The sequence below is a fragment of the Sphingomonas arvum genome (genome assembly GCF_026013565.1).
GTDB classification, from domain to species: domain Bacteria; phylum Pseudomonadota; class Alphaproteobacteria; order Sphingomonadales; family Sphingomonadaceae; genus Sphingomicrobium; species Sphingomicrobium arvum.
On record NZ_JAPDOB010000002.1, the window covers coordinates 1 to 108,990 of the forward strand.

Annotated in this window: 119 protein-coding genes and 1 tRNA gene (1 of these 120 only partly in view); 55 read left to right on the top strand and 65 right to left on the bottom strand. The window is 67.6% G+C overall.

Features of this window, described 5'->3' with window-relative positions; translation table 11 throughout:
- Positions 1–573: 573 nt before the first annotated feature.
- Positions 574–1,005: a CBS domain-containing protein gene (locus tag OMW55_RS07415; protein ID WP_264882062.1), complete on the bottom strand. Its 432-nt coding sequence runs from the start codon at positions 1,003–1,005 to the stop codon at positions 574–576.
- A 65-nt stretch (positions 1,006–1,070) separates the two neighbouring features.
- Here OMW55_RS07415 and OMW55_RS07420 point away from each other — a divergent pair, with 65 nt between their 5' ends.
- Positions 1,071–1,367 carry a hypothetical protein gene (locus OMW55_RS07420; RefSeq protein WP_264882064.1) on the top strand — a complete coding sequence of 99 codons (297 nt, stop codon included), beginning with the start codon at positions 1,071–1,073 and terminating at the stop codon, positions 1,365–1,367.
- Positions 1,364–1,735 (top strand): acyl-CoA thioesterase, encoded by a 372-nt coding sequence (locus OMW55_RS07425; protein WP_264882065.1) that lies wholly within the window; start codon positions 1,364–1,366, stop codon positions 1,733–1,735. Before OMW55_RS07420 ends, OMW55_RS07425 begins: the two co-directional genes overlap by 4 nt.
- Here OMW55_RS07425 and OMW55_RS07430 read toward each other — a convergent pair.
- The 6 genes from OMW55_RS07430 to hisS all read right to left on the bottom strand — a co-directional run bounded on the left by OMW55_RS07430 (position 1,732) and on the right by hisS (position 8,955).
- Complete coding sequence (locus OMW55_RS07430; protein ID WP_264882066.1) at positions 1,732–3,243, bottom strand: DUF4139 domain-containing protein; 1,512 nt, start codon at positions 3,241–3,243, stop codon at positions 1,732–1,734. The genes OMW55_RS07425 and OMW55_RS07430 overlap by 4 nt on opposite strands.
- A gap of 11 nt (positions 3,244–3,254) precedes the next feature.
- Positions 3,255–4,655: a DUF4139 domain-containing protein gene (locus tag OMW55_RS07435; protein WP_264882067.1), complete on the bottom strand. Its 1,401-nt coding sequence runs from the start codon at positions 4,653–4,655 to the stop codon at positions 3,255–3,257.
- Positions 4,656–4,830: 175 nt separating this feature from the next.
- Positions 4,831–5,547 carry a DUF4167 domain-containing protein gene (locus OMW55_RS07440; protein WP_319950662.1) on the bottom strand — a complete coding sequence of 239 codons (717 nt, stop codon included), beginning with the start codon at positions 5,545–5,547 and terminating at the stop codon, positions 4,831–4,833.
- Positions 5,548–5,801: 254 nt separating this feature from the next.
- Positions 5,802–6,635 carry a peptide chain release factor N(5)-glutamine methyltransferase gene (gene prmC, locus OMW55_RS07445; RefSeq protein ID WP_264882070.1) on the bottom strand — a complete coding sequence of 278 codons (834 nt, stop codon included), beginning with the start codon at positions 6,633–6,635 and terminating at the stop codon, positions 5,802–5,804.
- Positions 6,632–7,708 carry a peptide chain release factor 1 gene (gene prfA, locus OMW55_RS07450; RefSeq protein ID WP_407822126.1) on the bottom strand — a complete coding sequence of 359 codons (1,077 nt, stop codon included), beginning with the start codon at positions 7,706–7,708 and terminating at the stop codon, positions 6,632–6,634. The genes prmC and prfA overlap by 4 nt, the downstream gene beginning before the upstream one ends.
- Positions 7,708–8,955, bottom strand: a complete 1,248-nt coding sequence (gene hisS / locus OMW55_RS07455; protein WP_264882071.1) for a histidine--tRNA ligase — start codon at positions 8,953–8,955, stop codon at positions 7,708–7,710. The genes prfA and hisS overlap by 1 nt, the downstream gene beginning before the upstream one ends.
- Before the next feature lie 56 nt (positions 8,956–9,011).
- Between hisS and OMW55_RS07460 the strand changes: the two genes are divergently transcribed.
- The 3 genes from OMW55_RS07460 (at position 9,012) to OMW55_RS07470 (ending at position 13,302) form a co-directional block, all read left to right on the top strand.
- A complete protein-coding gene (locus OMW55_RS07460) occupies positions 9,012–10,940 on the top strand; it encodes a M61 family metallopeptidase (RefSeq protein WP_264882073.1) in 1,929 nt (642 codons plus the stop codon).
- Entirely contained in the window at positions 10,937–11,473 is a 537-nt protein-coding gene (gene ppa / locus OMW55_RS07465; protein ID WP_264882075.1) for an inorganic diphosphatase, read from the top strand. Before OMW55_RS07460 ends, ppa begins: the two co-directional genes overlap by 4 nt.
- A 254-nt stretch (positions 11,474–11,727) precedes the next feature.
- The gene (locus tag OMW55_RS07470; protein WP_264882077.1) at positions 11,728–13,302 is read left to right on the top strand and encodes an amidase; all 1,575 of its coding nucleotides are present in this window, start codon (positions 11,728–11,730) and stop codon (positions 13,300–13,302) included.
- Here OMW55_RS07470 and OMW55_RS07475 read toward each other — a convergent pair.
- Genes OMW55_RS07475 through ispG form a run of 4 tightly spaced genes read right to left on the bottom strand, consistent with a single transcriptional unit; the run spans position 13,292 to position 16,238 of the window.
- Positions 13,292–13,606: a DMT family transporter gene (locus tag OMW55_RS07475; protein ID WP_264882079.1), complete on the bottom strand. Its 315-nt coding sequence runs from the start codon at positions 13,604–13,606 to the stop codon at positions 13,292–13,294. The two genes, OMW55_RS07470 and OMW55_RS07475, sit on opposite strands and share 11 nt — an antisense overlap.
- Entirely contained in the window at positions 13,606–14,520 is a 915-nt protein-coding gene (locus OMW55_RS07480; protein WP_264882081.1) for a DMT family transporter, read from the bottom strand. Before OMW55_RS07480 ends, OMW55_RS07475 begins: the two co-directional genes overlap by 1 nt.
- Positions 14,521–14,546: 26 nt before the next feature.
- On the bottom strand, positions 14,547–15,065 hold the full coding sequence (locus tag OMW55_RS07485) for a retropepsin-like aspartic protease family protein (protein ID WP_264882083.1): 519 nt from the start codon (positions 15,063–15,065) through the stop codon (positions 14,547–14,549).
- Positions 15,066–15,110: 45 nt separating this feature from the next.
- On the bottom strand, positions 15,111–16,238 hold the full coding sequence (gene ispG, locus OMW55_RS07490) for a flavodoxin-dependent (E)-4-hydroxy-3-methylbut-2-enyl-diphosphate synthase (protein WP_264883960.1): 1,128 nt from the start codon (positions 16,236–16,238) through the stop codon (positions 15,111–15,113).
- Positions 16,239–16,436: 198 nt separating this feature from the next.
- On the opposite strand from ispG, the gene OMW55_RS07495 reads away from it, so the two are divergent.
- From OMW55_RS07495 to OMW55_RS07515, 5 genes are read left to right on the top strand one after another with little or no spacing between them, the layout of a single operon-like run.
- Complete coding sequence (locus OMW55_RS07495) at positions 16,437–18,485, top strand: TIR domain-containing protein (protein WP_264882085.1); 2,049 nt, start codon at positions 16,437–16,439, stop codon at positions 18,483–18,485.
- Between the two features lie 32 nt (positions 18,486–18,517).
- Positions 18,518–19,006 carry a hypothetical protein gene (locus tag OMW55_RS07500; protein ID WP_264882087.1) on the top strand — a complete coding sequence of 163 codons (489 nt, stop codon included), beginning with the start codon at positions 18,518–18,520 and terminating at the stop codon, positions 19,004–19,006.
- A 26-nt stretch (positions 19,007–19,032) separates the two neighbouring features.
- Positions 19,033–19,644: a hypothetical protein gene (locus tag OMW55_RS07505; RefSeq protein ID WP_264882089.1), complete on the top strand. Its 612-nt coding sequence runs from the start codon at positions 19,033–19,035 to the stop codon at positions 19,642–19,644.
- A 4-nt stretch (positions 19,645–19,648) separates the two neighbouring features.
- Positions 19,649–21,433, top strand: coding sequence for a DUF4231 domain-containing protein (locus OMW55_RS07510; RefSeq protein WP_264882091.1), 1,785 nt, complete (start codon positions 19,649–19,651; stop codon positions 21,431–21,433).
- 20 nt (positions 21,434–21,453) lie between these two features.
- Positions 21,454–22,383, top strand: coding sequence for a S1/P1 nuclease (locus OMW55_RS07515; RefSeq protein WP_264882094.1), 930 nt, complete (start codon positions 21,454–21,456; stop codon positions 22,381–22,383).
- Here OMW55_RS07515 and OMW55_RS07520 read toward each other — a convergent pair.
- The 4 genes from OMW55_RS07520 to OMW55_RS07535 are packed head-to-tail and all read right to left on the bottom strand — an operon-like array spanning position 22,380 to position 24,663.
- Positions 22,380–22,625 (bottom strand): hypothetical protein, encoded by a 246-nt coding sequence (locus tag OMW55_RS07520; RefSeq protein ID WP_264882096.1) that lies wholly within the window; start codon positions 22,623–22,625, stop codon positions 22,380–22,382. The genes OMW55_RS07515 and OMW55_RS07520 overlap by 4 nt on opposite strands.
- Positions 22,622–23,557 (bottom strand): alpha/beta fold hydrolase, encoded by a 936-nt coding sequence (locus tag OMW55_RS07525; protein ID WP_264882098.1) that lies wholly within the window; start codon positions 23,555–23,557, stop codon positions 22,622–22,624. Before OMW55_RS07525 ends, OMW55_RS07520 begins: the two co-directional genes overlap by 4 nt.
- Positions 23,554–23,754, bottom strand: coding sequence for a toxin-antitoxin system HicB family antitoxin (locus OMW55_RS07530; RefSeq protein WP_264882100.1), 201 nt, complete (start codon positions 23,752–23,754; stop codon positions 23,554–23,556). The genes OMW55_RS07525 and OMW55_RS07530 overlap by 4 nt, the downstream gene beginning before the upstream one ends.
- 6 nt (positions 23,755–23,760) lie before the next feature.
- On the bottom strand, positions 23,761–24,663 hold the full coding sequence (locus OMW55_RS07535) for an SPFH domain-containing protein (protein ID WP_264882101.1): 903 nt from the start codon (positions 24,661–24,663) through the stop codon (positions 23,761–23,763).
- 80 nt (positions 24,664–24,743) lie between these two features.
- On the opposite strand from OMW55_RS07535, the gene OMW55_RS07540 reads away from it, so the two are divergent.
- Positions 24,744–25,643, top strand: coding sequence for an isoaspartyl peptidase/L-asparaginase family protein (locus tag OMW55_RS07540; protein WP_264882103.1), 900 nt, complete (start codon positions 24,744–24,746; stop codon positions 25,641–25,643).
- Positions 25,633–26,151, top strand: coding sequence for a GNAT family N-acetyltransferase (locus OMW55_RS07545; RefSeq protein WP_264882105.1), 519 nt, complete (start codon positions 25,633–25,635; stop codon positions 26,149–26,151). The genes OMW55_RS07540 and OMW55_RS07545 overlap by 11 nt, the downstream gene beginning before the upstream one ends.
- Here OMW55_RS07545 and OMW55_RS07550 read toward each other — a convergent pair.
- The gene (locus tag OMW55_RS07550; protein WP_264882107.1) at positions 26,148–27,746 is read right to left on the bottom strand and encodes a cisplatin damage response ATP-dependent DNA ligase; all 1,599 of its coding nucleotides are present in this window, start codon (positions 27,744–27,746) and stop codon (positions 26,148–26,150) included. The two genes, OMW55_RS07545 and OMW55_RS07550, sit on opposite strands and share 4 nt — an antisense overlap.
- A 36-nt stretch (positions 27,747–27,782) precedes the next feature.
- Positions 27,783–28,085: a hypothetical protein gene (locus tag OMW55_RS07555; protein WP_264882108.1), complete on the bottom strand. Its 303-nt coding sequence runs from the start codon at positions 28,083–28,085 to the stop codon at positions 27,783–27,785.
- Positions 28,086–28,276: 191 nt separating this feature from the next.
- Here OMW55_RS07555 and rpmG point away from each other — a divergent pair, with 191 nt between their 5' ends.
- Complete coding sequence (rpmG, locus tag OMW55_RS07560; protein WP_037498456.1) at positions 28,277–28,444, top strand: 50S ribosomal protein L33; 168 nt, start codon at positions 28,277–28,279, stop codon at positions 28,442–28,444.
- 249 nt (positions 28,445–28,693) lie between these two features.
- Here rpmG and OMW55_RS07565 read toward each other — a convergent pair whose 3' ends face one another.
- Positions 28,694–29,080 carry a response regulator gene (locus OMW55_RS07565; RefSeq protein WP_264882114.1) on the bottom strand — a complete coding sequence of 129 codons (387 nt, stop codon included), beginning with the start codon at positions 29,078–29,080 and terminating at the stop codon, positions 28,694–28,696.
- A gap of 36 nt (positions 29,081–29,116) precedes the next feature.
- On the opposite strand from OMW55_RS07565, the gene OMW55_RS07570 reads away from it, so the two are divergent.
- From OMW55_RS07570 to OMW55_RS07595, 6 genes are read left to right on the top strand one after another with little or no spacing between them, the layout of a single operon-like run.
- Entirely contained in the window at positions 29,117–29,392 is a 276-nt protein-coding gene (locus OMW55_RS07570; RefSeq protein WP_319950663.1) for a DUF3572 family protein, read from the top strand.
- On the top strand, positions 29,389–30,006 hold the full coding sequence (locus OMW55_RS07575) for an HAD family hydrolase (RefSeq protein WP_264882116.1): 618 nt from the start codon (positions 29,389–29,391) through the stop codon (positions 30,004–30,006). The genes OMW55_RS07570 and OMW55_RS07575 overlap by 4 nt, the downstream gene beginning before the upstream one ends.
- Positions 30,003–30,749, top strand: coding sequence for an SDR family NAD(P)-dependent oxidoreductase (locus OMW55_RS07580; protein WP_264882118.1), 747 nt, complete (start codon positions 30,003–30,005; stop codon positions 30,747–30,749). Before OMW55_RS07575 ends, OMW55_RS07580 begins: the two co-directional genes overlap by 4 nt.
- Positions 30,750–30,780: 31 nt before the next feature.
- Positions 30,781–31,242 (top strand): RidA family protein, encoded by a 462-nt coding sequence (locus tag OMW55_RS07585; RefSeq protein ID WP_264882120.1) that lies wholly within the window; start codon positions 30,781–30,783, stop codon positions 31,240–31,242.
- Positions 31,217–31,936 carry a glycerophosphodiester phosphodiesterase family protein gene (locus OMW55_RS07590; RefSeq protein WP_264882121.1) on the top strand — a complete coding sequence of 240 codons (720 nt, stop codon included), beginning with the start codon at positions 31,217–31,219 and terminating at the stop codon, positions 31,934–31,936. Before OMW55_RS07585 ends, OMW55_RS07590 begins: the two co-directional genes overlap by 26 nt.
- Positions 31,923–33,047, top strand: a complete 1,125-nt coding sequence (locus OMW55_RS07595; RefSeq protein ID WP_264882122.1) for a GNAT family N-acetyltransferase — start codon at positions 31,923–31,925, stop codon at positions 33,045–33,047. The genes OMW55_RS07590 and OMW55_RS07595 overlap by 14 nt, the downstream gene beginning before the upstream one ends.
- Positions 33,048–33,110: 63 nt before the next feature.
- Here the strand turns inward: OMW55_RS07595 and OMW55_RS13850 are convergent, their stop codons facing one another.
- Entirely contained in the window at positions 33,111–33,932 is an 822-nt protein-coding gene (locus OMW55_RS13850; protein WP_319950664.1) for a cold-shock protein, read from the bottom strand.
- Positions 33,933–34,141: 209 nt separating this feature from the next.
- Here OMW55_RS13850 and OMW55_RS07610 point away from each other — a divergent pair, with 209 nt between their 5' ends.
- Genes OMW55_RS07610 through rpoN form a run of 5 tightly spaced genes read left to right on the top strand, consistent with a single transcriptional unit; the run spans position 34,142 to position 38,263 of the window.
- Positions 34,142–34,762 carry a ribonuclease D gene (locus tag OMW55_RS07610; protein ID WP_264882123.1) on the top strand — a complete coding sequence of 207 codons (621 nt, stop codon included), beginning with the start codon at positions 34,142–34,144 and terminating at the stop codon, positions 34,760–34,762.
- Positions 34,755–35,477 carry an LPS export ABC transporter periplasmic protein LptC gene (gene lptC, locus OMW55_RS07615; protein WP_264882124.1) on the top strand — a complete coding sequence of 241 codons (723 nt, stop codon included), beginning with the start codon at positions 34,755–34,757 and terminating at the stop codon, positions 35,475–35,477. The genes OMW55_RS07610 and lptC overlap by 8 nt, the downstream gene beginning before the upstream one ends.
- Positions 35,478–35,482: 5 nt before the next feature.
- Positions 35,483–36,025: an LptA/OstA family protein gene (locus OMW55_RS07620; RefSeq protein WP_264882125.1), complete on the top strand. Its 543-nt coding sequence runs from the start codon at positions 35,483–35,485 to the stop codon at positions 36,023–36,025.
- 3 nt (positions 36,026–36,028) lie between these two features.
- Complete coding sequence (gene lptB / locus OMW55_RS07625; protein ID WP_264882127.1) at positions 36,029–36,802, top strand: LPS export ABC transporter ATP-binding protein; 774 nt, start codon at positions 36,029–36,031, stop codon at positions 36,800–36,802.
- An 18-nt stretch (positions 36,803–36,820) separates the two neighbouring features.
- Entirely contained in the window at positions 36,821–38,263 is a 1,443-nt protein-coding gene (gene rpoN / locus OMW55_RS07630) for an RNA polymerase factor sigma-54 (RefSeq protein WP_264882128.1), read from the top strand.
- Here rpoN and OMW55_RS07635 read toward each other — a convergent pair.
- From OMW55_RS07635 to OMW55_RS07680, 10 genes are all read right to left on the bottom strand, one after another.
- The gene (locus tag OMW55_RS07635) at positions 38,260–39,030 is read right to left on the bottom strand and encodes an endonuclease/exonuclease/phosphatase family protein (RefSeq protein WP_264882130.1); all 771 of its coding nucleotides are present in this window, start codon (positions 39,028–39,030) and stop codon (positions 38,260–38,262) included. The two genes, rpoN and OMW55_RS07635, sit on opposite strands and share 4 nt — an antisense overlap.
- Before the next feature lie 19 nt (positions 39,031–39,049).
- Entirely contained in the window at positions 39,050–41,557 is a 2,508-nt protein-coding gene (gene gyrB, locus OMW55_RS07640; RefSeq protein WP_264882131.1) for a DNA topoisomerase (ATP-hydrolyzing) subunit B, read from the bottom strand.
- 204 nt (positions 41,558–41,761) lie between these two features.
- A complete protein-coding gene (locus OMW55_RS07645; RefSeq protein WP_264882132.1) occupies positions 41,762–43,300 on the bottom strand; it encodes a DEAD/DEAH box helicase in 1,539 nt (512 codons plus the stop codon).
- 189 nt (positions 43,301–43,489) lie between these two features.
- Positions 43,490–44,542 carry a DNA replication/repair protein RecF gene (gene recF, locus OMW55_RS07650; protein WP_264882134.1) on the bottom strand — a complete coding sequence of 351 codons (1,053 nt, stop codon included), beginning with the start codon at positions 44,540–44,542 and terminating at the stop codon, positions 43,490–43,492.
- Between the two features lie 137 nt (positions 44,543–44,679).
- The gene (dnaN, locus tag OMW55_RS07655) at positions 44,680–45,783 is read right to left on the bottom strand and encodes a DNA polymerase III subunit beta (RefSeq protein WP_264882135.1); all 1,104 of its coding nucleotides are present in this window, start codon (positions 45,781–45,783) and stop codon (positions 44,680–44,682) included.
- Positions 45,784–45,896: 113 nt separating this feature from the next.
- Entirely contained in the window at positions 45,897–46,271 is a 375-nt protein-coding gene (locus tag OMW55_RS07660) for an Hpt domain-containing protein (protein ID WP_264882137.1), read from the bottom strand.
- A 125-nt stretch (positions 46,272–46,396) separates the two neighbouring features.
- The gene (locus tag OMW55_RS07665) at positions 46,397–46,945 is read right to left on the bottom strand and encodes a fasciclin domain-containing protein (protein WP_264882139.1); all 549 of its coding nucleotides are present in this window, start codon (positions 46,943–46,945) and stop codon (positions 46,397–46,399) included.
- A 59-nt stretch (positions 46,946–47,004) separates the two neighbouring features.
- Positions 47,005–48,147, bottom strand: a complete 1,143-nt coding sequence (locus OMW55_RS07670) for a hypothetical protein (RefSeq protein WP_264882141.1) — start codon at positions 48,145–48,147, stop codon at positions 47,005–47,007.
- A 123-nt stretch (positions 48,148–48,270) separates the two neighbouring features.
- Positions 48,271–49,548 (bottom strand): spinster family MFS transporter, encoded by a 1,278-nt coding sequence (locus OMW55_RS07675; RefSeq protein WP_264882142.1) that lies wholly within the window; start codon positions 49,546–49,548, stop codon positions 48,271–48,273.
- Positions 49,549–49,603: 55 nt separating this feature from the next.
- On the bottom strand, positions 49,604–52,213 hold the full coding sequence (locus OMW55_RS07680) for a TonB-dependent receptor (protein ID WP_264882143.1): 2,610 nt from the start codon (positions 52,211–52,213) through the stop codon (positions 49,604–49,606).
- A 135-nt stretch (positions 52,214–52,348) separates the two neighbouring features.
- Between OMW55_RS07680 and OMW55_RS07685 the strand changes: the two genes are divergently transcribed.
- Positions 52,349–53,023 carry a TetR/AcrR family transcriptional regulator gene (locus tag OMW55_RS07685; protein ID WP_264882144.1) on the top strand — a complete coding sequence of 225 codons (675 nt, stop codon included), beginning with the start codon at positions 52,349–52,351 and terminating at the stop codon, positions 53,021–53,023.
- 1 nt (position 53,024) lies between these two features.
- Here OMW55_RS07685 and OMW55_RS07690 read toward each other — a convergent pair whose 3' ends face one another.
- Genes OMW55_RS07690 through OMW55_RS07700 form a run of 3 tightly spaced genes read right to left on the bottom strand, consistent with a single transcriptional unit; the run spans position 53,025 to position 55,422 of the window.
- On the bottom strand, positions 53,025–54,185 hold the full coding sequence (locus tag OMW55_RS07690) for an aminotransferase class V-fold PLP-dependent enzyme (RefSeq protein WP_264882145.1): 1,161 nt from the start codon (positions 54,183–54,185) through the stop codon (positions 53,025–53,027).
- Entirely contained in the window at positions 54,182–54,916 is a 735-nt protein-coding gene (locus OMW55_RS07695; RefSeq protein WP_264882146.1) for a tryptophan 2,3-dioxygenase, read from the bottom strand. The genes OMW55_RS07690 and OMW55_RS07695 overlap by 4 nt, the downstream gene beginning before the upstream one ends.
- Positions 54,917–54,963: 47 nt before the next feature.
- On the bottom strand, positions 54,964–55,422 hold the full coding sequence (locus OMW55_RS07700; protein ID WP_264882148.1) for an outer membrane protein assembly factor BamE: 459 nt from the start codon (positions 55,420–55,422) through the stop codon (positions 54,964–54,966).
- 143 nt (positions 55,423–55,565) lie between these two features.
- On the opposite strand from OMW55_RS07700, the gene OMW55_RS07705 reads away from it, so the two are divergent.
- Entirely contained in the window at positions 55,566–56,078 is a 513-nt protein-coding gene (locus tag OMW55_RS07705) for a ubiquinol-cytochrome C chaperone family protein (RefSeq protein WP_264882150.1), read from the top strand.
- A complete protein-coding gene (locus OMW55_RS07710) occupies positions 56,075–56,581 on the top strand; it encodes a YceD family protein (protein ID WP_264882151.1) in 507 nt (168 codons plus the stop codon). Before OMW55_RS07705 ends, OMW55_RS07710 begins: the two co-directional genes overlap by 4 nt.
- Before the next feature lie 13 nt (positions 56,582–56,594).
- Here the strand turns inward: OMW55_RS07710 and ssb are convergent, their stop codons facing one another.
- From ssb to OMW55_RS07735, 5 genes are all read right to left on the bottom strand, one after another.
- A complete protein-coding gene (ssb, locus tag OMW55_RS07715; protein WP_264882152.1) occupies positions 56,595–57,131 on the bottom strand; it encodes a single-stranded DNA-binding protein in 537 nt (178 codons plus the stop codon).
- Positions 57,132–57,159: 28 nt separating this feature from the next.
- Complete coding sequence (gene feoB, locus OMW55_RS07720) at positions 57,160–58,995, bottom strand: ferrous iron transporter B (RefSeq protein ID WP_264882153.1); 1,836 nt, start codon at positions 58,993–58,995, stop codon at positions 57,160–57,162.
- Between the two features lie 15 nt (positions 58,996–59,010).
- Positions 59,011–59,283, bottom strand: a complete 273-nt coding sequence (locus OMW55_RS07725; protein ID WP_264882155.1) for a FeoA family protein — start codon at positions 59,281–59,283, stop codon at positions 59,011–59,013.
- Between the two features lie 80 nt (positions 59,284–59,363).
- Complete coding sequence (locus tag OMW55_RS07730; protein ID WP_264882156.1) at positions 59,364–60,017, bottom strand: COQ9 family protein; 654 nt, start codon at positions 60,015–60,017, stop codon at positions 59,364–59,366.
- Between the two features lie 5 nt (positions 60,018–60,022).
- Entirely contained in the window at positions 60,023–60,901 is an 879-nt protein-coding gene (locus tag OMW55_RS07735) for a DMT family transporter (RefSeq protein ID WP_264882157.1), read from the bottom strand.
- A 92-nt stretch (positions 60,902–60,993) separates the two neighbouring features.
- Between OMW55_RS07735 and OMW55_RS07740 the strand changes: the two genes are divergently transcribed.
- Together OMW55_RS07740 and OMW55_RS07745 are read left to right on the top strand one after the other, a co-directional pair.
- The gene (locus OMW55_RS07740; protein WP_264882159.1) at positions 60,994–62,085 is read left to right on the top strand and encodes an alkene reductase; all 1,092 of its coding nucleotides are present in this window, start codon (positions 60,994–60,996) and stop codon (positions 62,083–62,085) included.
- 16 nt (positions 62,086–62,101) lie between these two features.
- Positions 62,102–62,743 (top strand): SOUL family heme-binding protein, encoded by a 642-nt coding sequence (locus OMW55_RS07745; RefSeq protein WP_264882161.1) that lies wholly within the window; start codon positions 62,102–62,104, stop codon positions 62,741–62,743.
- On the opposite strand, the gene ribH is transcribed toward OMW55_RS07745, so the two are convergent.
- The 8 genes from ribH to OMW55_RS07785 all read right to left on the bottom strand — a co-directional run bounded on the left by ribH (position 62,740) and on the right by OMW55_RS07785 (position 70,198).
- Positions 62,740–63,153, bottom strand: a complete 414-nt coding sequence (gene ribH / locus OMW55_RS07750) for a 6,7-dimethyl-8-ribityllumazine synthase (protein ID WP_264882163.1) — start codon at positions 63,151–63,153, stop codon at positions 62,740–62,742. The two genes, OMW55_RS07745 and ribH, sit on opposite strands and share 4 nt — an antisense overlap.
- A complete protein-coding gene (gene ribB, locus OMW55_RS07755) occupies positions 63,153–64,439 on the bottom strand; it encodes a 3,4-dihydroxy-2-butanone-4-phosphate synthase (RefSeq protein ID WP_264882165.1) in 1,287 nt (428 codons plus the stop codon). Before ribB ends, ribH begins: the two co-directional genes overlap by 1 nt.
- A 43-nt stretch (positions 64,440–64,482) precedes the next feature.
- Positions 64,483–65,097 (bottom strand): riboflavin synthase, encoded by a 615-nt coding sequence (locus OMW55_RS07760; RefSeq protein WP_264882167.1) that lies wholly within the window; start codon positions 65,095–65,097, stop codon positions 64,483–64,485.
- A 9-nt stretch (positions 65,098–65,106) separates the two neighbouring features.
- A complete protein-coding gene (ribD, locus tag OMW55_RS07765) occupies positions 65,107–66,060 on the bottom strand; it encodes a bifunctional diaminohydroxyphosphoribosylaminopyrimidine deaminase/5-amino-6-(5-phosphoribosylamino)uracil reductase RibD (RefSeq protein ID WP_264882169.1) in 954 nt (317 codons plus the stop codon).
- A 10-nt stretch (positions 66,061–66,070) separates the two neighbouring features.
- A complete protein-coding gene (locus OMW55_RS07770; RefSeq protein WP_264882170.1) occupies positions 66,071–66,394 on the bottom strand; it encodes a hypothetical protein in 324 nt (107 codons plus the stop codon).
- Positions 66,395–66,451: 57 nt separating this feature from the next.
- Entirely contained in the window at positions 66,452–67,138 is a 687-nt protein-coding gene (locus tag OMW55_RS07775) for a TonB family protein (RefSeq protein ID WP_264882172.1), read from the bottom strand.
- Between the two features lie 82 nt (positions 67,139–67,220).
- Positions 67,221–68,537: a glutamate--tRNA ligase gene (locus OMW55_RS07780; RefSeq protein ID WP_264882173.1), complete on the bottom strand. Its 1,317-nt coding sequence runs from the start codon at positions 68,535–68,537 to the stop codon at positions 67,221–67,223.
- Complete coding sequence (locus OMW55_RS07785) at positions 68,534–70,198, bottom strand: NAD+ synthase (protein ID WP_264882175.1); 1,665 nt, start codon at positions 70,196–70,198, stop codon at positions 68,534–68,536. The genes OMW55_RS07780 and OMW55_RS07785 overlap by 4 nt, the downstream gene beginning before the upstream one ends.
- 85 nt (positions 70,199–70,283) lie before the next feature.
- On the opposite strand from OMW55_RS07785, the gene OMW55_RS07790 reads away from it, so the two are divergent.
- Together OMW55_RS07790 and OMW55_RS07795 are read left to right on the top strand one after the other, a co-directional pair.
- Positions 70,284–71,216, top strand: coding sequence for a ribose-phosphate pyrophosphokinase (locus tag OMW55_RS07790; RefSeq protein ID WP_264882177.1), 933 nt, complete (start codon positions 70,284–70,286; stop codon positions 71,214–71,216).
- Between the two features lie 11 nt (positions 71,217–71,227).
- Positions 71,228–71,878 (top strand): SDR family oxidoreductase, encoded by a 651-nt coding sequence (locus OMW55_RS07795; protein WP_264882179.1) that lies wholly within the window; start codon positions 71,228–71,230, stop codon positions 71,876–71,878.
- 1 nt (position 71,879) lies between these two features.
- Here OMW55_RS07795 and OMW55_RS07800 read toward each other — a convergent pair whose 3' ends face one another.
- Complete coding sequence (locus tag OMW55_RS07800) at positions 71,880–72,305, bottom strand: VOC family protein (protein WP_264882180.1); 426 nt, start codon at positions 72,303–72,305, stop codon at positions 71,880–71,882.
- A 142-nt stretch (positions 72,306–72,447) separates the two neighbouring features.
- Between OMW55_RS07800 and rpmI the strand changes: the two genes are divergently transcribed.
- Together rpmI and rplT are read left to right on the top strand one after the other, a co-directional pair.
- A complete protein-coding gene (gene rpmI / locus OMW55_RS07805; protein ID WP_029941637.1) occupies positions 72,448–72,651 on the top strand; it encodes a 50S ribosomal protein L35 in 204 nt (67 codons plus the stop codon).
- Between the two features lie 14 nt (positions 72,652–72,665).
- The gene (gene rplT, locus OMW55_RS07810) at positions 72,666–73,037 is read left to right on the top strand and encodes a 50S ribosomal protein L20 (protein WP_264882183.1); all 372 of its coding nucleotides are present in this window, start codon (positions 72,666–72,668) and stop codon (positions 73,035–73,037) included.
- Positions 73,038–73,108: 71 nt separating this feature from the next.
- Here rplT and OMW55_RS07815 read toward each other — a convergent pair whose 3' ends face one another.
- From OMW55_RS07815 to OMW55_RS07830, 4 genes are read right to left on the bottom strand one after another with little or no spacing between them, the layout of a single operon-like run.
- A complete protein-coding gene (locus OMW55_RS07815) occupies positions 73,109–73,783 on the bottom strand; it encodes a fimbrial biogenesis chaperone (protein ID WP_264882184.1) in 675 nt (224 codons plus the stop codon).
- Positions 73,784–73,791: 8 nt separating this feature from the next.
- Positions 73,792–76,281 carry a TcfC E-set like domain-containing protein gene (locus OMW55_RS07820; protein WP_264882185.1) on the bottom strand — a complete coding sequence of 830 codons (2,490 nt, stop codon included), beginning with the start codon at positions 76,279–76,281 and terminating at the stop codon, positions 73,792–73,794.
- A complete protein-coding gene (locus OMW55_RS07825) occupies positions 76,278–76,808 on the bottom strand; it encodes a hypothetical protein (RefSeq protein WP_264882187.1) in 531 nt (176 codons plus the stop codon). The genes OMW55_RS07820 and OMW55_RS07825 overlap by 4 nt, the downstream gene beginning before the upstream one ends.
- Positions 76,809–76,825: 17 nt before the next feature.
- Positions 76,826–77,380, bottom strand: coding sequence for a hypothetical protein (locus tag OMW55_RS07830; protein ID WP_264882189.1), 555 nt, complete (start codon positions 77,378–77,380; stop codon positions 76,826–76,828).
- A gap of 263 nt (positions 77,381–77,643) precedes the next feature.
- Between OMW55_RS07830 and OMW55_RS07835 the strand changes: the two genes are divergently transcribed.
- Positions 77,644–77,973, top strand: coding sequence for a hypothetical protein (locus OMW55_RS07835; protein WP_264882190.1), 330 nt, complete (start codon positions 77,644–77,646; stop codon positions 77,971–77,973).
- Between the two features lie 7 nt (positions 77,974–77,980).
- Here OMW55_RS07835 and OMW55_RS07840 read toward each other — a convergent pair.
- A tRNA-Gly gene (locus tag OMW55_RS07840) sits at positions 77,981–78,055 on the bottom strand.
- A gap of 151 nt (positions 78,056–78,206) precedes the next feature.
- Here OMW55_RS07840 and OMW55_RS07845 point away from each other — a divergent pair.
- Positions 78,207–79,115, top strand: coding sequence for a tetratricopeptide repeat protein (locus OMW55_RS07845; protein ID WP_264882192.1), 909 nt, complete (start codon positions 78,207–78,209; stop codon positions 79,113–79,115).
- On the top strand, positions 79,112–79,750 hold the full coding sequence (locus OMW55_RS07850) for an LON peptidase substrate-binding domain-containing protein (RefSeq protein ID WP_264882193.1): 639 nt from the start codon (positions 79,112–79,114) through the stop codon (positions 79,748–79,750). The genes OMW55_RS07845 and OMW55_RS07850 overlap by 4 nt, the downstream gene beginning before the upstream one ends.
- A 3-nt stretch (positions 79,751–79,753) precedes the next feature.
- Here OMW55_RS07850 and OMW55_RS07855 read toward each other — a convergent pair whose 3' ends face one another.
- Positions 79,754–80,971 carry an FAD-dependent monooxygenase gene (locus tag OMW55_RS07855; RefSeq protein WP_264882195.1) on the bottom strand — a complete coding sequence of 406 codons (1,218 nt, stop codon included), beginning with the start codon at positions 80,969–80,971 and terminating at the stop codon, positions 79,754–79,756.
- A gap of 117 nt (positions 80,972–81,088) precedes the next feature.
- On the opposite strand from OMW55_RS07855, the gene OMW55_RS07860 reads away from it, so the two are divergent.
- The 4 genes from OMW55_RS07860 to ribA all read left to right on the top strand — a co-directional run bounded on the left by OMW55_RS07860 (position 81,089) and on the right by ribA (position 86,173).
- Positions 81,089–83,428, top strand: a complete 2,340-nt coding sequence (locus OMW55_RS07860) for an FtsK/SpoIIIE family DNA translocase (RefSeq protein WP_264882197.1) — start codon at positions 81,089–81,091, stop codon at positions 83,426–83,428.
- Positions 83,429–83,526: 98 nt separating this feature from the next.
- Positions 83,527–84,153 carry a LolA family protein gene (locus OMW55_RS07865; protein WP_264882199.1) on the top strand — a complete coding sequence of 209 codons (627 nt, stop codon included), beginning with the start codon at positions 83,527–83,529 and terminating at the stop codon, positions 84,151–84,153.
- A gap of 215 nt (positions 84,154–84,368) precedes the next feature.
- Positions 84,369–85,160: an exodeoxyribonuclease III gene (locus OMW55_RS07870; protein ID WP_264882201.1), complete on the top strand. Its 792-nt coding sequence runs from the start codon at positions 84,369–84,371 to the stop codon at positions 85,158–85,160.
- Positions 85,157–86,173: a GTP cyclohydrolase II gene (gene ribA / locus OMW55_RS07875; RefSeq protein ID WP_264882202.1), complete on the top strand. Its 1,017-nt coding sequence runs from the start codon at positions 85,157–85,159 to the stop codon at positions 86,171–86,173. Before OMW55_RS07870 ends, ribA begins: the two co-directional genes overlap by 4 nt.
- 4 nt (positions 86,174–86,177) lie before the next feature.
- On the opposite strand, the gene OMW55_RS07880 is transcribed toward ribA, so the two are convergent.
- Positions 86,178–86,834 (bottom strand): YggS family pyridoxal phosphate-dependent enzyme, encoded by a 657-nt coding sequence (locus OMW55_RS07880; RefSeq protein WP_264882205.1) that lies wholly within the window; start codon positions 86,832–86,834, stop codon positions 86,178–86,180.
- 23 nt (positions 86,835–86,857) lie between these two features.
- Between OMW55_RS07880 and OMW55_RS07885 the strand changes: the two genes are divergently transcribed.
- The gene (locus OMW55_RS07885) at positions 86,858–87,394 is read left to right on the top strand and encodes a thiamine phosphate synthase (protein ID WP_264882207.1); all 537 of its coding nucleotides are present in this window, start codon (positions 86,858–86,860) and stop codon (positions 87,392–87,394) included.
- Positions 87,395–87,501: 107 nt separating this feature from the next.
- On the opposite strand, the gene OMW55_RS07890 is transcribed toward OMW55_RS07885, so the two are convergent.
- The gene (locus OMW55_RS07890; RefSeq protein ID WP_264882208.1) at positions 87,502–88,227 is read right to left on the bottom strand and encodes a porin; all 726 of its coding nucleotides are present in this window, start codon (positions 88,225–88,227) and stop codon (positions 87,502–87,504) included.
- Between the two features lie 186 nt (positions 88,228–88,413).
- Here OMW55_RS07890 and OMW55_RS07895 point away from each other — a divergent pair, with 186 nt between their 5' ends.
- The 4 genes from OMW55_RS07895 to holA are packed head-to-tail and all read left to right on the top strand — an operon-like array spanning position 88,414 to position 92,869.
- Positions 88,414–88,845, top strand: coding sequence for a DUF3576 domain-containing protein (locus OMW55_RS07895; protein WP_264882211.1), 432 nt, complete (start codon positions 88,414–88,416; stop codon positions 88,843–88,845).
- Between the two features lie 15 nt (positions 88,846–88,860).
- A complete protein-coding gene (gene leuS / locus OMW55_RS07900; RefSeq protein WP_264882214.1) occupies positions 88,861–91,368 on the top strand; it encodes a leucine--tRNA ligase in 2,508 nt (835 codons plus the stop codon).
- On the top strand, positions 91,365–91,865 hold the full coding sequence (lptE, locus tag OMW55_RS07905) for an LPS assembly lipoprotein LptE (RefSeq protein ID WP_264882216.1): 501 nt from the start codon (positions 91,365–91,367) through the stop codon (positions 91,863–91,865). Before leuS ends, lptE begins: the two co-directional genes overlap by 4 nt.
- Positions 91,862–92,869: a DNA polymerase III subunit delta gene (holA, locus tag OMW55_RS07910; RefSeq protein ID WP_264882218.1), complete on the top strand. Its 1,008-nt coding sequence runs from the start codon at positions 91,862–91,864 to the stop codon at positions 92,867–92,869. The genes lptE and holA overlap by 4 nt, the downstream gene beginning before the upstream one ends.
- 9 nt (positions 92,870–92,878) lie before the next feature.
- On the opposite strand, the gene OMW55_RS07915 is transcribed toward holA, so the two are convergent.
- The 10 genes from OMW55_RS07915 to hemE form a co-directional block, all read right to left on the bottom strand.
- Positions 92,879–93,760: a ParB/RepB/Spo0J family partition protein gene (locus OMW55_RS07915; protein WP_264882220.1), complete on the bottom strand. Its 882-nt coding sequence runs from the start codon at positions 93,758–93,760 to the stop codon at positions 92,879–92,881.
- Complete coding sequence (locus OMW55_RS07920) at positions 93,757–94,545, bottom strand: ParA family protein (RefSeq protein WP_264882222.1); 789 nt, start codon at positions 94,543–94,545, stop codon at positions 93,757–93,759. Before OMW55_RS07920 ends, OMW55_RS07915 begins: the two co-directional genes overlap by 4 nt.
- Entirely contained in the window at positions 94,542–95,153 is a 612-nt protein-coding gene (gene rsmG / locus OMW55_RS07925; RefSeq protein ID WP_264882224.1) for a 16S rRNA (guanine(527)-N(7))-methyltransferase RsmG, read from the bottom strand. The genes OMW55_RS07920 and rsmG overlap by 4 nt, the downstream gene beginning before the upstream one ends.
- Positions 95,150–96,865 (bottom strand): tRNA uridine-5-carboxymethylaminomethyl(34) synthesis enzyme MnmG, encoded by a 1,716-nt coding sequence (mnmG, locus tag OMW55_RS07930; protein ID WP_407822127.1) that lies wholly within the window; start codon positions 96,863–96,865, stop codon positions 95,150–95,152. The genes rsmG and mnmG overlap by 4 nt, the downstream gene beginning before the upstream one ends.
- The gene (gene mnmE / locus OMW55_RS07935) at positions 96,865–98,142 is read right to left on the bottom strand and encodes a tRNA uridine-5-carboxymethylaminomethyl(34) synthesis GTPase MnmE (protein ID WP_264882227.1); all 1,278 of its coding nucleotides are present in this window, start codon (positions 98,140–98,142) and stop codon (positions 96,865–96,867) included. Before mnmE ends, mnmG begins: the two co-directional genes overlap by 1 nt.
- Entirely contained in the window at positions 98,135–98,857 is a 723-nt protein-coding gene (locus OMW55_RS07940; protein WP_264882229.1) for a YjbE family putative metal transport protein, read from the bottom strand. The genes mnmE and OMW55_RS07940 overlap by 8 nt, the downstream gene beginning before the upstream one ends.
- 105 nt (positions 98,858–98,962) lie before the next feature.
- Positions 98,963–99,601, bottom strand: coding sequence for a YjbE family putative metal transport protein (locus OMW55_RS07945; RefSeq protein WP_264882231.1), 639 nt, complete (start codon positions 99,599–99,601; stop codon positions 98,963–98,965).
- 39 nt (positions 99,602–99,640) lie between these two features.
- Entirely contained in the window at positions 99,641–100,897 is a 1,257-nt protein-coding gene (rho, locus tag OMW55_RS07950) for a transcription termination factor Rho (RefSeq protein ID WP_264882232.1), read from the bottom strand.
- Between the two features lie 174 nt (positions 100,898–101,071).
- Positions 101,072–101,533 (bottom strand): CopD family protein, encoded by a 462-nt coding sequence (locus tag OMW55_RS07955; RefSeq protein WP_264882233.1) that lies wholly within the window; start codon positions 101,531–101,533, stop codon positions 101,072–101,074.
- Complete coding sequence (gene hemE, locus OMW55_RS07960) at positions 101,534–102,592, bottom strand: uroporphyrinogen decarboxylase (RefSeq protein WP_264882234.1); 1,059 nt, start codon at positions 102,590–102,592, stop codon at positions 101,534–101,536. It abuts the gene before it with no gap.
- A gap of 289 nt (positions 102,593–102,881) precedes the next feature.
- Between hemE and OMW55_RS07965 the strand changes: the two genes are divergently transcribed.
- The 10 genes from OMW55_RS07965 (at position 102,882) to OMW55_RS08010 (ending at position 108,958) form a co-directional block, all read left to right on the top strand.
- Positions 102,882–103,466, top strand: a complete 585-nt coding sequence (locus OMW55_RS07965; RefSeq protein WP_264882235.1) for a Maf family protein — start codon at positions 102,882–102,884, stop codon at positions 103,464–103,466.
- Entirely contained in the window at positions 103,463–104,326 is an 864-nt protein-coding gene (locus OMW55_RS07970; protein ID WP_264882236.1) for a shikimate dehydrogenase family protein, read from the top strand. The genes OMW55_RS07965 and OMW55_RS07970 overlap by 4 nt, the downstream gene beginning before the upstream one ends.
- A complete protein-coding gene (gene coaE / locus OMW55_RS07975; RefSeq protein ID WP_264882238.1) occupies positions 104,323–104,916 on the top strand; it encodes a dephospho-CoA kinase in 594 nt (197 codons plus the stop codon). The genes OMW55_RS07970 and coaE overlap by 4 nt, the downstream gene beginning before the upstream one ends.
- 8 nt (positions 104,917–104,924) lie before the next feature.
- Positions 104,925–105,641 carry a DNA polymerase III subunit epsilon gene (gene dnaQ, locus OMW55_RS07980; RefSeq protein WP_264882240.1) on the top strand — a complete coding sequence of 239 codons (717 nt, stop codon included), beginning with the start codon at positions 104,925–104,927 and terminating at the stop codon, positions 105,639–105,641.
- Between the two features lie 61 nt (positions 105,642–105,702).
- A complete protein-coding gene (gene hpf, locus OMW55_RS07985) occupies positions 105,703–106,275 on the top strand; it encodes a ribosome hibernation-promoting factor, HPF/YfiA family (RefSeq protein ID WP_264882241.1) in 573 nt (190 codons plus the stop codon).
- Positions 106,276–106,337: 62 nt separating this feature from the next.
- Positions 106,338–106,802, top strand: a complete 465-nt coding sequence (locus OMW55_RS07990) for a PTS sugar transporter subunit IIA (RefSeq protein WP_264882243.1) — start codon at positions 106,338–106,340, stop codon at positions 106,800–106,802.
- Positions 106,783–107,244, top strand: a complete 462-nt coding sequence (locus OMW55_RS07995; RefSeq protein WP_264882245.1) for a PaaI family thioesterase — start codon at positions 106,783–106,785, stop codon at positions 107,242–107,244. Before OMW55_RS07990 ends, OMW55_RS07995 begins: the two co-directional genes overlap by 20 nt.
- Before the next feature lie 14 nt (positions 107,245–107,258).
- Entirely contained in the window at positions 107,259–107,582 is a 324-nt protein-coding gene (locus OMW55_RS08000; RefSeq protein ID WP_264882248.1) for a DUF1491 family protein, read from the top strand.
- A 178-nt stretch (positions 107,583–107,760) separates the two neighbouring features.
- Positions 107,761–108,399 carry a cell wall hydrolase gene (locus OMW55_RS08005; protein WP_264882250.1) on the top strand — a complete coding sequence of 213 codons (639 nt, stop codon included), beginning with the start codon at positions 107,761–107,763 and terminating at the stop codon, positions 108,397–108,399.
- A 61-nt stretch (positions 108,400–108,460) separates the two neighbouring features.
- Entirely contained in the window at positions 108,461–108,958 is a 498-nt protein-coding gene (locus OMW55_RS08010) for an MmcB family DNA repair protein (RefSeq protein ID WP_407822128.1), read from the top strand.
- On the opposite strand, the gene OMW55_RS08015 is transcribed toward OMW55_RS08010, so the two are convergent.
- A protein-coding gene (locus OMW55_RS08015; RefSeq protein ID WP_264882252.1) for an ankyrin repeat domain-containing protein crosses the window boundary here: on the bottom strand, positions 108,955–108,990 show its 3' end. Its footprint extends 570 nt past the window's final position; only the last 36 of its 606 coding nucleotides appear in the window; the start codon falls outside the window, past its right edge; the stop codon is at positions 108,955–108,957. The two genes, OMW55_RS08010 and OMW55_RS08015, sit on opposite strands and share 4 nt — an antisense overlap.

A 108,990-nucleotide genomic window follows, 5' to 3' on the forward strand; every position in this document is an offset into this window, starting at 1 on the left:
AATTTGACCGATCACCCGAAGCCCAGAGGCCCTCGGAAACCGGGCCGCCGCCCACATGTCCCTTCATCTCAACCGACAATGTCAAAGAGCCAACGCGTTCCTCATCCCGGTCCTTGTGGTTCCGGGCGCCGGTAAATCCGACTGAGAGAGACGCGAAGCGAAGACCGACCCCGGTGAGGCCGTCCCCGCTGCTGTGATTGGGCATATATGGTGGGCCGTTCCGCCCGTCAACGCCTTTTTTCAGATTTGTTTCTGAAGGTCGGCGTTGGTTCCAAATGCCCGCTTGGACAACCTCAAGGAGGCGGTCCTCACAGCAGCCCGTACAACCTGCCCTGACCTCCTCTCGGAGACTGCAAGCCGTTGCCGCGAAACTGCGTTTCGTGGCCCGACTTACCAGCTGGCTGTTCGGAGCTTCCGGATGCTTTGCGCTAGGCCGCTGCGTCCGTCGCTGAGGGCCATTTAGTCGGGCTGGAGATTCCCGCAAGCCCCCAAATGCATGTTTTTGCTTGGGTCCTCGCGTACGCGCGTGGATCCTTATTAGGGCTGGTCTTGTGCTAATCTGCGGCTGAACCTTCAGGCGCCCTGAATGTACGCGCGCATCGCCTCGGCCTCGGCCTCGATCCGCTCCACCCGGTACTTCACCAGATCGCCGATCGACACGATGCCGAGCAGCGAATCGTCCCTGGTGATCGGAAGGTGCCGGATGCGCCGGTTGGTCATCAGCGCCAGGGCGCCCAGCACGGGCGTGTCTGCTGCTGCCGTCACCACCTCGCTGGTCATTGCCGTTTCAACGCTGCGGTCAACGGTCTCGCCGCCATGCTCCGCGAGGCACTGTACGAGGTCGCGTTCCGACACGATCCCGACGACCGAGCCACCATCCACCACCACCAAGGCACCGATTCGCAACCGGGTGAGCTCGGCGGCGGCCTGCCGGAGGCTGGCATCACGCCCGATTGTCGCGACCTCGCTGCCCTTGCTCTTCAGCACCGCGGCGATGTCGTTCATGGCGACCTCCTGAAGCTCGAATGACTTGAACGTCTCACTTCCCCGGCACAAAGGGAAGCCTCGCGATGCCCCGACCAGACCCCTTGCCCAGCCCCCGCGCATCGGCGTGGATGCGCTTCCGCCGGATCATGCGCTGGATGAGCCTGGTTGCGATCCTCGCGGCGGCGGCGGCGGTCTACTTCGTCATGCGGGGTGAGCCGGACATCAAGATCCACATGCTGATCGCCACCGCGCTTGGCGCCGGCCTCAGCGTGCTGCTCGGCACTGCGCTCATGACCCTGGCCTTCGTCAGCTCGGGCAGCGGCCACGACGAGCAGGCCCATCGCAGCGGCGACCAACTCCAGCCACGAGAGCCCGAATGACCAATCGTATCCCCATTCTCCGGGTGACCCCCGGTCCCAGCGACATCAACGCCAACGGTCACATCTTCGGTGGCTGGGTGCTGGCGCAGATGGACATCGCCGCCGGCATCGTCGCTGGTCGCCGCGCCGACGGCTCGGTCGCGACCGTTGCCATCGAGCGGATGGAGTTCATCGCCCCGATCGAGCTTCGGGACCTGATCAGCGTTTACGCCGACGTCGAGCGGGTCGGTCGCACGAGCCTTGGCATCCGCATCGAGGTGGTAGCCGAGCGCGACCGCGGTCAGACGATGGTCAAGGTGACGGAAGGGCTATTCACCTTTGTCGCGCTGGACGACCAGCACCGCCCGCGCCTGGTCGACCGGACCTAGTCGCGATCCGTGTAGCGGTAAGGCAGCGTGGCGTGACCATTGGCGGGAACGGTGACCAGCCATAATGGTGCGCCGTTGCGCCGGCCAAGGTTGGTGGCACCAGTGATGCGGCCATCGCCGCTCAGCTCGACTTCCAGCCGAACCGGCACCGTGCGGTCGTTGGTGACGGTCAGCACGCGCCCGTGCTTGACGCCATCGGACGGTTCGAGCCGCCACCGCACGCCCGGTGCCTGCGCCAACCGGATTTCCACGTCCTCGCCGACAGCCAGGTCGTCGATCTGTCCTTCGCCGATCAGGAGCGGGCGTTCCCGACCTTCCCGGAAGATCAGCACGCCGCCGGCCGGCAGCGGTAGTCCCAATCCTTCGCGCTCCCGGTTGCGGGAAGTCAGCACGAGCTGCGCCGCGCCTTGCTCGTTGTCGTTGCCGGCGTAGAGGCGCACGCGATAGATTGGTGCGACCTGAACGCTTGGTCGCTCGAGCAGCGCCACCTGCTTTTGGCTGCGGGCGGCCACCGTCACCGGAATCGGAATACGATAGAGCTGGAGATCGCCCAACCGCTCGCGCTCCGCCATTACCTTGGCGCCCGTGACCACGATGTCCTCGCCCCCGCGCTCGGCCATCGGTGCTGGCGGCGGAGGAGGCGGCGGCGGCGGCGCCAAGGGTGACGGCGGCTCCTCTTGCGGGATGTCACTCGTGGTTCCGCTTGGCCAGCAGCGCAGGCTTAGCGGCCGCGCCTCCTGCCGGATCGGCTGTGCATCGCCGCGGTTGAGCTTGCCGGCCACCGCCTGGGTGTCGGCGTTGGCGAATCCGGTCTCGTCCCCATTGGCGAGCGTCAACCAAGCCGCCAGCCTGAGCCTGCGCTCATCGGCCGAGAGGGTGGCGACGTAATCGGCCTGCCAGTCGAAGCCGGTCGCCAGGTAGGACAGGGTCACCGTGGCGCTGAGCGGCTGCGCGCTGCGGACGCGGACGGACAGGGTCGGCTTGGCCGACAGCCCGGCGGGCACGCGATTGTAGACTGGCGTTTCGGCCAGCCCCGTGCAGCGCAGCGCCTCGACCCCGGCCGCGGTCTGCAGCACGGCCGCCCCGTCGCTGCCGGAACGGATCACCGCCTGCTCCTCGCGCACCTGGCCGGACGCCCGGCTGGTCCGCCGGATCGACACACGCTGGCCAAGGCTGCGGTCGAGCAAGGTCCCGGGTGAGAGCAGAAGTGCGTCCTGGTTGCGCTCCACGACGCCATTGGGAAAGCCGGTGACGATCGTGCTCTGCGGCAGGATGCCGCCGGCTACGCCTTCGAAGCGCAGCTCCGACTCGCCAGCCGGCAGCGCCACCCGACGGGTTTCGCTGATCAGCGCGTAGCCGTTCAGCCATCGGAGGTTTGGCCGGTCGGTGCCGCGGTTCAGGTCGCGATAGACAGTCACCGCCACCCGCTCCGGCGCGGGCGAGGTCACCGCCGGCTGGGCGACGGCTGGCGCGGCGGTGACCAGCAGCAGGAAAAAGAGAGCGCGCACCGCGCGGCTCGTCAGAAGCGGGTGTCGAAGGTGGCGGTGACCGTCGCCTCGCCGTTAGCCGGCACCGCGACCCGCCAGACCGCCTCGTCGGCCGAGCGTCGCTCGCTCTTCTGGCTCTCGGCGGTGATCCGGGTATCGCCCCACAGGCCGCTCTGGAGCAGGTCCACCGTAACTGGCTGTGGCGACGCGTTGGTAAGCCGATAACGCATCGCTGTGCGCCAGCGGGTGCCGCCTGAATCGACTCGCGTGCGCTGCTCTACCGTCGGCTGGACCTTGACGTCGAACGCCTGGCCGATAGTCAGGCCGACGTCGGAGCCCATCGGCGTGTGACCGATCTCCGACTCGCCGACGAATTGCGGATTGCCGCGGCTGTCACGCTGATAGACCCGCACCGTACCTGCGGGCAGCGCATCGCCCAAACCTTGTTGCCGCCCGGTCGAGAAGCGCAGGACGCTGTTGACGCTCTGCGGCTGTTCGGCCGTCGCAAGCCAGCCGTTGCGATACTCGTACGCGCGTGCGGCGGGCGCGCCGCTGACGTCCAGGAAGCTGACCTGTTTCTGCTGCTTCTGCGCGATGGTGGTGCGTTCAGGCAGCGGGTAGAGGTAGAAGTCGCCTAGCCGTTCCCGGCCGGCCGTCTCCGTCCCGGCGCGGCGCATGGGTGGCGGCGGTGGCGGCGGGTAGTAGCCGCCTCGGTCGCTCGTGGTCCGGGCCGCACCGGCAACCAGCACCGTGTTGGCGCTTCGATAGGTGGTGCCGCTCTCGTTCGCCAGCGTTATCCAGCCCTGCACGTCCATCCGCCCGGCGCGCTCATCGAACAACGCGACATAGTCGGCCGACCAGCTGAGGCCAGGCGTGAGATAAGTCAGCGTGACAGGCTGGCGACCTCCGCGCGGCGCCTCCAGGGTCACGGAGAGGGTCGGTCGCGGCCGCAGCCCTTCCGGCACCTTGTCGAAGATCACCCGCACCGGCAGCCCGTCGTCGCGCAGCACCTCGATCCGGTCGCCGATCTGCAACACCACGCCGCCGTTCGCCGCCAGCACCCGCGCCCGCTCACGGGTCTCGGCACCGTTGGCGGGGTTGATGCGGACCAGCGTGATCGTCTCCCCAACAGCCTTTTGCATCAGCGCCGAGGGCGACAACAGGTCATAATCGAAGTTCTGCTCGACGATGCCCAGGCCGTTGCCGGTCAGCGTGACGGTCTCTGGCCGGATCCGCGCCGATACATCCGGGAACTCCTGCCGGGAGCGGCCGCCCGGCAGGCTAAGCTCGCGCCGATCCTGCACCAGCGCTTGGTCGTTGTTGTAGATGGTGACTGCCACGTCACCCTGCGCGCTGGCATCCGGCGGCGGCACGGTCTGCGCCGGAAGAGATGCGGCGGAGACCGCCAAAGCGATACCGAGAGAAAGGCGCATGCAAGCTCCCCAGGAGGTAATCGTGGGCAAGCTGTTACAATGTTACATGGCTGTCAACGGTTCGTTGCCGCGATGCCGCGTTCGCTGTTGCACGCCCGCATCAGTGCCGCCCTAGGCAACGAAAACGGGCCGGACTGTCTGGTCCGACCCGTTGTTCTGGTCGCCGAAGCGCCGCTCAGGCGGCCGGAGCGATCTCGCCTTCGCCTTCGACGGCGCGGGGCCGACGGGTGCGGCGGCGCGGGCGGGGCGCCTCCTCGTCGCCGTTGTCGCTCAGTTCCGGCTCGCTGCTCACGCCAATGGCCGGCGGCAGGATGTCCTGCGCAATGCGCGGTGCCTCGGCGGCATTGTCCTGCTCGGCGGCACTGTCCCGGCCATCGCCATTGAAGCGCTCGCGCCGGGGCCGACGTTCGTCGCGCGCAAAGCGCTCGCGCCGCTCGCCGCCTTCACCCTCGCCACGCTCCTGCCGCTCAGCGCGCTCCGGGCGCTCCGGGCGTTCGGAACGTTCCGGACGCTCGACGCGCTCCGGCCGATCGCGACGACGGTCCTGACGCTGCGGGCGGGCCTCGGCCTGCTCCTCGTCGCCCTCCTGGCCCTCGCCGTCATAATCCAGCTCGTCGCCGTCCTCGTCCTCGTCGCGCCCCTGCCGCTGCTCCTCGAAGCGGGGCCGGGTCTCGGCCAGCACGCGGAAATAATGGTCGGCGAACTGCAGGTAATATTCCGTCTGCACCCGGTCGCCGGCGAGCTGCGCATCCCGCGCCAGGCTCTTGTACTTCTCCAGCAGCTGGGCCGCATTGCCGCGCTGGCGATTATCGCGCGCGTTGCCACCGCCGCCCATACCTTGCGGGCGTGGGCCACCACGGCCGCGACGGCGGCCGTTCTGACGATTGTTCATCAAATCCTTGTTCCTTGTCGCACTGGCGCCTGTTCTCCACAGCGCGTGACAACCGACCCTTCCGATCACGCGGCAGCCACACGACGCCGGATTAAAGCGCCGTGGTGCCCCTAGTCGTCATGCTTGGCGTCCGTGGAGGCACCGTCACGACCGATGTCATCGGGGGGTAGCAAAGGGAGCGTCGGGCTCTCACAAGCGCGGTGCGCGGCCCCCTGCTGATCCTTGATGTAAGGCCTCGGCCGCGCTTTTCCAAGCTAATTGTGATTCACCTGGATCAGTAGGGCTCGCGGCCGGTCGTTGAGATCGTGCGCCAAAGCCGGTTCCAACCCTTCCGCGCGGAAGATGGCGGCGGCGCTACCCCCCTGGTCCGCGCCAATCTCGATCGCGGCGAGCCCCCCGGGACACAATAGTCGCCCGATCTGCGGCGCGATCCGGCGATAGTCGTCCAGTCCCTGCGGCCCGGCGAACAGCGCCTCGGCCGGCTCATGCTCCGCGACCCCTGGGCCCAACGCGGCTTCGGTCGCGACATAGGGCGGATTGCACAAGATCAGGTCGAAGCACTCCTGGATACCGACGGCCCAGTCGCCCAGCCGCCACTCGGTACGCTCGTCCAGCCTCAGCCGTCTGGCATTGGCGGCGGCATAGGACAGGGCCCGGCGGCTCGCGTCTACTCCCAGTCCTGTCGCCTCGGGCCACAGGTCCAGTGCCGCCAGCAGCAGCGTTCCCGGCCCAGTGCCCAGGTCCAGGATCCGGCGCGGCGGTGCCCGCCCTTCGAAGTGTTCCAGCGCCGCGGCGATCAGCGTTTCGCTGTCCGGGCGGGGGATCAGCACGCCGGGGCCGACGTGCAGCTCCACGTTCCAGAAGGCTCGTCGGCCGGTGATGTAAGCGACCGGCTCCCCGCCCCGGCGACGCTCCACCATGCTCCAGAAGCGCTCGGGTACCGGCCGGTCGGGCGGGTCGAGCAGCAGCCGGTCGCGTTCGATGCCGAGCGCTTCGGCCATCAGCAGCTCGGCATCCAAGCGAGCCGTATCGCTGCCTGGTGCCAGCGTCCGGGCAGCGTCGGCGAGCGCCCGGTGCAGTGCCTTCACGCCTCCTCCAGCCCCGCCAGCCGCTGCGCCTCGTCCTCGGCGATCAGTGCGTCGGTCAGGTCTCTCAGGCCCGGCCCTTCCAGGATTTCGGGCAGCTTGTGCAAGGTCAGGTTGATGCGGTGATCCGTCACCCGCCCCTGCGGAAAGTTGTAGGTGCGGATACGCTCGGAGCGGTCGCCGGAGCCGACCATGCTGCGGCGCGCGCCGGCCCGTTCATTCGCCAGCCGCTCGCGCTCCAACTCGAACAAGCGGGTGCGGAGCACCTTGAGCGCCTTGGCCTTGTTCTTGTGCTGGCTCTTCTCGTCCTGCTGGATGACCACCAGCCCGGTGGGCAGGTGGGTGATCCGAACTGCGCTGTCCGTGGTGTTGACCGACTGGCCGCCGGGCCCCGACGAGCGATAGACGTCGATCCTGAGGTCCTTGTCGTCAATCTGCACATCGACCTCTTCCGCTTCGGGCAGCACCGCCACCGTCGCCGCAGAGGTATGGATCCGCCCGCCGCTCTCGGTCGCCGGCACCCGTTGCACCCGGTGGACGCCGCTTTCGAACTTCAGCCGGGCGAACACGCCCGCGCCGTTGATCGAAGCGACCGCTTCCTTGTAGCCGCCGACCTCGCTGGCCGAACCGCTGATCAGCTCGAACTTCCAGCCCTGTTCGTCGGCGAAGCGCTGGTACATGCGCAGGAGGTCGCCGGCGAACAGCGCCGCCTCGTCCCCACCAGTGCCGGCGCGCACTTCCAGCATCGCCGCCCGCTCGTCGGCGGAATCCTTAGGCAGCAGCTGCACGGCCAGCGCCCGCTCCGCCTCGGGCAGCCGATCCTCGATCAGCTGCAGCTCCTCTGCCGCCATGGCGCGCAGCTCCTCGTCGCCGTCGCGAGTCATCGCGGCCAGGCTCTCACGCTCAGCCCGTAGGCGGCGGACCTCGCGCGCCGCCGCGGCGACGGGCTCGACCTGCGCGTATTCCTTGCTCAGGCGCACGAACTCGTCCGGCGGCAGGGTGCCGGCCGCCATCGCCTCCGACAGTTCCTGCTTCTTCGCCTCGATCTGCGCAATGCGCTCCGAACTGATCTGCATCAGGCGGTCACCGCGGTGTCGATCAGGTCCAAAGCCACCGCGCGCTGCTCGCCCGTCGCCAGGTCCTTCACCTGCGCCGTGCCGCTCTCCACCTCCGCGTCGCCCAAGATCACCGCGTAAGCGGCACCCGCCGCAGCCGCCCGGGCCATCCGCTTCTTCATGTTGCCGCGGAACGCCATGTCGGCAGCGATGCCTGCACGGCGCAGGTCGGCGAGCAGCCTCACCGCCGCCGCTTCGCCGGCCGCACCCATCGGCACCAGCACCGCGGCCGGCTTCTCAGGCGCCGGCGCGTCGATCATCATCGACAGGCGCTCGATTCCAGCCGCCCAGCCGATCGCCGGCGTGTGCGGTCCGCCCAATGCCTCGATCAGCCCATCGTAGCGGCCGCCGGCCAGCACGGTGCCCTGTGCACCCAGCCGATCGGTCATGAACTCGAACGCCGTGTGGCGGTAGTAATCGAGCCCGCGTACCAGCCGCGGCGCTCGTTCCCAGGTCACGCCGGCGGCATCGAGCCCCGCAGTAACGGCGGCGAAGAAGTCCGCGGCCTCCGGCGTCAGAAAGTCGTCGATCGGCGGCGCAGCGTCGACCACTGGCCAATCCACGTGCGCCTTGGAATCGAGGATGCGCAGCGGATTGCGCTCCAGCCGGTCGCGGCTCTCCTCGCTGAGGTCCGCGGCAGCCGCACGGAAGTGCTCATACAAAGCGTCCCGCCAGCGGCCCCGCGTCTCCGGATCCCCCAACGTGTTCAGCTTCAGCACCGCGCCGTCGCCGATCCCCAGCTCCTTCAGCAGCTGGTCGGCAAACAACAGCACTTCGACGTCCGCCTGCGGCTCGGCCGCGCCGAGAATCTCGGCATCAAGCTGGTGAAACTGCCGGAAGCGGCCCTTCTGCGGGCGCTCGTAACGGAAGGCGGGGCCATGCGTCGCGACCTTGAGCGGCGCATACTGCTGCCACCCCTCGCTCAGGAAGGCCCGCGCGATCCCGGCCGTGAACTCGGGCCGCAGCGTGATGCTGTCCCCGCCCCGGTCCTCGAAGCTGTACATCTCCTTGGAGACCACGTCCGTGGTCTCGCCCAGCGAGCGGGCGAACACCGCCGTGGGCTCCAGCACCGGCACTTCGACCCGCCTGAATCCGAACAGCCGGCGCACCCGCTCGAAGGCGGACACGACCGCATGGAAGCGCTCGGCCTCGTCGCCAAGCAGCGATTGGGTGCCGCGAACGGGCTGGGGAATGTTGATCTGGGCCATTGGAAAGTCGTCGGTGCCACTAGCGGCCCTCATCCGGATTGGCTAGGCGCGCCCTTATGCGCAAACTCCCGCTCGCCGCGCTCTGCTTCGCGGCTCCCCTGGCCCTCGCCGCTGCGTCGCCAGTTCCGCCCCAGAACAGCCGTCCGCAGCCGGTTCCGATCGTGGACATGATCCCCGCCGCGCGCGACGTGCCCTATCCGGGCACGCTGCAGCTGACCGTCGACGCCACCGACACGGCGCGCGGCATCTTCCGCGTCCGCGAGCGGGTGCCCGTGACACAGGCCGGCGACCTCGTCCTGCTCTATCCCGAGTGGCTGCCCGGCAACCATTCCGACAGCGGTCAGATCAACAAGGTTGCCGGCTTCCGCCCGACCGCCAATGGTCAGCTGCTCAAGTGGCGCCGGGATCCGGTCGACGTCTATGCCTTCCACATTGACGTGCCGCAGGGCGTGCAGGCCGTCGACGTAGAATTCCAGTACGTCTCGCCGACCGACGGCAGCCAGGGCCGGATCGTCATGACCCCGGACATGGCGAGCATCCAGTGGATCGCCAATTCGCTCTACCCCGCCGGCTACTTCGTCCGCCAGATCCCGATCCAGGCTTCGGTCATCGTTCCGGCAGGCTGGCAGGTCGGCACCGCACTACGGCCGCAGGCGCAGACCGGAAACCGGATCGACTATCCGGTCACGAGCTACGAGATCCTGATGGACTCGCCGCTGATCGCCGGGCGCAACTACCGCAACATTCCGCTGACCCCGCGGGTCAGCATCGACGTGATCGGTGACACGCCGGCCGACCTCGCCGCCACGCCGGAGCAGGTCGCCGCGCACAAGCGGCTGGTCGATCAGGCGGTGAAGCTGTTCGGCGCCCAGCATTACGATCACTACAACTTCCTGCTGACGATCTCAGACAATCTCGGTGGATCGGGGCTCGAGCATCATCGCAGCTCGGAGGATGGCGTTCGGCGCGGCTATTTTACCGAATGGGACAGCGTGCTGCGCGAGCGCAACTTGCTGCCGCACGAATATGCGCACAGCTGGGACGGCAAGTACCGTCGCGGCGCGGACCTGTGGACGCCCGACTACAAGACTCCCATGCGCGGCTCGCTGCTGTGGGTCTATGAGGGCATGACCCAGTTCTGGGGCTATGTGCTCGGCGCCCGCTCCGGCATGCTGTCCAAGCAGGACACGCTGGACGCGCTCGCCGCCACGGCCGCGGCTTATTCCGAAGGCACGCCGGGGCGCAGCTGGCGGCCGCTGGTCGACACCACTAACGATCCCGCCATCGCCAAGCGTGCGCCGCAGCCGTGGCGCAGCTGGCAGCGGAGCGAGGACTATTACTCCGAAGGCCAGCTGATCTGGACCGATGTGGACCGGATCATCCGCACCCGCTCGGGCGGTCGGCGCTCGATCGACGATTTTGCCCGCGCTTTCTTCGGCGGGCGCGATGGCGACTATGGCGAGGTGACCTACGACCTCGATGAAGTCGTCGCGACGCTGAACCGCGTACAGCCTTATGACTGGCGCACCTACCTGACCACCAAGGTCTACGAGGTCGCCGCCACCCCGCCGCTCGAGGGCCTGACCCAGGGCGGCTACAACCTCGTCTACACCGACCAGCCGACCAAGTGGATCAAGTCGGGCGAGGCGCGCAGCAAAACGACCGATCTCAGCTACTCGGGCGGCCTGTCGCTCAGCGGCGACGGCCGGATCTCCGGGGTGATCTGGAACAGCCCGGCGTTCAACGCCGGCCTCGCGGTCGGCGACACGATCCAGGCGGTCAACGGGCGTAGCTATAGTGGCGATGCCCTGAAGACGGCCATCACCACCGCTAAGGGCACCTCCGTGCCGATCGAACTGGCGGTTAAGAGCGGCGATGAACTGCGCACCGTCCGGCTGGATTGGCACGGCGGCCTCCGCTACCCGCGCCTGGTCAAGGCCGGCCGCGGCAAGGGCACTCTCGATCAACTTTTGGAAGCACGATGAACCTCGATCTCGTACCTGCGGGAAACAACCCGCCCGAATCCATCAACGTCGTCATCGAGGTGCCGGTCGGCGGCGAGCCGGTGAAGTATGAGCTGGACAAGAAGTCTGGCGCGATCTTCGTCGACCGCATCCTGCACACCGCCATGCGCTATCCGGCGAACTACGGCTTCGTGCCGCATACGCTGGGCGACGACGGCGATCCGCTCGATTGCTTGGTCGTGGCCCGCTCGCCCTTTTTCCCGGGTTCGGTGGTCCGCGCGCGGCCCATTGCCGTCCTGTTCCTGGAGGACGAGGCGGGGGGCGACGAGAAGCTGCTCGCGGTGCCGGAGACCAAGACCTCGCCTTACTACGAAGGCGTCGAGGAGCGGGCTGACTTGCCGTCGATCGTGATGGAGCAGATCGGCCACTTCTTCACGCACTACAAGGACCTGGAGCCCGAGAAGTGGACCCGTGTCGGCCGCTGGGGCAGCCGTGAAGAAGCCATGGAAGTGATCCGCGCGGGTCTGAAGCGGGCGGCTGACGCCGAATTCTAGACTTCGGCCCGTGATCCGGCGGCGGGCGCCGCGCCTTGCCGGCGCGTTGTCGAGCGACCGGTCCGCGGCTGACACCACCGGCTCCTGACAGTCGGGTGTTCAGCAGCTCACCAATGGCGAGGTGGCAACAGCAGCCGCTGCCGACACCCGGTCGTGCCGTGGGCGGCCTGCCGCCGCGGCCAAGTCTCTTGCGGCGCTGTGAACAAGCTGGAACAGTGACTGGCAGAAGCCTGATATCTCTGGAGGATCGACCGTTGCGTCTCATCCCGCTTGCCGCCGTTCTGCTCATGTCCACCGCCACGGCCGCCCTTGCCCAGCCGGCCTCGCCGCCGATCTCCGAGCCGCCCTACGCGGCCTTGGTGCCGCCGAGCCCGCCGGGACAGCAGGGGCGAGCGGAGCGCAATGTGCTCGCAGCACAGGAGCGGATCGCTCGCATCGATCCCCAGCTCGGCTCCGTGATCGCACTCGACCCCACCGCCATCGCCCAGGCCCAACGTGTCGACCGCGCAGGACCACGCGGGCCGCTCGCCGGCCTACCGGTGCTGATCAAGGACAATATCGAAAGCGCCGGGCCGCTGCCGACCACCGCGGGCAGCCTGGCCCTAGCCGGAAACGTGACTGGCCGCGACGCTCCGCTTGTCGCGCGGATGAAGGCGGCGGGGCTGGTCGTGGTCGGCAAGACCAACCTGTCCGAATGGGCCAACATCCGCTCGTCCCATTCCATCTCGGGCTGGAGCGCGGTCGGGGGCCAGACCCGCAACCCGTTCGCGCTCGACCGCAACCCGTGCGGCAGCTCCAGCGGCAGCGGGGCGGCGGTCGCGGCCGGCCTGACCCGCATGGCCATCGGTACGGAGACGGACGGCTCCATTACCTGCCCGGCGGCAATCAACGGCATTGTCGGGCTGAAACCCACGGTCGGCCTGGTCAGCCGGACCCACATCATCCCGATAAGCGAAAGCCAGGACACTGCCGGGCCGATGACCGCCAGTGTGCGCGAAGCGGCCCTGCTGCTGACGGTGATCGCCGGCAGCGATCCCGCCGACCGCGCGACCCGCGAAGCCGATGCCCGCAAGCGCGACTATGCCGCGAACCTCCGCGCCGACGCCCTCCGTGGCCAGCGCATCGGCGTGATGCGCTTCGCTTCGGGCTTCGGCACGGACGAGCCATTCGAGGCGGCGCTGCGGACGCTCAAGGCGCAGGGCGCGACCTTGGTCGAGATCAAGAAGTTCGACGAAGGCCAGATGGGCGTCAACGAGTTTCAGGTGCTGCTGACGGAGCTCAAGGCGGGCCTCAACGATTACCTCAAGGGCAGCCCGGCCAACATCCCCGTCCGCTCGCTGGCCGACGTGATCGCGTTCAACAATGCCCAGGCCGCGCGCGAGATGCCGCTGTTCGGGCAGAAGACCTTCCTCCAGGCCGAGAAGACCAAGGGCCTGAGCGATCCCGCCTACCGCAAGGCCCGCGCGGCAAGCTTCCAGGCCGCGGGTCCGAACGGCATCGATCGCCTGCTCAAGCAATATGGTGTGGTGGCGCTGGTCGGGCCGACCATGCCGCCAACGTGGAAGATCGACGCCGTCAACGGGGACCAGATCAGCGGCGGCGGCGCCGGCAGCCTGGCCGCGGTCTCCGGCTATCCGCACCTCACCGTGCCGATGGGCTTCGTGAAGGGGCTGCCGGTCGGCCTGAGCTTCATCGGCCCGAAGTGGAGCGAGGAGCGGCTGCTCGGCCTCGGCTTCGCCTATGAACAGGCCCGCGGGCCGCTGCCCGGCCCCCTGTTCTTCCGCTCGATCGAGGAAAGCCCGGCGATCGCGCCGCTGCTCAAGCGGTAAGCCGCAGTCCGGCGATCGCGGCGACGATCACCAGGATCAGAAGCACCCGGACGGTGGTGGTCGGCTCGGCGAAGAAGGCCATGCCGACCACCACCGTCCCGACCGCGCCGATGCCGCCCCACACGGCATAGGCCGTTCCCATAGGGATGGTCCGAGCCGCATATTCGAGCAGCCCCATCGACAGCGTGACGCTGGCGAGGAAGGCCAACGTCCATGGCCAGTTGCGGAAGCCGTCGACGAACCGCAGCGAGGTGGTGAAGCCGACTTCGAACAGGCCGCCGATGATCAGCAAGAACCACGCCATCAAATCGCTCCCTCGACCATCGGTGACACGTGCCGCGGACGCCGCGCGGCGAGCAGGCAGCCGGCGACGATCAGCACCGCTCCGGCTAGCGTGGTCGGGCGCAGCGCCTCTCCATAGACCGCGGCACCGAGCAGCACCGCCCACAGGAAGGCGCTATATTCAACCGGCACCAGCGCCTGCGCCTCCGACCGGCCATAGGCCCAGCTCAGCAGCCACAGCGAGGAGACGGTCAGGGTGGCAGCCAGCGCCAGCAGTAGCCATTGCGTACCCTCCGGCCAGCCAAGCTGGCCGGGCCACAGCAGCGCTGCCACCGGCAGGAAGGCCAGCAGCCAGGACCCCGAGATCAGCGATTGGAAGAAGCTCACTTCCGCTGGGCTGGCGACCAGCGCCTGCTGCCGCATGAGGATCAGATTCCAGGCATAAAGCATCGCCGAGCCGAGGATGGCGAGCACCCCGTCGAGGTGCCGCTCCCCGCCGCCGTCGCCTAGCCGCGCCGCGAGCAGCACCAGCATGCCGGCGATGCCCAGCAGGGATGCGAATATGCTCTGCCGCGCAATCCGCTCGCCGAGCAGCGCGGCGGCCAGGTAGAGCGCGACCAGCGGCGCGATGAACGACAGCGCAATCGCCTCGGCCATGGGGAGGCGCGCCAGGCCATAGAACCAGGCCACCGCCATGACCGCGCTGACTCCGCCGCGCAGCAGGTGGAAGCGGAAAGCCGGGCGGCTGGGCCAGTTCTCGCGCGACCCGAGGTAGAAGGGTGCGGCGCACAGCACCGCGAACGCCTGTCGCCACAGCATCGCCGAGTAAGCGCCGAGCGCCAGCGCCAGCCCTTTCATCGCCGCGTCCATCCCCGCGAACAGCGCCACGCCGAGGGTGGCGGCGGCGAACGGCAGGAGGTGGATGTGACGGTGCATGCGCCGCGCTTAGCGGGTGAATGGCCTTAGCGCAGCACCATCTGGTCGCGCTCGATCGAGACATTGTCGAAACCGGCCAGGAAGTTCTGCCCCAGCAGCGACTGGTTTCCATCCGCCAGGACCATCGCCGGGATATCGCGGGCCGTGCGGCTGCCCAGCGTCACTTCGCGCAGGACCACCATCATGCCCATCACCGGACCGGAGGCACCCTCGCCGACCACCTCGAATTCATCATCGTTGATCGTCAGTCCGGCTCGCTCCGCATCCTGCCGGGTCAGCGCGATGACCGACGCTCCGGTATCGATCACGAAGCGGACGTTGCCGCCGTTCACGTCCGCGTCGGCATAGAAGTGGCCGTCGCCCTGCCGGGCCAGGCTCATGATGCCGCTGCCGGACAGTTGGCGCGACCCCGGCGTGGACGGCTGCTGCGAGATCGTGAGGTCCGGAGCGGTCGACGGCGGCAATGGCGCCGGCGACTGGCTCGACGGCATGAGCACGCCGATCGTGGTCGCGACCGCGATCAGGACAAGGGCACTGCGCAGCATGGCGACAAGCACCATGTCGCCTAGAGGTGAAGAGAAGGTTAGCCGCTACTCGGCGGCTTCGGGCACCAGCGCCTGCGCCGCCTCGATCTCGGCCGCCTTGGCCTCGACCAGCCGGACGATGTGATCGATCATGCCATCGTCCTGCACGTGGTGATCTGTGACCCCCGACAGGTAGACCATGTGCCGGCCGTTGCCGCCGCCGGTAATGCCGATGTCCGTCTCGCGCGCCTCGCCCGGTCCGTTGACGACGCAGCCGAGGACCGACAGCGACATGGGCGTGCGGATATGCTGCAGCCGTTCCTCCAGCCGCTCCACCGTGCGGATCACGTCGAAGCCCTGACGCGCACAGCTCGGGCAGGAGATCACCCGGACGCCGCGGTTGCGGATGCCAAGCGACTTCAGGATCTCGTAGCCGACCCGCACTTCCTCCTCCGGCTCGGCCGAGAGCGATACGCGAATGGTGTCGCCGATCCCGCTCCACAGCAGCATGCCCAGGCCCACCGAACTCTTCACCGTGCCACCGATCAGCCCGCCCGCTTCGGTGATGCCGAGGTGAAGCGGACAGTCGAGCTCGCCCGCGAGCTGCGTGTAGGCGGCGACCGCCAGGAACACGTCGGACGCCTTCACGCTGATCTTGTATTCGCGAAAGTCATGCTCTTCGAGCAGGCGGACATGGTCCAGCGCGCTTTCAACCAGCGCGTCGGGACAGGGCTCGCCATATTTCTCAAGCAGGTGCTTCTCCAGGCTGCCCGCGTTGACGCCGATGCGGATGGAGCAGCCGTTGGCCTTGGCGGCGCGGACCACCTCGGCGACCCGCTCGGGCGAGCCGATATTGCCGGGGTTGATCCGCAGGCAGGCCGCTCCCGCGTCGGCCGCTTCCAGCGCGCGCTTGTAGTGGAAATGGATGTCGGCGACGATCGGCACCTCGGCTGCGCGCACGATGTCGCGTAGCGCCGCGGTGCTGTCCGCATCCGGGCAAGACACGCGAATGATGTCGACCCCCGCTTCCTCGCAGCGCCGGATCTGGCCGATCGTCGCGTTGGCGTCGGACGTCGGTGTGTTGGTCATCGTCTGAACGGTAATCGGCGCATCGCCGCCGACGGGGACCTTGCCGACCATGATCTGGCGGGACGGGCGGCGGTCGATAGTGCGCCAGGGGCGGATCGCGGACATGGGCGCGATATAGAGGAGGCGGGTGACAGAACCAAGGCGGGCGAGCGGCGGAAAGCCGCCATTGCCGATAGGAGCCCCCTTCATTTTCTGTTATTGCCGCCGCGCAGAGACTCGGGGCCCGACGCAGTGGAAGGATCAGCCGTCCTCAATCGGCAAGGTGCGGTTCGCTCCCGCCGAGCCGGTCTGCGGCCGCCGTTCGTGCAGCGTTACTGGGCATTCCTCAGCTACAGCCACGTCGACGCGGCCGACGCCGAGTGGCTGCACAAGGCGTTGGAAAGTTTCCGGGTGCCGCCCGAACTGGTCGGACGCCGCGCCGAGCGCTTCCTCGTGCCGCGCAAGCTCACCCCCATCTTCCGGGACCGCAGCGAGCTGGCCGCCTCCAGCGACCTCACCACCGAGATCCGCGAAGCGATCGAATGTTCACGACACCTTATCGTGCTGTGCTCGCCCGCTGCGGCCAAGAGCCGCTGGGTCAACGAGGAGATCCGCACCTTCAAGCGGCTCCGCCCGGACGGAGAGGTGCTGGCGGCGATCCTCGGGGGCGAGCCGCACGCCACCGACCCTGACCGGGAGTGTTTCCCGCCGGCGCTGAAAGAGAAGCTGGACGCCCGCGGCCGGCCGACGGGCGAGCCGGCCGAGCCGATCGCCGCCGACCTGCGCGCGGTGGGTGACGGGCGTGAGGCGGGCCTGCTGAAGCTGGTCGCCGGCATGCTCGATCTCAGGCTGGACGAACTGGTCCAGCGCGACGAGCGGCGGCGGCAGCGCAAGTGGACGTTGATCAGCGTTGGCTCAGCTGCCGGTATGCTGCTGACCACCGGCCTGGCGGTCACCGCCTTCGACGCCCGGGACGAGGCCCGCGCGCAGCGCCGCGAGGCCGAGAGCCTGGTCGGCTTCATGATCGGCGATCTGAAGGACAAGCTGGAGCCCGTCGGTCGGTTGGACGCGCTGGACGCGGTCGGCGCACGCGTGCTGAGCTACTACGAGAAGCAGGACAAGGCGTCGCTGAGCGACGAGGCACTGGCCCAGCGCAGCCGCGCCCTGACGCTGATGGGCGACATCGCCCAGCGCCGCGGCGACATGGATGGGGCGCTGCGCCGCTACCGCGAAGGCTTCGTCGGCACGGCCGAAGCATTGCGCCGCGACCCGGCCAACCCGCAGCGCCTGTTCGACCATGCGCAAAACGTCTTCTGGATCGGCAACATCGCTACCAACCGCGGCGACTATGACGAAGCGGCGCGCTGGTTCGGCGAGTACCGGCGGCTGGCCGACCGCATGATGGTCCTCGCGCCAACGAATCCCAAGTGGCAACTTGAGGGCGTCTACTCTGCCAGCAACCTTGGGGCGCTGGAACTCAGGCGGCGCGATTATCGGGCGGCGGTGGCACGGTTCGAGGGCGCCTTGCGTCCCTTGGCCACGCTCCGCCAGCAGGCGCCCGGCGAGCTCGAATATGCCAAGCTGGAGGTGGAGACCCGCGGCTACCTGGCCGACGCGCTGGAACGCGGCGGCCGGCTTCAGCCAGCGCTCGCCGAACGGTCACGCCAGGTCGGCCTTATTCAACAGCTGCGACGCCGCAACCCGAACGACTTGGACCTCCAGTCGCGGCTGCTGATCGCGTTACGCTCGGCAGCCCGGGAGCTGAACTCCAGCGGCCAGCGGGACCAGGCTCTCGCCATGTCGGTGCGCTCCGTCGGCCTGTCCGACAGCCTGCTGCGGACGGAGCCAGGCAACAGCGACTGGCTGGACCGCAGCGCCGGCACCCGGCTGGACCACGCCGCGCTGCTGATGAAGGCCGGCCGGCTGGACGAGGCGGTCCGCTTCAACGAAGCGGGCTGCGCGGGATCGGCGCGGGTGGCCGGCAAGGACCGGGTCGTATTGTGGGCCAAGCACGCGCGCTTGTGCCTTGAGAACCGGGCGCGCCTCAGCCTGGCCGGCGGCAACCGCGGCCAGGCGATGCTCCATGCCGGGCAGCTGCTTGCCCAGATCCGGACGGAACCGACGGCCGACAGGGTGGAGGACCGTTTCTCGCTCGCAACGGTCGAGATGCTGGTGGGCGACATCGAAAACGCGATGGGCGACCGGGCGGCCGCCCGGCGATCCTGGGCCCAGGCACTGGCGCTTTGGCCGAGCGGCGTAGCCGAGACGCCGCGTGAGTTCGCCCGTCACCGCGATTTGCTGGATCGGCTGGGCCGCCGCGCGGAGGCGACGGTGATGACGGCACGTCTGCAAGCCATGGGCTGGAAGGACTGACGTCAGGGCGAACGAGAGAGGGGAGCCAGAATATGCAGCAATCGGCCAGTGTGCAGGCGAGGTCCGGAGCGCCCGGCAAGGCGCATCCGGCGCGAGTCGCGGTCGTGGCGACGCCGGACGGGGACGGGTGGCGCTTCGCCATGCGCCAGGATAGTCAGGCCGTGGACCGGCTCGACTTCAGCAAGGATGCGGCCGGCATGCGCAAGGCCGACTGGCACGAAATCGACTTCATGCTGGAGGACCCAAGCGGGCGCCTGGCCTTTCCGCGCGACAAATGGGACGCGATCTGGGTCGCCCGGGGAACGGAAACGGAGGCGCCCGACTGCCCCAGAGCGGCCAGCCGCGACCACGACGTCTATCCCTTGTGGGTCAAGGACAAGGTTCTCCGGGTGTGCAATCGCAATTCCGATCGCTGCCTCCTGAGCTTCGCACTCAACTTCGTCCCAACCGGCAGCCCCGACGGACCGATCGTCGCCACGCTGGACCCGATCATGGGCAATGGTAACGGCGGTCGGGCGTGAACTGACCGAAGGAGGGAGCGCAGGCCATGCCAAAGTTCATGCAGGAACGGCACATCAACGTAGCGGTGAAGTTAGCGGTCGGCGGCGGCTACGAGATCACGCCCTACGAAGGCAGCAGGAACCTCAAGGACCAGGAACTGGTCTGCAGCAAGGAGCCGAAGACGCACCCGCATGATATCGGTAAGGACGACCTGTTCAAGGAAGGGTGCCATGTTCTCGTCTTCACGGTGGACAACGATGCCCAAGCTGAGCTGCGCTTCCCCGCGGTGCCGGAAGACGCTTATTGGGCACAGAAGGTGAACCCGACAGGCACAAGCGGTCCCAAGTCGCCGACGCAAGTCGCCGACGTCGTACCGGTCTGGGTAAGCGACGACGGCCAGCAGCTCATTGTTCTGAACTTCAATAACAAAGCCAAGCGGATCGGGTACACGCTGCGACTATTGGACAAGAACAACAACCCGCACCTTTGCGACCCGATCATGGGCAACGGCAACGGTGGCAAGAGCGCCCCCCAGACCCCATCCCCACTCGTTACCGGATCGCTGATCGCGGGCGCGGGCGCGCTGCTTGGAGGGCTGGGCTATGCGCTGGCGAGCAGCGCGTCCTTGGGCCCCAAGCGACGGCACCGGCGCAAGTAGGTCCGTGAGCGGCCCTCCCGCGGTACCGTTCGCCCTGACGGTCGGGATCACCGGGCACCGGGCCGAGGCCCTGCCAGCCGCCGCCGCGGTCGAGGCGCGGGTGGCCGCTGTGCTGGAGCGGCTGGAACGGGCCGCGTTCGACCTCCTGAAGCGGGAAGCCGCGCTGTTCGCGGCGGAACCGCCCTGCCTCACCCTGGTGTCGCCGCTGGCGTCGGGTGCCGATCAGCTGGCGGCACGGATCGCCGTCGAGCGCGGCTGGGCGCTGCAGGCGGTGCTGCCCCTGCCCCGGCAGTCCTATGCCGCCTCGATGGACCCCGCCGGAGCGGCCGAACTGCAGCGCCTGCTGGAGGCCGCGACTTGCGTGCTGGAACTGCCCGGCGATCCTGCAAACCCCACCGACAGCTTCGTTATGGCCGGGCGCGCGACGGTGGCCCACTCCGACCTGCTGCTGGCGGTGTGGGACGGGCTGCCGGCCCGCGGGCGCGGCGGCACGGCCGAGACCGTCGACCTGGCGCTGCTGCGCGGCACGCCCATCCTGCACTTGCCGATCGAGTCCGACCAGCCTTCGCGCCTGCTGTGGAGCGGGTTCGACCCGGTGGTGATCAGCGCACCCGGCGACCATCACTGCGGCCGCCCGGACGAGGAGGCGGAGCTGCACCGCGTGCTCGCCGCCTTGCTGGCGCCGCCGCCGAACCCGCGCGAACGCCAGTTCATCCAGCGCTACCTGGTGGAGCGCGAACGCAAGCTTCGCCTGCGGCTCGAATATCCGTTACTAATGACGCTCGCCGGCGCGCACCGCATCTCGCGCAAGGACGTCAACGCCCGGCTCGGAGTGGAGGCAGCCCGCAACGAGTGGCTTGAATATCGCCAGCGCTGCGCTGGTTGCCACGGGGTGGATGCGCCGCTCGATGCGCTGCAACAGGCGTATGAGTGGAGCGACCGGCTGGCCACCCACTTCGCCCAGACCTACCGGTCGAGCCATGTGTTCAACTTTCTGCTTGCCGCGCTTGGTGCGCTGATCGGCCTGTCGGGGCTGGTGTTCCAGGGTAACCCATTCGAGCTGGCGATCGCCGAGTTCGCGGTGGTGCTGGCGGTGATCGTCAATACCCAGACCGGCTCGTCCAGTTGCTGGCACCAGCGCTGGCTCGATTATCGCCAACTCGCCGAGCGGCTGCGACCGATGCGCAGCCTGAAATTGCTTGGGCTGGCCGCGCCCGATCCGCCGGGCAGCCCGGCCGAGCCGATCGCCCGCCGGTGGATCGACTGGTATGCGGCGGCGATGTGGCGCACGATCGGCTGCCCCGGTGGCCGACTTCAGCCAGCCGACGTCCCGCGCCTGGCGGAAGCGATCGCAGAGCGCGAGCTGGAGCCGCAGATTGCCTACAACCGGCGCACGGGGGCGCAGATGGCCGCCTTTGATCAGCGGCTCGAATGGGTGGCGCTGGCCATTTTCGGCACCACGCTGGCAATCACCTTCGCCACGATCCTGTGCCTGCTGTTCGCGCCGCAGCTGCTGAAGTCGGCCGGAAACTGGACCACCGTCCTGTCCGCCGGGCTGCCCGCGGTCGGCACCGCCATCTTCGGCATCCGGGTACAAGGCGATTATGGCGCGCTGTCGGCCCGCTCGCGACATACAGCGGACCAGCTGCAGCGGATCGCGACCGACCTCACCCGCGCGCGCGACCTGCCGCGCACCGCCGATCTTACCGAGCAGGCCGCGCGGGTGATGCTGGCCGACCTTGGCGAATGGCGGCTGGTCAACGAGCTTCACGAATTGTCGCTGGGCTGAGCCTCCGCTACGGCGGGCCCGTGCCGATCCTCCGCTTGCTTGCCGCGCTGTGCGCGCTTGTCGCCGCCGTTCCCGCCAACGCTTACTGGGAATATGGCCACCAGACCGTCGCTGCGGTCGCCTGGGAGTCGGTCAAGCCGGAAACCCGCCGGCAGATACAGGCACTGCTCAGACAAGGCGCGCTGCTGCAGACGCCGACCTGCCCCACCCGCACGCTGGAGGAAGCCAGCGTTTGGGCCGACTGCATCAAGCCAATGGGCGACCGCTTCAGCTACCAGTCGAGCTGGCATTACCAGAACGTCAACGTATGCAGGCCGTTCAGCCTCAAGGAGGCGTGCAAGGACGGCAACTGCGTCTCGGCGCAGATCGACCGCAACGCCCGACTGTTGGCCGACAAGAGCCTGCCAGTGCGGGAGCGGATTATGGCGCTGGCCTTCCTGACGCACTTCGTTGGCGACCTGGCGCAACCGATGCACGCCGGCGACCGCGGCGATCTCGGCGGCAACCAGGTCGCGGCCAACTACGGCGCGATCGGCGGCCGTACCAACCTTCATTCGATTTGGGACGGCTGGCTTCCGGAACGGGCGATCACCACCGGGCCGGCGGCGCGTTCCGGCGGCGCCAACAACCTCAGCCTGCCCCAACGGGCGCGCGAGCTGATCGCCGAAGTACCGGCCGGTGAGCGCGCGGTGCTGGTCGGCGGCACGGTTGCCGATTGGAGCCGCCAGAGTTGGGAGAATGCGCGCACCCTAGCTTACGCCTCCTTGATCGGTGATCCGTGCGGGCCGTTGCCGAAGGAGCGGCCAACCCTGACCGAGGCCAGGGTGGAGGAGCTGATCGCGCCGGTGCGGCGTCAGGTCACCGCCGGTGGCCTGCGCCTCGCGCGGCTGCTCGACGATGCGCTGCTGGAGGGCAAGTCCCCGCAACCGCCCAAGCGCGGCGGCAACTAGTTGTCCTCACCCCGCCGCCACCGCCACCCGCCGCGGGTGGTGTTCCGGCAGATGAGCAGGAACAGCGCAGTCAGCGTGACCGTGAAGCTGACGTAGGCGACGATCGACCATGCCAGCAGCGGCGTGGCGCCGGTGATCAGCACCACGTAGCCGACCAGCACGACCCAGCCCTGCCAGCTGATCGGCGCAGCCGAACCATAGCCGTACCGCTTGGGTGCGAACCATTCCGGTCCGCCACTCACCGCCGCGGCGCCTTGACGAAGGCAGCGATGCGCTCGGCGAGACGAGCGGCCAGCGGCAGGCTCGGGTCGGCGTAGGTGGCTAGGTTGGCGGCCCGGTCCGCCGGCGCGTCCTTCAGCACATGGTTCATGTTCGCGAACTCGGCAGCGACGACCCCCGGTCGGGCGGCTGCGAGTGCCGCGGCGTCCGCCTTGCCGACCTGCAAGTCGCGCCCGCCGCTCACCACCAGCACCGGCCCGCGATAGCCGCGGAGCAGCTGCACCGGGTCCTGCCGCATCAGGTCAATCAGGAAGTCCTGCACGGCTGGGTTGAACAACCCCCGCGCCAGCGCCGGGTGCATCGCTGATACATCGGCCCGCTGCCCCCCCTCCAGGCTGGCCAACGCCGCCTCTGCCTGCGGCAGGACCGGCGCGTTTGCCGGATTGGCGCGTAGCTGCTCGCGGATGATCTGCCCCAGCGGCCGCCCGCCGGTGGTCAGCAGAACCAGCCCACACACGTCCTTCTCCCCGGCTGACGCAAGCGCGATTAGCCCACCCTCGCTGTGCCCCGCCAGCCAGACGCAGCGCGCCCCTGTTGCGGCCCGTGCAGCGGCGATCCAGGCGCGGGTGTCGGCGACATAATCGGCGACCATCACCTTGTTCGGATCGCCGGCCACCTTGCTGCCGCCGAGCCCGCGCTTGTCGATGCGCACGCTGGCAACGCCGTCCGCCGCCAATCCCTCAGCCAGCAGGCGATAGCTGTTCGCCTTCACCCCCAACGGATTGTTGCCGTCGCGATCGGTTGGGCCGGAGCCGGGCAGGATCAACACCGTGGCTGCGGTCTTGCCAATTGGCTGGACCAGGGTGCCCTTCAGCGGCCCCGCCGCGAGCTCGCTGCTGCGGACAGCGGGCGCGGCCGCCGCCAGGCTGGCAGCGGCGATGAGGGTGGTGATCATTCCGTTTTCTCCTTGGGGGGTCGGCCGCGCTTGACCGGCTGGGGCGGGTCGAGGCGGACGCCGCGGGCCTTCAGCGCCTCACGGATCAGCACCTCGGCCTCGGCATTGGCCGAGCGCAGGTTGGCCGTGGCGCAGCGCTCAACCGCGGCCCACAGGGCCGGGTCGATCCGCAGCGGAAAGGCCTTGCGCTCGGTCACGGGCGCTTACTGGTACAATGTGCCGGTGTTGACGACAGGCTGGGTGTCGCGCTCGCCGCACAGCACCACCATCAGGTTGGACACCATGGCCGCGCGGCGCTCGTCGTCCAGCTCGACGACGTTCTTGGCCGACAGCTGCTCCAGCGCCATCTCGACCATGCCGACGGCGCCCTCGACCAAAGTCTTGCGGGCGGCGACCACCGCCTGCGCCTGCTGGCGGCGGAGCATGGCCCCGGCGATCTCCTGCGCATAGGCGAGGTGGGTGAAGCCGCACTCGTCGACCGTGATGCCGGCCACCGCCAGCCGCGCGTTCAGCTCTTGCCGGAGCTCGACCCCGACCTCGTCATGGTTGCCGCGCAGCGTGACCTCCAGATGCTCGAAGTCGTCGTACGGGTAGCGCGAGCCGATGGTTCGGATCGCCGCCTCGACCTGGACGGTGACGAACGCCTTGTAGTCGTCCACGTCGAACAGCGCCTGCGCGGTGTCGATCACCCGCCACACGATCTGTGCCGCGATCTCGATCGGGTTGCCGCGCAGGTCGTTGACCTTGATCCGGTCGGAAATGAAGTTGTTGGTCCTGACCGACACTTTGCGCCGCATCTCCCACGGCAGCACCCAGCGCAGGCCCGTGGCCCGGTCCGTACCCCGATATTCACCGAACAAGGTGATTGCCGCCGCCTGGTTCGGCTGCAGCATGTAGAAGCCCGGCAGCAGGAACAGCAGCACCAGCGGCCCGACGATCACCGCCGCGATCGACAGCGCATCCCGGTAGTCGTTGGCCAGCCGGCCGATGCCGAATACCTGCACCGCAATGGCTACCGCCAGCAGCAGCAAGACGAGATAGCCGCTGAAGGTACGGGCCCTCCGCTCCCGGCTGGCGGTGAGATGATTGATCGGCTGATCGGTCATGTGAGGTCTCCCTGTATGATATCACATTTATATATTTGCGATGCGTTGCGCAAGCGGGAGCCGCCGCCTAGGGCCGGCGCATGAACTGGCAATTGGTGATCCACGGCGGCTGCGGCGCGATGCGCCTGTCGCCGGAAGAGGAGCAGGCAGGGCTTGCGGGCCTGCGCGAGGCGCTTGAGGCAGGCTCGGCCGTGTTGCGCGCCGGCGGAGCTGCGCTCGACGCGGTGGAGGCGGCGGCGCGCGTGCTGGAGGATGACCCTGCGTTCAACGCCGGGCGCGGCGCCGTGCTGACCCACGAGGGCGCGATCGAACTGGACGCTGCGGTCATGGCCGGAGCCACGAGGTCCGCCGGCGCAGTGGCGGGCCTGCGCACCATTCGCTCGCCCATCGGCGCCGCCCGGGCGGTGATGGAGCACAGCCCGCACGTCCTGCTGAGCTTCGCCGGCGCCGAGCAGTTTGCCCGCGAGCAGGGCCTCGAGACGATCGACCCGAGCTGGTTTGAGACCCCCGCCCGGCGCGCGCAGCTGGACAAGGTGCTGGCGAGCGGCGGCGGGTTCGACGCCGACGTGAAGTTCGGGACGATCGGCGCGGTGGCGGTGGACTCCGCCGGGCATGTCGCCGCCGCCACCTCGACCGGCGGCCTGACCGCCAAGCGTTGGGGCCGCATCGGCGACTCGCCGCTGATCGGCGCCGGCACCTATGCCGACGATCGCAGCTGCGCCGTCAGCGCCACCGGCTCGGGCGAGTTTTTCATCCGCACCGCCGCTGCGCACGAGATCGGCGCCCGCATGCGGTTGCTGGGCGAATCGCTGCAGTCCGCGCTCGACTCCGTGCTGGCCGACATCCAGTCCCTCGGCGGCACCGGCGGGCTGATTGCGGTCTCGCCCGATGGAGACGCAGCGTGGGGCTTCACCACGCGCGGCATGTACCGCGGCAAGGCCAGCGCCGCCGGCAGCGAGGTGGCGGTGCATGGAGCTTGAGCCCGCCACGCCCGAGGACCTGCCGGCGCTGCACGCGCTGATCGAGCGCGCCTACCGTGGCGACTCCGCACGCCAGGGATGGACGCACGAGGCCGACCTGCTCGGCGGCCAGCGCACGGACGTGGACGCCCTCGCTGCCATGCTCACGAACCCCGCCCAGCAGCTGCTCCTCTGGCGCGATGGCGCTCAGCCAGCCGCCTGCGTGGCGCTGACGGACAAGGGCGACGGCCTCGCCTATCTCGGCATGCTCACGGTCGACCCGGAACGCCAGGGCGGCGGCACCGGCCGAACGCTCCTCGCCGCCGCCGAACGCTGGGCGACTGACCACCTCCGCGCTCGCCGCATCGAAATGACCGTCATCTGGCAGCGCCCCGAGCTCATCGCCTGGTACGAACGCCGCGGCTACCGCTTCACCGGCGAGCACCGCCCCTTCCCCTACGGCGACGAACGCTTCGGCCAGCCCCACCGCACCGACCTCGAGTTCGTCGTCCTGGAGAAGACCCTCTAGGTCACCATCGCCCGCATGGTCTCGATCCGGTCCGCCTCGTGCGCCGGCTTGTCGGTGCGGATGCGGCTGATACGGGGAAAGCGCATCGCCAGCCCGGAGCGGTGCCGCTTGCTGAGGTGGATGGAATCGAACGCCACCTCCAGCACCAGGCTCTTCTCGACCTCCCGCACCGGTCCGAACCGCTGCACCGTGTTCTGCCGGACGAACCGGTCGAGCCAGCGCAGCTCCTCGTCGGTGATCCCCATATAGGCCTTGCCCACCGGCAGCAGCTCCCCGTCCTCGGCCCAGCAGCCGAACGTAAAGTCGCTATAGTAAGACGAACGCTTCCCCGACCCGCGCTGGGCGTACATCATCACGCAGTCGGCGGTCAGCGGATCGCGCTTCCACTTGTACCACAAGCCGACCCGCCGCCCGGCGACATAGGGCGAATCGCGCCGTTTCAGCATCATGCCCTCAATCGACGCGTCGCGGGCGCCGGCGCGCACCTCGCCCAATTCGGCGAAATCAGCAGCCTCGATCAGCAGCGACAAGTCGAACCGGTCCGGGTCGAGACGGGGCATGAACGCCTCCAGCCGCGCCCGCCGCTCACTCCACGGCAACGCGCGCAGGTCCTCCGCGCCATCGTAAAGCATGTCGTACAAGCGGACGAAGGCCGGATATTCCTCCTGCATCCGGCCGCTGACCACCTTGCGGCCGAGCCGCTGCTGCAGCGCGTTGAAGCTGGCCGCGGCGCCGCCATGCTCGTCCGCGCCCTGCCCCGCTCCCCGCACCAGCAGCTCGCCGTCAAGCACCGCGGCCTCGGTGAACGCTGCCGCTACGTCCGGAAAGCTGCGGGTGATGTCGTCGCCGGTCCGGCTGTACAGCCGGGTCTCCCCTCCCGCTCGCACTAGCTGCACGCGGATGCCGTCCCACTTCCACTCGGCGGCATAGTCGGCCAGGTCGACCTTGCCCTCCTCCAGCGGGTGGGCGAGCATGAATGGGCGAAAGACCGGGATGTCGGTCGCGCGCGGCTGTTCGGCCCGGCCCTCGCCCCAGGCGAACAGTTCCGGATAGGGCGGCGCGAGGCCGTGCCAGACTTCCTCCACGCCCTCGACATCGACCCCGAACGCGTCGGCGAAGGCCTGCTTGGCATTGCGGGCGTTGATCCCGACCCGCAGCTCGCCCGTCGCCAGCTTCAGCAGCGCGAAGCGGCCGGATGCGTCGAGATGGTCGAGCATCCGCGCCAGCTCCGCCGGCGCATCCGAGCGGCTGACGGCGCGCAGCCGGGTGACCGCCTCGGCCAGGCCGACCGTGCCGTCGTCCATCTCCGGATGCTCGCGGTCGGGCGCGGGCCACAGCAGGGAGACCGTCTCGGCCAGGTCGCCGACGTAATTGTGGCTCATGCGCAGCAGCAGCGGATCCACCCGGCTTTCCGCCAGGCCGCGGATCACTGCCGCCTTGACCGCCGGGATGTCCAGCGATCCGGTCAACGCCGCCAGGGCATAGCCCCGGTCAGGGTCCGGGGTGCGGCGGAGATAGTCGCCGATCAGTTTCAGCTTGGCATTGCGACTACGGGTATAGACGAGCGCGTCGAGCAGCTGGGAAAAGGCGCGCATGCCCGCTCAACCGAGCAGCGGCGAAATCGTTTCGGGTCAGTGCAAGCGCGCGGCGATGGCGGCAAGGATGGTCGTGCGATCAGCAGTGCCGGCTGCAAGCGCGTCGTCGAAGTGGCTGAGCGCCTCGGCTACAGCCACCCGGCACCCTGGCAAAAGAGCGAGCTGCGCCGAATGCCCGGCCAGCCCTTCCGCGGCGGACAGCCCGGCCCGGCCCGCAGCGTCGCGGATCGCATCCAGGCGCGCGTGGATGTCGAGCGGGCTCAGCCGATGCGCCCGGCCGTGGATGTCGGCGATGCGGGCCTTGAGGTCGTTCCGAAGCACATCGAGCGAGTCGCGCATGAAAGTTCACTCCGCGTTTGCCCGCCGACTGTTGACCCGCAGGGTTAAGGCTTGGCTAAAGCAGTGTGACTGTTCGACATTGGCGTGCCTGCTGCTTGACACGGGCAGCACCGGGCGGCATTGGGCGCGGCAGATGCGGGCGGCGTTCAGCGCCGCTCTTTTCGTTTACACGCACACTGGGACCTTTCGCGATGGCCAAGCCGGCAACCGTCAAGATCAAGCTCGTCAGCACGGCCGACACCGGCTTCTTCTATGTGACCAAGAAGAACCCGAGGAACCAGACCGAGAAGATGAGCTTCCGCAAGTACGACCCGGTCGCGCGCAAGCACGTTGAGTTCAAGGAAGCCAAGATCAAGTAACGACCCGCTGAGGTCGTCACCTCGGACGCCGATCCGGGGTCAAGTAGATGGCAGTCGCGGCAGCGGCACCGAGGGGCGCTTCGGCGCCCTTCTTCGTGCCCGCCTGCGCCATAGGATCACGTCCGCTGTGCTAGCCGGATGCGCCTCGCCACCTTGCCGCCGCCGCGACGCTTGAGCGACGCGCAGGCTGAGCGGATGGCATCAAAGTTGACCCGATCGGCGCGACAGTGGCGGAGCCTTTGTCGCCGTTCAGCCCGACACCGCCTCGGGCTTGCGCTGCAGTAGTGCAGTTACCTCCTCGACGAAGCGCACGACAGAGATCGGCTTCGACACATAAGCGCTGGCGCCCGCCGCCCGGACGCGGTCCTCGTCCCCGGCCCCGGCGTAAGCGGTCACGGCCATGATCGGCACTTCCTTCAGCGCCTCGTCCGCGCGGAAATCATGGATCAGCTCCATGCCGTTGACGTGCGGCAGCTGGATGTCGGTGATGATCAGCTCCGGCCGGAACTCCCGCGCCCGCTCCAGCGCCTGGCGGCTGTCCGTCACCGCATTGGGCTCATGCCCATGGGCCGCGAGCAGGTCGCAGAACAGCTTGATGTTGAGGGCGTTGTCCTCGACAACCAGGATCCTGGCCACGTTCACGCTCCTCAACCTGTCAGGAGATCATCATAGGTGATAATCAGGAAACCCTCAAACTCCGCCGATCCCACGATTGTTGCGTTGCAGGCACTAGCTGTCGCTCTACGGGACTCCCAGCGGGCCCAGCGGTTGCTGGAGCTGACCGGCTTGACCAGCGATGAACTGCGCGCCCGTGCGACCGAGCCGCACATGCTCGCGGCGGTGCTGAGCTTCCTGGAAGCGCATGAACCGGACCTCATCGCGGTGGCCGATGAGCTTGGGATCAGCCCGCAGGAACTGGTCGCCGCCCGAAGCGCTCTCGAGGCATGAACCGACCTCTGCTCGTCACCGACTGTGACGAAGTCCTGCTGCACATGGTGTCCCACTTCTCGGACTGGCTAGACGAGGCGCACGGCGTCCTCTTCCGCCCGGAGGAAGGCGACATGGCCGGCGCGCTGAAGTTCAAGGATGGCGGCGAGCGCGTGCCCTCCGAGCAGGTGTGGGAATATCTGACCGGCTTCTTCCGCACCGAGATGCACCGGCAGACGATCGTTCCGGGCGCAGTCGAGGCGCTTGGTAGCATCGGGGAGGTCGCGGACATCGTGATTCTCACGAACCTCGGCGAGGAGGCCCACGGCTGGCGAGTCGAGCAGTTGGCCGGGCACGGCATCCACCATGAGGTAGTGTGCAACCGTGGCGGCAAGGGCGAACCGCTGAAAAGCTTGGTCGAGCGGCACGGGGCCACGCGCAGCGTGTTCGTGGACGATCTCGCCGTGCATCATGCGTCGGTGGCCAAGTACAGCCCGGACACGTTCCGCCTGCACATGGTCGCCGAGCCTAAGCTGGCGGCGGTGACGGAGACTGCCGCCGCCGCCCACGCCCGGATCGACGACTGGCCAACGGCCACCGACTGGATCCTTGAACGCCTGAAGGACGCCGCATGACCAAGACCGCCCTCATCACCGGCGCCACCGCCGGCATTGGCGCCGCCGCGGCGCGCCTGTTTGCCGGCCGCGGCTGGAAAGTGGTCGGAACCGGCCGCCGCGGCGACCGGCTCCGCGCCATGCAGGAGGAGCTTGGCGCCGCATTCCTACCGCTCGAACTCGACATGCGTGACGTCAACACATTGCGGCAGCTCGACGGACTCGCCGGCGACTGGGGCGGGCTCGACCTGCTCGTCAACAATGCCGGCCTGGCCCCGCCCGCCGATCCGTTGCATGAACAGGATTGGGACCGGCTGGACCAGGTGATCGAGACCAACATCACCGGCCTGGTTGCACTGACGCAGGCGCTGCTGCGCAAGCTCATCGAGCGGCAGGGCGGGATCATCAATCTCTCATCGGTCGCCGCCACCTACCCCTATCGGGGCGGTGCGGTGTACGGGGGGACCAAGGCGTTCGTGCGCCAGTTCAGCCTCGACCTGCGCTGCGACCTTGCTGGCACGGGCGTTCGGGTCAGCTCGATCGAACCCGGCATGGCCGAGACGGAATTCACTCTTGTCCGCACCGGCGGCGACCAGGCGGCGAGCGAGGCACTCTATTCCGGCATGGACCCGATGACCCCGGAGGACCTGGCCGAGACCATCTGGTGGATCGCCACCCTGCCGTCACACCTCAACATCAATACTCTGGAGCTGATGCCCACCCGGCAAAGCTTTGCGGGGTTCAGCGTCACTCGCAAGGGTTGATTCGGGCCGGTCCGGCTGCTTGGGAGAGCGCATGTCCATCGATGCACGCCTTGCCGAACTCGGCATCACCCTTCCGCAGCCGGCCGCCCCGGTCGCTTCCTACGTTCCCGCGGTGGAGGCCAACGGCCTGCTGCACATTTCGGGCCAGATCAGCTTCGCCGAGGATGGCAGCCTGATCACGGGCCGACTGGGCGAGAACGTCGACCTGGCCGGCGGCCAGGCCGCCGCCCGCCGCTGCGGCCTCATGCTGCTGGCGCAGATCAAGGCGGCGATCGGTTCGCTGGACCGCGTGGAGCGGATTGTGAAACTCGGCGTGTTCGTTAACTCGGCGGGCAGCTTCACTGACCAGCCCAAGGTCGCCAACGGCGCGTCCGACCTGATGCAGGAGGTGTTCGGCGAGGCCGGGCGCCACGCCCGCTCGGCCGTGGGCGTGCCGGTGCTGCCGCTCGGCGTTGCAGTCGAGGTGGATGCGGTCGTTCAGGTCCGCGCCTGACCCGCTGAACCCGGGTCGGGTCGGCTTCGCGCACCGCGGGCTGCACGGCCCCGGCGTTCCGGAGAACAGCCTTGCTTCCGGCCGCGCCGCACTGGCGATCGGCGCGGGCATCGAGTGCGACGTCAGGCTGAGCGCCGACGGCGTGCCGATGGTCTTCCACGACGCAGACCTGATGCGCCTCTGCGGCATCGAGGGTGACACCGCCCAACTTACCGCCGCGGCGCTGACGCAGCTCACCTTGCTCGGGACCGCCGAGCATGTGCCGACGCTGGCCGAGTGGCTGGCGCCGGTGCCCGTCGACACGCCGGCCCTGATCGAGGTCAAGGCCACCAGCGAGGAGCGCACGGCGGCGCTGTGCGCGGCGGTGGCGGCCCTGCTCGGGACGGAGCGGCCGCGCACCGCAGTCATGAGCTTCGCACCCGCCGTTTCGTGCTGGTTCGCCGCTCACTCTCCCGAGCGGCGGCGGGGGCTGGTGGTCGACGGACGCTGGCCGGCGGACTTCCGCGAGTCGGCGGTGGCCATGGCTGAGCCGCAATTCGTGGCAATCGACAAGGCGCTGCTCGGCGATCCATGGACTGCGGCGATGCGCGAGCGGGTGCCGGTCTATAGCTGGACGATCCAATCGCCCGAGGACTTGCGGCGGGTGGCGAACCACGCCGACGCTCCTATCTGGGAGGGCGATGGCCGACCGTGAGTCCGTAACCGCCCGCATCGCGTCCTCGATCGGGAGCATCGACCAGCAGCTGTGGGATCGGCTGGCGGGCGACGATCCGTTCCTGGAGCATGCGTTTCTGGCGGCGCTTGAGGAGTCCGGCAGCGTTGGCGGGCGGACCGGATGGTCGCCGCTGCCAATTCTGGTGGAGGACGAAGGGCGCACGGTGGCAGCCGCGCCTGCTTACCTCAAGAGCCATAGCCAGGGCGAGTATGTGTTCGACCATGGCTGGGCCGACGCGTGGGGGCGCGCGGGCGGCGATTATTACCCCAAGCTGCAGGTGGCGGTGCCGTTCACCCCGGTGCCGGGTCGGCGCCTGCTCGGTGACCGGCCGCACGCATTGTTGGCTGCGCTGGAGTCGGTCACAGTGCAGAATGGCCTCTCGTCGGCCCACGCAACGTTTATCGCCGAAACCGACGAAGCGTTCTTTGGTGAGCGTGGCTGGCTGATCCGCCACGGCATCCAGTACCATTGGTTCAATCGCGGCTACGGCAGCTTTGACGACTTCCTGGGAGTGCTGGCGAGTCGCAAGCGAAAGGCCCTGCGCAAGGAGCGGGAGGCGGCGGAGGCCGGGCTGGAGATTGTGGCGATGCGCGGGCACGAGATCCGGCCCGAGCACTGGAACGCCATGTGGACGTTCTACCAGGACACGGGCTCACGCAAGTGGGGTCGGCCGTATCTCAGGCGTGCGTTCTTTGACCTGGTGGCGGAGCGGCAATCGGACCGGCTGCTGCTGTTCCTGGCCCTGCGTGGCGGCGAGCCAATCGCCGGGGCGCTGAACTGGATTGGCCCGGACGCGCTCTACGGCCGCTATTGGGGCTGTACCGAGGAGGTGCCGCACCTCCACTTCGAGCTATGCTACTATCAGGCGATCGACTGGGCTTGCCGGCATGGCTTGTCGCGTGTGGAGGCAGGCGCCCAGGGCGAGCACAAGCTGGCCCGGGGTTATGAGCCGGTGATCACCCGTTCCGCCCATTTCATTCCCCACCCTGCGTTCCGCGATGCGGTGGAGGACTTCCTCGATGCCGAGCGGCCCGCAATCGCGCTGGAAATCGAAGCGATGCGGGCGGAGCTGCCGTTCCGCCAGGCATAGAAAAGGGCTCGCCCGGACAGTCCGGACGAGCCCTCGCCCCGCGTGATCCGCGGTGCTGTCTGCTTAGGCCTGCAGCGGCGCCAGGTTCACCGCGGCAGTCTTGCCGCGACGATCCACTTCAAGCTCGAACTCGAGCCGGTCGCCCTCGTTCAAGGATGGCATGCCCGCACGCTCCACGGCGGAGATGTGCACAAACGCATCGGGCTGGCCGTCGTCGCGCTGGATAAAGCCGAAGCCCTTCATCGAGTTGAAGAACTTGACCGTGCCCTGAGCGCGTTCGCCGGTCAGCTGGCGCTGCGGCGCGCGCTCGGCCCGCTCCACCGCCATCGGCTCACCGTCGATCCGCAGGTTGGTCGCCGAAATGCGGCCTCCGCGATCAACCAGCGTGAACTCGAGCGGCTGGCCGTCCGCCAGGTCGGTGAGACCCGCCTGCTCGACCGCGGAAATGTGCACGAAAACGTCTTCGCCGCCATCGTCACGGACGATGAAGCCGAAACCCTTCTGCGCGTTGAAGAACTTAACGGTGCCTTTGCCCTCGCCGACGACCTGGGGGGGCATGCCGCCACCCGCGCCGCCGCCGCCGCCGCCGCGGAAGCCGCCGCCGCCGCCGCCGCCGAAGCGACCACCGCCGCCGCCACCGCCGAAGCGGTCGCCACCGCCGCCGCCGAAGCCGCCGCCGCCGCCGCGGTAACCACCGCCACCGCCGCCGCCGCCAAACCGGTCACCACCACCGCCGAAGCCGCCACGGTCACCGAACCCGCCGCCGCCGCCGAAGCCGCCGCCACCGCCGTAGAAATCACCGCCGCCACCGCCGCCGCCGAAATCGTCGCCCTTGCCGCGCCCGCGTCCACCGCGATCACCCTTGCGCCCTCGATCGTAACCCATGCCCGTTCACACTTCTCCAGCCCGAATAACCAAAACAAACCAACGCGCTGGGCCTCAGGGCGCAACCGGTTACCGCGCACATTCAGTGGCGCGTACGCTTAAGACGTTACAGCAAAAATGGTTACCGCTCCACCCCGTTCCACCATCGGAGAGCAATGCCGCGTTCAGCGCACCCTTGCTTATTCGCCCCGAAAGAGAAACAGCGTCCCATGGCCATCCATTTCCACGAAGAAGACCTGCCGTCCGCCGCCCTGTTCGGGCCGGGCCCGATTGCCGTCGACACGGAGGCGATGGGCCTTCATCCCGGACGCGACCGGCTGTGCCTGGTTCAGCTGTCGGACGGCAGCGGTGACGAGCATCTGGTCCGCTTCTCGCCGGGCAGCGACTATGCCGCGCCCAACCTCAAGGCGCTGCTTGGCGACCAAGGCCGGCTGAAACTCTACCATTTCGCGCGGTTCGATATCGCCATCATGCAATATTATCTCGGGATCATGGCTGCCCCGCTTTATTGCACCCGAACGGCATCGCGGCTGGTGCGGACATATACCGACCGCCACGGGCTGAAGGAGCTGGTTCGCGAGCTGCTCGGCCAAGATCTCAACAAGCAGCAGCAGACCAGTGACTGGGGCGCGCCGGAGATCAACGACGCGCAGCGCGATTACGCAGCCAGCGACGTGCGTTACCTGCACGGCTTGAAGGAGAAGCTGGACCAACGGCTCGCTCGGGAGGGCCGAACGCAGCTGGCGCAGGCCTGCTTCGATTTCCTGCCCGCACGCGCGCTGCTCGACCTTGCTGGATGGGACGAACAGGACATCTTCGCCCATGTCTGAGGCCGCCGTTCACCAGCAGGAAGCGCGGGAGCATTGGGCGGAGCCCGGCAGCCGACACGACCGGCTGGTCCGACTGCTGAAGATCGGCCTGCCAAGCCTGGTTGGTGTACTGGTCGCCTTTCTGCTGCTGGCGCCCTTGAGCAAGCGGCAGGAAGTGAGCTTCATTCTCGACAAGAACGAGGTCGACACCGCGCCCGAACGGATGCGGATCGAATCTGCGCGCTACACCGGTAAGGACGACAAGGGGCAGCCGTTCGTCGTCCAGGCGCAGCGGGCGGTACAGCCCACCTCCGAGCAGCCGATTGTCGATATCCATGGCATGTTCGCACGGCTCGGCCTGCAGAGCGGGCCCGCCACGATCGAAGCCGACCGCGGCCGCTACAACATCGACCGGCAGCAGGTGGCAGTGCTGGGGCCCGTGCGCGTGAACGGTCCAGAGGGCGAGCAACTGCTCACACAGAATGTCATCGTCGACCTGCGGAAGCGCACGGTAGTGGGCGGCAGTGGCGCAGGAACTGGACGCCAGGGCGATGTCCAGGCGGGTGAGCTGAGCGGCGACTTGAAGTCACAGCAGCTTGGATTGGGCGGGGGAGTCCGCGGCCGGTTGGAGTTGGGTGAGTTCCAGGCAGGGCGGGTCCACGCCGACCTCGGCACCCGAACGGTCGTGCTGGAAGGCGGCGCCCGGTTGAAAATTCAGCAGGGGGCGGTCAGATGAGGTCCATGGGGCGTTCCGTTCTTCTTGTTGCCTTCATGGCCACCGCCGCTGCGCTGGGTTCCAGCGCTGGCGCGCAGCAAGGCAAGGAGCCGATCTCGGCGCTTAAAGGTCTTAACAGCAATGCGCCCGTGGTGGTCAACAGCGATCGCATCGAGGTGCAGGACCGCGCAGATCGGGCCATCTTCTCCGGCAACGTGGTGGCCACGCAGGACCAGCTGACGCTGAGCACGGCGCGGCTGACCGTGGCCTATTCGAATTCCGGTGGGATCCAGATCGATCGGCTGGACGCGGCCGGTGGCGTGCTCGTCCGCTCACCGTCGGAGACTGCCAGGGGTGATTTCGGCGTCTACGACCTCGACCGCAAGCTGATCACGCTGATTGGCAACGTTCAGCTGCAGCGCCAGGGCAATGAAGTTCGGGGCAACCGCCTGACCCTGGACCTGAATACGGGCCGTGCGGTGATGGACGGCGGACCCCCGGGCGTTGGCCAAAGCGGTGGGCGGGTAACAGGGCGGTTCACCGTGCCGCAGCGCCAGAACCGAAGCTAGCGGATGTTGAACACCCGCAGTCTTGAAGCGACCGTCGGCCTTGCCGAGGGAGCGGTGCGCGGCCTTGAAGTGCGCTCGATCGCCAAGTCGTATGACAAGCGCGCGGTGCTGCACGACGTCTCGCTCGACGTCAGTCGCGGCGAGGTGGTCGGACTTCTTGGTCCCAACGGCGCGGGCAAGACGACCTGCTTCTATTCAGTCATGGGGCTGGTGAAGCCGGACGCGGGGCGCATCCTGCTCGACGGTCGCGACATTACACCCTTGCCGATGTACCGGCGGGCGATCCTCGGACTTGGCTACCTGCCGCAGGAAACCAGCATTTTCCGCGGCATGACAGTGGAGCAGAACATCATCGCCGTGCTGGAGGTCGCTGAGCCGGACCGGGCCGAGCGCCGGGTGCGGCTCGACAAGCTGCTGGATGAGTTCGGCCTGACCAATTTGCGCGACTCGCCGGCCATGGCCCTGTCGGGCGGCGAACGGCGGCGGTGTGAAATCGCCCGCGCATTGGCCGCCGATCCCAAGATCATGCTGTTGGACGAGCCGTTCGCCGGCATCGACCCAATCTCGATCGCCGACATCCGCGACCTCGTGAAGGATCTCAAGCAGCGTGACATCGGCGTGCTGATCACCGATCACAACGTGCGCGAGACGTTGGATATCGTCGATCGGGCCTGTATCATCTATGACGGCCAAGTCCTGTTTCAGGGCACGCCCGAGGCGCTGGTGGCGGACCGCGACGTGCGCCGGCTCTACCTCGGCGAGAGCTTCGAACTGTAAGCGGCGGGTGCGGCGGCGATGAGCCTTGCTCCCGGCCTTCAGCTCCGCACATCCCAGTCGCTGGTTCTGACGCCGCAGCTGGCGCAGGCAATCAAGCTGCTGCAACTGTCCAATGTCGAACTCGAAGCGGTGCTCGCCGAGGAACTGGCGAAGAACCCGCTGCTGGAAGCACGTACCGGCGAGAGCGGCGAGGCGGTGGTCGTGCGCGAAGACCGGGAGCTCGGCGAGGAGGCTCCCGAGCCCCCAGGCGCCGACGTGCTGGCGGGCGCGGGCGACGAGGCACTAGATGCCGACTGGCGGGAAGCGGCGCTGGAACTGGACAGCGGATACGAGGTCGGTAGCGCGCCGGAAGAGGGGTTCGACTTCGACCGTCTGGCCGCATCGGAGACCAGCCTCTGCCAGCACCTGATGAGCCAGCTGGAGGGCCATGGCGGCGCGAGGGCGCGGGCGGCCGAGGCGATCATCCACGAGCTTGAAGAGACCGGCTGGCTGACAACCTCGCTGAGCGACATCGCGAGCGGCACCGGGCTCAGCCTTCACGACGTCAAGGAGGGCCTCGCCCTGGTTCAGTCGTTCGATCCGGCCGGGGTTGGGGCGCGGAGCCTTGCGGAGTGCCTGGCTCTGCAGGCCAAGGCGGCTGACCGCCACGATCCGGCGATGGCGCGCCTCCTCGACAACCTCGACTTGCTGGCGCGCGGGCAGATGGCGGCACTGAAACGGATTTGCGGAGTCGACGACGAGGACCTCGCCGACATGATCCGCGAGCTGCGCGCGTACGATCCCAAGCCAGGCTGCCGCTTCGCCGCCGAACCGGACACCGCGCCCGAGCCTGACGTGATCGTGCGGCGCTCCGCCGGCGGTTGGGTGGTGGAGCTCAACCCGGCCAACCTGCCACGGGTGCTGGTGAACCGGCGTTACCATGCCGAGCTCAAGCGAACGCCACAGAGCAAGGAAGGGCGCGCGTGGTTGAGCGACTGCCTGGGTCAGGCCAACTGGCTGGTGCGGGCACTCGACCAGCGCGCCAGGACCATCGTCAAGGTGGCCAGCGAGATCGTAACCCAGCAGGAGGGTTTCTTTAGCGAGGGCGTGGCGAAGCTCAAGCCGCTGACCATGGGCGCGGTGGCGGAGGCGGTCGGCATGCACGAGTCGACCGTCAGCCGGGTGGCCGCCAACAAGTATCTGCTGTGCGAGCGGGGGCAGTATGAGCTCAAGTGGTTCTTCCGCTCGGGCGTCGCCGCGGAGAGCGGCGAGGGTGCGTCGGCGGAGGCGGTCAAGGCCGCGATCGGGAAGCTGATCGCCGCGGAGACCGAGATCCTGTCGGACGACACACTGGTCGAGCTGCTGAAGGAGCAAGGGTTCGATCTCGCCCGGCGGACGGTGGCCAAATACCGCGAAGCAATGGGGATTGGCTCGTCTATCCAGCGGCGGCGGCAGCGGGCGATCGCTGGGAAAGCGGCCTAGACTACCAGCCGCGCCCACACGGGCAGGTGGTCGCTGGCGACCCGCGCCGCTTCGCTGTGGTGGACTCCGGCGGCCTCGATCTTGATATCCCTGTCCACGATGATCCTATCGAGCTGCGCGATCGGGCGGCGGGCATGGAAGCTCGGGCCTGTCGGCGCGATGCGGAACCCGCCATCTAGGTCACGCAAGCAGCCGGCCGCGCTGCGCCATTCGTTGGTGTCGCCCATCAGCACGCTGGGCATGCGGTTGGGCCGACGGGCGATCTCATCGAGGATCGCGCGCATCTGCCGACGTCGCCACAGGCCGCTGAGATCGAGGTGGAGTCCCACGACGCGGAGCGGACAGTCGCCGATCAGCAGCTCGGCGAGCACGGCGCCGCGCGGCTCCAGCGTCGGAAGTTCCAGCGCCGCAACGTCCATGACCTGGACGTGCGGCTTCACCAGCAGGGCGTTGCCGTGCCAGCCGAGGTTGCGGGTATCGACCTTGAGCAGCTCGTCGACACGCGCACCGACCCGCGGCAGGCGGTCGAGCATTCGGCGGTTCTTCACCCCGAACGGCACAGGCCGGTAATGGCCATGAGCATCGATCAGCTCATGCGGCACCGCCGCCGCACGGCCGCCGACGCGCTTGTCAGCTTCCTGCAGCGCGACGATGTCGGCGTCGACCTCCCTCAACACCTGCAGCACCCGCAAAGGGTCGCGGCGGCGATCCGTGCCCACCGCCTTGCGCATGTTGTAGCTGGCAAGGGTGACCGATCGGGGTTTCACGTAGTTGCTAACGCGCGGCTCAGACGTCGAGGTTCGCGACGCTTAGCGCGTTCTCCTGGATGAACTCGCGGCGGGGTTCGACGACGTCGCCCATCAGGCGGGTGAAGATCTCGTCGGCGACATCGGCCTGGGAGACTTCGACCCGCAGCAGCGAGCGGTTGGCCGGGTCGAGCGTGGTTTCCCAGAGCTGTTCCGCGTTCATCTCGCCCAGACCCTTGTAGCGCTGGATCGACAAGCCCTTGCGGCCGGCGGCGAGCACCGCGTCGAGCAGTTCGCTCGGGCGGGTGATGGTGGCGGGCTTGCCCTTGGTGTCCGCGGCGGCCTGCTCCAGCGCTTCCTCGCCTTCGCCCGGGCCGACGGTCGGCTCCGCCTCGACCAGCGCGCCCTTCTTGAGAGTGCGAAGCGTGGCGGGGCGGGCGTAGACGTCCGCCTGTTCGAGCGTCAGAGCGTGGAGCTTGCGGGCTTCAGCGGAGCCGATGAAGCTCGGCTCGACAATGGTTACATCGGTGACGCCGCGCCACAGCCGGCGGAGGAGGTAACCGCCTTCGGCCGCCAACTCTCCGGTCCAGCGGCCCTCCTCGTCGCCCTGCTGCAGCCAGCCGGCAACGCGCTCAATGGCAGCACGGCGTCCGTCCTCGCGCAGTTCGGGATCAAGCGCGCCAGCGACCGCCAGCGCTTCCAGCAGTGCCGGATCGTACTTCTTGGGCGCATAGCGCATCAGGGTGCGGATGCGGCGGGCGTGGTCGACCAACGCCTTCAGGTCGGGACCCTGGCGGACGTCGGAGGCCGTTTCCAGCTGGAGCCCGTCCAGGCCCGCCTCGACCAGATAATCGTCGAGTTGGGCGTCGTCCTTGAGGTAGACTTCCGACCGGCCGCGCGCGACCTTGTAGAGCGGCGGCTGGGCGATCATCAGGTGGCCGGCCGCGATCAGCTCCGGCATTTGCCGATAGAAGAACGTCAGCAACAGGGTGCGGATGTGGGCACCGTCGACGTCAGCGTCGGTCATGATCACGATCTTGTGATAGCGCAGCTTCTCGAGGTTGAACTCCTCGCGGCCGATGCCGGTGCCGAGCGCCTGGATGATGGTGCCGATCTCACGGCTGGACAGCATCCGGTCGAAGCGCGCGCGTTCGACGTTGAGCAGCTTGCCGCGGAGGGGCAGGATGGCCTGGTTGTGCCGGTTGCGGCCCTGCTTGGCCGAGCCGCCGGCGGAGTCACCCTCGACCAGGAACAGTTCGGAGAGAGCGGGATCCCGTTCCTGGCAGTCGGCCAGCTTGCCCGGCAGGGAGGCGATGTCCATCACGCCCTTGCGACGGGTCAGCTCGCGGGCGCGCTTGGCGGCTTCGCGGGCGGCGGCGGCGTCGATGATCTTCTGGATGATGGCGCGGGCGTTGACCGGATTCTCCTCCAGCCATTCGGTCATCTTATCGCTCATCAGCGCTTCCAGCGGCTGGCGCACTTCGGAGCTGACCAGCTTGTCCTTGGTCTGCGAGCTGAACTTCGGGTCGGGCAGCTTGACGGACACGATGGCGGTCAGGCCCTCGCGCATGTCGTCGCCGGTCAGCGTCACCTTCTCCTTCTTCAGCATGCCAGACTTTTCGGCATAGCCGTTGACGGTGCGGGTCAGCGCCGCACGGAAGGCCGCGAGGTGGGTGCCACCGTCGCGCTGGGGGATGTTGTTGGTGAACGGCAGGACATTCTCGTAATAGCTGTCGTTCCATTCCAGCGCGACGTCGATGCCGATGCCGTCGCGCACCGCCGAAATGGCGATCGGATCCGGGAATAGCGGGGTCTTGGCGCGGTCGAGATACTTAACGAAGGCCGCGATGCCGCCCTCGTAGAACAGCTCCACTTCCTTGCGCTCTTCATGGCGCGCGTCGGCCAGCACCAGGCGCACGCCGGAGTTCAGGAAGGCAAGCTCGCGATAACGGTGCTCGAGCTTGTCGAAGTCGAACTCGGTGATCTTGAAGGTCTCGGGGCTCGGCAGGAAGGTGACCCGGGTGCCCTTCTTGCCCTCGGGTGCGGGGCCGACGACCTTGAGCGGGGCCACTGCGTCGCCATGAGCGAAGCGCATGAAATGCTCCTCGCCATCGCGCCAGATGGTGAGGTCGAGGAACTCGGACAGCGCGTTGACCACCGAAACGCCGACGCCGTGAAGGCCGCCGGATACCTTGTAGGCGTTGTCGTCGCTGGTGTTCTCGAACTTTCCGCCGGCATGGAGCTGGGTCATGATGACCTCGGCCGCCGAAACGCCTTCCTCGGCGTGGATGCCGGTGGGGATGCCGCGGCCGTTGTCCTCGACGGTGACGGAGCCGTCGGGGTTGAGCTGAATAAGAATGCGGTCGCAATGGCCCGCGAGCGCCTCGTCGATGGCGTTGTCGCTGACCTCGAACACCATGTGGTGGAGGCCCGAACCGTCGTCGGTGTCGCCGATGTACATGCCGGGCCGCTTGCGCACCGCATCGAGCCCCTTCAGGACCTTGATGCTGTCGGCGCCGTAGCTGTTCTGGTTGGGATCGCTTGCCATGGAGAATCTATAGCCTGTGCGCAGGGGAAGTCACGTGCGCGCGCGTGAGTCAGACGGGCGGGCGTAGCGCGTTTGGTAACAAAGGTAACGGGTCCGTGCGGTCGGTTTGCACCTCGTGACTGTCGCTCCGAACGGCGCGCCGGGAAGGCGGCGGAAGGGCATGCGCCCCTCTACCGCCTCCCCTGTGCTGCAGGACAGAAGACCTCAGGCCGAGCGGCGCTGGCCCGAGGGACGGCCGCGACCGCGGAAGCCGCCGCCGTTCCCGCCGCCGCCGGGGCGTTCGCCCGTGCTTGGCCGCTGGCCCCCATGCCGCTGCTGCTGGCCGGACGCCGGGGCATGGCCGCGCACCGGATTGCCGACCGGACCGGAAAGGCCGCCGGGGACGCCGCGTGCGCTGCGCCCGCCTTCGCGCGGGCCGCTCCGCTCCTCCGGCATGTCGCGGCGCGGATCGGGGCCGCGCGGCAGGCCGAAGCGCTGCGGATCGCCGGAGTGGCCGCGCGCGCCGCTGGCGTTGCGGCGGTTGCGCTGGTTCTGCTGCGGCGAACGCTCGCCGCCGCGCTCACCTGCCTTGGGCGCGGGCTTAAGGCGCTTCATCGCCTCGACCGCCTGCAGGAAGCCGCCGGGCAGCTCCTCCACCGTCAGCTTCTGGCGGGTGAGCTTCTCGATGTCCTTGAGGAACGGGCGTTCCTCGCCGTCGCAGTAGGCAATGGCGATGCCATCGGCGCCGGCTCGCGCGGTGCGGCCAATGCGGTGAACATACTGCTCCGGCACGTTGGGCAGGTCATAGTTGACCACGTGGCTGACGCCCGGGATGTCGATCCCGCGCGCGGCGATGTCGGTCGCGACCAGGATCGGCACGCTGCCGTCACGGAAGGCGGCCAGCGCCTTCTCGCGCTGCGGCTGGCTCTTGTTGCCGTGGATCGCATTGGACTTGATGCCGGCGGCCTCGAGCAGGCGAACGATCTTGTCCGCGCCATGCTTCGTGCGGGAGAAGACCAGCGAGCGGTCGATCTCCTGCGTCTGGAAGAACATGGTCAGCAGCGCGGTCTTCTCCGCCTGGTTGACGAAGGTGACCCGCTGCTCGACCCGCTCGGCGGTGGTGGCGACGGGCGTCACCGATACTTCGGCCGGGTTGGTCAGGTAGGTGTCGGCGAGGCTCTTGATCGTCTTCGGCATGGTAGCCGAGAAGAACAGGGTCTGCCGCTTGGCCGGGATCAGCTTCACGATCCGCTTAAGCGCATGGATGAAACCGAGGTCGAGCATCTGGTCGGCTTCGTCGAGGACGAGGATCTCGAGGTTCTTGAGGTCGAGGGCACGCTGATCGACCAGGTCGAGCAAGCGGCCGGGGGTGGCGACCAGGACATCGAGGCCGCGCTGCACGGTGCGGACGCTCTTCGCGTTGGCCACGCCGCCGAAGATCACGCCAACGGTGGTCTTGAGGTTGGCGCCGTAGGTCTCCGCGCTTTCGGCGATCTGCGAGGCGAGCTCACGCGTCGGGGCGAGCACCAGCATGCGGATCTGACCGGGACGGAGGAACTGTGGACGATTGGCGCTAAGCCGCTGCAGCGAGGGCAGCATAAAGGCCGCGGTCTTGCCGGTGCCGGTCTGGGCGATCCCTAAGAGGTCGCGGCCGGTCAGGACGGTCGGAATAGCCTGCGCCTGGATCGGCGTCGGCTGAGTGTAATTCTTGGCGGCGAGCGCCGAAAGCAGGGGCGCTGAGAGCCCGAGAGTGTCGAAAGACATGTATGTTCCAAACATGACGCGACCGGGCATGACTTTGCACGCCCGGCAGACGGGTGAACAAAGAACCCCGCGTGATGTGGAGAACTTCAAGAGAAAACCGAGACGCGGGCCGGCCGGTTGGGCCGATCACGCCGCTTATGAGGCGTCTCGCTGGGGAGCCATATAGGTGATTGGTTCCGGTTTGTCCAATCACTCCGGCTGGGCGGTGCCGTGATCCACGTGGAACATGCTTCCGCCGATACCGTCGAACAGGGCCGCTTCAGTGGCGGTCATCCACACCTGGCCACGTCCCTCGAGGCGGGCAAACAGGGCGGCGCGGCGGCGCGGGTCGAGGTGGGCGGCGACCTCATCGAGGAGGAGGATGGGTGGTGCGCCGCGGCGTTCGGCAACCAGCTCGGCATGGGCGAGGACCAGGCCGAGCAGCAGCGCCTTCTGCTCGCCGGTGGAGCCTCGCGCCGCGGGCTGGCCCTTGGCACGATGGGTGACGGCGAGGTCCTGGCGATGCGGACCCTGGGTTGCGCGGCCTGCGACGGCATCGCGGCCGCGGTTGGCACGGAGGGCGGCAGCAAGGTCGCCGCCGCTCCAGCCATCGAGCGCGATGGCCGGACTGGCGAAGTTGTCGTCCGGAAGCGCGGCGAGGCGCTGGTCCAGGGCGGCCACGGTGCGAGCGCGGGCCTCGGCGAGCGCGCTTCCGTGCTCGGCCATCCCGGCCTCGAGCGCGGCGAGCCATTGCGGATCCGCGCCGTCGGGCTCGGCCAGCAGCTTGTTGCGCGCGCGCATGGCGGCTTCGTAGCGAGCGGCGTGGTGGGCGTGGCCTGGCTCCAGAGCCAGCACCAGCCGATCGAGGAACCGCCGACGGTCGCTGGCGGCACCGGTGAACAGGCGGTCCATGGCGGGGGTGAGCCACAGGACGGACAGCCACTCGGCAAGGCTGTTGACGGCAGCCGGGGCGCCGTTGACCCGGACCTGGCGGCGGTCCGGGGCGGTGGGCTGGGTCCCGGTGCCGAGGTCCGCGTCGGCCAGGCGGCCATTGATGGCGAAGGCGCCAGGCCCGTTGCTGCGCGCCATGTCGGACAGGGGCGACGCACGCAGGCCCCGGCCAGGCGCGAGCAGGGAGACAGCTTCGAGGATGTTGGTCTTGCCCGCGCCATTCTCGCCGTGGAGGCAGACGAAGCCCAGGCCGGGCGCGAGCGTCAGTTCGGCGTAGTTGCGGAAGTCGGTAAGGGTCAGGCGGGTGAGCACTCCGCTAGTCCGCTGAGAATCGGCGCGAAGTCAATTCGGGCCGTCGGTCATGTCCGCTGGGAGGCAGGCCTGCCGGTGTTCGCGGTCTCTGGCGTAACGTGCGCCCGTTGCACTCCGCTTCCGTTACGCTCGGCGGCTCACACGCGCATCGGCATCAGCACGTAGAGTGCGTTCGCCTTGTCGTTCTCGCGCAGCAGTGTCGGGGCGGCGGCGTCTGCCAAGTGCACCTCCACCGTGTCCCCGTCGATCTCGCCCAGGATGTCGAGCAGGTAGCGGGCGTTGAAGCCGATCTCGAGCCCGTCGGCGCTATAGTCGGCCGGGACTTCCTCGGTTGCCAGGCCGTTTTCGGGCGAGGTGACGGACAGGGTGACGCGGTCGCGGTCGACGCTCATCTTCACCGCGCGCGTCTTTTCGCTAGCGATGGTAGCGACGCGGTCCACCCCTTGCGCGAAGCTCTTGGGATCGAGCTTCAGCAGCTTGTCGTTGGCGGTCGGGATGACCCGGTTGTAATCGGGGAAGGTGCCGTCGATCAGCTTGCTCGTCAGCACGGCGTGGCCGAGGACGAAGCGGACCTTGGTCGGTGACAGTGACACTTCGACCGTGCCTTCGACCTCGTCGAGCAACTTGCGGAGTTCCGCAACGCACTTACGCGGCACGATCACGTCCGGCATGCCGTCGGCGCCGTCGGGCTTGGCGACCGTCACACGGGCCAGGCGGTGGCCGTCGGTGGCGGCGGCCTTGAGCTGGTCATCGGCGACGTGGAGGAAGATGCCCATCAGATAATAGCGGGTCTCTTCGGACGAGATGGCGAAGCGGGTCTTGTCGATGATCTGGCGCAGCGTCGCCGCGGGCAGCTCGAAGCGGGTCGGCAGCTCGCCCTCGGCGATCACCGGAAAGTCATCGCGCGGCAGGGTCGACAGGTTGAACCGCGAACGTCCGGCGATGACCTGCATCTTGCCCTCGGCGGCCGTCAGTTCGACCTGGCTGCCTTCCTGAAGCTTGCGGACGATGTCGAAGAAGGTGTGGGCCGAAACCGTGGTCGCGCCGGGCTGGGCGACATTGGCCGCGATTGTCTCGTCCACCTGCAGGTCGAGGTCGGTAGCCATGAGCCGCAGCGAGCCATCCTCGCGAGCGTCGAGCAGGACGTTCGACAAGATCGGGATGGTGTTGCGGCGCTCCACCACCGACTGGACGTGGCCCAGGCTCTTGAGGAGGGTTGCCCGTTCGATCGTCGCCTTCATCGTGTGTTCTTCCGCCCCTTTGCCGGCAGCTCGCAATGTCGCCGCCGCCCGTCTTGTCCCCAGCGGTTATAGCGAGCGGATGCGGGCTTGCCAGTGCCTTCGCGCGGCGTTCGTCATGCGGCCGCCAGGGGCTCGCATTGGCAGGCGGGCGCCAGCGCAGAGGCCGTTTCGGCTGCTGCCGCGTCGAGCTGGCGCAGGGCATGGTGTAATGCGGTGGCGCCCTGATGGGCACGGGGATCGAGCACCATCTGCAGCATGCGAGCGGCGCTCGCGACCGCTCGGCCGCCGATGTTGAGCGAGGCCCCGGCGATGCTGTGGGCTGCGGCGGCCGCGCCGGCGAGGTCGCAGCGGCCGAGCGCCGCCCGCAGGTCCGCCCGGTCGGAGGCAAGCTCCGCCAGATAGAGAGCAACCAGCCCCGCCGTCCGCTCCTCCCCCAGCACGGCGCGGATCTCGTCCAATTGCGCCATGTCGATCAGTTGTTCCGCCATGTCCCTCGCTCCCTTGGGTGAGGAGGTGAGGCTAGATGGTCGGAACCGGCTGAACGTTACCAATGCCTCCGCTTCGGCTCGAACCGGCCGCGAAGGTCGCAAGATCGTGCCGGATCGGACCCATTCTAACCTGCCGGCTTCAGCACCGCGTCGATCCGGTGGACGATGCCGTTGCCCACCACCTCCTCGGCGCCGGTCACCGTTGCCGCGCCGTTCGGGCCGGAGAGGCGAATGGCATTGCCCTGGCGGGTGGCGGTCAGGGTGGTGCCGGCCATGGTTGCGAGCTGGGCCTTGCCGCCGTGCCCGTCGATCGCCTTGCCGATGTCGGCGGCCGTGATGGTGCCCGGCAGGACATGGTTGCTGAGCAAGCGGGTTAGCTTCTGCTTGTCGGTGCCGAGGTCGCCGGCGGCGTTCATCGCCGCGTCGGTCGGCAGCAGCAGGGTGTAAGGACCCGGACCTTTCAGCACCGGCTCCATGCCGACGGAGCGGACGGCAGCCGCGAAGCGGGCGGCGTCAGGGCGGGCGATCAGGTCGGCGAGCGTGCCCTTGGCCGCGGAAGGTGCGGCAGCGTTGGTTCCGGCCTGATTGGCAGTGGCGGCGTTGCCGTCGGCGCCCTTGTTGCAGGCGCCGAGCGCCAGCGCCGCCGCCCCGAGCAGCGTCACACGTGCGATCATTTCATTCTCCCTGTTGCGGCGGGCGGTCGCCGGTGGCGCCGCCCGCTCTCCCTTTCGGCTCAGACCAGCGCCTGGATGACGGCGGTGATCAGCTGGGTCTTGGGATCGACCCCGTAGATGTAGCCGTCGTTGTACCGGTACCAGTTGTCGGCCGTGTCGTAGTAACGGTCGCGATACTGGTAGGGCACGTTGTAGACATCGTAACCGGCCGGCAGCGGCTGCCCCATGGCGAGGTCGCCGGCGAGCAGCTGGACGATCGAGTCCACGGTGCCGTTCGACTGGTTAACCCGGTAGATGCCACCGTCCCCATAGCGGTACAGCCAGTCGCCCTCATCCTGGTAGTAGCGCTGGTACTGTGTCGGCACGTTGTAATAGCTGACGTAATCCAGCGGGTACTGCTCCCCAGCATAGTAATAATCGGGGACGTAGTCGGGACCGTAGGCGTAGAGCGGCGCGTAGCCGAGGACGTCGTCCGACCGGCGATCGATCCGGTAGATGTAGTCGTCTCGGGTCCGATAGTAGTAATCGGACGTGTCCGGATACCAGCTGCGGTAAGCCACCGGTAGTAGGCTGCTCAGCAGGACCTGCGGCGCGCGCTGGCCGACCAGCTTCTTCGCCTGACCGGGCGGAAGGCACCCGTTGCCCTTGGCCGCGAGGCCGGGCGGGCAGCCATCGTAGCTGTAGCGGCGGTCATTGCCGGCGTAGCTGACTGGATAGTCGTTGCGAACGCGGACCTCCTGCTGGACGATGCGGCCGGCCTGGTTGCCGCCGCGCTGTTCGAAGCGCCGGGCCTGCGCCTCACGTTGCGGTTGACGACGCTCGACCCTGGCCTGCCGGTGCTCGGCCTTGCCGTGGCCGTGAGCGGCCTGGCGGTGCTCGGCCTTGGCCTGGCGGCGCTCGGGCCCGCGCTGGCGTTGAGCCTGCTGGCGGAACTGATGCTTGCCGCCGCCTTGCGCGTGCTGGCCACCGCCCCCGCGCTGCTGCTGACCACCGCCGCCGCCATGTTTGCCACCGCCGCCTCGATTGTCACCGCCGCCGCCATGTTTGCCACCGCCCTGGCCTCCGCCCCCGTGGCCGCCTCCTCCGTGACCACCGGGGGGACCGCCACCACCGCCGCCACCATGGCCGCCACCGGGCTTTGCCAGTCCGGGACTGGCCAGCGCCAGCGCCACCGCGCCAGCGCCAAGCAGGAAAACGCGCATCGGAAATCTCCTCTTCATGAGAGTTCCAACGGCTCGTCGCATTGCTCGTTCCGGCGCTCACCGGACGGGCACGGCAGACGGTCGCGCTAGCGTGAACGGCAGATTACTACCGGAAAGTGCAAGCTAGGCCGCGGCGTCCTCGACCCAATCGGCGGCGAGGCGGCGGCTGGCCAGCCAGCCGAGCACGGCGGCTATGAGGTAGAAGCCGATCACGCCCATCGCCGCATAGCGCAGCGACTCGGGACCGTAGCTCTGCTTTAGGCTGGTAGAGATATAGCCGATCAGTTTGGGCCCGACGCCAAGGCCGATCAGGTTGTTGATGAGGAGGAAGAAACCGGCTGCAGTCGCACGCATCGGCTGGGCGACCAGATGCTGCACGGCGGTGGTGATCGGGCCCAGCCACAAGATGTTGAGCGCATTGGGGATGAGCAGCAGCGGCCACGCGAGCCAGGGGCTCGGGGTGAGGAAACCAAACAGGAAGAAGGGCGCGGTGATCGCCCAAGCGATGGCGGGAAGGAGCGCGTACCAACGTTTATCGAGGTGGCCGAGGCGGTCGGCCAGGATACCGCCAGCCAGCACGCCGGCAGTACCGCCGATAAGCAGCAGCGAGCTCATGAACTGGCCCGATTGGATCAGCGTCATATCGAACGAGCGGATCAGAATGGACGGGGTCCACAGTGCCAGGCCGTAACCGCACAGCGAACTCATGGAAGCGGCAAGAGCCAGCAGCCAGAAGGTCGGCTTGGGCGCGAGGATGCGGAACACCGCGCCGATACTCGGGCGAGCGGCGTTCGGCGCTGCCGCCGGGCGCGGCAGGTCGCGCACGACCCACTTGAGGAACGGGGCAAGCACCAGGCCAAGCAGGCCCATGATGAAGAAGGCGGTCTGCCAGTTGAATTTGCTGGCGAGGATGGCGCCGATGATGGTGCCGCCACCGAGCCCCACGGGAACACCGAGGGAATAGATGCCGAGCGCCCGGCCGCGCCGCTCGGGCGGGAAGTAATCGGAGATCAGCGCGTAGGACGGAGCCACGCCGCCCGCTTCGCCGATGCCGACGCCGAGTCGGCACAGGAACAGCTGCCAGAAGCCGGTCGCCGCCCCGCACAAGGCGGTGAACCCGCTCCAGATCGCAAGGCTGGCGGTGACGACCCAGCTGCGGCTGGTGCGGTCGGCCAGGTAGGCGAGCGGCACGCCAAGCACCGAGTAGAGCAATGCGAAGGCGACCCCCGCGATGGTGCCGAACTGGTCGTCGGTGAGCTGGAGATCGGCCTGGATCGGAGCGGCCAAGATGCCGAGGATCTGCCGGTCGAGGAAGTTCAGAATGTAAGCCGCGAGGAGGAAGGCCAGAACAAGGCCCGGGCTGCGGGTCGGCGCGGTGGCGCTCGCGGTCGGCTGCTGCATCAGAACAGGGGTGGCACGGGGCGCCGGCAATGCCAAGCGCCCCGGTCCGTTATCATCAGAACTTCATGTCGAGCGACAGGTACACCTGCCGCGGCGCGCCGTAAAAGGCGGTGACCACGCCCTCAAGGCCGAGCGACGAGGACGTGCCCGGCACGCCGAACACCGGGCTGGTCGGTGTCACCGAGAGGACCGGCTGACCGGTCACCGGGTTGACGTTCAGGAACTGGTAGCCCGACGTGATGTAGCGCTTATCGAGCAGGTTCTTGCCGTGCAGCCCGACGGTGAACCGGCCGATGCTGTAGATGAGGTTGGCATCCAGCAGCGAATAGCTCTTCTGGTCGAGGAAGGGGCTGGGCGTCTCGAATTGATAGGTCTTGCTCTTGTAGGACAGGGTTGTGTTGGCCGAAAGCAGGCCGTCGCCGGCTGGCACCGCGAAGTCCAGCGACGCCGAGTTGCTCCACTTGGGCGTATTCTGGATCTTGCGGTAGGCCGCAACGTCGACGGGACGAGCCCGCGTCGCTGGTGACGGCGTGCCGTTTGCGGTGAAGCCGGCAACGTTGGTCTCAAACTGCTGGTACTTGGCATCGATGTAGCCGATCGTACCGCCTAGGCTGACGCGCGAGCCGGTGCCGGCAAAGCCGCGGGCGAGGACCGCATTTGCTTCCACCTCAACCCCGTTGAAGCGGGCCTTGCCGGCGTTAGTCGTGATCCCGACGAATGTGGGCACTCCGTTGATCTCGGCGCCGGCCGAGCCGGGCACCTGCACGTCCTTGTAGTTGGCGTGGAACACGGCGGCGGCCAGGCGCAGGCGGCGGTCGAACAGGCTAGCCTTGTAGCCGGCCTCGTAGCTGGTCACCTGCTCTGGGTCGAACAGGAAATAGTCGAAGATCTCATCCGCTTCCCGGACTCCGTTGCCGTTGAGATCCGGCGCCACGGTGGACACGCCCCGCGGGTCGAAGCCGCCGCCCTTGAAGCCCTTAGCCCAGCTTACGTACAGCGTGTTGTTCTCGTCCGGCTCGAAGGCGAGCGAGGCGCGCGGAGTGAACTGCTTAAAGGTCTTCTCACCGGTGAAGTTCGAGGAGAGCGGTCCTAGCTGACGGCCAGTCGGATTGGTGACCGGATCATAGAGACCGTTGAGTGGCAGACCGCCAAGCTCCGGCAGCGGTCCGCGGAAGATATTGCGACGGACGACCTGCGCATCGCGCTTGTCACGGGTATACCGGCCACCAAGCGAGAGCGAAAGCTGGTCAGTGAAGCGATATGTGAAATCGCCGAAGATCGCCCAAGTTTTCGTGTCCACGTCACCGAACGTCGAGGCGGCGAAGCCGGGAAACGGACCCGCGACAAAGCCGGTGCCGGCTGCGCAGGCCGCCAGCGGAATGCCCTGGCCGGGCAGGCACAGACCTGGTGTGATCCTGCCGGTGGTGTCCAGCACCACGTCAAACACGTTGTTGGCGTTGGCCTTGAGGTAATAAGCGCCGACCAAGCCGTTCAGCGGGCCGCGGTCAATCAGCAACTGCACTTCCTGGCTGAACTGCTTGTTCCGGTAGATGGCGGGCACGTCCACGTCGGCCGCGGGTAGCGCGTCGAAGTCGATCGGCGTGGTGCTCTTGTCCTTGCGGAAAGCAGTGATTGAACGAAGGGTCAGCCCTTCGGCGATCTCTCCCTGACCCTGCAGGCTGAGGCCGCCGCCAGTGATCTTCTGGCGCGGCAGGACGAGGCCGCCGCGGCTGTCGAACTCGTCATCCAGTACCGGGAACTGCACCGGCGGGAACAGGTCAGCGATCAGCCGGTGGCCGCCGCGCGTGTTGCTGCGGTCCCAGGTATAGTCGCCCGACAGGCGGAAGAAGGCGCGGTCTGCTGGCTCGAACTCGATCGTACCGCGGGTGGCGAGGATATCCTTGTCGTAGTTCTCCTTGCCGGTAGTCAGGTTCTTGCCGAAGCCGTCGCGCGACAGCCGCGCCACCGCACCGCCGATGCGAAGCGTGTCGGTCAGCGGGGTCGAGGCGCTGATCACGAGATCGGCCTGCTTGTAGGTGCCGACGTTGGCGCGCACCCGGCCTTCCGTGGTGGTGGCGAGCCGGCGAGTGACATACTTCACCGCGCCGCCAATGGTGTTGCGGCCGTAGAGCGTGCCCTGCGGCCCGCGCAGCACCTCGATCCGCTCCACGTCGTAGATGTCGAGCAGCGCGCCTTGCGGACGGTTGAGGTAGACGTCGTCGAGGTAGATGCCGACGCCGCCTTCAAAGCCGGCAACCGGGTCCTGCTGGCCGACGCCGCGGATAAAGGCAGTCAACGTGCTGTTGGTGCCGCGGGAGGTTTCCAGCGTGACGTTGGGGGTGGTGTCCGCGACGTCGGTGATGTCGAGCGCACCTTGCCGGTCGAGTTGCTCGCCCGAGTAAGCCGTGACGGCGATCGGCACGTCCTGCAGCGATTCCTCACGGCGCCGCGCGGTGACCACGATCTCCGAGTCGCTGGCAGTGGCTGCCTGGTCCTGGGTGGTGGCGTTGTTCTGGCCCGCCGGAGTTTCGGCGGAGGCCGGGTCAGGCTGGGCTGGTGGGGTGGGCTGACCCGTGGTCGTGTCCTGGGCGAGCGCGGCGGCCGGCAGCAGGGTAACCAGGGCGACGGTGCCCAGCAGATGGCGAGCGAAACGGTTGAGCGACATGAGCAAGGACTCCCCCTGTTGGGCGCCCGCCTTCACGCGACTTGCGCCAATCAGACCCGACCGTTACTGAAAGTTGAACCGGGTTTCAACTTGCTTCGTTCGGCAGGTTGAGTCAGGGCCAAGGGGGAGGCCACGATGGAAGACACGAAGGTGGCCGGCGCCGCCGAGCTCGAGCTGGCCGAAGCGGGCGTGGAGGCCGGGCGCTTCGCCAGCGACGGCAAGGCGCCACGTACCCCGCGTGGACAACGAACGCTGCGCAAGATCCTGGACGCGGCGCTGCACGAGTTCGGTGAACGCGGGTTTGCCGACAGTTCCATTGTCGGGATCACGGCCCGGGCCAAGGTCGCGCTGGGCACCTTCTACACCTACTTCGACAGCAAGGAGGCGCTGTTCCGGGCGCTGGTCCGCGATATGTCGGAACAGGTGCGCGACAATGTGGCGCCGAGCTTCGCCGGGGCGGCGGACGCGCTGGACGCCGAGCGGCGGGCCCTGGCGGCGTTTCTGCAGTTCGTGCGGCGCAACAAGCAAGTCTACCGGATCATCGACGAAGCCGAGTTCGTCGACCCAGAAGGGTTCCGCCAGCATTACGAGAGCACGGCCGAGCGCATCGCAGCGCGGCTGCGCGCCGGCGCCGAGCAAGGTGGAGTGGCGGGCGAACTCGACAAGCTGGACAGCGAAGTGCGGGCCTGGGCACTGATGGGCGCGAACGTGTTCCTGGGCCTGCGCTTTGGCGTGTGGGGCAAGGAAGACGCCGACAAGGTCGCGGCGGCCGCGAGCCGGCTGATCCGCGACGGACTGGCCGTGCGCTAGGCTAGAGCTGGCGCGCGAGGACGGCGAAGCGGTCGATATCGGCCGGATTGTGATAGAGGCCGAGCCCGATCCGCAGCACGTCGCCGCGCACATCCGTGACGCAGTTCTGGGCGGCGAGCGCCTGCTGCCAGCGGGCGGCGTCGGGTGAGCGAAAGGCGAGGAAGCGAGCGTGCGGCCCCTCAGTCAGGGGGTTCAGCAGCTTCGCGCCGGCGAGAGGGGTGCCACGAGCGGCCACGAGCAGCAGCGAATGGAGGCCTGCTACCTGCGCGGAGATGCTCGCCGTGGTGAGGCCGTTGTCGGTCAGCGCCCGGCGTACGGCAAGGAAGCGATAGAGCGCGCTAGGGTCGAAGGTCGCGCCCATGAAGCGCATGGCGTCGGGCGCATAGCCAACCATTCCCGGCGGCAGGGTCAAGTCGGCGAACTCGGCATACCACCCGGTGACCGGCGGGCGCGGACCGAAACCGGGCGGGCAATGCATCACGCCCATGCCCTCCCCCGACATGGCGTATTTGTAGCCGCCGCCAAGGAAGAACAGCTTATCCGCTACGGCCGCAGGCAGCGGCGAATCGACTGCCATGAAGCTATGGTAGCCGTCGACCACGACCCAAGGGCCTGCGGGGTCGGCCAGTTCGGCCAAGGGTGCGAGGTCACCGAACAGGCGGCCGCTGCCGAACAGGACTTGGCTGACCAGGATAAGGTCATGCTCGCGCGTGCGGGCTGCGGCAAGGAAGCGCTCTGCCAGCGTGTCGAACGGTTCGGCGGCGACCACTGTCTGGACGATGTCGCCGCTCTCGCTCCAGCGGGCGAACTGGCGGCGGGCGCTGTGGAACTCGCCGTCAGTGGTAAGCACCCGCAGCGGCTGGCCGGAACGCCGCGGGCAAGCGGCGGCAAGGCGGACCAGGAAGTCGTGGGTGTTGGCGGCGAACACGACGGCGTCGGGCCGGCCGGAGCCGAGCTCCGCCGCGACCTCCGCCTGGGCCGCAGGCCAGACCTCGCCCATGATCCGGTCCCACTTGGCGTCCGCCAGGCGCGCCGCATCCTCCCAACAGGCTAGCTGGCCGTCCCGGCTGGCGTCGGGCCACAGGTGGTGGCTGTGCGCGGCCAGGTGCAACCGGTCGGGCGCGGCGGAAAGCGTCCGGGAGAAGAGGTGCTTGAAGCTCACAGCTGAGTCCGCAGTTCCCATAATTCAGGGAAGGCGCGCTTGGTGAGCGTGGACTGGAGATAGGCGACGCCGGCCGAGCCGCCCGTCCCGGTCTTGCCGCCAATGATTCGCTCCACCGTCAGCACGTGCTTGTGCCGCCAACCGGCCAGGGCGTCGTCCATGTCGACCAGCTTCTCGGCCAATTGGTACAGTTCGAACCAGCGGTCGGCATCCCGGTAGACACTCAGCCAGTCAGGCGCGCCGGCGCGCTGGCGGGCGGCGTCGGCGACGTCCCACAAGCTGGGCGCCTCGAAGGCGCTCACCAACCGCTGGTGCTCCTCACTCCCTTGCGGATAATGCTCCAGGAACGACGGGTGGCGGACGCCAAGGCGGAACTCCAGCTCGCGGAACTGGGCCGACTGGAAGCCCGACGAGCTGCCCAGCACGTCCCGAAAGCGGCTGTAGTCGACCGGGGTGAGCGTCGCGAGCACGTCCCAGGACAGGGTCATGACCGACTGAATTCGGCTGACCCGGGCCAGCGCCTTGTAGGCTTCGGCGAAGCGATCCCCGCCGATCAGCCCGATCGCCAGCCCGACCTCATGGAGCATCTGCTTGAGCCACAGCTCCTTGGTCTGGTGAATGACGATGAACAGCATCTCGTCGTGCAGCGACGACAGGGGGTGCTGCACCGACAGCAGCTCGGGCAGGTGCAGGTAATCGGCATAGGTCATGCCGGCAGGCGTTGCGGTCATGCCACCGTGTTATGCCAGTTGCCGGGGCTTTTCACCCCCGGGCAGGCTTATTGCGCCGGTGCGTTCCCAGCGCCGGGCACACCGGCTCCGGCGATGCCGATCCCGCCGAACACGTCCTCGAAGAAGCTCTTGCGCCGCCCGAGCGTGGGGGTCTGCCGGCCGTAGGGGTCGATGCTGGCGACCAGTTCCTTGCCGGTGCGGTCGATGCCCGCAACGTTGCCCGCCTGATCGAACCGGATTCGCAGCACGGTCTGGTCGGTCACCCGCGGCAGGCGAAAGGCGAGCGTCGCGGTGTTGCGCGCGACATAATACCATTCGTTCTCGTTGAACTGGCCGGTGAAGGTCGGCCGGCCGAGCGTACGCGAGACCGAGTCCTTGTTGTCCACGCCGACCTGGATGGCCGAGGCCAGCTCCTGATCAAGGATGTAGCCCTTGCGCTCGCGGCTTCCCGCGCAGCCCGCGAGCAGGGCGGCGGCAGCGGCGGCGACGAGGATGGTACGGGTCATGGCAACCTTCAAGCGTTCAGTGGCCGCGAGCGGCGGATCGGCCTTGCGCGGACCGGGCCGGGGGTCAATATCCCTAGGCGTGCGGCAGGCGCAAGTGTGTGGCGGGCTCCCTGCCTCGCCGCTGCTGAATGGAGGATAAACCGATGGCGTCGCTGATGCGGCTGTTCCGGCGCGAGGAGCCGATGGCGGACAAGCTGTACCGGGCGGTGGTGGCGCGGGCGCGCGACCCGCTATGGTATGTCGCGGGCGAGGTGCCGGACACGCTTGAGGGACGCTTTTCGGTGCTGGCGACACTGCTGGCACTGACGGACGTGCGGCTGGAGCGTGGCGGCGAGGCTGCGCGCTTTGCGAGCGTCAGCCTGGCCGAGGCGTTCGTCGGCGACATGGACGCGCAGCACCGACAGCTTGGCACCGGCGACCCGGTCATGGGCAAGAAGGTCGGCGGCCTCGTGGGAGCGTTGGGCGGCCGAATTGGCGCCTGGCGGCGGGCAGTGGATGGAACGGAAAGCTGGACCGCGGTGACGGTGCGCAGCGTTTATCGGGGCGAGGCGAAGAACGTGGATGCGCTGGATCATGTCGAGCGCCAGCTGCGCGGCTACTGGGCTGGGCTGGAGGGGACGTCGGACGAAGCGCTGATCGCGGGGACGCTGCCGTGAGCCGCTTCTCCGATGCACTGCCGCTTGGCACCGTACGCGACGGCATGCGGCTGGACCTGTCGGCAAACGAGGGCGAGCGGCACATGATCGCCGAGCGGCTGGGACTGGCGGCGCTGGAGCGGCTGGAGGCCCATGTCGCGCTGGAGCGGGACGGCGAGCGGGTGCACGCACGCGGCCGGATCAAGGCGGCGTTGGAGCAAAGCTGTGTGGCGACCGGCGAGTCGGTGCCGGCCAGCGTCGACGAGCCCTTCGACATCCTGTTCATGCCCGAACCGACCGGAACGCCCGACGAAGAAATCGAGCTAAGCGAGGCCGATTGCGACGTCGTGTTTCACGACGGCTCAAGCATCGACCTGGGCGGTGCGCTCGCCGACACGCTGGCGCTAAGCCTCGACCCCTACCCTCGCTCGCCCGAGGCGGAAACGGCGCTGCGGGAGGCCGGAGTGCTCAGCGAGGAGCAGGCCGGTCCGTTCGCAGCGCTGGCGGCGCTGAAAAAGGGCTGACCCCTTCCAGCGCTTAGAACGGGACGTCGTCGTCCAGGTCGTTGTCGAACGCCGCGGGCTGCGGGCGCGAACCGGAGCCGCCGCCGCGCTTGTTGCCGCCGCTGTAACCGCCCGAGCCAAAGCCGCCGTCATCAAAATCGGACCCGCCACCGCGGCTGCCGCCGCCGAAGCCGCCGCCGCCACCGCCACCGCCACCGCCTTCACGGCCGTCCAGCATGACCAGCGTGCTGTTGAAGTTGCGAAGGACGACCTCGGTCGAATAGCGGTCTTGGCCGTTCTGGTCCTGCCACTTGCGGGTTTCCAGCTGGCCTTCGAGATAGACCTTGCTGCCCTTGCGGAGGTAGCTCTTGGCGACCTTGCCGAGCCCTTCGGAAAAGATGGCAACGGAGTGCCACTGGGTCTTCTCCTGGCGATTGCCGTCGCGGTCCTTGTAGCTCTCGCTGGTGGCGATGCGCAGGTTCACCACCTCGCCGCCGTTCTGGAAGCTCCGGCTTTCGGGATCCGCCCCGAGATTGCCGATCAGGATGACCTTGTTGACGCTGCCCGCCATGAATGAAATCTCCTCGTTCGCCGGGCAGCTATAAGCCGAGCGCCACCGCCGTCCAGTAGGTCAGGCCAGCCGCGATGTAGGCAAGGGCAAACAGATAGCCGACCATGAACAATGGCCATTTCCACCCATTGGTCTCCCGCCGGGTGACCGCGATGGTCGAGATGCACTGCGGCGCGAACACGAACCAGGCGAGGAAGGCCAAGGCGGTGGGGAGCGGCCAGCTGCCGCCCAGGCGCTGAGCCAGGGTCTGCTCCGCCTGCGCCTCGTCGGACTGGTCAATGGCATAGACGGTGGCGATGGCGCTGACCGCCACTTCGCGGGCGGCCATGGAGGGCAGCAGGGCGAGCGCGATGTCGTGGTTGAAGCCGATCGGCTTGACGACCACCTCGATGCCGCTCGCGATCTTGCCGGCAATCGACACCTCGCTCTGTTTCTGGCCCGGGCCGGCCTGAGGAAAGCTGGCCAGCGCCCACAGAGCGACGGTGGTCAGCATGATGATCCCGCCGGCGCGCTTGAGAAAGATGATCGCACGCTGCCACAGGCCGAGCGCCACGTCCTTGAAGGCGGGCAGCTGGTACTTGGGCAGCTCCATCATGAAGAAGCTGGAGGCGCCTCGCGCCACCGTCTTGCGCAGCAGCAGCGCGGCGCCGAGCGCGCCGACGATGCCAGCGAGATAGAGGCCGAACATGACGGCGCCCTGCAGGTTGACGCCGGGCAGGATGTCGCGGTGCGGGATGAAGGCCGCGATGATCAGGGTGTAGACCGGCAGGCGTGCCGAGCAGGTCATCAACGGCGCGACCAAGATGGTGGTCAGCCGGTCCTTTTCATTGTCGATGGTCCGGGTCGCCATGATGCCGGGCACGGCGCAGGCGAAGCTCGACAGCAGCGGGATGAAGGCGCGGCCGGACAGGCCGGCGCGGCTCATCAGCCGGTCCATCAGGAAGGCGGCCCGGACCATGTAGCCGGTGCCTTCGAGGAGCAGGATGAACAGGAACAGGATAAGGATCTGCGGCAGGAAGACGACGACCGAGCCGACGCCGCCGATCACGCCATCGACCAAAAGGGAGCGGAGCGCGCCTTGCGGCAGCGCGCCGGTGATCATGTCGGCTAGCGCCGCCATGCCGCTCTCGATCCAGCCAATTGGTGCTTCGGACCAGGCGAACACCGCTTGGAACATGACGAACATGATGGCGGCGAGGATCAGCGGACCCGCGAGCGGGTGCAGCAGGAAACGGTCAAGCCGGTGCGACCAGCGGCGAACGGGCGTCTCGCGGACGATCGAGGCGGCGGCGATTCGGCGCGCTTCGCGCGCGAGATTGTCGGGTTCCGGGCGAGCCACCGGCTTGGCGTGGAGCAGTTGTTGCTGCAGGCCCGCGCGAAGCTCGTCCATGCCTTTACGGCGGACGGCCACTGTTTCGAAAACCGGCACGCCGAGCTCGATGGAGAGCAGGTCGGCGCTGACGTCCAGCCCGTCGCGGCGGGCCATGTCGATCATATTGAGGGCGACAACCGTGGGCAGACCCAGCCCTAACAGCTGCAAGGCGAACCGCAGGTGGTTGTCGAGGTTGGAGGCGTCCAGAACGATCAGCAGGCCGTCGGGCTTGCGTTCGCCGGCGAAGCGGCCGGTCAGGACGTCACGGGTGACCGCCTCGTCGGGGCTGGACGGGTCGAGGCCGTAAGCACCGGGCAGGTCGACCAGCTCGACCGGGCGACCGTCGGCCAGCGCCGTGCGACCCGTCTTCCGCTCCACGGTGACACCGGGATAGTTGCCGACCTTCTGGCGGGCCCCAGTCAGTGCGTTGAACAGCGCGCTCTTGCCGGCGTTGGGGTTGCCGACAACGGCGACGAGTGGCGCCGGGTTCATGGGATTAGCGTCCGCTCAGGCGGCGGGAACGACCCGGACCGCACGGGCATGCGTCCGGCGAATCGCCACCGTCATGCGGCCCACACGCACCGCCAGCGGGTCACGACCGACGGGGCCGCTGTGCAGCGGCTCGACCATCACGCCTTCGTCGAAGCCGAAGTGCCGCAGGCGGCACGCCTCGCTCGCCTCCAACGCCGTCCAGTCAACGATCTCAATACGCGCCCGGCGGCCAAGACGAAGTTCGTCGAGCGGGAGCGCGAAGGTGGATGCGGAAGGAACGGCAGTCATTGCTGCAACTGATTATCAATAACGATAGCCGCCGTCCAGTGGCTTCGCCGATCACAGCCAACAATGATCTCGATCAAAGCTCAGCGCGGTGGATAGCGCAGCCGACCGAGAAAGCGGGTAAGGCTGGGACGACGCTCCGACCCTTGGCCCCAGCGTGCCTTGAACTGCTCGAAGCGCATGACCTCGTCGATGCGACGGTCGAGAAAGGCAGCGGCGTCCGATTCGCCTTCGCTGTCGTCGCTGAGCCACGCGAGCAGGGTTGAGCCGTAGACCGCGGAGAGCGTCGCACGCTTGGTATAATGGTTGTAGTCCGTCGCCGTATCTCCGGCGAGCCGCCAGACGTGGTCAGCGGTACGCCACGACAGCTTTGCGGCGGCGGGCAGGTTCTGCGGCATGGCGAGGATGGCGAGCGCGCGGCGGATCGACTCCTTGGCCGGCGCCTGGAGGCGCAGCCGTTCCCACAGCAGGTCGCGAATGCGAGCCCGGATCTTCATGGTCGCAACCCGCTCGGGCGGGAATGCCGCCGCGAGATCCCGGTCGATCGCCTGGCCGTACAGATCGATCAGGCCGACCGCGTTCTTGGGCATGGCGAGCCGCGCCTGTTCGAGCGGCACGCCCGCCTGCTCGGCCGCGAGTTCGACGGCCGCCGGCGTCCAGCCGTCGAACGCCGCATTCTCCGCCACGGCGAGCGCCAGCTGACGGCGGATGCGCTCAAGCGGGGTGACCTCTTCCATGCGGCTCAAGTGGTCGTTTCGGCGGGCGAGCGCAAGCGGACGAGTACCAGGGCCGCGGCGATCGAAAGCGCGCCGACGAGATCCAGGAGTGTCAGACGCTCGTCATAGACCAGCCACCCATTAAGGGCCGAAATCGCCGGCTGAGTCAGCAAGGCCAGACCGACCACCAGCGGCGGCACTTCGCCCAGAGCGTAGACCAGCAAGCCCTGGCCGACGACCTGGCTGCCCAGCGCCAGCAGCAGGACGCCGGTCCAGTCATGCGGCACAATCTGTTCGCCCGTTACGAGGGCGAAGGGCAGCAGGTAGGCCGAGCCGAACAGGGTGGCGAGGATCAGCACCGGCATCGGCTGAAGCGTGCCGCGGACCCGCTCCACCCCGATCAGGTAGCCGGTATAGAGCAGGCCGGCGCCGAGCGAGAGCAGGTCACCGTGGAGGTGCGCAGCGCTGAGTTCGGCGCTGCCGGCCATCAACAAAGCGGTCCCGAGTGCCGCAAGGGCGAGCGCGGTTCCCTGAAGCCACGTCGGCCAGCGGCGTGCCAGCCACAATCCCCAGGCGGCGAACGCGAAGCTCGCGACATTGCCGAACAGCGTGGCATTACCGAGCTTCGTCAGGTGAATACCCGCGTTCCAGGCGGCGAGGTCCGCGGCGAAGAAGAAGGCGGCGACCGCAATGGCAGCCGCCATCGCACGGCCGGGCCAGTGCGGCGCCTGCTTCAGGAGGACGGCGATCAACCACAGGAACGGCAGCGCGAGCGTCAGGCGCCAGAAACCCGCTGCCGCCGGTCCGACCTGGGACAGGCGCACGGTCCAGGGGCCGAACGCCAGGGCGGCGTTGCCGAGCAGCAAGGCGGCAAACGCACGGGGCCGAATGGTTGAACCAGTCACGGCCGGTGCTGTAGCGGCGGCGCATGGTTGTGCGAAGGGCAGGCACATGGATGACACTGGACCGCGATCGTCCCGGCACTAAGTCCGCCGCCATGACCAGCCTGTTTGACCCCATCCGCATCGGCGACCTCGATTGTCCGAACCGCATCTTCATGGCCCCGCTGACCCGCGGCCGCGCGACCCGCGAGGGCGTGCCGACCGCGATCATGGGCACCTATTATGCCCAGCGCGCCGCCGCCGGATTGATCATCTCCGAAGGGACGGGCGTCAGCCGCGAAGGGCTCGGCTGGCCGTTCGCGCCCGGGCTGTGGACGGACGAACAGGTTGAGGGCTGGAAGCCGGTGCTGGAGCAGGTGCACCAGGCCGGCGGGCGGATCGTCGCGCAATTGTGGCACATGGGCCGGCTGGTCCATCCCGACTTCCTGGATGGCGCAGCCCCGCTGTCGGCCAGCGCGACCACCGCGCCAATGAAGGCGCATACCTTCGACGGCAAGAAGCCCTACGAGCAGGCGCGCGCCGCGACTCTCGACGACATCCGGCGGACGGTGGACGATTTTGCCAGCGCCGCGCGCAACGCGCTGGCGGCCGGGTTCGACGGGGTGCAGCTGCACGGGGCCAACGGTTATCTGATCGACCAATTCCTGCGTGACGGCACCAATCGGCGCGAGGACGAATATGGCGGCTCGATCGACAATCGGGTGCGGCTGTTGCGCGACGTGGTGGAGGCGCTGGTCGCCGAAGTGGGCGCCGGCCGCACGCATGTCCGGCTGAGCCCGAACGGCGAAGTGCAGGGCTGCGACGACAGCAACCCGCACGAGCTGTTCACCGCCGCCGGCCGGGTGCTGGGCGAGCTGGGCATCGCCAGCCTGGAGCTGCGCGAGCCCGGCAGTCAGTCGAGCTTCCTAGCGACCGAGGTGGAGCCGGTGAGCCCGCTGATCCGGCCGCACTTCAAAGGCGCGCTGATCCTCAACAGCGATTACGTCCACGGCACCGCTACCGAGCGGCTGGCCGAGGGGGTGGCCGACGCCATCACCTTTGGCCGACCATTCCTGGCCAATCCGGACCTGGTCGAGCGGTTCCGGCGTGACGCCGAGCTCAACCAGCCGAACCCCAGGACCTTCTATAGCGCGGGCGAGGAGGGCTACACCGACTATCCGATGCTGGGGGAACAGCAGGCCGCCTGAGCCGGTTGGGGCCGGCATGAGTGACACGGACACACGCAATTGGCGGGTCGGGACCGCCGTCGCGCTCGCCGGCGGGATCGTCGGTCTGGGTATCGCCTATATCCTGCGGGAGAAGGCGACGCCCGAGCCCGGCTACCGCCTGCTGGTGAGCGAAAAGGGCCTAGAGATCCGCGCCTATGAGGCGGTGACGGTGGCCGAGACGGTCGTGCAGGGCGAGCGCAAGCGGGCGCTGAACGAGGGTTATCGCATCCTGTCGGACTATCTCACCGCCAAGTCGCGGCCGGGCGAGCGGCTGCCGATGCGGGTGCCGGTGCTGCAGGATGCCGGCAATCCGATGGGGCAGCAGCCGCCGACCTTCGACGATGCGCTGGGCGACGCGGGGTGGCGGGTGCGCTTCACCCTGCCCGAGGATCACGAACTGCCGCCGGCGCCGGACGGGGTGGCGGTGGTTACCATTCCGGCCCGGCGGGTCGGGGCGGCGACGTTCCACGGCACGGCTGACGACGCGCGGCTGGCGGAGGCGGAGGACCGGCTGCGCGGCTGGCTGGAGCGGCATGGCGAGAAGGCGCTCAGCGTCGAGCCGGAGTATGCCTTCTACAACTCCCCCATGATCCCGCCGCCGCTGCGCCGCAACGAGGTGCTGCTCGCGCTGAGCTAGGCGAAGCGGTCCTGGATTTGCAGCAGGGCCAGCGCGGCGCGGGCCGCGTCGCCGCCTTTGTCCCCCTGGGCCGGGTCGGCGCGAACGATCGCCTGCGCCTCGTTCTCGGTCGTGAGGATGCCGTTGCCGACCGGCAGCCCGTCCATGGTCAGGGCCATGATGCCTCGGGCGCTTTCGCCGGCGACGATCTCGAAATGGTAGGTCTCGCCGCGGATCACGACCCCCAGGCCGACATAAGCGTCGAACTCGCCGCCGTCAGACGCGAGGCTGATGGCGCCGGGCACCTCCAGTGCGCCGGGGACGGTGATCACCTCCACCTCATGACCGTCGAGCGCGCGACGGGCGCCGGCGAGCAGCATGTCGTTCAAGTGGGCGTAGTAGCGAGCCTCGACGATGAGGATCCGGGCCATCAGTTCAGCTCCACGGGAATGCACCGTTCCTCGACGATCGACAGGCCGTAGCCGGACAGGCCGACCGGCTGGTGACGAGTATTGGTGAGCAGGATCATGTCGTGGATACCAAGCGCGGCCAGCATCTGCGCGCCGACGCCGTAGCCACGCAGCATTTCGCCTTCCTCCACCTCTTTGCCGGAGCGGCGGTCGGCCGAGCGGCTGAGCGAGCCGGGTGCGGCGGCGTGAAGCGCGATGATCACGCCGGAGCCTTCGGCCTCGATCATCCGCATGGCGCCCTCGAGCAGTCCGCTACGGGGACCTTGCTCGCCGAGTACGTCAGCGAACAGGTCGAGGCTGTGGACACGAACCAGAACCGGCTGCCCGGGGTCCAGAGGGCCAAGCACGAGGGCAAGCTGTTCTGCGCCGGTCGCCTTGTCGCGAAATACCTGAGCTTGCCACTGGTGCCCACCCGGGCTGGTGAAGCCGGTCTCTGCCACCCGCTCGACCATATTATCTTGGCGCAGGCGGTAAGCGATGAGGTCGCGGATGGTGCCGATCTTGAGCCCATGGGTGCGCGCGAACTCAATCAGCTCGTCAAGGCGAGCCATGGTGCCGTCCTCGTTCATGATCTCGCAGATCACGCCCGAGGGGTTGAGACCGGCGAGGCGCGATACGTCCACCGCGGCCTCCGTATGGCCGGCTCGGACCAGTACGCCGCCGGCGCGCGCAACCAGGGGAAAGACGTGCCCGGGGCTGACCAGCGCCTCCGGGCCGTTGCCGGAGTCGATTGCCACCGCAATGGTGCGGGCGCGATCGGCGGCGCTGATGCCGGTGGTTACACCCGTTCGGGCCTCGATCGACACGGTGAAGGCAGTTTCGTGCCGGGTCCCGTTGTTGCGGGCCATCAGCGGCAGCTGGAGCGTGTCAACGCGTTCCTGAGTCAACGCGAGGCAGATCAGGCCGCGGCCGTGGCGGGCCATGAAATTGATCGCGTCCGGCGTGGCCATCTGCGCCGGGATGACCAGGTCACCCTCATTCTCCCGGTCGTCGTCGTCGACCAGGATGAACATGCGGCCGTTGCGGGCCTCGTTGATGATCTGCTCGGCGCCCACCAGCACCTCGGTCGTGCCGCGCTTGAGCAAGCGTTCAAGCCGGCCGAGGGTGTCGGCGGTCGGGTTCCAGTCGGGGGAGCCGAGCTTGCGCAGCGAGTTGGGGTGGAGGCCGGCAGCGCGGGCCAGACCGGCGCGACTAACCTCGCCGGTATCGATGATTGCGGCGAGCCGCTCGATCAGGCTGGTGGACATCCATTGACCTTATCACATCATAATGTGACAGGCGAGCGCTTGTTCATCCCTGCCGATGTGATCTGGCGGCCAGCATCCGATCCAAATAGCGCGCGAGCACGTCGATTTCGACATTGAGGTGTCTGCCGGCGGCGATGTGGCCCAAGGTCGTGTGAGTGCCGGTATGCGGGATGAGGTTGATCGCGAAGTGCGTGCCGTCGTCAGCATCGCGCACCTCATTGACGGTCAGCGACACGCCATCCAGCGTGACCGAACCCTTCGGCGCCAGCATCGGCCCGAGCTCACGGGGTACGCGGATGCCGACCCGGACCGAGTCGCCTTCGGGACAGGTGCCGATCACCTCACCTAGGCCATCGACATGCCCCGTCACCATATGGCCGCCGAGTTCGTCGCCCATGCGCAGGGCACGTTCCAAGTTGATCCGGGCGCCCTCCTGCCACAGGCCGGGCGCGGTCTTGCTGCGTGTTTCGGCGGACACATCCACCGCGAACCAGTCTGCACCCTTATCAACCACCGTCAGGCAGCAGCCCGAGCAGGCAATGGACGCACCGAGTTCGACGGTCGCCATGTCGAACCCACAGTTGATGACCAGCCGCAAGTCGCCGCGCTCTTCGGCGGAACGGACGGTGCCGATGTCTGTGACGATGCCGGTGAACATGGGGAACCCTCAGGCTGGACGGACGCGCTGGTAGACTTCGAGCCGGTCGATGCCAAGCTGGCGCCCGTCCCGCGCCTCCCAGCGGCCATGGGCGTCGCCGATGGCGTCGAGGCCGATGTAGCCAACGCTTTGCCGGCCCTCGCCGATGAGGATTGGCGCCCGGTAGAGCAGGATGCGGTCAACGAGGTCGGCGGCAAGAAAAGCGGTGGCCGTGGCCGAGCCGCCCTCGACCAGCAGGTCGTTCACGTCGGACAAGCGGAACACGTCCTCGGGGGCGTGCAGCACCTCCCACCCTTCGACCGGCTCGCCACGGGTCAGGAGAGCACGGCGAGGAGAGCGCTCCTCCAGGCCGGGCAGACGCACGTCGAGGCGGGGGTGGTCAGCAAGAAAAGTGCCGCGACCGACCAGAATCATGTCGCAGCGCGCGCGTTCGAGGTGGACGTGGGCGCGGGCGTCTTCGCCGGTGATCCACTTCGATTCGCCCGATGGCAGTGCGATCTTGCCGTCGATGGAGAGCGCCAGCTTGAGGGTGATGCGGGGACGGCCGAGTCGCAGGCGGGTCAGCCAGCCGCCCATGCTCTCGGCGGCCGACTCCGCGTTGAGGCCGATATCGACCTGGATGCCGGCGTCCCGCATCATGCGGAAGCCGTCGCCCGCCGTGCGCGGGTCCGGATCTTGCAATGCGGCGATTACTCGGGCGACGCCGGCCTCAGCGATCAGGTGGGCGCAGGTGGGCCCGCGATGGCTGCGATGCGCGCAAGGCTCCAGGCTGGTGTAGAGGGTTGCGCCACGCGCCTGCTCGCCGGCTTGTGCCAGCGCCACGGCCTCGGCATGGGGCCGGCCGCCGGGCTGGGTCGCGCCGCGGCCGACGATCCGCCCGTCTGCCACGACCACGCAGCCGACGTTCGGATTGGGTGCAGTGGTCCCCCGAGCGTCCTCGCCGAGCCGCACGGCTTCGGCCATGAACCCGGCGTCACTCCATGCCGAACTGATTTTCGAGCTCCTTGAACTGCCGCTGGCGCTCGGCGATCAGCGCCTCTTTGGCGGCGCGGCGCTTTTCCTGGTCGGCGATAATGTCCGCGTCTGTTCGGTCCGGCCCGTAGTTCTCGACAAAGATCACCTGGCGCGGTGGCTTCGTGTTGACCTGCGGGTCGTAGTAGAAGGCGATAACAATCAATGCGGTGGCGATCACAGCGAAGACAGCGCCAAGCGTTTGTTCACGACTGCGTCGGCTGAGGAACGCGCGCAGGTCTTTCCAGGCGGCGCGCGGACCGACGGGACGGGGGAAAACGGCCATGCGCCTTATCTAGGCGCTCGGCCGCGCCCCCGCCAGAGCGTCAGGCCCAGGCTCCTCTCACGCTTCATCCAGCTGAAAGCGAAGGGTGATCGTCAGCGTCGTTGGCACCGCCCGGCCGCCCTCGGTTGCCGGCTTGTAACGCCAGAAGCGCTGCAGGTGACTGCGGGCCGACTCGAGAAACAGCGGATCGGCGCTGCCGACCGGATCAACCGAGATCACCCGCCCGCGCTCGTCGATGGCGAGGCGGAGCCGCAACACCGCTTCCTCCTCGAGGCGGCGCTTGGCCTCCGGGTAGGGCGGGCGCAGGCGGTCGGCGGGAGTCGCGAGGACGGCGGCCACCTTCACCGTCGGTGGCGGCAGCGGCTGCGGTGGTAGCGGCTGAGGCGGCAGCGGAAGCGGGTCGACCCGGGGTCCGGCGATCGGTCCGGAGTCGGGCGGAGCGGGCGTGTTGTCGATGGTCGGACCGGGCTGCGGCGGTGCCGGCACGATGACCTCCGGCGTGTCGATGTGCGACTGAGCGGGCACAGGCTGCGGCTGCGGCACCGGGGGCGGCGGCGGCGGCGTCTCCTTGATCTCGGGCGGCACGCTGAAGATCTCCGTGATCACCGGTGCGAGTTTCTGTCCCACGTCCATCTTGCTGGTGGCGAGCAGTCCCAACGCGACGGCGTGGACGCCGATGATGGCGGTGAGCGTCGCGGGCCTGAGTTGCCGGCGGTTGCGGCGGTGGGCGGCGTAGCTGAGCACTAGTCCCTCTCCTTCTCCAAGGAGAGTAGATGTTACATCATCACTTGGTCTGCGCAAGTGAGATAATGTATCTCGATCTAAGCTAGTTTACGGCGGCGCTCAGACGCACCAGCGCTCGCTCGCGGCCGATTAGCCGGAGAAGCGGCGCCATCTCTGGTCCCGAGTCGCGAGCGGTTAGTGCGCGTCGCAACGGAAGGAACAGCGCCTTGCCCTTGCGGCCGGAGCGTTCCTTGAGAGCGCCGGTGAGCTGGTGCCAGGGGTCAGCGGTCCAGTCGAGTTCGCGCGCAAGCTCGACGGCCTGCGCGAGGTAAGTACGGTCGTCGGCTGGTAAGCCGGGAGGCGCAAGGTCGCCCGCAACGACGTCCCGCCACTCCGTGATGTCGGGCAGCCGCTGGATGGCCGTCCGCAGCACTCCCCATTCCGCCGGTCCGGCCCACTCAGGAAGACGATCGGCCACGGTCTCATAGTCGAGTGCGTGCAGGAGTCGGGCGTTGAGCAATTCCACGTCATGGAAATCGAAGTGGGCGGGTGCCCGGCCAAAATGAGCAAAGTCGAAGTCGGCCGCGAGCTGCTTCAGCGAGGCGAGCGGCTCGACCGGTTGCGAGGTGCCCAGCCGGCCAAGCAAGGAGAGCAGCGCCATGGGCTCCAATCCCGCGTCGCGGATCGGCTCCACTCCGAGCGAGCCCAGGCGCTTGCTGAGCTTGCCCTCGGCCGCGACCAGGAGCGCTTCGTGGGCCAGGTTCGGCGGCTCGGCACCTAGAGCAGCGAACATCTGCAGCTGGACCGCGCTGTTCGATACATGGTCCTCGCCGCGCACGATGTGCGTTACGCCCAAGTCCACGTCGTCGATGACGCTGGGCAGCAAGTATAGCCAGCTGCCGTCGGCACGGCGGATCACGGGATCGCTTAGCAGCTTGGGTTCGAATCGTTGCTCGCCGCGGATCAGGTCGGTCCAGGCGATTGGGGCATCATGGTCGAGGCGGAAGCGCCAGTGTGGCGGACGGCCCTCGACGGGCGCGTTCTCACCGTCCGGTCGCTCATACACTGGCGGCAGGCCGCGGCCGAGCAGGATCTTGCGGCGGAGGTCGAGCTCTTCCGGAGTCTCGTAACAGGCGTATACCCGGCCGGCGGCACGCAAGCGGTCGAACTCGCGCTCGTAAAGGTCGAAGCGTTCGGACTGACGCACGCTGTCGTGCGGCAGAAGGCCAAGCCAGGCGAGGTCGGCCCGGATCGCCGCCTCGTTCTCGGCGGTGGAGCGCTCCGCGTCGGTGTCGTCAATCCGCAGCAGGAACCGACCGCCATGCTTCAGCGCAAACAGGAAATTGTGCAGCGCCGTGCGAATGTTGCCGACGTGCAGGCGGCCCGTCGGAGATGGTGCAAAGCGGGTGACAACGCTCACGAGCGGTGAGTCCGGAACGCGTTGGTGATCGGATAGCGGCGGTCACGGCCGAAGTTGCGGCGGCCGATCTTCACGCCGGGCGGAGCCTGGCGGCGCTTGTACTCGGCGCGCAGAACCAGTTTCTCCATTTCTGCGACCACCGCGACGTCCGCGCCGGTCTCCGCGGCGACCTCCGCGACGCCTTTCTCCTCGTCGACCAGACCGACAAGGATGGCGTCGAGCAGGTCGTAGGGCGGCAGCGAGTCCTCGTCCTTCTGATCGGGGCGGAGCTCGGCGCTCGGCGGCTTGTCGATCACCCGCTCCGGCATCACCGGACCAGACGGTCCGAGCGCGTCAGCCGGCCGGTGGCGGTTGCGCCAGCGCGACAGGGCGAAGACGGTCGACTTGTAGGCGTCCTTCAGCACCGAATAACCCCCAGCCATGTCGCCGTAGAGGGTGGCGTAGCCGACGCTCATCTCGCTCTTGTTGCCGGTAGTGAGCAGCATGTGGCCGAACTTGTTCGACAGGCCCATCAGCGTGACCATGCGCAGGCGGGCCTGGATGTTCTCCTCGGCCAGCCCCGGCTGCTGGCCTGTGAACTGCGGCTCCAGCATTTGCGCCAGCGCCTCGACCGCCGGCACGATCGGGATGACGTCATGGCGGCAGCCGAGCAGGCGCGCGCATTCCTTGGCATCCTCGACGCTGGTCGAGCCGGTGTAGACGGACGGCAGCATCACCCCCCACACCTTTTCCGGCCCCAACGCGTCCACCGCCACCGCTGCTGAGAGGGCGCTGTCGATGCCGCCACTCAGGCCCAAGATAACTCCAGGGAAGCCGTTGCGTCCGACATAGTCGCGCAACCCGACAACCATCGCGTGGTAGATGTCGGCCGGAAAATCATCGAGCCGATGATACTCACGGGTCAGGCACGTCCAGCGGCCATCGTCCGCGCGCTTCCATTCAGTCGTCAGCAGGCACTCGTCCCAGTCGGCCATCTGAACGACAAGGCGGCCGTCCGGATTGACCACGAACGAGCTGCCGTCGAACGCCAGCTCGTCCTGGCCGCCAACCCGATTGAGATAGACCATCGCCCGGCCGGTGGTCCGCACCCGCTCCTCGACGAGGGTCCGGCGGATGTGGTCCTTGTCGAGCTCGTACGGGCTACCATTGGGCACCAGGAACAGCTCCGCACCCTGCCCCGCGAGATGCTGGCAGACATCCTCCAGCCAGATGTCCTCGCAGATCGGGACGCCGATCTTCACCCCTTCGTATTCGAACAGGTCGGGCAGCGGCCCGGAAGCGAACACGCGCTTCTCGTCAAAGGTGCCGTAATTGGGCAACTCGCGCTTGAGGGTCACGAACAATTCGCGGCCCTCGTCAGCGACGATCACCGCATTGTAGGGCTGGCCGTCGCGGACCACGATCGAGCCGAAGATCAGCGCCGGCCCAGGCTCGGCAGTGAGCTTCACGAGGCGGGACGCTTGCTCAGCCGTGCGGGCCAGGAACTCCGGCTTGAGCACCAAATCCTCGGGCGGGTAGCCGGTAAGCTGCAACTCGGGCACCAGCAGCAGGTCGGCGTCTCCTGCGGCCCGCCGCATGCGCAGGATCGCCTCCGCATTGCCGGCGAGGTCGCCGACAATCTGGTTCATTTGGGCAAGAGCGATGGTCAGCCGTTCGGTCATGCACGGGTCCTTAGCGGCGAGCGGGCTTTCGTCCAACGCGCTCCGCCGCTACGAGGAGCCCGCACGCGCAAAGGGGCTCCCATCGATGAAACTGCTGGCCGGCAACTCCAACCTGCCGCTCGCCAAGGCGATCAGCGACTATCTGGAGCTGCCGCTCACCCGCGCCAGCGTCCGCCGCTTCGCGGACGAGGAAATTTTCGTCGAGATCCACGAGAACGTCCGTGGCGAGGACGTCTTCCTGATTCAGTCGACCAGCTACCCGGCCAACGACAATCTGATGGAGCTGCTGATCTGCATGGACGCGCTGCACCGCGCGTCGGCCAAGCGGATCACGGCGGTGGTGCCGTACTTCGGCTATGCCCGGCAGGACCGCAAACCCGGGCCGCGCACCCCCATTTCGGCCAAGCTGGTTGCCAACCTCGTCACCGTTGCGGGTGCCGACCGGGTGCTGTCGGTCGACCTGCACGCGGGCCAGATCCAAGGCTTCTTCGATATTCCGACCGACAATCTGTTCGGCGCACCGGTGATGAGCGCCGACATCCAGGCGCGCTTCGCCGACCGGCCGATCACCGTCGTCTCGCCGGACGTCGGCGGCGTGGTGCGTGCGCGCAGCTTGGCCAAGCGGCTCAACAACGCGCCGCTGGCGATCGTCGACAAGCGCCGTGAGCGGGCCGGCGAGTCCGAGGTGATGAACATCATCGGTGATGTTTCCGGCCGCTTCTGCGTGCTGATCGACGATATCGTCGATTCGGCTGGCACGCTGTGCAACGCGGCCGCCGCGCTGAAACAGCAGGGCGCAACCGATGTTGTGGCCTATGTCACCCACGGCGTGCTGTCCGGCGGCGCGGCCGCGCGAGTCGCGGCGAGCGAGCTGACCGAGCTGGTCGTGACCGACTCCATTTTCTCCGGCGAGACGGTCGAGCAGGACCGCATCCGCCGCCTGACCATTGCCCCGCTGCTGGCCGAGGCGATCCGGAGAATTGCCGACGAGTCGAGCGTTTCGAGCCTGTTCGACTAGGAGGAGCCACCATGCCGAGAGTGCTTGTGACCGGGGTCAATCGCGGCCTCGGGTTGGAGTTCGTGCGCCAGTTCGCGGCGGATGGCTGGGACGTGGTCGGCACGGTGCGGACCGATGCGGGCGAAGCGCGGGAACTGGGCGCGGAGGTTCGCCAGCTCGACATGAGCGACCTGGGCGCGGTCGCTGCCTTTGACCTCGACGGACCGCTCGACCTGCTCGTCGCGAACGCCGGCACCTATGGTCCGCGCGATGCCACCACCTCGGACGAAGCGCGCGAATGGCTTGATACATTCGCCGTCAACACGGTTGCGCCATATCTCCTGGCGCAGCGCGTAGCGGAAAACGTGCGGCAGTGCGGCGGCAAGCTCATCGCGGTCAGCACCCGCATGGGGTCCCTCGAGGACAATAGCGGCGGGGGCTTTCTCGCTTATCGCTCCAGCAAGACGGCATTGAACATGGCCTGGCGGACGCTGGCGCTGGCCAACCGCGACGTGGCCTGCGCCGTGCTCCATCCGGGCTGGGTGCAGACCCGCATGGGTGGTGCCAACGCGCCAGTGCAGCCGCGCGAGAGCATCGCGGGCATGCGGCGGGTGATCGATGGGCTGTCCCTTGAGGACTGGGGCGAGTTCTTCGACTATCGCGGGGAGCGCGTGCCCTGGTGAGCTAGGTGGGCGCCTTCACCGGCGCGCCGATCGACCAGCGATGGCCGAAGGGGTCCTTGAGAACGCCGTAGCGGTCGCCCCAGAACTGGTCCTGCAACGGCATCTCGACCGCCGCGCCGGCGTCCAGCGCCTGCTTCCACACAGTGTCGGCGTCGGCGACCTGCAGGTGCAGCGTGACACCGTTGTAGGGGCCGACACGGTGATCTGGTCCGACATGTTCCGGGAACTCGTCATGAAGCATGAGCGAGCCACCGTTGACGATCAGATGCGCGTGCATCAGCCGGCCATCTTCGCTTGGCATGCGTGCCAGCTCCCGCGCGCCGAATGCGGCCTTGTAGAAGTCCATCGCCTCCGCCGCGCGGCGGTCCGGGATGCTGAGGTGCGGGGTGACGCCATCCGCCGGTCCCTGGTTCTCCGTCCGCGCCATCGAGCGACTCTCCTTGCCAGAAGCGCACCGTGCCGCTATTGGCGCGCGCTTTCCAGCCTCATGGAAAAACGAACGGCCCGGCCAGTGAGGGCTGCCGTGGCAGTTCGAGAAACTCGCGCCCGAGCGGCGCAAAGGAGAGAAAATGCCCAAGCTCAAGACCAAGAGCGGCGTCAAGAAGCGCTTCAAGCTCACGGCGACTGGCAAGGTGAAGCACGGCGTGGCCGGCAAGCGTCACCGGCTGATCAGCCATAACGCCAAGTACATCCGCCAGAATCGTGGCACCGAGGTTCTCGCCGACGCCGACACGGCGCGCGTGAAGCTCTGGGCCCCGTACGGCCTGAAGTAAGGAGCGGATAGACAATGGCACGCGTCAAGCGGGGCGTAACCACGCGCTCCAAGCACAAGCGGATCCTGGATCAGGCGAAGGGCTATTACGGCCGCCGCAAGAACACCATCCGCATCGCCCGCCAGGCAGTTGAGAAGGCTGGGCAGTACGCCTACCGCGACCGCAAGGTGAAGAAGCGGAGCTTCCGCGCCTTGTGGATCCAGCGCATCAACGCCGCGGTTCGCGCCGAAGGGCTGACCTATGGCCAGTTCATGCATGCGCTGAAGCTCACGGGCGTCGACCTGGACCGGAAGGTGCTGGCCGACATGGCGATGCACGAGGGCGCCGCGTTCAGCGCGCTGATCGCGCAGGCCCGGACGGCTTTGCCGGAGCAGGCGTCCGCCTGAGGTCGAAGGCACGACCGAACAGACAAAGAAGGGCGCTCCGGGAGACCGGGGCGCCCTTTGTTGTGAGAGGCCTAGAAGGACTGGCGGTTGCTGCCCGCTGGGCTGACCACCGCATAGTCGACGCTGGCGCCGGCGGGCACGTCGACCCGCCACTCGGCCCCGGCATAGAGCCGCTTGGCCGGCAGTTCCTTGCAGTCCGCCTTGCCGCGGCAAGCCTTGCCGGCGGCCAGCTCGACGCTGGTGCCGCCGTCGTTGCGGATCACCAGCTGGCTGCCCTCACGGTGGCCGCTCAGGTGCCCGGGAGCGTTGCCCGGCCGGACCAGCACCAGCACGTCGTAGCCGATCAGCAATTTGAGCCCGGTGACGTTGGTCTCGATCGAACCCACCGTCGGCTTCACCGTCACCCGGTACACCCGCTCCCGCGCGGGGACGCCGCCGATGGGCGAGATGCGCAGCAGCTTGCGCTGGCCCGGCTCCAGGATCAACCGCGCCGGGGTGACCAGCAGCCCCAGCTTCTCGGGATCGCGCTCCGCCACGCGGCGCTCGGCGGCGGTGCCCGGCCCGATCACCTCGGCCGGCTCCACCACGACATAAGCGCGCTCCTTGTCGTTGTTCCAGATTTCGATGTCGCCACGCGCCGCCTTGCCCGGCGCAATGTCGACGACCAGTTGGCTGAGCACGATCTCCGCGGTGGCGGCCTGGGGCGCCAGCAACAGGGCCGCGGTGAGAAGCGAGGGACGAAGCATAGCCTTGATCATGAGCAGGTTACCGTTCCAAGCGAAAGATAGTCCTTGTCGGCGCCGCCGGCGGGCAGCGGGACCGAGCAGCGGCGGCCGTCCGGCCGGGTAAACGCGAGCGTCCGGGGGGCCTGCCGGTCGAACTGGAACCAGCCGTCCGCGCCGCTGACGTCCTCGGACGTGCCCCCATCGAGCCGGGCGTTGCCAAGCGGCTGCCCGCTGGCATCGACCAGGCGGCCAAACAGAGTGAGCAGCTTCTGCGCATCCCACACTGCATGTTCGACGTTGCCGGGATAGAGGGTGACCTTGCGGGGTGCGGGGTCGAAGTCGATCGCACCGCTGTCGAGCGGACGCAGCTGGATCTGGTAGGTGCGGTACGGCGATAGGTAGAGCGGCAGGCTCCCACCGCTGCGCAGCCGTCCACGGGGCACCCCGTCCACCAACAGCTCGAACGCGCCGGCGCGACCGCGGACTGTCGCCACCAGTGCGCTTTCGGCCAGCTCCTTGCCACCCAGCGAGAGGGCTCCGCCGGTGACCGCGCCCCCCGACTGCAGGCTGAGCGCGTAGCCGGTTTTACCGCCGAGCCGCCGGCTGAGGTCGGCGCGGGCGGTGCCCAAGCGACTTTGGAGCATGGCACTGCCGGTGACACTGGTGCCGGACGATTCGCGGTTGAGACCGGCGCCGAGGGAGAGGCGGCTGTCCTCCCATGGCTGCGTGTCCCATTGGACGCCCGTGTTGCCGATCGAGCGCCGCTGGGCCGAGCTCCCCCGCCTCCCAAGGGAGGTTCCGCCGCTGCTGATCGTCGACAGGCCGCCGCGCATCATCAGCAAGCGCGCGCCGACGAAGCCCGATAGCCCGCCGCCGGTCTTCTGCGCGTCGGCCAGCACCGTGAACTGCAGGCCGGGCAGCTGCACCAGCCGCCAGGCGACGTTGGGCCCGACGCTGAAGTCGCGGGCCGGGCCGTTGCCGCCGCGGAAATAGCCGCTGACCTGCAAGTCCAGCCGGCCGAGCTGCATACCCAGGTTGCCGGTCAGCTGCGTGTAGCTTCCGACCAGCGGCTTGCTGCGGACCAGGGCGCCGCCGAAGCTCTCCCCGCTTGCGGTCTCGGGCAACAGCGGCTGGCCCGACCGGCTGTTGACCCGGCGGAGGTCGAAGGTGAACTGGAGCTGGCCCGCCTCGGCCGATCCCAGCTGGAGCAGAGCCCCGCTGTCGCCATCCGTGCTGCGCAGGGCGGCGGCGCGCAGGCGGGCAAAGCGGGTGACCAGGAACAGGCCGGCCTGGCCGAGCGCCTTGGCCTGGGTGCCTGTGACGCTGCCCTCCACGCCTAGCGCCTGGGCGAGGCGGACGTTGGCGCCGGCCGCATAGTAGAAGCGGCGATCGAGGCTGATCGGGCGGCCCTTGCGGCTGTCAGCCAGCAAGCCGGCGACCAGGTGGAATAAGGGCCGGCCGAGCGGCGCCATCTCGGCGCTGCGGACGAAGAAGCGGCGTTCTTCGCGGACCGGGCCGCCGCCTTCCTGGATGCGCAGCACCAGATTGTACGAACCGCTGGGCAGGACGGAGGTGTCGAGCAGCGTGTTGCCGGCCTCGTAATAGCGAGCATCGACCAGTCGGCCGTCAACCAGCATCTCGACGCGCGCGGGCTGGCGCAGGAACAGGGTCAGCGGCGTGCCCTGCAGCCGTTCGCGGTCGGCGCGGGTGTCGAGCTGGGTCTCGAACCCCAGCCCGAGCACGCGCCGTTCCCCGGTGAAGTCGTTGCCGGGCGCCCAGAACAGGCCGCCGGAGAACCGCTGGTCGGGGCGGTCGAACTCGGCCACCAGGTCGTCGACCAGCAGGCCGAAGCCGGACGCCAGCGCCACGTTGCTGCGCACCCGGCCGGCGCCCCAGCCGAGCACGTTGCGGGACTGGAGATGGTAGAGCGGCCGCTCGTCGGTACGGCCTGACATGGTGAGGCCGAGCGCGCTGGCGAGCGACGGGCCGCTGGTGGGTGCGGGGAGGAAGCCGCTGGCGCCGATCGCCACCGCCTTCAGTAGCCGGGCGCCGACAAACAGGTCGATGCGCAGCTGGCCCTCGTCGGCGATGATCGCGGCGGTGTCCGTGTTGATCGCGCCGCACGCGGTGCTGTTGAGCTTGCCGCAGACCAGTTCGGCGTTGGCGTCCAGCGGTCTGGCCAACGCCGCGATCAGCGCGGCCGGGTCGGCGAGGTTGGGAACCAGCGCCGCGGCCGCGGCGGGGTCACGGAAACGGATGGTGCCATGATCGCTGACGACGTTGACCTCGCCCAGCCGCTGGCCGCCGAGGTGCAGGTCCATGACGAGTTCGTGCGGGCCGTCCAGGGCGGCGAAGTCGGCGGGAGCCGTAATCCGCACTTCAAAGCTGGTGCTGTTGCTGGACGACGCGTTGGTCGCCGTGGTCGCCGTGGTCGCCGCCAACGCTGGGGTGGGCAGCGCCACGAGGGCACTGCCGCCGAGCAGCAGGGTGCGGAAGCCGGGACGACGCCGCGGCGTCATTCGGCGCTCACGATCACGGTCAGGGTGCCGGTGTAGGTGCCGCTCAGCGCGGCCTGCAGCGAGGTTGCGCGAAGCATGACGATCAGGCTGGCCGAGGCAAGCGGTCCGCTGCTGCAGTTGGCCTGGGTCGCGTTGGTGGTAAGGCCGCTCAGCGTGACGTTGGGCTGGAGAATGGTCCCGGTGGTCCGGCCGGGCAGTGCGGCCCATTGGACCTCATAGCCGAGCGTGGAGCCGGCGCCCGTGAGTGTGAAAGCGCCGCCCGCCCCGCTGCCGGACGCGCGGACGTTGTAGCCTGGGGTCGCCTTGGCGCTGTAGACGCAGATGTCGCGCGCCATCGACTGGTTGGCCGACAGGTTGGTGATCAGGCCGAAGTTATAATCAACGAGATTGCCGATCTTGATGAACTTCTCCTGCGCCGCGGCCGGGGCCGGAGTCAGGCCGGCAGCGGCGAGGGCAAGGAGAAGGCGGGGCAGCCGGGAGCCGCCCCGCCTCTGCCGGTTCCGCACTGGCGATCGTTCAAGCGCCATTTACGGAACCCGTCCGATCACTCGGGCGCGACAACAAGCGTGAGCGTGCCCGTGTAGGTCGCACCCGCCTGCATGTTCTGCAGGTTGGTGGTGTCCATGCGCACGATCAGGCTGGCGCTCTTGATCGGGCCCGACGAGCAGGTCGGAGCCGTGGCGAGCGAGGCCTGGCCCGCCAGCGTGCTGCCGTTGGTCAGCGCGGTGCCCGCATTCGCGCCCGCCGCCTGGTTCCATTCGACGCTGTAGTCGACGTCGGTCAGGCCGCTGCTGGCGAGCTTGAACGCGCCGCCGGTGCCGCTGCCGCTGGCCGTGATCTTGTACTTGCGGCCGGCGGTGTTGCTCCACACGCAGACGTCCTGATTGTCGGCAATGGCCGCGCCGGGATCGACCGCGGAGAAGGTGACGTTGCGCAGGCCGCTGATCTGGACCCGGCCAGCGACGGAGGCGTTGATCGCGACCGAGCCGGTCGAGGTAGTGCCGAGCGAACCATCGGTGGCCGCATTGGCGGTGCCGGCGGCGGCGGTGGCGAGCAGAAGTGCGACCGGCAAGCGCCGGACGAGGCGATTAGAGAACATGTATTCCCCCAGAACCATTGGAAGGGATCGCCCGGAATGGATGATCCTGGTCCATTTTGACCCGATCAGCGGTTAAATTAGTCTCAATCACGCTCCTTATCGTTGCCAGGCCGCTGAAAAGGCTGGCTTCCGGCTTCGCCAAAGAAGGTCGTTCACCTTCCGCAGGCAGCCGAATCGATGGGCAAGCGTTACAAGAATAATGGTTAGCGACGCGTAAACCCTGCTGCTCTTCTATGATGGGCGGGGGGCTGCTGGAGGTGCACATGATGCGCAGCGCGGCTCGGGCGGCAATGGCCGCCATGGTGCTGATGACGAACGGAACGGCGCTGGCCGCCGATGGGCGACTTGGCCCGACATCGAGCACGTCCCTTTCCATCCGGGTCAGCGTGGCGCCGCGGGCGTGGCAGGCGAACAGCGACACGCTGTGCGTCGCCGGGCCGCCGGCCGGCTTCTCTCTCCGCCCTGACCAAGGATCGGCGCCGCTGCGCTGGCGTGTGGATGAGCGCGGCGCCTGCGCCGCTCGCGCCACGCAGCTACGTCTGGACGACGCCTCGACAGGCGTTTCGACGATCTTGCTGGTGGTACCCGAATAGGGACCGCTGGAGCGGGCGAAGGGATTCGAACCCTCGACCCCAACCTTGGCAAGGTTGTGCTCTACCCCTGAGCTACGCCCGCTCTGGCGTCAGGCCGGAGATACCGGCCGGGTGAGGCGGCGCAGCTAGCAGGGGTGCGTGGGGCACGCAACCCCTTCTCCGCCCAACCTTGCGGCTCGCCTCCCCGGCGCTCATATGCGCCCTGTCTTATTCACGGCAGGACAGGTTTTCACGTGGCCACACTGGGTCTCAGCCCCGACGAGCGCGAAGCGATCGCCAAGTTCCAGAGCGAGGTGCTGCAGCCCTCCATGACGTCGCTCGTGATCCTGGATTTCTGGGCGGAATGGTGCGGCCCATGCAAGCAGCTCGGCCCAGTGCTGGAAAAGGTTGCGGCCGACTATGCGAGCAAGGGCGTCAAGCTGGTCAAGGTGGACGTCGATAACGACAAGGTGATTGCCGCCCAGTTCCAGATCCGGTCCATCCCGACGGTTTACGCCTTCTTCGGCGGGCAGCCGGTGGCCGACCTCACGCCCTATCGCAGCGAGGGGCAGCTGAAGCGCGTGCTGGACCAGCTGATCGGCCAATTGGGCGTCAGCGGCGAGGAGCAGGCGCTAGAGGCGGAGATCGACCCGCTGATCGCCATGGGCGAGGAGGTGCTGGAGGGCGGCGATGCGCCCCGCGCCGAGAACATCTTCCGCCAGATCGCCGAGATGGCGCCTGAGCATCCGGAGGTGGTCGGCGGCCTAGCACGCGCGCTGCTGGCGCAAGGCCGGGCCGACGAAGCCGCAGCGCTGCTCGACGGGGCGTCCGCCGAGGGGGCGAAGGACCCGGCGATCGCCCGGGCACGGGCGGCGCTGGCGCTCGCCGGCGCGGCACCGGCCGGAGAAACTGCGGAGCTCGAACAGCGGATCGCCGCCAATCCGGACGACCATGAGGCCCGCTATGAGCTCGCCGGCGCGAAAATGGCGTCCGGCGACCGAGACGGCGGCGCCGATGCGCTGCTGGAGATCATTCGGCGGGACCGCGAATGGAACGATGGTGCCGCCCGGACCCGTTTCCTGCAGCTGCTCGAGGCCAGCGGGCTGGAGGATCCGTGGGCGCGTAACCAGCGCCGGCGCTTGTCAGCGTTGCTGTTCACATGAGCGGGTCGCCGCTGAGGCTGCCGATCTTTCCGCTAGGCGGCGCGATCCTGTTCCCGCGCACCCAACTTCCGCTGCACATATTCGAGCCGCGCTATCGATCAATGATCGAGGACGCTTCGGCGGGGGCGGCGCGGATCGGCATGATTCAGCCGCTCGGGTCCGGGGACGATCCGCAGCATCCGCCGTTGTACCGCGTCGGCTGCGTTGGCGAGATCGTCGGCATGGAGGAACTGGAAGATGGGCGGTTCAATGTCGTGCTGCAGGGCTCCAGTCGTTTCAAGCTGATCGCGGAAGCGGATGTTGGAACCCCTTATCGGCAAGCCGACGTCGACGCGGACGCGTTTGACGATACGGAGCCGGAGCCGCTCGGGCTGGCGCAGCGGGCGGAGGTGGAACGGGAAGCGCGGCGCCTGGGCGACGCCATGGGCCTGACGGTCGACTGGGACGCCGTGAACCGGCTCGACGACGAGATGCTGGTCAACGCCATCGCGCAGGTCGCGCCATTCGACTTCGGTGCCAAGCAGGCACTGCTCGAAGCTGCCGCGCTGGCCGACCGAGCCGACTTGCTGGTCCAATTGATGCAATTTCTGCGCATGGCGGTCGGCGGCGGCGACGCGAGCCCGCGCTTGCACTAAGTCTCAGATCGGCAGGCCGCGCAGCAGCAGCGGCAGGTCCCCGCTGGTTCCTCGTGCCTCGCCGTTGAGCTTGTCCTTCAGCGGCCCCAGGCGGTCGACCAGGCCCATGCCAAATCGGCGCACCGCCGAGGCCGTTCGGCCCGGGATCCCGTAAAGGCGGGTGAGGCTGTCCGTCGCCAGAGCGACGGACAAGGTATCGAGGCTCCGCCAGCGCTGGTAGCGGGCGAGCAGCTGGGCGTCGCCAAGGTCCAGCCCCAGGCGTGCGCCATCGACTAGCACTTCGGCCAGCGCCGCGGCATCGCGAAAGCCGACGTTGACGCCTTGCCCTGCGATCGGATGCAAGGCGTGCGCCGCGTCGCCGACCAGCGCCAGCCGTTCGGCGGTGATCTGAGCCGCATGGTGGAAGCCCAGCGGATAGGTCGAACGCGGCGCCACCATCCGCACGGCGCCCAGGAACCCGCCCATGGCGACTCGCGCCTCGGCCGCGAAGTCTGCGTCCGACAGGCTCATCCACCCGGCCGCGTCGGTGCGCGGAACCGACCAGACGATCGCGGAGCGATGGCCGCCGTCGGCAAGGTCGCTCATCGGCAGCAGCGCGAACGGGCCGGAGGGGAAGAAGATTTCGTAGGCCACGTCGTCATGCGGCAATTCGTGCGCCAGCGTCGACACAATTGCGGCATGGTCGTACTGCCAGCGGGCGAGACGGATCCCGGCTGCCTCGCGGGTCGGCGAATTGCGGCCTTCGGCGACGACCAGCAGCGGGGCCTGCAGCTCCCGCCCGTCCTGCAACCGGATCGCCACGCCATGCTCGCCCCGCTCAATGGCTCCAGCCTGGCTCTGCCACAGCAAGTTGATGGAGTGCCCCGCTTCCGCCCGCGCCCGCAGCGCGGCTCGAAGATGCCGGTTCTCGTGCATGTGGCCGAGCGGCTCGTCGGGCTCCGCCTCGAACGTCAGACCGCCGGGCGCGAGACCGTCGGCAACCTGTATTTGCCGGATGGGACTACCGGGCTCGGGAAAGTGGTTCGCCACGCCGGTCGCTTGGAACATCCGCATCGACGAGGACGAGATCGCGCTGGTGCGCCCGTCGAATCTCGCATCCTTGCGGAGGTCGGGATCGGCGGGATCGACAACAATGCTCCAAATGCCGCTGCTGTCGAGGGCGGCGGCCAGCGCCAGCCCGACCAAGCCGCCGCCAAGGATGATCACGTCTGCTCGGGTCATGGCGACGCTCTGTCACTCCCTCCGGTGAATCGCAATGCGGCCGCTGGGCCGTCCTTGACCCCGGACTCCGCGCTCAGGCACAATGACGTCATCATTTGGGTGCGGGGATTTGAGAACATGGCAACGGTGGCCGGACGGGCGCAGCGGCGCGACCTGGAGCCCGACTGGCGCGACCGGCTGGCGGACACGGTGCGTCAATTTACGCTGCGCACGTTCGGCGGGTTGCTCCTCGCGCTGAGCCTGGCGCTGGCGGTGGCCCTGCTCACGCACCGCTCGACCGACCCGAGCTGGAGCACCGCCGCCGGTGGCCCGGCCGAGAACTGGCTCGGCAGCGCCGGGGCTTTTGCCAGTGACGTCCTGCTACTCTTCCTGGGGATTGGGTCCCTGCTCCTGCTGCCGGTCATCGGTCTTGCCGGCGTGCGCCTGTTGCGCGGCCAGTCGGCCGGTCGGATCGGACGGGCCCTGCTGGTCGGCAGCATTGGCGCCGTGCTGCTGGGCGGCGCGCTTGGCCTGACCGCCGGCTCCGCCGTGTCCGGCCTACCGGGCGGCTGGGGCGGCGCCCTGGGCCTGGCCGGTGCGCATGGGATCGAGTTCGGGCTTGAGCAGATCGGTGATCCGGCGATCGCCGCGCCGGTTCGCCTGGCGCTGATCGTTATACTTGGCTTGGCCGGGCTGGCGCTTGGTGGCCTGGCACTCGGCCTGCGGGAGGACGAGCGAGGGTGGCTCGCCGACCGCTTCCGCCGGCCGGAGGGTTCTGAGCGGCCGGTCAAGCCGCGCAAGACTGCAGAGCCGCGTGCACGGCGATCGGAGGAGGCGCTCGCGGCACCGCCTCGTTCCCGTCCGGAGGTTGCGGTGTCCGAACCGTCCGGCGCGCTGCAGCCCGCAAGGGGCAAGGCGGACAAGGGTGCGGCGCGGGGCCAGCAACAGAATCTAGCGCTGGGGGACAGCTACCAGCTGCCGCCGATCGACCTGCTCACCGCAGCGCCGGAGAGCGGCCGCCAGCAGGTCGACAAGGCAGGTCTCGAGCGCAACGCGCGGCTGCTGGAAAGCGTGCTGGAGGACTTTCACGTGCGTGGCGACATCGTCGAGGTGCGCCCGGGCCCTGTCGTGACGATGTACGAGCTGGAGCCAGCGAGCGGCATCAAGGCGAGCCGGGTCATCCAGCTGGCCGACGACATCGCACGCAACATGTCGGCACTATCCGCGCGCGTGGCAACCATCCCTGGCCGCAGCGTCATCGGCATCGAACTGCCCAATCAGAAGCGCGAGATGGTCTCCCTGCGCGAGCTGATCGCAAGCCAAGCCTTCGAGGACCAGGGGATGAGCCTGCCGCTCATCCTGGGCAAGAACATCGCCGGCGATCCGGTGATTGCCGACCTCGCCCCCATGCCGCACCTGCTGGTCGCCGGCACCACCGGCTCGGGCAAGTCGGTCGGCCTGAATGCCATGATTCTGTCGCTCCTCTACCGGCTGACGCCCGACGAGTGCCGGATGATCATGATCGATCCCAAGATGCTGGAGCTAAGCGTCTACGACGACATCCCGCACCTGCTGTCGCCGGTGGTCACCGAACCGGCCAAGGCTATCCGCGCGCTGAAGTGGGCGGTGGAGCAGATGGAGGAGCGCTATCGCATGATGGCGAGCCTCGGCGTCCGTGCGCTTAAGAGCTTCAACGAGAAGGTGCTGGACGCCAAGGCGCGCGGGACCAAGCTCGGACGGCGTGTGCAGACCGGCTACGACGCCGACAGCGGCCAGCCGCTCTACGAGACGGAAGAGCTCGAATATGAGGTCCTGCCGCAGATCGTGGTGGTTGTGGACGAGCTCGCCGACCTGATGATGACCGCCGGCAAGGAGGTCGAGTTCCTGATCCAGCGCCTGGCTCAGAAGGCGCGCGCCGCCGGTATCCACCTGATCATGGCGACTCAGCGGCCCTCGGTGGACGTCATCACCGGCGTCATCAAAGCCAACCTGCCGACACGCATCTCCTTCCAGGTGACCAGCAAGATCGACTCCCGCACCATTCTTGGCGAGCAGGGCGCCGAGCAGCTGCTGGGCAAGGGCGACATGCTCTACATGCCCGGGGGCAAGCAGATCCTGCGCGTGCACGGGCCGTTCGTCAGCGACGAGGAGGTCCGGGGCATCGCCGAGCATTGGCGGCGGCAGGGGACGCCCGACTACATCAAGGCGGTCACCGAGGAGCCGGAGGACGGCGGCTACCTGCTCGACGGGGCGCCGGAGGGCGACGACGATCCCGACACGCAGCTCTATCGCAAGGCAATCCAGATCGTTGCGGAGAGCCAGAAGGCGTCCACCTCCTACCTCCAGCGGCAGCTGCGGGTCGGGTACAATTCCGCCGCTCGGCTAATCGAGCGAATGGAAAAGGACGGCCGGGTCGGCCAGCCCGACCATGTGGGCCGGCGCGAGGTGCTGATGGACATGGACGGGCACCCGCTCTGAACGCCGGCGGCGACCTGAACGGCTCGGAACCGGGCAGTTCAGAGCGCATTCAATGGCCGACTGCCACCCACGCGGTGAACCTCTCGTCAGGAGTGACCATGATCTTCATTATCCGCTCCGCGCGCTTTCTCGCGTTCGTGGCTGCCGTTGCGCTAGGCGGTACTGGCAGCGTAGCACTGGCGCAAAGCGACGCCGGGCTTGCCCAGGTACAACGCTCGCTCGCCGCCACTCAGTCGCTCAGTGCCAACTTCATACAGACCGACCAGCGCAATCGCTCGCTTCGAGGCACACTGCAGCTCAAGCGTCCCGGAAAGGTGCGCTTCGCCTATGGAAGCGGGGCCAACATGCTGATGGTGGCGGACGGCAAGCGGCTGACCTTCATCGATTATGACGTTGGTCAGAAATCGAGCTGGGGCATCGCCAACTCGCCTCTGTCGGTCCTGCTGTCGCCGCAGCCGAACCTGAACCGCATCGCCCGTACCATTGCCTCGGGCGACCCGCGGGTGGTGCTGGTCCGTGCGCGGGACGCACGGCGACCCGAGTTCGGCACCATCATCCTGGCCTTCGCCAAGAACGGGACCGCGCCCGGCGGCTTGCAGCTGGAGGGCTGGACCGCGATTGACGCGCAGAACAAGCGTACCACGGTGAAGCTGGACGGCCAGCGGTACAACGTACCCGTGCCCGATGGCGCGTTCACCTACGCGGAGCCCAAGCGCCGGAAATAAAAAGAGAAAACCTGTATCTAAAGTGCAACTGTTCATCTCCCCGACAGGCGCGTTCGCTTAATGGGAATCCCGATCGCTGGCTGAGCCGGGGTTTCCCCCTGTTACCCGGGCGCATGGCGATCACCTCGCGTGACGAACGCTTGGTCGGCCCTCGCTCCATGCCCCCGGAGCGGGGGCCTTTGCGTATCGAGCCTGTGAGCGGCTAGGGACATGGCGTGACGACGCTCAAGATTGCATCCTGGAACATCAACTCGGTCCGTGCGCGCGCCATCATCGTGGAGCGATTCCTGTGCGAGGAGTCGCCTGACGTCCTCTGCCTGCAGGAAACCAAGGCGCACAACGACGTCTTCCCGGCCGACCTGTTCAACCGGCTGGGCTACACCCATCATGCGCTGAACGGCCAACGCATGCACCACGGCGTTGCCATCCTGTCGCGCGTCCCGCTGCAAGAGCATGGCGCGCATGACTGGCAGGACAATGGCGAGGCGCGGCACATCGGCGTCCGCCTGCCAGGCGGCGTTCGGCTGGAGAACGTCTACGTGCCCGCGGGTGGCGACGTGCCCGATCGCACCGTTAATCCCAAGTTCGGGCAGAAGCTCGACTTTATAGGGCGCATGACTCGCTGGTCGGAGGGCCTGAGGGAGCCGACCCTGATCGTCGGCGACTTCAACGTGGCACCGCTGGAATGCGATGTGTGGAGCCACAAGGCGCTGCTGGATGTCGTCAGTCACACGCCGATCGAAGTGGAGGCGTTGGGCGCACTGCAATCGGCGCACGGCTGGGTCGACCTTGGCCGGCAGTTCATCCCCGCGCCGCAGCGTTGCTTTACTTGGTGGAGCTACCGCTCGCCCGACTGGACGCGCAACGACCGCGGGCGCCGGCTCGATCACATGTGGGCCAGCCCCAGCCTTGCTCCGCAGGCGACTGCCCATGCCGTGCACGAGCCGTGCCGCGCGTGGGAGAAGCCATCCGACCACGTACCGCTGGTGGTCGAGCTGTCGCTTTGAGCGAGGTTCGGGCGGCCATCAACGCGCTCAAGGCTGGCCGCCCGGTGCGGGTGGGCACCCTGGCAATCACATCCGTGGAGACGGGCGCGGACGGCGGCGGCGAACTCCTGATCAGCGGCGAACGGGCGGCGGCGCTCGGCCTTGCCCAGGCGCGCGAGGCCGCCGACCCGCATCGCCCGGTTCTGATCGAGCGGAGCCCGTGGCTGGACGAAGCCGCGGTGCGTCGGCTGGTTGATCCCAGCCTGGACTTCAGCCGCGGCCCGGCCGGACCGCTGCAGCCGCTTCCGCTACGAACGCCGACCGACTCCTTCGCTGCAGTGGTCCTGACCCGCCTCGCCGGGCTGCTGCCTGCGCTATGGGTCGGGGGAGAACGCCAGCCTGACGTCGAGATCGCAGCCGGTCTCGTCCTTGCCGCCCGCCGCCGCACCGCCGTCACTCTCGCCGCCCGCGCTCGCCTGCCGATCGACGGCATCGACGCCGATACCCAGATCGCCGTCTTCCGGGCGGCGGAGGACGGCAGCGAGCATCCGGCGGTAGTGATCGGCGCCCCTGCCGGCAGCGCACCGTTGGTCCGGCTGCACAGCGAGTGCCTGACCGGGGACGTGTTCGGCAGCCTCAAGTGCGACTGCGGACCGCAGTTGCACGCTGCGCTCAAGCTGATCGCCGCCGAGGGCGCCGGCGTGCTGCTCTACCTACGAGACGAGGGCCGCGGCATTGGTCTCGCCAACAAGATTCGTGCCTACCAGCTGCAAGATCGCGGCCTCGATACGGTCGAGGCCAACCAGCGGCTCGGCTTTGCCGACGACGAGCGGGATTATGCGCTGGCGGCGGCGATGCTGCGGGCGCTTGGACTGCACGAGGTGCGCCTGCTGACCAACAATCCGGGCAAGGTGCGCGGTCTGGAGGATGCCGGCATCCGCGTGGTCGAGCGGGTCGCTCACCACATGCCGGCGAACCCGCACAATGCCGATTATCTCGCCACCAAGCGGGCCAAGAGCGGCCACTTGGCCTGAGGCGTCATTCTGCGAAGAGGGCCGTCCCGACCCGCACCGCCGTCGCCCCGAGCATCACGGCTGCCCGATAGTCCCCGCTCATGCCCATGCTGAGCCCCGCCACGTCGTGCCGCCGCGCGAGCTTCGCCAACAGCCCGAAGAACGGCGCTGGCTCAGGCCCGGCCGGCGGGATGCACATCAGGCCGGCCAGCGGCAGCGGCGATGCGCGGACCTGGTCGAGGAACGCCGGCAGCTCGTCCAGCGCGATGCCGCCCTTCTGCTTCTCCTCGCCGATATTCACCTGAACGTATACCTGCGGGAAGCGCCCGATGCGCTCGCCGGCCTGCACAAGTCCGTCGAGCAGGCTCGTCCGGTCCAGCGAGTGGACGACGTCAAACAGCTCCACCGCTTCGTGCGCCTTGTTCGACTGCAGCCGCCCAATGCAGTGCAGGCGCACGTCGGGGTAGGCGGCCCGCAGCTGGGGCCACTTTGCCTGCGCTTCCTGGACCCGGCTTTCGCCAAAATCGCGCTGGCCCGCCGCCATCAGCTCGGCAATCTGCTCAGCGGGGCGGGTCTTAGACACGGCAACAAGGGTCACCTCATCGGCGTCGCGGCGTGCAACCCGGGCAGCGGCCGCAATGCCGTCGCGGATCTGTTGAAGGCGGGAGGGAGCGTCGGTCACGCCGCGCTGCTATAGCCCGGCGCATGACCACGCAACGCTGGCCTACCGCCTGGCTGATGACTGATGAGCGTCTGGCCGATCGCCTGTGGGACGCGCTTGCGGCCGTTGCGGATTTCGGTGGTGGCGTCATGTTCCGACATCATGTCACGCCGGCTGACGAACGCCTGCTGCTGGCGCGGCGGGTGGCGGAACTGGCGCAGCGGCGCGGGCTAACGCTCGGAATCGCCCGCGACGCGGTTCTGGCGCGCGAGGTGGGAGCCGACCTGGTGCATAATCCCGTTGGTGATCAACTGGAGTTGCCTTCGTCGCGTTCGGTGCACGGGGAGGCAGAGGCCCTCCACGCGGCGGCAAGCGGCGCGGCGCTGGTGTTCGTTTCGCCAATATATCCGACCCGCTCCCACCCTGGTGCGCCAGCTTTGGGTGCGGAGAACGCCACGCGGTTAGCGCGCATCGCTGGGGTGCCCGCCTATGCGCTCGGCGGGATGGATGCGCGGAAGTGGCCCAAGCTCCAGCGATTGGGCTTTGCGGGTTGGGCCGGTGTCGATGCTTGGCTCAATTGAAGAGGCAGGCGGTAGTCGTGGCTGCGCGAAACTGGCCGGCCTTCAGCCGCGCATCGCGCCGCTCCGTCCACGCTTTCGTGTCGTCGGCGCCGCGCTCAACCCTTCAGCTAGAACTTGAACGCGGTTCCGATGTAGACCGCCTGGCTGTCGCGACGCTGGTCAGAGAAGGTAGCCAGCTTCTCGCGCTCGATTCTGTAGCGGACGCCGCCGGTCACCGCGACCCGGTTCGAGATGTTGTACGCGCCGCCGACATCCAGCGCATAGCTGTTGCTGCTGGCTAAAGCCGCGACCTGCCGATCGGTCCGATCGGCGCTGGCGGCGACCCGTCCGGTGAACCTGCTAAGGTTATAATTGACACCGACAGTAGCGCCCTCGCGGCTGCCCAGCGCGGGAGTTTCGGCCTTGGCCTTGGCGACATCGCCGGTAACGGCGAAGCGGCGCCAGCCCACGGCGACACCAAGGTTATAGCTGGCGGGTGCCAGGCTGACACCCTCGCTGACCGGGTGGGTAGCCACGTCGCGGGCCTGAAGCGCTGCCTGCACCGGCGTGTTGGCGCGCGCCCGCACGGCGACCCGCACCTGGCTCGGCCGGCGCTTCGCCGCGGCCGGCGTGAAACCGAAGTCGCTGGCGAGTGCCGGACGGCTGGCGAGGGCGGCCGCGAGCCGCGGATCGGCCTGGGCCGGAGTAAAGCTGCGCTCGAAGCTGACCGCGACGGCGGGCGGCTTGCCGCTCTTGGCGGCGGGCGCTGCGATCACAACCGACGCGGGCAGCAGCAGACTGGCCGCGGCCAATGCCACGGCAGCGTTCCGCTTGCTGTTCACGCCCCAATTCATCTTCGCGCCACTCTTCCTGTGAAGAGGATATAGCCCCGGCTAGATGAATGTTCCACGACGGTGCCCAGTTCGTGCCGCTATGTGACATTGAATCCACAAAAGTGCCGTTGCGCGGGCCCGCTTGCCCCTCTTGCGCGACCATCTATAACGCCGCTCAACCGCTCCGTTCCAAGGCAGGAATCTCCGATGGTCCGCAAGATTGTTACCGCCGCGCTGATCCCGGTTGCGCTGCTCGCCGCTGGCTGCACGCGCAACCGCGACGCGCCGACCCGGCTGGCGCCGGCCCGCCTGACCTCAATCGGGGTCAACACCTACCTGTGGCGCGCGGCCATTGACACGCTCAGCTTCGCTCCGCTGATCACCGCCGACAGCAACGGCGGCGTGATCGTCACCGACTGGTACGCCAATCCGAACGCGCCGGGCGAGCGGGTCAAGCTGACAGTTTCCATTCTCGACCAGGAGCTTCGGGCCGATGCCCTGCGCGTCGCCGCCAGCCGCCAGGTCAACCAGGGCGGCCAGTGGGTCGACGCCCCGGTCAGCGCCGCCACCGTGCAGAAGCTGGAAGACATCATTCTCACCCGGGCCCGCGACATCCGTCGCGGCACCATCGCCGGCTAAGCCCACGGAGCAAGCATGACCGATCGCTTCGACCCGGCGGCGAGCGACTCCCGCTGGCAGGAGCGGTGGGAGCGCGACGGGTGCTTCCGCGCGGACAGCGCAAGCGCCAAGCCCAAGTCCTACGTGCTGGAGATGTTCCCCTACCCCTCGGGGCGCATCCACATGGGGCATGTGCGCAATTACACCATGGGTGACGTGCTCGCCCGCTACCGCCGGATGCAGGGCTTCGAAGTGCTGCACCCGATGGGCTGGGACGCATTCGGCATGCCGGCCGAGAATGCGGCCATGGAGAAGAAGGTGCATCCGGGCGCGTGGACCCGCGAGAATATCGCGACCATGCGCGCCCAGCTGAAGCGCCTCGGCTTCGCGCTCGATTGGAGCCGCGAGCTCGCCACCTGCGAACCCGATTATTATGGCCATGAGCAGGCGCTGTTTCTCGACCTGTTCGAGGCGGGGCTCGTCTACCGGAAGGAGTCCGAGGTCAACTGGGACCCGGTCGACATGACTGTCCTCGCCAACGAACAGGTGATCGACGGCCGCGGTTGGCGCTCGGGCGCGGCGGTGGAGCGGCGCAAGCTCAACCAGTGGTTTCTTCGGATCACCGACTTCGCGGAGGAGCTTCTCGACGGATTGGGCACCCTTGACCAGTGGCCCGATAAGGTCCGTTTGATGCAGGAAAACTGGATCGGCCGGAGCCGCGGCCTGCAGTTCCGCTTTGCTCGAGCCGATGGAGCAGGCGAGATTGAGGTGTTCACCACCCGCCCGGATACTATCTTCGGCGCCAGTTTCGTTGCCATCTCGCCCGGTCACCCGATCGCCGAGGCGCTGGCGGCCGACCGCCCGGACGCGGCCGAGTTCATTGCTCGCTGTCGCCAGGGTGGCACTACGGCGGCTGAGATCGAAACGGCGGAAAAGCTCGGTTTCGACACCGGGCTGGAGGTCACCCATCCGCTTGATCCGTCGTGGCGCCTTCCGGTGTGGATCGCGAACTTCGTTTTAATGGATTACGGCACCGGCGCCCTGTTCGGCGTGCCTGGCCACGACGCCCGAGATTTCGAGTTCGCCACCAAGTACAAGCTATCAATCCGCCGTGTGGTTGCTGCCAGCATTGCGGACGCCGGTCTGGCGGTGACGGAAGCGGAAACGGGCGCGGGCGTGGCGGTCAATTCAAAGTTTCTTGACGGCATGGCAACGCCCGCGGCGGCGGCCGAGATCATCCGCCGGGCAGAGGCAGCCGGCTGGGGCCGCGGCGTCACTCAGTACCGTCTGCGTGACTGGGGCGTCAGCCGCCAGCGCTACTGGGGCACGCCGATCCCCATTATCCATTGCCAGGCGTGCGGGGCGGTCCCCGTGCCGCGCGCGCATCTGCCGGTAGTGTTGCCCGAGGACGTTAGCTTCGACGTGCCCGGCAATCCGCTCGATCGCCATCCGGCATGGAGCAAAGTCGACTGCCCGTCCTGCGGCTCGCCGGCGCGGCGTGAGACTGACACGCTCGACACCTTTGTCGATTCCAGCTGGTATTTCATCCGCTTCTCCTCCCAGCCCGGCGATCGTCCGTTTGACCAGGCTGAAGCAGAGGCGTGGCTGCCCGTCGGCCAGTACATCGGCGGTGTAGAGCATGCGATCCTGCACCTGCTCTACGCCCGCTTCTGGACTCGCGCGCTGCAACGGATTGGGCGGCTATCGGTGCAGGAGCCTTTCAAGGGCCTGTTCACCCAGGGGATGGTCACGCACGAGACCTACCGGGCGGGCGACGGCAGCTGGCTCAGTCCGGGGGAAGTACGGCGCGATGGGGACGATTGGGTCCACATTGAGTCAGGCCATCCGGTCACCGCCGGCCGCGTCGAGAAGATGTCCAAGTCGAAGAAGAATGTCGTCGATCCGGACACCATCGTGGATCGCTACGGCGCGGACGCGGTGCGCTGGTTCATGCTGTCCGATTCGCCGCCAGAGCGTGACTTGGAATGGTCGATCGGTGGGATTGAGGGCGCAGCCCGATTCGTGCAGCGGGTGTGGCGCCTCGCCCAGCCTGGCGCCTCGACTGCTCATGAAGATTCCGACCTGCGCCGCCGGCTCCACAAGACGGTCGCGGCGGTCGGACAAGCGCTCGATGGCCTGCAGTTCAACAAGGCGGTCGCAAGCCTCTATGAACTGACCAGCGCGATTGAAAAGGCGAAGCCTTCCGCGGACCGCGCCGCGGCAGTTCAGACGTTGCTCAAGCTCGTCGCGCCGATGGCGCCGCACTTGGCGGAGGAGGCTTGGGCTCAATGCGGCGGCTCGGGCCTCATCGCCGACCAACCTTGGCCGGAGCATGATGAGGCCCTGTTGGTCGACGACCAGGTGACCATCGCCGTGCAGGTCAACGGCAAACTGCGTGACACGCTCACTGCGCCGCGCGGTTTGACCCGGGAAATGCTGCAGGCGCAGGCGCTCGGCGCCGAGAAGGTGGCGCGGCTGCTCGCCGGGGCCGAGCCGAAGAAAGTGATCGTAGTGCCGGACCGGCTGGTGAACATCGTCCTGTGACCCGTCTCGCCGCCCTGCTGCTGTGCACTGCCGCCCTGTCCGGCTGCGGCCTGCGCCCGCTCTACGCCGGCGGCGCGGCCGGGCCGGTGGCACAAGTGCTTCGCTCGGTCACGGTCCAGCCAATCGCCGGCCAGACGGGTTGGCTGGTCCGCACCGCGCTTGTGGACCGGCTGGGCGAGCCGCAGGGTAGCGCCGCTCGGTACCGCCTGGAAGTCGAGCTCGACGACGACATCGAAGGCTATGGCATTCGCGGCGACGCGGCCGTGACCCGCGAACGCCGCACCTTGCGCGCGCGTTACCGCCTTGTTGACCTCGCCAACGGCGCGGTGGTGCTCGATGCAACGGCCGGCTCCGACGCCGGCATCGACGTGGTCAGTAGCGAATATGCGACGGTTGCCGCCGAGCAGACCGCTGCGGAGCGCCTTAGCCAGATCGTTGCCGACCAGATAGTCGCGCGCCTAGGGCTGTTCGCCAATCGCACAGGCGCGCAGCCGTGAAGGTCGCCAAGGGCGCGATCGACCGCACGGTCGACCGGCCCGATCCGCAGGTTCGCTTCTACCTGCTGTATGGCGAAGATGAAGCCGGCTCGCGCGCCCTGGCCGGCCGGCTGCTCGCCGCTCTGAGGGCCGAGAAGCAGGTTCTCGCCTCCGCCCAGCTGCGTTCGGATCCGGCTGCGCTGGCCGACGAAGCGGGCGCCATTTCCATGTTCGGTGGCCCGCGCCTGCTGTGGATCGAGCCGGCCGGGGAAGAGGTGCTCTCCGCCGTCGAAGCGCTCGTGGCGGCGCCGGCCGTGGAGCATTCCGCCGTCGCCATTGCCGGCGCGCTGCGCAAGACGTCCGGCCTGCTCAAGTTCGCGGACGCCCACCCCGCCGTCCTTACCCACTGCTCCTACATGCCGGATGCGCGCAATGCCCCGCGCCTGGTGGCGGAACTCGGCCGCCGGCATGGCCTGCGCATCGGCACCGACGTCGGTGCGTACATCGCCGCTGCGGCCCTCAATGATCAGGCGGTGATCGGGCAGGAGCTCGCGAAATACGCCTTGTACCTTCAGGCTGACGCCGACCACCCGAAGGAACTCAAGGCAGACCTTATTGACCTGCTCGGGGCCGGCTCCCCGGACAGCAATGTCGGCCGTGCAGGCGACCTGGCGCTGGCGGGCAACCTAGCCCGGCTGGCAGACGAACTCGGCGTCTTAGATGAGACCACGACCGAACCGATCCCGGTGGTCAGGGCGCTACAACGCCGCATTCTGCAATTGGCGCCGTTGCGCGCCCGGCTGGACGCCGGTGAGCCCCCCGAGGCGGTCACCAAGGCGATATTCTGGAAGGATCAGCCGCTTGTGCAGCGCATGCTGACCGGTTGGAGCAGTGAGCGCCTGGCTCAGGTCCTCAGCCGGCTTGCCGCGGTGGAACGCCGGTTGCTGCAGGGCGGCACTACGCCAACTGGGCTGGCGACGCTCGGCGCGGAACTGCTGCAGGTGGCACGCGCCCGCGGCCACTAACGACCAGGGTCAGATCGGCTCGCCGGACAGTCGCTGACAGATGAGGTCGAGCTGGTCGAGACTCGAGAAGTTCAGGCTGACGGTCCCGCTGGCTCCCTTGGCGGCAATCTTGACCCGCAGACCGAGCACGTCGCCAAGTTGCCGCTCGAGGGCGGCCACGTCGGCGTCCTGCGCGCCCGCCCCAGAGGTAGAGGCGCCTCGCCCAGCACCGCGGGCCGCGCCTGGACGGGCGGCCTTAGCGAGCTGTTCGGCCTGGCGCACCGACAGATCCTTGGCGATAATCTCCTTGGCCAGAGCCTCGGGGTTCTCCGCGGTGGCGATCGCGCGGGCGTGACCCATGTTAAGTTCGCCCCGCATCAGCGATTGCTGAACAAACTCCGGAAGGTCCCGCAATCGCAACAGGTTAGCGACATGGCTGCGGGATTTGCCAACGAGCCCCGACAAGGCCTCCTGGGTGTGGCCATAGGTGTCGATCAGCCGCGCATAGGCATCGGCTTCCTCCAGCGCATTTAAATCCTCGCGCTGGATGTTCTCGATCAAGGCCACTTCGGCCGTAGCCGCAGCGTCGAACTCACGAACGATCGCCGGAATTTTATGCAGTCGGGCCCGCTGGGATGCGCGCCAGCGCCGCTCACCGGCAACGAGCTCGTAATGCCCGTCGCGCAGGTCCCGCACCAGGATCGGCTGGAGCACCCCGCGGGTAGCAATCGACTCCGCTAGCTCCGCGATGGCCTCCTCGGCGAAGTGACGGCGTGGCTGCTGCGGGTTTGGACGGATTGCAGCGATGTCGATCTCGCGCACGTTACCGCGCGGCGGCTCCGATTCGGCCGGAGCATCGCCGAGCAGGGCGGACAACCCCCGGCCTAAACCGCGTTGACGATGTTCATTCATGCCGCCTCAACTTCCTGCGGACGCGGCAGGCGTTCCATCAGCTCCTTGGCAAGGCGCACATACGCCTCGCTGCCGCTGCAGCGCAGGTCGTAGATCAGTGCGGGTAGACCATGGCTAGGTGCCTCCGACAACCGGACGTTGCGGGGCACCACCGTCTCGAACACCGCCGGGCCGAGGCAGGCCCGTACGTCTTCAGCGACTTGCCGCGACAAGCTGTTGCGGCGGTCGAACATGGTCAGCGCAACGCCGAGAATACCGAGGTCCGGATTGAACCTGCTGCGAATACGCTCAACCGTCTGCAGCAGTTGGCTCAGCCCTTCCAACGCAAAGAACTCGCATTGCAACGGTACCAGCAGCTGCTTAGCGGCGACCAGGGCGTTGACGGTCAGCAAACCGAGCGACGGCGGACAGTCCATCAGCACGATATCCCACCGACCTGGCGGTGCACGATCAAGCGCGTCAGCCAAGCGATGAGTACGGCGGTCGAACTCGACGAGCTCCACTTCGGCGCCAGACAGGTCCTGCGTCGCAGCCACAAGTTCCAGACGCGGCACTCGCGTCTGAACCGCTGCCTCACAAACTTCTGCCTCGCCGATCAGCAGGTCATAACTGGACCGCTCGCGTGCAGCATGGGCGACCCCCAGGCCGGTCGATGCGTTGCCCTGTGGATCCAGGTCGAGCAGGAGCACGCGCCAGCCAGTCGCGGCCAACGCAGTGGCGAGGTTGATCGCGGTAGTCGTTTTACCAACGCCACCCTTCTGGTTGGCCACTGCAATCCGGATCATCCCCGCCCCTTCCGCTGAATGTCGGAAGCCACGATGATCACCGCGTCCCCCTGCGTGATGCTCGGCTCCACTCGGAAGCGACCTTGCCACGACTGCTGTGCCTCTGCCAGTTCCATCTGGCCTGACCGGCCCTTTGGAAGCACCCAGACGGTGCCAGGATGCGACAGGTGGTGAGTCATGGCGAGCAGCTTGCTTGTCCGGGCCACCGCGCGAGCCGTGACTGCATCCGCCCGGCCGGAGAACCGGTCGACCTTGTCCATCACAACCCGGACGTTGGTAAGCGCGAGCGCATCAGCGCACCGGATCAGAAAGTCGGCCCGCAGCCGCCGTGGTTCGACTAGTGTAATGGATCGCACGCCGAGGATCGCAAGCACAAGGCCGGGCAGCCCCGCGCCCGATCCTACATCGATCCAGTCTGCCTGCGGCTTCGCAAATCGTAGTAGCTGCGCGCTGTCCAGTATGTGGCGATCCCACACTTGGTCCATCGTCGATGCAGCAATGAGGTTCTGTCGCTCGCTCTCCGAAGCCAGCAGCTCCACGTACCTAACAAGCTTCGCGTATGTTTCACGTGGAACATCAAGTTCAGGAAGCAGGTGCGTACTGGTCACGCTGCTCTCCGCGCCACGGCGAGGTGCAGGGCGGATAGGGCAGCCGGCGTGACGCCCAAGATGCGAGAGGCATGATCGAGTGTCTCAGGTCGGACGGTAAGGAGGCGCTCAGCCATCTCGTGCGAGATGCCCGGGATGTCACCGTAGTTCAGGTCAGCGGGGATGGATGTCGTGGCTCCTGCTTGCACGGCTGCCCACTCCCGCTCCTGTCGTGCAAGGTAAGGCGCATATAAGGCGTCGGCTCGTCCCTCGTCGGTTCCGGCAAAGGCCGGTGTCGTTCGAGATTCAAGGTGCTGTTCAATTTGTGCTCGCCGTGACTGCCCGACGCATCCGGCAGCGAGCGCACTCGCCCCGAGCCGCGTCGTTGCGTTGTCGGCGCGCAAGGCCAGCCGGTACTCGGCACGCGCGGTCATCATCCGGTACGGCTCGGTTACGCCCTGAAGCGTCAGGTCATCGATCATGACACCGACATAGCTGGTGCGCCGATCGAAGCTCACCGGGGGCAAATCACGCGCATGAGCAGCAGCGTTGAGACCGGCCGTCAGGCCCTGTGCGGCGGCCTCCTCATACCCAGTCGTCCCGTTGATCTGACCTGCAAGATACAGGCCGCCGACGTCCTTCACCTCAAGGGTCGACCGAAGCCGACGGGGATCGACGAAGTCGTACTCGACTGCATAGCCGGGCTGGGTGATCTCCGCTCGCTCCAAACCGACGATCGAACGCACGAAGGCAAGTTGCACGTCTTGTGGAAGCGAGGTCGAGATACCGTTCGGGTAGACCAGCGGGGTACCGAGTTGCTCAGGCTCAAGGAAGATCTGATGCCCGTCCCGATCACCGAACCGGCGAACCTTGTCTTCAATCGATGGGCAATACCGCGGGCCGCGCCCCTCGATTGCACCCGAGTACAGCGGCGAGCGATCGTGCGCCGCACGGATGATCTCGTGCGTGTGGGCGTTGGTCCGCGTGATCGCGCAACTAAGGTGCGGTAAGGGCGGGTTGTCGGGAAGTGCGCTCATTGACCAGCAATCCTGGTCGCTGCGCTGCTCTGCCAGTCGTGCCCAGTCGATGGTCCGTCCATTGAGCCGCGGAGGTGTGCCGGTCTTCAAGCGTCCTTGCCCAAGGCCAAACTGCCTCACCTGGCGTGCCAACCGGTGAGCCGCCTGCTCACCTCGACGGCCAGCCGGGCTGGTAACCTCACCGATGTGAATGCTCGCGGCCAGGAAAGTGCCGGTTGCGATCACCACGGCTCGGCACCCTAAAGTCGCGCCGTCCACGAAGGTGACCCCCGTCACCTTTCCATTTTCGATACGGAGCTCGGCTACCTCGCCAAGGAGGAGCTGAACTTTCGCGAGTTTCAGTTGTGAGCGGATTGAACTTGAGAAAGTCGCCCGGTCGGCCTGCACTCGCGGCCCCCATACGGCGGGCCCCTTGCTGCGGTTGAGCATGCGCCGGTGAATTGCCGCAGCATCGGCAGCCCGCGCCATCAAGCCGTCGAATACGTCCAGCTCGCGGACGAGGTGGCCTTTACCCACACCACCAATGGACGGGTTACAACTCATCTGACCAAGGTTGCTGGCATCTAAGGTGACCAGACCCACGGACGCGCCGCGACGCGCCGCTGCCGCAGCAGCTTCGCAGCCGGCGTGCCCGCCTCCGATTACGAGTACGTCGAACATGCGCCCGCCCCTAGCACGATGTTCCACGTGGAACATCACTTGCCGAGGCAGAACCTCCCGAACAAAGCGTCGAGCACGTCTTCGACGCCGGTGCGTCCAGTCAGGCGGTCGAGCGCCTCGCGAGCAACCCGGAGGCTGTCCGCCATCAGGACGAGGTCATCCGGCAAGGCCAACAACGCTTCCGCAGCCTCACCGATGAGGGAAGCTTGCCGCCGATTAAGCACCAAATCCCCCTCGCGCGGCAGCAATGATCGTGCAGTCGTAGCAATGATCTCCCGCAGTTCGGCGAGTCCCGCCCCGGTGACCGCAGACAACGACACGCTGCCAGGCCGCGGATTAGGCCGTCGGTCTGACTGAGCGTGGATGAGGAGCTTGGTGGAATGAACCGGGCAGTCCGAAGCGTCCCCCAGCCATAATAAGATATCGGCACTCGCGGCTTCCCGCTCGGCGAGGCCTACTCCGATTCGCTCGATAGCATCCGCCGACGAGTGAAGCCCTGCGGTATCGACCAGCACCAGCGGAACGCCGCCGAATGCCACAGGTACTTCGATGACGTCGCGCGTGGTACCGGCGACGTCGGACACGATTGCCCTGTCATGTTCTACCAGCGCGTTGAGGAGGCTCGACTTGCCAGCGTTCGGCGGACCCGCCAGCACGACCCGCACGCCGTCCCTCAACAGCTCCATCGCAGGCCGTGCCAGCCACGCCCGCCACTCGGCCGCCAACTCTTCAATGGCGGCGTGAAGTCCGCCAAGATCCATGTCGGTTTCATCATCACCGACATAATCGATGGCCGCCTCGGCCTGCGCGGACAGGCTCACCAATCGCGAGCGCCAAGTCTCGACCTGACGTCGGAGCGCTCCTCCCGCGACCGCAAGCGCGGCGCGACGCTGCTGCTCGGTCTCAGCCTCCAGAAGGTCGGCGAGCCCTTCCGCTTCAGTCAGGTCGACGCGGCCATGCTCCAGCGCGCGCCGCGTGAACTCGCCCGGGCGCGCTTCCCGCAATCCGTCCAGCTCGTCCAACGCAACAAGCACGGCGCCGATGACCGCGCGCCCGCCGTGACAATGAAGCTCCACCAAATCTTCCCCTGTCGCGCTGGCCGGGGCGTCGAAGCGCAACACTAAGGCTTCATCGAGCAACTCTCCGGTCGACGAGCGGAGCTGGCGCAGCGCAGCGCGCCGGGGTTCCGGCAGCGTCCCCGCCAGCCGCCCAGCCGCGGCGTGGGCATCTGGACCGCTGATCCTCACCACCCCGATGCCAGCAGGCGGCTGGCCGCTGGAAAGCGCGAAGATGGTCTCCAGCTGTCTAGCCAAGGGCAGTGACAAGGACGGGGTGCACGTCATGCGCGCCTTCCCAGATCATCTTGGCGGCGACCCACAGGATCACGGCCAGCCCGACGTAGGCGATCCAGCGGTACCGTTCGATGTAACGAGCGATAAGGTTGGCCGCGATACCCATCAGCGCGACGGAAAGTATCAGGCCAACGATCAGGATGCCTGGGTGCTCGCGGGCGGCACCCGCTACGGCCAGAACGTTATCCAGGCTCATGCTGACGTCGGCCACGGCCACCGCCCACGCCGCGGCGGCGAAGCTCTTGGCTGGCCTGAGGCCGCTATGCTCATCACCCGCGACCTCGGCGGAGCCGGGGCTCTCGCCACCGTGCCGCAGCTCCCGCCACATCTTCCAGGCGACCCAGAGAAGCAGTAAACCGCCGGCAAGAATTAGGCCAACGATCTGAAGGAGTTGAGAGACAATCAGAGCGAAGCCGATGCGCAGCACCAACGCAGCCAGGACGCCAATCAGGATCACCTTGCGACGTTGATCGGCGGGCAGGCCGGCAGCCAGTGCGCCGACTACGATCGCATTGTCCCCCGCCAGAACCAAGTCGATCATCAGGACCTGCACGAATGCAGAAAGTGCACTTGCATCAGTGATGTTTGAGAAATCCGCGACGATGGACTGCCAGATGTCGGCGGGCGAACCGAACCCGGCAGAAGCGGCAACGGCGGAGAAGATCAAGTCGAGCAAGGTGCGGTCCTGTGGCTGTCTGGCTAAGGCCTGACATGTGCAAACGCACGCCGGGCACCTTGCTCTTTTCCAGACCTATGCCGCACTTGTCGAGCCTAGCCGGCCTCACGTGCGCAGCAGTGGCCAGACCTCCCACGCACCTTCCCAGACCATGGTCAGGGCAACGTACAGGATGATGACCAGGCCCACCCATGCGATCCAATGAAATCGCTGGATCAGCCGGGCGACGTAGTTGGCCGCCAGCCCCATCAGGGTAACGGATAGCGCCAGACCAAACAGCAGCACCGTCGGATGCTCGCGGGCCACGCCGGCGACCGCGATCACGTTGTCGAGGCTCATGCTAAGGTCGGCCAGCGTGATCTGGAGAGCGGCTGCGAGAAAGCTCTTCTTTGCCACCGGGTGGGTCGGCACCGCATCGAGGTCTTCCGTAACCTCGACTTCCGCGGGCCTCAGCTCCCGATACATGTTGTAGGCCACCCACAGCAGCAGCAAGCCACCGGCAAGCAGCAGACCCGTGATGTGAAGTAGCCAGGTCGCCAACAGCGCGAAGCTGACCAGGAACACGAGCGCTAGCGCCACGCCAAGCAGGATCACCCGCCGCCGCTCGCGCGGGTCCAGACCAGCGGCAATCGTGCCCATGATGATGACGTTGTCACCGGCCATCGTCAGGTCGATGAGGATGACCTGCGCCAGCGTCAGCAGACCGGCTGAGGTGAGGACGTCGGCGAAATCGAGCGCTGGCATGTGGGCTACCTGTACCCGGGCCGAAGCCCGGGTCCAGCCTTACTGGTTCATGCTGGCGAAGAAGTCCTCGTTACTCTTCGCGTCCTTCATCTTGTCGAGCAGGAACTGCATGGCGTCGACCGTGCCCATCTGCATCAGGATACGACGCAGAACCCACATCTTGGTGAGGATGTTCTGCTCCACCAGCAGCTCTTCCTTGCGGGTGCCGCTCTTGCCGACGTCCAGCGCCGGGAAGATGCGCTTATCCGCCACCTTGCGGTCGAGCACGATCTCCGAGTTGCCGGTGCCCTTGAACTCCTCGAAGATGACCTCGTCCATCTTGGAGCCGGTGTCGATCAGCGCGGTGGCGATGATTGACAAGGAGCCGCCCTCCTCAATGTTGCGGGCGGCGCCGAAGAAGCGCTTGGGCCGCTGCAGCGCGTTGGCGTCGACACCACCGGTCAGGACCTTGCCCGAGCTCGGCACCACCGTGTTGTAGGCGCGGCCCAGGCGAGTAATCGAGTCCAGAAGGATCACCACATCCTTCTTGTGCTCGACCAGGCGCTTGGCCTTTTCGATTACCATTTCCGCCACCTGCACGTGGCGTGATGCCGGCTCGTCGAAGGTCGAGGAAATGACTTCGCCCTTCACCGAACGCTGCATGTCGGTGACTTCTTCCGGCCGCTCGTCAATCAGCAGGACGATAAGGAAGACCTCGGGATTGTTGTCGGTGATCGCGCGCGCGATGTTCTGCAGCAGTACGGTCTTGCCGGTCCGCGGCGGCGCTACGATCAGCGCGCGCTGGCCCTTGCCGAGCGGCGCGACGATGTCGATCACCCGCGCACTCTTGTCCTTGATCGTCGGATCAAGCGTGTCGAGCCGCAGCTTGGCATCTGGATAGAGCGGCGTGAGATTGTCGAAGTTGACCCGGTGACGAACCTGGTCGGGTTCGTCGAAATTAATCTGGGTGACGCGGGTCAGCGCAAAATAACGCTCGCCGTCCTTTGGGGCGCGGATCTCCCCTTCAACCGTGTCGCCGGTGCGCAGGCCGAAGCGACGGACGATCTGCGGTGTGACGTAGATGTCGTCGGGGCCCGCCAGATAGTTAGCCTCGGGGCTGCGCAGGAAGCCGAACCCGTCATTCAGCACCTCGATGGTGCCGGTGCCCATGATCTCGGCCCCGCTCTCGGCGCGAACCTTGAGGATAGAGAACATGAGGTCTTGCTTGCGGAGGGTGCTGGCGCCCTCGACGCCCATTTCCTCGGCCTGGGCGACCAGTTCGGCCGGAGTTTTCTTTTTAAGTTCCTTGAGGTGCATCGATGCGGACCTGAATTTGGAAGATTGAACAGCCGGACGACTGAAGGGAGCTGCTTGGAAGCGCTCGCACCGGCTGGAGGAAGGAGGGCTACGGGCCGGTGCGGCCGTATGCGACCGGGTTATGGCTCCGTTGCCCGCAAGTCAACATGGTGCCGCGCTGCAACCCCTGCAAGCTCAAAACGGCTTCACGATCACCAGTACGACGATGACCGCCGCGGCAATGCCCGGAATCTCGTTCATGATCCGCAGTGTGCGATTCTCCAGCGGCCGAGCGCCCGACGCGAGCTTGCGGCCATAGGCGCCCATCCAACCCTGATAGCCGGTCAGCGCCACCACCAGTGCCAGCTTGGCGCTGAACCAGCCCTGGCCCCAGGCACCAAGGTGAAAGGCCAGCATCAGCCCAAGCACCCACACGATCAGCATTGCCGGTGTCAGAATGATCGATCGCGCGCGGTTCTCCCGCTCTATCCAGGCGCGATCCTCCGCCGAGCCGGGCGGAGTCGCATGGTGATAGACGTAGAAGCGGGGCAGCAGGAACAGGCCGGCCATCCAGAAGATCACAAAGGTCAGGTGCGCCGCTTTTACCCACGGGTAGGCGTTGCCGAGCCAGCCGACGTAAGCGTCGAAGAACGTCATCTACAGCACCCCTCCGGGTGCCTTGCCTAGCAGTTCCATCAGCCGTTCGACATGGGCAATCGGCGTTGTCTGCTGGATGCCGTGGCCGAGGTTGAACACGTGCGGCCGGTCATGCAGCGCCGAGCGGATCCGCGCCACCGCCGTTTCCAATGCCTCGCCGCCGGTGATCAACGCCAACGGGTCCAGGTTACCCTGAACCGGCAAGCCTGGCGGCAGGCTGGCATGCGCCCAGGCGGCATCAACCGTCTCGTCGAGGCCGAGCGCATCCACGCCCGTCTCCCGCGCGTAGGCCGCAAGCTTGCCGCCGGCGCCCTTAGGGAAGCCGATCACCGGCAGGCCGGGGCGCTTGGCCTTTAGCCGCGCGACCAGCCGCGCGGTCGGCGCGATCACCCAGCGCTCGAACTCGGCCGGCGCCAGACTGCCCGACCAGCTGTCGAAAATCTGCACCGCGTCCACACCCGCATCGGCCTGACCGATGAGGTAGATCAGCGTGGTCTCCTCAATGGCGTCGATGATCGCCGCAAACCGGCCTGGGTCCTGGTAGGCCAGCAGCCGCGCATCCGCCTGCTCGCGGCTGCCCTCGCCCGCCACCATGTACGTCGCAACCGTCCAGGGAGCCCCTGCGAAGCCTAGGAAGGTGGTCTGTGGGGCTAGGGCCGCCTTCACCTGCCGGACGGTCTCATAGATAGGCTCCAGGCGCCCTAAGTGCGGCTGCAGGTCCTCCAAGGCCGCCCCTTTAAGCGGCGGCGACAGGCGGGGTCCCTCGCCGGCGACAAAGGTCAGGTTCTGACCCAGGGCGAACGGCACGATCAGAATGTCCGAAAACAGGATCGCGCCATCGAGCGCAAACCGGCGCAGCGGCTGCAGCGTGATCTCGGCCGCGCAGGCAGGATCGTAGACGAGGTCGAGGAACCCGCCCTTGTCGGCCCGAAGCGCGCGATACTCCGGCAGGTAGCGTCCCGCCTGCCGCATCATCCATGCTGGCGACGGGTCTCGGCGTTCTCCGCGCAGCACGGCGAGCAGCGGTTTGTCGATCAGTCCGCCCTGGCTTGAAGCCACTCCCTTATCCTCTCTTAGATACTTAGAAAGATTGTTGAAGACTGTTGGCCGGCGGCAAGCGGGGAATAGGTGTGCATCCCGCTTTTGCCAACAGGTTGCCCAATCCGAGTCGCGACTGACTCCGGCGAGTCGTTCTGAGTCCCTCCCATGATCCACAGGCTGGGGGCAATTGTGAGAGGCGGTGGACGAATCCGCGGATTGTGGCCGCGGTTCGGCGGATGGATCGCTCGGTTGGACGATGCACGCGACCGCGCTAGGGCGAGTCACCGGCTTATCCACAGGAACAGATATGGACCTTGTGCTCGCTTCCACCTCACCGATCAGGGGCACGCTGCTAGCCAACGTCGGCATTCCCTATGCGGCGGAGACGCCCGAAGTGGACGAGACGCGGGTCAAGCAGGGTTTCGTGGGTTCGGACGCGGAGCTTGCCGTCGCGTTGGCCGAAGCCAAGGCGCTGAGCGTGTCACAACGGCGCCCCGAAGCACTAGTGATCGGCAGCGACAGTGTCTTGTCGGTCGATGGCCGCCGCTTCTCCAAGCCGGGGGGGCGACAGGAGGCTGCCGAGCACCTGCGCTTCTTTTCGGGCAAGACCATGGAACTGACCAGCGGCGTGGCGCTGGCGCAGGGCGGCGCGGTGGTGTGGCGCACGACAGAGGCAGCGCGCCTGGCGGTCCGGCCGCTTAGCGATGCGTTCATCGCCGGCTACCTTGATGCGGACTGGCCCGAGGTCAGCTATTGCGTGGGCGTGTTCCGGCTCGAAGGTCCTGGGGCGCAATTGTTTGAGCGGATCAACGGCGACCATTTCACAATCTTGGGCCTGCCCTTGCTGCCGTTGCTGGGCGAGCTGCGTGCTCGCGGGATGTTGCCGGCATGATTGCCTATGCCGAGGTGATCGGCGACCCCGTTGCGCATAGCAGGTCGCCGACTATCCATCGTTTCTGGCTCGACAAGTCCGGGCTCCAGGGCGAATACCGGCGCGAGCAAGTCACGCCGGCTGACCTTAGCCGGTACCTGCATGAGCGCAAACGCGACCCGGCGTGGCGTGGCTGTAACGTCACCATGCCGCTCAAGACCGAAGTGGTACCTCACGCGGGACGGCTGGGAGCGGAAGCGCAGCGGCTGCATGCCGGCAATCTGCTATTCCCAGAGGGGGATGGAAGCTTGAGGCTAGAGAATACCGACGTGCAAGGCGTCGCCGAGCCCTTGCGTCGGCTCGGGCGCCTGCCGCATGCGGACCAGGTCACGACTTATGTACAGGTCATCGGTTCGGGTGGAGCGGCTCGCGGTGCCGTTCTTGGCGCCGGCTTGGCGGGCTATGGTGACTTCCAGATCTTCTGCCGCAATCGGTCCGCTGGGCTAGAAGTCGCAGCAATGACCGGCACTCCGTCCGCCAACTGCCATCCGCTGGAAGCGATCGGACCCATCCGCCCGAATGGCGAATTGGACCTGCACCGCTTGTCGCACGTCATTATCAATGCCACGCCGATGGGCATGGCCGGCCAGCCCGATGTGCCGGTCGATCTCACCTCCTATGGTCCCGATACGATCGTCTTCGACATGGTCTACTCGCCACTCGAGACCGGCTTTCTTCGACAAGCGCGCGCGTTAGGGCTCCGGGTCATCGACGGTCTCGACATGCTGATCGGCCAGGCAGCGCCTTCGTTCGAAGCCTTCTTCGGCCACCCCGCCCCACGCGAGCATGACCCCGAGTTGCGCGAGCGGCTGACGGCATGATCCGCCTGGCGCTCACCGGCTCCATCGGCATGGGCAAGTCAACGGTAGCGGCCATGTTCCGCCGGCGCGGCGTACCGGTGTTCGATGCGGACGCCGTCGTCAGGGAACTCCAGGGCCCCGGCGGCGCACTGGTCGAAGCCATCGCGCAGCGCTTTCCTGGGACCACCCGCGACGGTGCGGTCGATCGCGAAGCGTTGGCCCGGGCCGTGCTGGGTCGTCCCGCCGAGCTCGCGGACCTGGAAGCAATCGTCCATCCTGCAGTCGGGGCCGAGCGGACCCGCTTCACCGCTGCGCACGCCGATTCGCCCGCGATCCTGTTTGACATACCGTTGCTGTTCGAAACCGGTGGCGAGCAGGCGTTCGACCACGTGATCGTTGTCTCCGCGCCCGCGACCCTGCAACGAGAGCGGGTGCTTGCCCGCCCCGGCATGACCGCCGACAAGCTCGCCGCCATCCTCGCCCGGCAGACACCCGACGCTGTCAAACGGGCGCGCGCCGACTTCGTCATCGACACAGGTCGCTCGCTGACCGAGACCGAGAGCGAGGTCGATGCGATCCTCGCTGGACTGGGAATCGGGACCGGCGCATAGTCTCGGCCATGCGCGAGATCGTGTTCGATACGGAAACCACCGGCGTCAATCCGGCGACGGGCGACCGGATGGTCGAGATCGGCTGCGTCGAGCTGGTCAACCGGTGCGAGACCGGCCGTTCATTCCATGCTTATTTCAATCCGTGCCGCTCCATGCCGTCCGAAGCGGAAGCGGTGCATGGGCTGTCCACCATCTTCCTTAGCGACAAGCCGCTGTTCGCGGACCGCTGCGAGGAACTGCTCGACTTTATCGGCGACGCACCGCTGATCGCGCACAATGCCTCATTCGACTTCGGCTTCCTCAACGCCGAGCTGGCTCAGTGCGGGCGCGATCCCGTGTGCCTCAGCCGGATGATCTGCACGCTGATGATGGCGCGGTCGAAACATCCGGGCGCCAAGCATAGCCTGGACGCGCTCTGCACTCGTTTCGGCGTGGACCGTTCGGCCCGGGTCAAGCACGGCGCGCTGCTCGACGCGCAGCTGTTGGCGCAGGTCTATGTGGAGCTGACCGGCGGCCGACAGATCGGACTGTCGCTGATGGCCGATGCGCTGGCGACCACCGGGCTGGTGGCAGAGGAAGTCCGTCCGGCGCAGCGGCCCGTCCGTCCGGCGCGGCCCCATGTGGCGTCCGTTGAAGAGTTGGCGCGTCACGCCCAGTTCGTCGCCGCGCTCAAGGAGCCGCTGTGGCTGCAGCTGCAGCCGGCGGACCCGCGCGCCGCCCATTGACGGTTGCGCGGCCCCGGCACTAGGGCGCCGCCGCCGATCGGAAATGAAAGGAGTCCGCCAAGTGGACGTTCGTGTATCGGGCCACCAGGTGGAGACGGGCGAAGCGCTGCGTGGCCGCGTCGCCGAGCGCATTTCGGCCATCGCCGATCGCTATTTTTCCCGCGCCATTGGTGCCAGCGTGACTTTCGGGCGCGGCCCGCATGATCGCGGCTTCACCTGCGACATCGTGGCGCCGGTCAACGGCATCGTGCTTAAGGCGTTCGGCCGGGCACCGGACGCGCACGTCGCCTTTGAAGGTGCGGCCGACAAGATTGAGAAGCAGCTGCGGCGCTATGTCTCGCGGCTGCGGGAGCGTAAGACCGAGGTGGACGAAGCGTCCGCCGAACCTGCCGACAATGCGGATTACACCATTTTCTCCTATCCGTCCCCGGATGAGACACCCTCGCCAGAACATCCTGCGATTATTGCCGAAACCCGGGTCGACATCCCGGAGGCGAGCGTCGGCGACGCCGTGATGCTGATGGACCTTCGCAACACTGGTGCGTTGATGTTCCGCAACAAGGGAACGGGTCAGTTCAACATGGTCTATCGCCGCGAAGACGGGACCATCGGCTGGGTCGAGCCGCGCGGCTGATCCGTCACCCCAATGCATAGCGTCCGCGGCTGAACGGCCGTTCCTGTTCGAGTGATCGTGCAATGCGTCTGACTGAGTTCGTAGACTTTGAATCAATCAAGCCCGCGCTCCCCGCGAGCAATAAGCGGGGCTTGTTTCACCTTCTAGGGCAGCTCGCGGCCCAGCGGCTCGGGCTCGACCCGGCCGTGATTACCGCGGCGGTCGCCGAGCGCGAACGCCTCGGCTCGACCGGGTTCGGCAACGGCGTCGCTATCCCCCATGGCAAGATCGAAGGGCTCGCGCGCGTCTGGTGCATGGTAGCGCGCCTCGCAACGCCCTTCGATTACAAGGCGATCGACGGTCAGCCTGTCGACCTCGTCTTTTTTCTACTTTCACCGCCGGACGCCGGCGCCGAACATTTGAAGGCGCTGGCAGCAGTGAGCCGCGCCCTGCGCCACGGCCCGACTCTGGAACAATTGCGCGGCGCCGGCTCGCGCGATGCGCTGGCGGCGGTGCTGATGGGGGTCGATGAACGCGACGCCGCCTGAGACGGGCGCCGCCGCGCACTTCCGTGCGCTTGAATCGCTCTACGCCTCCGCTCCGATCAACCGGCTATTCGAGTCTGCGCTTACGGTGCATGAACTCGGCCATGCCACCATCCGGTTCGAGGTCGCACCAAGCGCCTTTCACGCGGCCGGGGCCGCGCATGGCACGCTCTACTTCAAGATGCTCGACGATGCTGCTTTTTACGCGGCCAACAGCCTCGTCAGCGACCGCTTCCTCCTGACCACCGCGTTCAACCTGCACTTCACCAAGCCGATGAAGGAAGGCACGGCCCAGGCAGAGGGCCGCTGGGTCAGCGGCCGCCGTCGGGTGTTCGTCGCTGAAGCCCGGATCGTCGATGCAAGCGGTGAAGAGTGCGCACGTGGCACGGGCACGTTCCTGCGCTCGCACATCCCCCTTGGCACGCTGCCTGGCTACCAAGGATGAACCAGGCGAGGCTCGTGGCCCATGTCGAGGTGGGCGGGCTGCTGCGGCGGGCGCAAGCGGCGGGCGGTTTCGGAACAGTGCTGCGCAAGGGCGATCCCGAGCGCGGGACCTTGGTCCTGGTGATCGTGGAACGCGGGGAGCATCGCGCGATTCTCGAACGCCGTTTGCAGGCGGACTGGACGTACCGCTGGTCAGTGGTGGGACCCAACGTTGGCGATTCGCGGGAAGCGGCACAACATCTTGCGCGTGCCCGTGACCAGGACCCCGATTGCTGGTTTATCGAACTGGACGTCCCGTCGAGTGAACGATTCATCGCTGAAACGACCGCCGAAGGTTGATCTGAACTCGAATGCGGTGAACCGAGGAACCCAGACGAGCGGGGCGCTTCCCCGGCGGCAAGTCAAGGGCCGCCTGAGGGAGCCACGCGAGACGGGGGACTAACCAAGTTTGCGCGAGCTTCTCGAAGCTCATCCGTGCGCATCCTGACGTTGGTCCACCGCATGTGTTGGGTTCAGGATGTTCCATCGTTTCGCCGTGATGTTTGCTGGTATCGCGCTCGCTGCTGGTTCGGTTGCTCCCGCCAAGGTTGCCTCCGCCGCCGCGATCCCCACTCCCGCCGCTCCGTCGACCGATGCACTTCCTACCACTATTCCGGCCGTCCTGACCCAGCCTGAGGCACCGCTCGGCGTTCAGCCAGAGGTGACCGCTCCCGATATTGCCGCTCCGGCGGTGTCGCGTTCCGAAAGCCTGGCGGAGAAGGTCGCTGACCTGCGCGCCTCCGATGCGGGCAGCCGCGAGCTCGAGTGCCTGGCAGCCGGCGTGTACTTCGAAGCCAAGAGCGAGCCGCTGACCGGCCAGCTGGCGGTTGGCCGCGTTATCGCCAATCGGGCCGATAGCCACGGCCGCTTCCCGTCCAGCTATTGCGGCGTGCTGCTGCAACGTGGGCAGTTCAGCTTCATCCGGGGTGGCCGCTGGCCGGCGGTGAACAGGAACGGCGCGCAATGGAAGACCGCGGTGGCAATCGCTCGCATCATCCATGGCGATCTTCACGACAGCCCGGTTAAAACGGCACTCTTCTTCCACGCCCGCAGCGTGGCGCCGTCCTGGCGGATGGTGCGGGTCGGTGCCGTCGGTAACCACGTTTTCTATCGCTAGATTGGGCATCTGCGCCGGTTCGTACTGGTGTTCCGGTCCTCCTTTGTTCTAATCAGCAGGGGTGAGCACCGCCCCTGAGTCCCTGACAACCGCCCCTTGCTTCGCCGACCTTCCGCCGGTCGCGACCGAGGTCGCCCGCGGCGTGACCCGCCTGTTTTGTCGCCAGGACCTGTTCGCCATGTGCGAGGTGCCGCTGCCGAACGGTCGGCGTGCGGACATGATGGCAATCGATTCCAAAGGCGGTCTCACCATTGTCGAGATCAAGGTCAGCAAGGCGGACCTCACAACCGACGCCAAGTGGACCGACTACTTGGAGTATTGCGACCGGTTCTTCTGGGCCGTTCCGCCGCACCTTGCCTCCATCTGCGAAGAGGAGCGCTTCCTCCCTGGCGAAGCCGGGTTGATCGTTGCGGACCGCTACGATGCGGCGGTCACGCGCGACGCCGCGCTCCGGCCGTTGGCGGCCGCCCGGCGTAAGGCGGAACTGTTGCGCTTCGCACGCCGGGCTGCGCGGCGCCTAAGCGCGCAGATCGACCCCAGCCTTGGCTTCGATCGCTAGAGCTTGGGACCGGCGACAGGCTTGGCGGCCTT

What these genes read in the sequence shown, in the direction of transcription:
- OMW55_RS07440 (WP_319950662.1), bottom strand. Translation starts at nt 5,547, where the DNA reads ATGAACAATCGTCAGAACGGCCGCCGTCGCGGCCGTGGTGGCCCACGC.
- leuS (WP_264882214.1), top strand. Translation starts at nt 88,861, where the DNA reads ATGACCGATCGCTTCGACCCGGCGGCGAGCGACTCCCGCTGGCAGGAG.
- OMW55_RS07435 (WP_264882067.1), bottom strand. Translation starts at nt 4,655, where the DNA reads ATGCGCCTTTCTCTCGGTATCGCTTTGGCGGTCTCCGCCGCATCTCTT.
- OMW55_RS07850 (WP_264882193.1), top strand. Translation starts at nt 79,112, where the DNA reads ATGAGCGGGTCGCCGCTGAGGCTGCCGATCTTTCCGCTAGGCGGCGCG.
- ribB (WP_264882165.1), bottom strand. Translation starts at nt 64,439, where the DNA reads ATGTCCACCAGCCTGATCGAGCGGCTCGCCGCAATCATCGATACCGGC.
- OMW55_RS07525 (WP_264882098.1), bottom strand. Translation starts at nt 23,557, where the DNA reads ATGATCACCACCCTCATCGCCGCTGCCAGCCTGGCGGCGGCCGCGCCC.
- lptB (WP_264882127.1), top strand. Translation starts at nt 36,029, where the DNA reads ATGTTGAACACCCGCAGTCTTGAAGCGACCGTCGGCCTTGCCGAGGGA.
- OMW55_RS07590 (WP_264882121.1), top strand. Translation starts at nt 31,217, where the DNA reads ATGCGGTCGTTCAGGTCCGCGCCTGACCCGCTGAACCCGGGTCGGGTC.
- OMW55_RS07535 (WP_264882101.1), bottom strand. Translation starts at nt 24,663, where the DNA reads ATGACCGATCAGCCGATCAATCATCTCACCGCCAGCCGGGAGCGGAGG.
- OMW55_RS07835 (WP_264882190.1), top strand. Translation starts at nt 77,644, where the DNA reads ATGATGCGCAGCGCGGCTCGGGCGGCAATGGCCGCCATGGTGCTGATG.
- OMW55_RS07855 (WP_264882195.1), bottom strand. Translation starts at nt 80,971, where the DNA reads ATGACCCGAGCAGACGTGATCATCCTTGGCGGCGGCTTGGTCGGGCTG.
- ssb (WP_264882152.1), bottom strand. Translation starts at nt 57,131, where the DNA reads ATGGCGGGCAGCGTCAACAAGGTCATCCTGATCGGCAATCTCGGGGCG.
- OMW55_RS07645 (WP_264882132.1), bottom strand. Translation starts at nt 43,300, where the DNA reads ATGTCTTTCGACACTCTCGGGCTCTCAGCGCCCCTGCTTTCGGCGCTC.
- OMW55_RS07610 (WP_264882123.1), top strand. Translation starts at nt 34,142, where the DNA reads ATGGCCATCCATTTCCACGAAGAAGACCTGCCGTCCGCCGCCCTGTTC.
- OMW55_RS08005 (WP_264882250.1), top strand. Translation starts at nt 107,761, where the DNA reads ATGTTCCATCGTTTCGCCGTGATGTTTGCTGGTATCGCGCTCGCTGCT.
- OMW55_RS07555 (WP_264882108.1), bottom strand. Translation starts at nt 28,085, where the DNA reads ATGCGCGACTCGCTCGATGTGCTTCGGAACGACCTCAAGGCCCGCATC.
- OMW55_RS07705 (WP_264882150.1), top strand. Translation starts at nt 55,566, where the DNA reads ATGGCGTCGCTGATGCGGCTGTTCCGGCGCGAGGAGCCGATGGCGGAC.
- OMW55_RS07730 (WP_264882156.1), bottom strand. Translation starts at nt 60,017, where the DNA reads ATGGAAGAGGTCACCCCGCTTGAGCGCATCCGCCGTCAGCTGGCGCTC.
- OMW55_RS07725 (WP_264882155.1), bottom strand. Translation starts at nt 59,283, where the DNA reads ATGACTGCCGTTCCTTCCGCATCCACCTTCGCGCTCCCGCTCGACGAA.
- OMW55_RS07885 (WP_264882207.1), top strand. Translation starts at nt 86,858, where the DNA reads ATGACCACGCAACGCTGGCCTACCGCCTGGCTGATGACTGATGAGCGT.
- OMW55_RS07585 (WP_264882120.1), top strand. Translation starts at nt 30,781, where the DNA reads ATGTCCATCGATGCACGCCTTGCCGAACTCGGCATCACCCTTCCGCAG.
- OMW55_RS07915 (WP_264882220.1), bottom strand. Translation starts at nt 93,760, where the DNA reads ATGAATGAACATCGTCAACGCGGTTTAGGCCGGGGGTTGTCCGCCCTG.
- OMW55_RS07675 (WP_264882142.1), bottom strand. Translation starts at nt 49,548, where the DNA reads ATGCAGCAGCCGACCGCGAGCGCCACCGCGCCGACCCGCAGCCCGGGC.
- OMW55_RS07545 (WP_264882105.1), top strand. Translation starts at nt 25,633, where the DNA reads ATGGAGCTTGAGCCCGCCACGCCCGAGGACCTGCCGGCGCTGCACGCG.
- OMW55_RS07475 (WP_264882079.1), bottom strand. Translation starts at nt 13,606, where the DNA reads ATGGCGTGGTTCTTGCTGATCATCGGCGGCCTGTTCGAAGTCGGCTTC.
- OMW55_RS07485 (WP_264882083.1), bottom strand. Translation starts at nt 15,065, where the DNA reads ATGCTGCGCAGTGCCCTTGTCCTGATCGCGGTCGCGACCACGATCGGC.
- OMW55_RS07425 (WP_264882065.1), top strand. Translation starts at nt 1,364, where the DNA reads ATGACCAATCGTATCCCCATTCTCCGGGTGACCCCCGGTCCCAGCGAC.
- OMW55_RS07665 (WP_264882139.1), bottom strand. Translation starts at nt 46,945, where the DNA reads ATGATCGCACGTGTGACGCTGCTCGGGGCGGCGGCGCTGGCGCTCGGC.
- OMW55_RS07785 (WP_264882175.1), bottom strand. Translation starts at nt 70,198, where the DNA reads ATGACCGAACGGCTGACCATCGCTCTTGCCCAAATGAACCAGATTGTC.
- ispG (WP_264883960.1), bottom strand. Translation starts at nt 16,238, where the DNA reads ATGTCCGCGATCCGCCCCTGGCGCACTATCGACCGCCGCCCGTCCCGC.
- rplT (WP_264882183.1), top strand. Translation starts at nt 72,666, where the DNA reads ATGGCACGCGTCAAGCGGGGCGTAACCACGCGCTCCAAGCACAAGCGG.
- OMW55_RS07670 (WP_264882141.1), bottom strand. Translation starts at nt 48,147, where the DNA reads ATGCGCGTTTTCCTGCTTGGCGCTGGCGCGGTGGCGCTGGCGCTGGCC.
- OMW55_RS07620 (WP_264882125.1), top strand. Translation starts at nt 35,483, where the DNA reads ATGGGGCGTTCCGTTCTTCTTGTTGCCTTCATGGCCACCGCCGCTGCG.
- rpoN (WP_264882128.1), top strand. Translation starts at nt 36,821, where the DNA reads ATGAGCCTTGCTCCCGGCCTTCAGCTCCGCACATCCCAGTCGCTGGTT.
- dnaN (WP_264882135.1), bottom strand. Translation starts at nt 45,783, where the DNA reads ATGAAGGCGACGATCGAACGGGCAACCCTCCTCAAGAGCCTGGGCCAC.
- OMW55_RS07550 (WP_264882107.1), bottom strand. Translation starts at nt 27,746, where the DNA reads ATGCGCGCCTTTTCCCAGCTGCTCGACGCGCTCGTCTATACCCGTAGT.
- OMW55_RS07825 (WP_264882187.1), bottom strand. Translation starts at nt 76,808, where the DNA reads ATGGCGCTTGAACGATCGCCAGTGCGGAACCGGCAGAGGCGGGGCGGC.
- OMW55_RS07770 (WP_264882170.1), bottom strand. Translation starts at nt 66,394, where the DNA reads ATGGCCGTTTTCCCCCGTCCCGTCGGTCCGCGCGCCGCCTGGAAAGAC.
- OMW55_RS07965 (WP_264882235.1), top strand. Translation starts at nt 102,882, where the DNA reads ATGGACCTTGTGCTCGCTTCCACCTCACCGATCAGGGGCACGCTGCTA.
- OMW55_RS07420 (WP_264882064.1), top strand. Translation starts at nt 1,071, where the DNA reads ATGCCCCGACCAGACCCCTTGCCCAGCCCCCGCGCATCGGCGTGGATG.
- OMW55_RS07575 (WP_264882116.1), top strand. Translation starts at nt 29,389, where the DNA reads ATGAACCGACCTCTGCTCGTCACCGACTGTGACGAAGTCCTGCTGCAC.
- OMW55_RS07540 (WP_264882103.1), top strand. Translation starts at nt 24,744, where the DNA reads ATGAACTGGCAATTGGTGATCCACGGCGGCTGCGGCGCGATGCGCCTG.
- OMW55_RS07680 (WP_264882143.1), bottom strand. Translation starts at nt 52,213, where the DNA reads ATGTCGCTCAACCGTTTCGCTCGCCATCTGCTGGGCACCGTCGCCCTG.
- OMW55_RS07580 (WP_264882118.1), top strand. Translation starts at nt 30,003, where the DNA reads ATGACCAAGACCGCCCTCATCACCGGCGCCACCGCCGGCATTGGCGCC.
- OMW55_RS07800 (WP_264882180.1), bottom strand. Translation starts at nt 72,305, where the DNA reads ATGGCGCGGACGGAGAACCAGGGACCGGCGGATGGCGTCACCCCGCAC.
- ppa (WP_264882075.1), top strand. Translation starts at nt 10,937, where the DNA reads ATGAACCTCGATCTCGTACCTGCGGGAAACAACCCGCCCGAATCCATC.
- OMW55_RS07500 (WP_264882087.1), top strand. Translation starts at nt 18,518, where the DNA reads ATGCAGCAATCGGCCAGTGTGCAGGCGAGGTCCGGAGCGCCCGGCAAG.
- OMW55_RS07820 (WP_264882185.1), bottom strand. Translation starts at nt 76,281, where the DNA reads ATGACGCCGCGGCGTCGTCCCGGCTTCCGCACCCTGCTGCTCGGCGGC.
- OMW55_RS07795 (WP_264882179.1), top strand. Translation starts at nt 71,228, where the DNA reads ATGCCGAGAGTGCTTGTGACCGGGGTCAATCGCGGCCTCGGGTTGGAG.
- OMW55_RS07480 (WP_264882081.1), bottom strand. Translation starts at nt 14,520, where the DNA reads ATGCACCGTCACATCCACCTCCTGCCGTTCGCCGCCGCCACCCTCGGC.
- OMW55_RS07830 (WP_264882189.1), bottom strand. Translation starts at nt 77,380, where the DNA reads ATGTTCTCTAATCGCCTCGTCCGGCGCTTGCCGGTCGCACTTCTGCTC.
- rpmI (WP_029941637.1), top strand. Translation starts at nt 72,448, where the DNA reads ATGCCCAAGCTCAAGACCAAGAGCGGCGTCAAGAAGCGCTTCAAGCTC.
- OMW55_RS07660 (WP_264882137.1), bottom strand. Translation starts at nt 46,271, where the DNA reads ATGGCGGAACAACTGATCGACATGGCGCAATTGGACGAGATCCGCGCC.
- gyrB (WP_264882131.1), bottom strand. Translation starts at nt 41,557, where the DNA reads ATGGCAAGCGATCCCAACCAGAACAGCTACGGCGCCGACAGCATCAAG.
- hisS (WP_264882071.1), bottom strand. Translation starts at nt 8,955, where the DNA reads ATGGCCCAGATCAACATTCCCCAGCCCGTTCGCGGCACCCAATCGCTG.
- ribD (WP_264882169.1), bottom strand. Translation starts at nt 66,060, where the DNA reads ATGGCCGAAGCCGTGCGGCTCGGCGAGGACGCTCGGGGGACCACTGCA.
- OMW55_RS07460 (WP_264882073.1), top strand. Translation starts at nt 9,012, where the DNA reads ATGCGCAAACTCCCGCTCGCCGCGCTCTGCTTCGCGGCTCCCCTGGCC.
- OMW55_RS07990 (WP_264882243.1), top strand. Translation starts at nt 106,338, where the DNA reads ATGCGTCTGACTGAGTTCGTAGACTTTGAATCAATCAAGCCCGCGCTC.
- OMW55_RS07815 (WP_264882184.1), bottom strand. Translation starts at nt 73,783, where the DNA reads ATGCTTCGTCCCTCGCTTCTCACCGCGGCCCTGTTGCTGGCGCCCCAG.
- OMW55_RS07860 (WP_264882197.1), top strand. Translation starts at nt 81,089, where the DNA reads ATGGCAACGGTGGCCGGACGGGCGCAGCGGCGCGACCTGGAGCCCGAC.
- ribH (WP_264882163.1), bottom strand. Translation starts at nt 63,153, where the DNA reads ATGGCCCGGATCCTCATCGTCGAGGCTCGCTACTACGCCCACTTGAAC.
- dnaQ (WP_264882240.1), top strand. Translation starts at nt 104,925, where the DNA reads ATGCGCGAGATCGTGTTCGATACGGAAACCACCGGCGTCAATCCGGCG.
- coaE (WP_264882238.1), top strand. Translation starts at nt 104,323, where the DNA reads ATGATCCGCCTGGCGCTCACCGGCTCCATCGGCATGGGCAAGTCAACG.
- OMW55_RS07955 (WP_264882233.1), bottom strand. Translation starts at nt 101,533, where the DNA reads ATGACGTTCTTCGACGCTTACGTCGGCTGGCTCGGCAACGCCTACCCG.
- OMW55_RS07685 (WP_264882144.1), top strand. Translation starts at nt 52,349, where the DNA reads ATGGAAGACACGAAGGTGGCCGGCGCCGCCGAGCTCGAGCTGGCCGAA.
- OMW55_RS07595 (WP_264882122.1), top strand. Translation starts at nt 31,923, where the DNA reads ATGGCCGACCGTGAGTCCGTAACCGCCCGCATCGCGTCCTCGATCGGG.
- OMW55_RS07945 (WP_264882231.1), bottom strand. Translation starts at nt 99,601, where the DNA reads ATGCCAGCGCTCGATTTCGCCGACGTCCTCACCTCAGCCGGTCTGCTG.
- OMW55_RS07415 (WP_264882062.1), bottom strand. Translation starts at nt 1,005, where the DNA reads ATGAACGACATCGCCGCGGTGCTGAAGAGCAAGGGCAGCGAGGTCGCG.
- OMW55_RS13850 (WP_319950664.1), bottom strand. Translation starts at nt 33,932, where the DNA reads ATGGGTTACGATCGAGGGCGCAAGGGTGATCGCGGTGGACGCGGGCGC.
- OMW55_RS07995 (WP_264882245.1), top strand. Translation starts at nt 106,783, where the DNA reads ATGAACGCGACGCCGCCTGAGACGGGCGCCGCCGCGCACTTCCGTGCG.
- rho (WP_264882232.1), bottom strand. Translation starts at nt 100,897, where the DNA reads ATGCACCTCAAGGAACTTAAAAAGAAAACTCCGGCCGAACTGGTCGCC.
- lptC (WP_264882124.1), top strand. Translation starts at nt 34,755, where the DNA reads ATGTCTGAGGCCGCCGTTCACCAGCAGGAAGCGCGGGAGCATTGGGCG.
- OMW55_RS07695 (WP_264882146.1), bottom strand. Translation starts at nt 54,916, where the DNA reads ATGACCGCAACGCCTGCCGGCATGACCTATGCCGATTACCTGCACCTG.
- OMW55_RS07895 (WP_264882211.1), top strand. Translation starts at nt 88,414, where the DNA reads ATGGTCCGCAAGATTGTTACCGCCGCGCTGATCCCGGTTGCGCTGCTC.
- OMW55_RS07970 (WP_264882236.1), top strand. Translation starts at nt 103,463, where the DNA reads ATGATTGCCTATGCCGAGGTGATCGGCGACCCCGTTGCGCATAGCAGG.
- OMW55_RS07740 (WP_264882159.1), top strand. Translation starts at nt 60,994, where the DNA reads ATGACCAGCCTGTTTGACCCCATCCGCATCGGCGACCTCGATTGTCCG.
- rpmG (WP_037498456.1), top strand. Translation starts at nt 28,277, where the DNA reads ATGGCCAAGCCGGCAACCGTCAAGATCAAGCTCGTCAGCACGGCCGAC.
- OMW55_RS07700 (WP_264882148.1), bottom strand. Translation starts at nt 55,422, where the DNA reads ATGACCCGTACCATCCTCGTCGCCGCCGCTGCCGCCGCCCTGCTCGCG.
- mnmG (WP_407822127.1), bottom strand. Translation starts at nt 96,865, where the DNA reads ATGTTCCACGTGGAACATCGTGCTAGGGGCGGGCGCATGTTCGACGTA.
- OMW55_RS07890 (WP_264882208.1), bottom strand. Translation starts at nt 88,227, where the DNA reads ATGAATTGGGGCGTGAACAGCAAGCGGAACGCTGCCGTGGCATTGGCC.
- OMW55_RS07760 (WP_264882167.1), bottom strand. Translation starts at nt 65,097, where the DNA reads ATGTTCACCGGCATCGTCACAGACATCGGCACCGTCCGTTCCGCCGAA.
- OMW55_RS07505 (WP_264882089.1), top strand. Translation starts at nt 19,033, where the DNA reads ATGCCAAAGTTCATGCAGGAACGGCACATCAACGTAGCGGTGAAGTTA.
- OMW55_RS07920 (WP_264882222.1), bottom strand. Translation starts at nt 94,545, where the DNA reads ATGATCCGGATTGCAGTGGCCAACCAGAAGGGTGGCGTTGGTAAAACG.
- prfA (WP_407822126.1), bottom strand. Translation starts at nt 7,708, where the DNA reads ATGCAGATCAGTTCGGAGCGCATTGCGCAGATCGAGGCGAAGAAGCAG.
- OMW55_RS07865 (WP_264882199.1), top strand. Translation starts at nt 83,527, where the DNA reads ATGATCTTCATTATCCGCTCCGCGCGCTTTCTCGCGTTCGTGGCTGCC.
- OMW55_RS07745 (WP_264882161.1), top strand. Translation starts at nt 62,102, where the DNA reads ATGAGTGACACGGACACACGCAATTGGCGGGTCGGGACCGCCGTCGCG.
- OMW55_RS07790 (WP_264882177.1), top strand. Translation starts at nt 70,284, where the DNA reads ATGAAACTGCTGGCCGGCAACTCCAACCTGCCGCTCGCCAAGGCGATC.
- feoB (WP_264882153.1), bottom strand. Translation starts at nt 58,995, where the DNA reads ATGAACCCGGCGCCACTCGTCGCCGTTGTCGGCAACCCCAACGCCGGC.